This window comes from Heliophilum fasciatum (genome assembly GCF_004341395.1).
GTDB classification, from domain to species: Bacteria; Bacillota; Desulfitobacteriia; order Heliobacteriales; family Heliobacteriaceae; genus Heliophilum; species Heliophilum fasciatum.
In genome coordinates this window covers 1-87,293 of record NZ_SLXT01000012.1, presented here as the reverse complement: position 1 = coordinate 87,293, position 87,293 = coordinate 1, and the positions used below count along the sequence as shown (strand labels likewise).

The following is an 87,293-nucleotide window of genomic DNA, read 5'->3' as shown; positions in this document are numbered from 1 at the left end:
AAGTTGCAAAAGCTGATCCGAACGGCAGCGTTTCGGTATCCGAATGCTTGCATGGAGGATATTGAGTACCACGAGGACAGAAAGCTGAACAAATCGCAGTTATTACAACTCTCCACCTGCCGCTATATCCATGATGGCCATCATCTCATCATTGAGGGGCCATCGGGAAACGGCAAAACCTTCTTGGCTTGCGCTCTTGGCAATGCAGCCTGCCGGAACTTCATGACCGTTCGCTATGTACGGCTTCCTGAACTGCTCAACGACCTTGTCGTCGCAAGAGGTGAGGGTACGTATAAAAAGATCATAAAAACCTATCAAAAGGTTGACCTGCTGATTCTCGATGAATGGTTATTAAAGCCCTTAACGACCGATCAGGCCATGGATCTATTTGAGATCATCGAAGCTCGAACTCGGAAAGGTGCGATGATTTTTAGCACTCAGTTTGATCCCAGAGGATGGTATGATCGCATCGGAACTCCAGAAGATGGTACGGTATCCGAGGCCATCATTGACCGAATTAAGCACAATGCGTACGAGATACTTATTGACGGAAAAATATCCATGCGTGAGCGCCACGGCTTAAACGCCAATAAGTCGGGAGCAAACGGGTGAACAATTTCTGAGAAATTAAGTTAGACCACTGCAACGTGGGTCTTGCCGTTGCTGCTGCAAGACCCACGTTGGCATATTGAGATGGTGGCTCTCGTTCCGTGAACATGGCTCTATTTTCCCGTGAAGGTGGCTCTATTTTTCCGATAAAGTGGCTCTTTCACGCCGAAATACTCAAACACTGCATAAAAAAAGCCACTTCTTTACGAAGTGGCCCCGCTACTGACCTGGTCAGTAGCTTTTTTTATTCTCTACATCAAATCACAATAGATTGCATATAATCACACAGACTTCTCCAAGCTAATGATTCCCCATACTCATCGCTGCCAGTCTACATTCTCACCCGTGCCATCACCACTATAAGAATCATAAGCTTCTTTAAGCTCAATGTGCCGACGACCTTCCTGCATAATGCGGCGCATTTGCATAATTACGGCCTCATTCTCCTTGAGAATTTGGGCGATGGAAATACGTTCAGCCGCACCTATACTAGTGGACATGGATTCAATTCGCTTTTGCAGACGCTCACGCTGGTTTATCAATTCCAGAAATAAATCAACATCACGCCGCTCAAGGCATCGCCGCATCTCTACCGTCAAAAAGTGATAGTCTTGCCACAATGAACTTACCGATGCTGATGTTTCGTCTTCTGATTGCCCGTCCAGCAGCGAAGTTGGCTCATCAGAGGACACCATGGGCAGCTCCTCCACGTTCCTTGCGAGCAATCTTGACTGCTTCCACCCAAGTCTCCCGCAACTCTTGGATCATATCCCGCGCTTCGATCAATGATTCCTTATCCTTTTTAATATTACCCTGAATCAAGCGATACTGAATATAATCATAGAGACTCATCAATGACTTTGAAATCTCCACTTGCATGTCCAAGGTTATCATCAATTCCTGAACAATATCCTGCGCCCGTAAATTATAGATATGTGCTTCTTGTAAATTCCCTTGCTCGATGGCCTGCAAGCTTTGATTGATAAAGCGCACTGCGCCGCCATAAAGCATCGTTGGCAGATCCTCTTTGGCACAGGTCATTACTTTTTGCGCCGCATAGGTATTCGCTGCATGCGCCGTTTGCATCATCTTGCCCATCCCTTTCCTATTCCATCCATGGCCCCAACAGATTAACCATTACTGAATTGCTGCGATAACCACATACTTTGACTATTCATCTTTTGCATGGCTTCTTCCATAGCAGTGAATTGCTTATAATAGCGATTCTCAATATCTAACAAACGATCTTCCATCTTGCTAATGCGCGTCGAAAAGCTTTTGATCTGTTTTCCGAGGAAGCTTTGATCATTGCTACTTGCCGTTGTTCCTGCGGTTAGCGCAATCGAATCCATTGCTTTTTTCAAAGACACATAGAGACGTTCGGCAATCCCTTGAGTCGATGTCACCGGAACCGTCTTACCATCTTGCGTAGTTGTATCCCCGTCTGTCGAGAAAACCTTTCTCAGCACTTCTGGGTCAGCCTGAATAGCAGCGCGCAATTTATTTTCATCAAGATAGAGTTTACCGCCTTCTTTGTAATTACCTGTGGTAATCCCAATGGAAGACGCACTCGTATAAGTTCCGGTAAGCGAAGTCACTGGCGATGAGAAATTTTGGCGCATCGTCGATATCAGATTCGACAATGCCGAGTCACGGTTTAACAAGCCGCTTTTAGCCTTGGCTTCCCATGCTTTAATGTCATCATCGTTCATTTCTTTCTTTTGAGCGTCCGTAAGTGGCCGATAATCCGAATACCGGCTTTCAGCTACCTTGTTATTTATCTTTTCGAGGAACGTGTTATAGGCATCAATAAAAGCCTTAACATTTTTAACAGCAGTGTCAACATCGGAAGAAACTTTAAGTGTAACCGTAGATCCTGTCTCAGCTTTCAAATTATAGGAAACACCGGAGATGGTAAAGGAGTTCGATGGTTGCTTGAGCGTTACGTTATCAAGGGTAAACTCAGCGTCTTGACCTACGGATTTTTTATAGGTTATATCTTTTACGTCTGTATCCGGATTAAATTTGAGATAATTTTTCATGAAATCCGTAGCACTTGTATCGCTACTAGTAAAATTTAGTTCAGAAGTAGTAATAGTATCATTAGGGCGGGTAGAGTCCGTAATCATAAATTTATTAAGATCCCGGTCATAACTAGCCGTTACTCCAGCACCTGAGGTATTAATTTTAGTTAATAAGCTACTCATCGTGTCTGTATCAAGATCCACCGAAATCTTCTTATCATTGATATACATATCGAAAGTTTTATCGGCAATATCAGAAAAAGCTGTTGCCATGGGCTGCTTAAAAAAATCTTTCAGCGTATCCGTTACATTTTTAGTAGTGTCCATTACGGTAGTACTTATAACTTGTTTTTTAGTATCATTTGCACCCAAAGTAAGCTTTAGCCCATCAGTAAGTGCATTCTGGACTAAGTCTATTTTTGTATCCGCCCCGGTTTTCGTTGTATAAAGATAAAAACGGTCTAAGGTAGTATCGTAGTTAGCCCGAATATTTAGATTTGCATTATTAATTTTGCTGACAAGATCGTAAATTGAATTCGATTCTGCATTTAACTCAATTTGTTTAAAATTTGTCCCGTCACCAACTTGGAAGGTTATATTACCCGTTAGGCCAAGTTGAGTATTGAGGCTCGTCTTATTAGTACCACCAAGAGGAGCAGTACTTGTTAACTTTGCCACATCAGCCAGTTTTGTCACGCTAATCGTATGCTGCATATCTGCAGCATCAGCATTAGCGGTAGCAGTCACGGCGGCTTCATTGTTCGAAGTAACTGCCTTCGGCCCTAATGTACTGGTCAACTTATTGGTATATACCGTATTACGAAAATCAGAAATGGCTTTATAGATGGAGCTATAATCGCTCTTTTTCCACTCCAGCAACGTTTTGTTTTGAATTAATTTGTCCTGAGAGAGTCGTTCGGCATTCATCAGCTGCTTGACCATTGAATCCACATCCATGCCGGACGACAATCCGGAAAGACGCATTACCATTACTTTCACCTCTTATCCACACTGATAATAAGCAACATCGCATCATTTGTGAATTATTTACACTTTAGTGTCGACTAAAGAACCTACATACTCACGAATCTTAGCAATCGTATCCAGAAATTCATGAGGCGGAAATTCCTTAAGCACCCGATTGTCACGCTGATCATAGACCTGAACCATCAGTCTTTCTGCCTTTTGATGCCAGGCAAAACGGATATCCGTATTAATCGCACTTAAAAATTGATTGCTCTCTTGCATCAACCGCGTGAGAGTGTCCTGGGATAACCGATACTTCTCAAGTTCTTTTTCTGGACTTTTAGTCTTATCTGTCCCTGCGCCATCTGGTGTAATCGGTGCAGCAGCCACTGTTCCTGATACATTCACCGCCTCCCGATTTGCACCTGTTCCTGGAACGGCCGGGGCTCCAGGTGCGTTTACCACCGCATCCGCACCATCCATGCCACGAATCGATGAAATAGCCATGTTTATCACGCTCCGCGATAATCCTTTATCTATTTCATTATATCGAAAAAAAGCGAGAAAAACTTGATTAAATTATTATCTTCATGCAATTAATCTGTTGGTAATATCTGTTCAAGCTGCAACATCCGTAAAATGCCAGAAAATAAATCCACTTTTGCTCGCCATCTGGGCAGCGGTTTGCCTCGATGAACTTTCATCATTTCACGTTTTCGATAGGGTCTGGCACCCCATTCAATTGCAAGGGGCAAACCACTGATTTTTTCGTATAAACGAACAATTTCACGTAAGGTATAGCACTTTTCCGGCAAAACAAAAAAATCATCTTGATAATGTTCAGGTTGGGTCTGGATCAACTCGATCGCAGCGATAAATGCTTCCACCACGTCATCAACGTAGACAAATCCAAGCTCCTGCTCTCCTGGTGACATCTTTAATAATTCACCTGATATAGCTATGCGTCGTAATAGTGAAAAAATTTTTGGCCTTGGATCATGGGGTCCATAGGTATCCGCAAGCTTTAACGTAATCATTCGTAAAGGCGTTGCCTGTGTGTAGTAGCATGCAAGGTCTATAAAGGCTTGCTTTGTCGCCGCATATAAACTCGTTGGGTTATAATCCGCATGTTCATAATGCTGCCAGTGAGTTCCGGTGTTCACCATGAAAGCAACATTTGTTTGACGCATCGCTTCCAGCAACTGCGCCCCGAACAAGATGTTGCTTTGGATCAAGGGTTCTACATCTTGGCTTCTATGCTCGCCAATAAACAACGCCGCAAGATGTATTACGATATATGGGCTAGCTTGGGCCATAATATCGTTCATCCCTTGCATCGTTCCATCATGAACATGCACAGTTATCGATCTGGCTTTATTCTCTATTTGTTCAAGATTCGATCTAGAACGAACTATGATATGAACATCCCATCCATCACCAACGAGTCCCTTAACCAAATGAGAACCCACAAAGCCGGTTGCCCCCGTGACTAAAACACTTTTATTAACGACGCTTACCATATCGCCCACGGTGCCTTACCGCGATTCCATAGGTCTTCAAGAATAAATTTATCACGCTGCGTGTCCATGCATTGCCAGAAGCCCGTATGTTTATAAGCGGCAATTTGACCTTCTTCGGCAAGTCGATTGAGCGGTTCTCCTTCAAAAGCGATGGAATCGCCCTCGATATACTCCAGCACTTCCGGTTCAAGCACAAAAAAGCCACCGTTAATCCACACATCTTGAGTCTTGGGCTTTTCCACAAATTCGAGCACTGTGGAATCTTCATGAATACCAAGGACTCCGAATTTGCCGCTCGGTTGCACTGCAGTAACGGTCGCCAATTTACCATGTGACTTGTGATAATCCACAAGTTTTTGGATATTGACATTAGAAACGCCATCACCATAAGTAAGCATAAAAGGCTCGTTGCCAATATACTTTTGAATCCGCTTAATCCGTCCACCGGTCATTGTATTCAATCCTGTGTTAGCTAATGTCACTCGCCACGGTTCAACGGCCTCACTCGAATCCGTCTCCATCGTGTTATTGGCCAAGTCAAAGGTAACATCCGAACCATAGAGAAAATAGTTTGAAAAATACTCTTTGATAATATAACCTTTATACCCTAAACAAAGCACAAAATCATTAAAACCGTAGTGGGAATAGGTTTTCATAATGTGCCATAAAATAGGGCGCTCACCAATCCCAATCATTGGCTTTGGCTTCAAGTGGGACTCTTCACTAATCCGTGTGCCATGGCCACCACAAAGAATAACAACTTTCATGTCTACACCTCTTCATCCATGAATCTTACTACTGACTAACAAACTCCTCAAGCAGGTGGAGTTCTCTATCTTTTTCTGATAAGATTGGATTTTTTATTGACCACTGGATATCAGGAGAATCCCAACGAACGTTGGCAAGCTATTGTTGCTTCAATCTTTCCAGTAATTCTTCACGGCAATCATCAAGGTATTCCTCTGGGGCAGTCATAGAAAATCTGTCCTCACAGCCAACGCACTGCGTAATGGCATCCTGACCACTCTTTAGTCCTGTACATAGTAATTCTCTTCTTTGCGCACCATTCCAAATGCTTACCAGCGAACTATCTTTAATATTACCAATCGCAAATTCTTTGGGCTTAGCAAGGATATCACAAAAGAATACATCACCGTCGATATTGATGTGCGCTTGATAGAACATCCATGGACATATGTCGCGGTAGCATTCAAGTTCTTCGCTATACTGTGTAATGTTGCGCGCTTTGACTCTATCCCTTCCCATCTGATTGGGAATATTGATAATATGCTCAACGAATATTTGGTCACAAATGTCATCAAACATATCAAAAAAAGCTTTACGTTTAGCCTCTGTCGTAACAACGTCATCCGTTGTTTTTAAACGAATTTGGACAGTTTTTTTATGTTCAAAAATATACCGAATGTTTTCGATATATTGATCCATATCAACCGAAATCCCCGCAAGGTTTTTGAAATCCTCTCCCGTTATACCATACACTGATACTTGCAGGCTTGTTAGACCGCTGTCGGCTAATTCCTCGGCTAATTCCGGTGTTAAAGCTATGCCATTGGTATATGTACTAATGCGTCCGGTAAAGCCGGCCGAACGAAGATATCTTATCATTTTTCCCAATTCGGGATTGAGAATCGGCTCACCCATTCCCGCAAGTTGTATTTTTTTAGGCTGTTCAGGTAAATCCATAATATCGTTTATAATTTTTTTATACAACTCAAAGTTCATATGCTGGATCAGTTGTCCTTTTTTCACAAATAGGTCATCGTCATCACCTCTGGTTGAATGCTGACAAAAAAAACATCTAGAGTTGCAGAGGCGTGTCGGTTCAATCCCGATGTGGAACGGGGCATGTAGCGGAATGATATCACGCAGATTCTGACGTTTATTATCAAAACTCGGTTTAATTATTGCCATTGTTAAAACCCTCCTTTCATTTTATTCAGTCATCACCGGGCAAACGATCTAGCAACATTTGGCTGCTGTCATCAAGAAATTCTTCGTTTGAAATGATATCGTATTTTCCTTCGCAATTAACGCACATCGGTATACTATCAGAACCGTTACGCAAGTTCGTGCGGAGTGCTTTTAAGCGCTCCCTTCCATTCCATATTTCATCAAGAGAATTCTCTTTAATGTTGCCGATTGCGAATTTACTTGGATTACCTAGTGATACGCAAAAAAATACATAGCCATCCGCATCTATATGCATTTGATAAAACATACACGCACAGGTTTTCCAGTCACGTGCCATCGGTTCGTTAAATACATTTTTATAGTTCTCTTCCGTTATACCACCGTAATCTTTCATTTGACGCTGCAGTTGTATAAGGTTTTCCACATACATTACATCAGAAATGTTGCCAAATATTTGGTAGAACTCTTCTCTGTCATTGTCCTGTTCAAGTAAATTTTCTATTATTTTTATATATATTTTCGTATCTTTTTTATTCTCATATAAGTAACGTATATTTTCTACGTATTTCTCCATACTTATTTTAACCCCGGTCACATGCTTGTACATTTCTGCAGTCAAACCATTCAAAGAAATACGAAGCTCGGACAAACCGCTGTTCGTCAATTCGTCTACCACTGCAGGGGTAAGCAATACACCGTTTGTGTAGGTGATGATACGTCCTGAGTATCCAATCGCTCGCAGGCGTCTAATCATCTCACCAAATCTCGGATTCATAAGCGGTTCCCCGATTCCACAAAAATTGACCATCTTCGGTTGTTGGGGGAATCTCATGATATCATGTACAATTTTATCGTATAAATCCATATCCATATGTGCGATCTTAAAGCCACTTTCTTTCAAAAGATCATTGCTTGTACCACGGCTATGATGCATACAAAAAAAACATCTGAGATTACACATACGCGTAGGTTCAATTTGGATGGTATAGGGGCTTGTAAGTGGTATAACATCCCTAAGGTTGGTTCTATTCTTATCATAACTCGGCGCGATAATGGCCATCTTAAAATCCTCCAAATTTGTGAACATATTTTTGCTTTGCAACAACCTTGAGACAAGCTTCATGAAAACGATTTAAGTTTTCCGAAACGTTGCAACTAGTTAAAATATGTTTTCTCGCAGCTTGTCCGAGAGAACGGCGCAAGTCCTCACTTTCATAAATCCGCAGCAGATTCTGCGCATATTCCCCGGGAGAATCCACGAGAAAGCCCGTGCCATCTTTAACCAGATACTTCCCAACTGGTTTACGGGACATCACGACGGGCAATCCTGCTGCCATAGCTTCTAACACAGAGTTTTCCGTTGTCGCCGACGAATCTGAGCGTAAAAGATATCCGAAAACGTCAAAGGTTCGAAGTAAACTAAGGGCATCATTGGTCCAACCGAGTAATCGTACTTTATCTTCCAACCCCGCCAATATAATACTGGACTTGAATTCATCAGAATACTCGCCAACCAGGACAAAAACAGCATCAGGGATCAGTGCTATCGTAGTGCTCATATAATCGAGAGCGTTAAGTGGAAAGCGTTTATAACTCGGCATTCCCACGTAGCCGATTACAAATGAATCGCGATTAAGCGAATAGTCAGTTTTAGGCCGGATTTTTTCCGGTGCGAAATCACCGAAACCATATACTAATGTGCCATCGCTCCATGCGGGATTTTCGAATGTCAGCGGCGAAGTGACAAGCAACTCGTCACAGGAGCGAACAAGCGCATCGGGCAGCGGCGGATCGTAAAAGCCATTTTTATGCGTCCAAAGCACTACTCTACATGGAATATTTGGGAATTCACGCAAAAACTTGTCCATGATTGGGCTACCCCACCAGCTGGTAATTACAACGTCGGCTTCATCGATTGCCAACCCCGCCATATTCCTTGGCAAGACATTAACCCCAGCAGCACAGCAGCGATCAATATGATTTGTTTTACGTGGTTCGTCCAAGAGAAGAATGCGGTGATTATCTTTGCCGGATTTATTCCCGAGAATCGCCAGCCCACCAATGGCTTTCCCTGCTCCATCTCCCATGTGCACAGCTACGTGAAGTATATTCATATAACGTTCTTCAATAATCCAGAAATATTTATTATTTGTTTTACATTTGGGTATTGGTTTTTTATCATTTCGCTAATTTGGGCACGAACCTTATGTGAACTTCTATGGCCAAAAGCATATAGTACTGTATCAACATTACGATCAGTCAAAATTTCATCGGGCGTATATACCTTTTTGCCAAAGCGTTCAGTACCTAAAACATATGAGTCGTTCGGATTTGTATTAATCAAGACCACTTTATCACTGCAAACAAATGTTGATGATATATAGCCAAGCATTGTGATAATGTCAAGTGTTGCGGGCCAAACCGCGATTTCATGTTCTTTTAGCAAGTTGTCGAGGTTTTTGCTGATGGTTCCTACAACATTGTCAATATCCTCAAAATTGATATTGACGCCATCGCTCGAAAGCATTTGGAATAATTCAACTTTCTTTACCATCTCCCAATATTGCTCATCAGACATTTTTGAAATATTTAATTGCGTATCATTATTCTTTAAGTACTGAACACGATCAGATATTAGACCCCGTTCGCAAGCTACTTTGTACAGATAAGATCCCGGAAACGTTAAAATCCACCATAACCTTATGTCAAACTCAGGATGCGCTCTCCACCATCTCAGAGAATTACTAATCGTTTCAGCGGTTTCCTCTAAGTCGCCGAAAATGATATATCCCTTTGCTGGAAGTCCAACTTCGCGAGACAGATTGAATGCTCTTTCAATCTGCTCCACAGTAATGTTCTTTTGCATACTCTTTAAGATATTATTATCCGCGCTTTCAACACCATAAGTTATTTCATAGCAACCACTGTCTTTTAACATCAGTAGGATTTCTTTTGTAATCATATCCACGCGCGTTTGGACCCAATATTTAACATCGAGTTTCTTAATACGTTTCGTTACTTCTTTAACAAACCTTTCATCTTTTACGAACAATTCATCTACAAACATAATGTACTTGATGTCGTACTTAGATATAATCCAGTTAATTTCTTGGAATATATTATCTATCGAACGTCTACGATATTTTTTACCACTTGAATGAAAACAAAATGTGCAATTAAACGGACAGGATCGCCCTGTAGTAACTATTGCGGTTTTTTCATTCACACCTGAACTGCTGAACATTTTATCTCTCAACAACAAACTGTACTCAAACCCGTCATAGTCCGGAAAAGGCAAAATGTCTAGGTTGGCAATCTCGGAACGCAACTGAGTAACTGTGCCATCACGTAGCACAATCCCTTCAACCACTCGGACATCCTCATCTTTTTCCAGCGCATAGGCAAGAGCATTTATAGTGATTTCACCTTCGCCTATAATACCATAATCCGCTGTTCCAAGTGCCGCCATTGCGACATCAGGCTCTGCTGTTATAATTCCCCCGCCGACAATTGTAATTACTTCTGGGTTCACAGATTTTACCGTATCGGTTATCGCCTTTAGCAAAGAATACTGGCCACTCAATCCGCCAGTAGCAACAACATCAATTGAATTGTCAATAATGGTTTGACGTAATAGCTCATATGGATTTGCCTTATAGTTCAAATTTAGTGTAACTACGCTACGCCCTGAAGCTTTTAACGCAGATGAAACCATGCAAAAACCATAAGGCAGTTGATAGGTCATATCATCTCTTGTAACAATACGCGGCATAACAAACAGGTAATTAAGCCTTTTTGCCTTAATATCTGGTAACTTTATTAAGTTTAGAAATTCCTGTGTAATATGTTCTGTCATTTTTGCCCCCTCCTTTATTGAACGACCAAATGATTTCATCGAGCGGCAAATTATGATAATACCTGTGCTCGCGCATACCTAAAGTATCTCAGCAAATAAAATCTAAATCGAACAGTTCTGAGAGCCTTATGACGCGTTTAATCTGAGGATATTGATCCCGAATCACTTTACAAATTCTTTCATAAATTCGTTCTGCACTGGCTGTCTGAGTATACGCATATAGGACAATATCAATATTGCGTTCCAAAATAATATCGGGTCCAAAGACTGTCTTTCCAAAGCGTTCGATTCCTTGAAGGCGAGTATCATTAGGTGCACTATTCACAAAAAATACATTATCTGCATTCACAAACATTTCAGATATACTGTTGAGAAGATTGATAGTTGAGAATATTGTTGGCCAAATCGCAATTTTATATTTAACAATCTTTTCCAGATTAGAGCGAAGTACGTTAATTTTCTCACTAATACTCGCAAATTCAACATCTACTCCATTGGCCGTCATTATCTGAAACAGCTCAACCTTCCTGATGGCATCCCAGTATTCTTCATCTGACATTTTTGTTACATTTATTTGTGTATCATTATCTATTAAATATTTTACACGGTCTTTTATAATACCACGTTCGCAAGCAACCTTATATAGATGAGTCCCAGGAAAGGTAAGTATATATAATATAAAAATGTTATACTGCCGATGATTTTTCCACCAGGTCAAGCAATTGCTGATCGTTTCCTGGTCTTCCTCTAGATCACCGAATATCAGATTACCGTAGGCAGGCAGTCCAACTTCTAGCGCCAAATCAAATGCTTTTTCGATCTGCTCTACGGTAATGTTTTTCCTCATTGACTTTAGTATCTTATTATCCGCGCTTTCAACCCCGTAACTAATTACACTACAACCGCTATCTTTCAATAACTGCAATATTTCTTTTGTAACGGTATCTACTCGTGTTTGTACCCAATATTTTATGTTGTATTTCTTGACGCGATTGCAAAAAGCGGTTAGAAACTGCTCGTTTGAAATAAACAACTCATCATTGATTATGAAGAATGAAGCGCCATATTTTTCAGTAATCCAGTCCAATTCTTCAAAGATATTGTCAAGTGACCGTCTTCGATATTTTGTTCCGCTAGAATGAAAACAAAAGGTGCAATTATATGGGCAGGAACGGCTAAGGGTAATGCCAACAGCATTATTCTCAAACCAAGACTGTGCCTGTAAATTTTCTCGCAGTACCATCGTTAATTCGAGCCCATCATAGTCTGGAAACGGTAATATATCAAGGTTACCAATATCGGGACGCTGCGTAGTTACGGTACCGTTAGGTAATACTAGTCCTGCAACACCAGTAATATCTTCATCGTTTTCTAATGCATAGGCAAGATCGTTTATCGTAATCTCGCCCTCGCCAATTATGCCGTAATCTGCAGTTCCAAGTGCCTCCATCGCAACATTCGGATCGGCTGTAATGATCCCGCCACCGACAATGGTAATAATGTTTTGGTTTACCGACTTCACCGTATCGAGTATTTCTTTAAGCAGAGAAAACTGACCGCTTAAACCACCCGTCGCCACAACATCAATTGAATTGTTAATTACCACTTGTCGCAAAAGCTCATAAGGGTTCGCTTTATAGTTAAGATTTAGTGTAAACACATTACGTCCGGAAGCTTTAAGCGCCGATGAAACTAGGCAAAACCCATATGGCATCATATATATTGTATCATCATTCATCGCGATACGAGGCATAACAAGTAGATAGTTAAGTCGTTTCGTATTCGGGTTTGGAAGTTTAATTAGGTTAAGAAACTCCTTTGTGATATGTCCCGGCATATTCATACCATAGTCCTCCAACTACTCCTATTTATCACCCATTTCGCAATACTTCTCACTGCATAATGATGCGCAGGGCATAACTCGGTTCTTTTGCAACGGCACAGCATCAATCATTTATATTCATTCGAAGCTCATCGTTGGTTTCACACAATTTAACAGGTATATCATATTTTAATGTTTTCTGGCAATCCTGTTGATTAATGATAATTCGGAAACGAATATTACCTGGGCCTATCCCCAGGCACGGAAAACGGCATGCTCGCTCAAGTCAAGGAATCCAAAGAAACCACGATTCAATCGTGGCTGATTTGTTCATGTGAATCTGTATTTATCTACTGTTCGTGACCATGCCTCAAATATCGTCTTTGGACGGTGTTTTATGCATTATTTTGGATGGTCAACAGGCCTGGTTTTATGGGGCTGTTTAGCCAATTTTTTGAGTAGAATCCATTTGGCTTGAACCTATATACCCCCAACTCTTATCCTTTTCACTCATTATATATGGTGGCACAATTGGCCACGTAATTCCAAAAGCAGGGTCGTCGTACCTGTATCCAACTTCTGTATTCGGCATGTAATATTGGGTTACAAGATATAAAACCTGCGCATTGTCCGTAAGTGTCAGATACCCATGAGCACAGCCTTTCGGAACATATAGAGCAATCCCATTCTCCTCCGAAAGTGTTTCACCAACCCATTGCAAATACGTGGGTGAGTCTTTCCGAACATCAACGCATACATCGAATATTGCACCTTGAACACACGTTACAAGTTTATCTTCCGCCGCATTGCCGGATTGCGAGTGCAGTCCTCGGAGTGTACCTTTTTTTCGATTGGTTGATAGGTTCATTTGCGCGATTTCGCCGCACAGTCCCACCGCTTCTAGCTCACGGCGACAAAACATTCGCGAAAATGTCCCTCGTTCATCGGAAAACGGCTCGCGTTTTACAATATATACACCTGCTATTTTTGTCGCTGTAATATTCACACGCTACCTCCTGATTGCCCTAACGCAATAATTCTTAATGCATAGTTGATTTAGTGTTTCCTTATTGGCATTCGAATTCGCTGCTTTTAGCTTATCAAACAAGAATTTTTGATCGGCTTCCGATAGGTTTTCTAGCTCAGCGGAAATAGCACAGTCATTTGCACCAAAAAGTCTCAGACACTCTAGAACTTCCTTTAAGGGCGTATTCGAAGGCAAGTCGGGGTCAGATGGCACATCCATCCCAATTGAGCGTAAAAATGTACCATAATTATCGGTGTTGCGCACTTTGAACAACAGAACTCCACCAGGTTTGAGAAGCCCATAAAGATTTTGCAAAAGACTGATCGGTGTGGGGTAGGTGTTGATTGGTTCACCGATTACAACAATGTCAAATGTATTGTTGGCATAATGCTGCTGTATGAAATCAATTCTATCACACTTGACTTCCGCGCAAACTGTCTGCAAATCAAGAAAATATTTGGCATCCGTTGTGAAAGCGTAAGATACAACGTCTGTAATACCGCGCCGCTTCAAACGGTTACGTATCTCTAAAGCAGGGGTTCCGCAGCGTACATCCACGGTCAGCGCTTTTACCGATTTTAGAAGCCGAACAGAATCAAGCGGGGCGAGAAGTGTCATCTCGAAGTTGTTGATATCGTCCCACGGATCGATGCCGTAATATTTTTCGCGGTAGACAGCGCGTCCTCTTTCAAGGCTTGCCTGAAACGCACTGGGATCTTTATCCTCCATATTTCGGAAATCATGGTCATGACAAATCCATGTATCGCGACAGAGAACAAGTTTGTAACCCATGCGTCGTATACGGGCGCAAAGGTCATCCTCACTAAAATCGTGGAGGTATGCGGCATCATTTATACCTACATTGTCTAAAACATCGCGTGAAAAAAAGTTAATTGCACTGATGAGCCGCATACGTTCCTCCCATTTTGCTGGGGAGCTTTTATTGAACTCAGCGGCCTTTTTCTGCATATCATCAAAGTCAGAGAAACCAAGATCGACTTCTTGTAAATTTGATACATTTGAAGAAACTGGTTCGATAAAACCGATTTTAGGATCGGATCGGTAGCACTTAAGCAGATTGCTTAACCAATTCCGGGTTACGTAAATATCATTGGATATATTTATAAGATATTTTCCTTTGAAAATATTGAAGTAATATTTAAATGGCAAAAATGTTCCGCGATTCTGCGTCACACGAATTATCTTCTTATTCTTGTATTGCACCGACTGGAAAAACTCTAGCGTCCCGTCATCACTGCCATTATCAACAAGAATAAGTTCATAATCGATGTCTTGCGTATATTTCAAAATACATTCGACGCAATATTTAGTCTTGTTCAAACGATTATATCCTGTAACGACAATGGAACATGTCGGAGCATCCGGCGTATTGTACATAAAATATGCGTTTTTACGGTTTTCCCACATATCAGCAGATGGGGTGGGTGGGGTGAGTGCATCCGAAATAATGACAATTGGTTCAACATAGTAATCGTCCATCACTATCATCCCTCCAAAATCTCAAATCCATCCCAATTAAGAAATCTTTCTCCTCGGACTTCTAAGCATCTCTTTATCCCATGAGCCAGAGAAACTTTTTGCCTCCTAGTGCCCCGTCAGGTAACCTTAACCTGCTTTTTAAAAGCAGACAATCTCTTGGTCTTATCACTCAACGAAAACAGTATTTCTGGCCCAACGTTGACTGATGGGGCACTAGTTCGGAAGCTTAATACCAACATGCGGTTGCATAACTTCTGAGTTTAGTTAATTAGAAATTATTTTAAATAAATCACCAGTTTCAGCACCAATCTATATTTTGGATATTAATTTTTTTAATTGCTCCACATATGGTTCAAGCCTATCTTCAGGAAATAAACCATATTTATATAATGAGCACGAAGCACAGACGCCACCTACATTTTCTGTTCCATCAAGCGATTGCCTGCGAAAATTCAAAAAAGCTTCACTATTCCAAATTTCCGGTATTGTCATATTACGTTCTCGAAAAACAAGAGGATATGACATAGAGCAGCAAGGAACAACCGCCCCGTCAGGATTAATCTGCATCATATAAAAAGGTTGTGGGCAAATAGAGGTTTCTAGAAGAGGAGTACCGCTTTGAGTGACCGCTAACCTTCTTCCGCCTGATAGATTAGAGTAATCAATGCCTTTAACGGTAGGTGTTAGATGTTCTATGGCAATAGAGTCACATACCGCTTCGAACATTTTAAAAAATAGAAGTTCTTCTTTCTTATCCGAAAGTGCACAATCAATTATTTTAATATGGATTTTTGTGTAACCCTTGTTCTGATGAAAAAAACGTAGTTTATTTATAAATTCATCCATATCAATATTTGCCCAGGAAACCATCTTGTATTTCTCCGCCGAAATCCCCTGTATTGATATTCTTAATTTATCTAATCCTGCATGAATAAGCGACAAGGACAATTCTTCGGTAAGCAGAACTCCGTTTGTAACAATCTCTACACTTTCCGCAACATCCCTTTTCTTTGCGTAAGCGACCATATCGGCAATCCGTTTGTGCAATAGAGGTTCACCAATGCCTGCAAACCGCAGCATTTTTAATTTCTTCTTAAAATGCCGCATATCATCAATACATTGCTTATATAAGTACATATCCATAAAAGGCTTGTCCGATATATAGCCATGTTGTTCACGCGGCAAGGAATGCAAACAGTAACCACATCGAAAATTGCAAGCATAAACAGGAAAAATTTGCACCAAAAAAGGAGTATCGAGTGGTAGTACAGTTCCTAATACTGTGCGCTTGCCACTGGGCGTAATTCCCCCAATCGCTTTATCTGACATCCTATACCTCCTGTCGCAGGCTTGAAGCATTAAAATTAGATCCTTTTTACAATGGTATCAGCGGCATCATCCAAAACATCCTCAGGCTGTGCCACATCATCAGGCGCACAGCAAACCTTGCATTTAAGATTACTCTCACGTTGTTTTTCCAGTTGCATCCTCTGAAACTGTCGCAGATTAGCACCCTTCCATATGCTATACAGGCTTTCCCGGTGGACGTTGCCTACAACCACAGGCTTATAAATGGTATCACAAGGCTCTACATCTCCATTAGGGAAAATACCTAACATATAAAAAGGCAAAGGACAAACCATCCGTTTTGCATGTGTCCGACCATAACGGTCAATAATCACTTGCGTATTATTTTGTGAATAATCGACCCCATCATAAACAGGCCGGCATCGTTCAATATACATACGATCGCTTATATCTGAAAAAAGGTGATAAAAGCGTTCTTCTTCTCCGTGTTCTAAAGCAATATCCATGATTTTCACAAATACCTTGCATTGCTTTTTATTTTGATAGAAGCAACGAATATTATCGATAAGTTCGTCAAAATCAAGCTTAACACCACAAACTTGTTCGTATTTGCGACTCGAAAGGCCCTGAAGGGATATTCTTAATATATCAAGACCAGCTTCAACTAATGCCTGTGAACGTTCACGGTTTAACAAAGAAGCATTAGATATAATTTCAATTCGTTCTGCCACATTGGCTTTTTTAGCAAGCTCAATCATCAATGGCAACTCTTTATTGAGAAGCGGCTCACCGTGTCCAGTCAAAGACAGCATTTTGTAATTAGAAGAGAACTCTTTTGACTGTTCAATAATGCGACTATATGTCTGCATGGACATATTTTCAGGTTCAAAATTATATTTATCTTTCATCTGCTCGTAACCAAGTGAATGACCACAATATTGGCATTTAAAATTACAATACGTCGTAGGAAAAACAAATAAGGTAAACGGCGTTGGAAGCGGCACCGCATCGGCAAGCTTTACCCGTTCAAGTCCACATAACGGTTTTATTTCAGAAGCCATCTAGTCACTCCCTTAATTATTAAATCCGTAGCTGAAATATTTATATATTTCAAATTTAAGATACTTTCTATGTATTGCGATCGGAAAACATCTTAAAGAAATTGAATTCCTGCCATAATTATTTCTTCCTCAATCCCCCGCCTCCTTTTGATGTTATAACTTTTCACACCCACTGACCCTTCAAATCTAGAACTTTTTACTCATCTCATGAAAAAAAGGAGAATCACTAATGAAATTAATTCCCCGATTTATGATTTCTCTACACCCATCTATATCATCATTTTTCGAATAGATTAAATAAAGATATTCGTAAGGCCGGTAGTCAGTTGGATTTATTCTTAGTGCTTCCTCATAGGCTTGAATTGCTATTTCATCTTGCCCTTTACATAAACAACACATTCCCATTCTATTGAGAATATTTAAGGCTGTCATTTCAGGAATATCTATACCTAACTGCACAAATTGATGATAGTAATAATAAGCCTCTTCATATTGCTCATATTCGTATAGTAGCGTTGCGACTTCTAGCTGTAACTGTAGTCGTTCTATTGCATTATCTAATCTTTCAATTATGTCTAACCTGCCATACCTCACGCATACTTTTATCAATTCCAATATTACCCAATTCTCGTCATCAAATAGCAGATGAGACTCGTTCTCTTCCTGTGTGATCTGGCTAAAATAACCCTTTAACTTTAAATATGAATATTCTGTCGCAACTTCCTCCATATACCATTTACATAATGTATAGGCGATGGCGGGATAACTAGCTGGGTTTGACATATGCATTTTAACAAAATATTTACTCGCTGCCTCATAATCCTGAAGATCAAAAGCCTTCGTAGCTGCCACTTCATAGTCGGGAACACCCGTTTTTTCTATTAGATACCCATGTATATAATCTATAATCTGGATATGATGCTCCAGTAAAGCTGCCTTAAGCACGTATAGAAGATCTTTGATTTTCTGAAAATCATAGATTTGATTTAATAGATCAAGACATAACTTTAATTCCTTATCTCTAAATATTTTAATAATCATTTTTAGAGAAACGAATGAATACTTGTCTGTTTTTAATGATAGAAAAAAATTAAGCAACGCATCTTCTTTTTTCATTAAATAATACTGGCATAGCGCTAATGATTCATATACAGATGCTTGTTTAGACATTAATGCCGACTGCAATCCTATCCCTTTTTTTACATTTCTAATCGCAATTTCATAACTGGCTATAGCGTCATGCAACTGATTGCTTTCCATATAATATTCGGCGATAAACACGTAGTAATCAGGGTAATCGGGGAACTTTAATATTGATTCTTCAGCTACTTTTTTAATTTCAATTAGCGGCATTCCCATAGAGCGCATTGCTAGCAAAATATTAAATAAATTTTTCTCGCGATGGGAGTAACCTTGATAATTGTTATATTTTTCTGCCCGCCATGCAAAGTCTAATCCCTGATTATATTTGTTTAATATTAAGTATGTTGATGCAATATAGGCACATATATCACTACTGTACGGATTTTCTTCATATTCGCGAAGCAATAACTCTAGATTACGATTTCCTTTATCTTTTCTTTCTTTTTCACGTTTAGAATATCCCGTATGATAGATGATGAGGTTTTCAATTGGACCAATCACCACAATCGGACTTCCATCAACATGCAACAGGCGTTCATGTACCCTACCAACGAAGTGTACACGTGAACTATTTCGAAAAATACGAACACTTACGACACTATCGATTGTATTTCCGGTATCAGTGTCTATGTTTAATAACAATGCAGCAATCGCATCATTTTTTTTAGGGTGAGAACTTTGTATTGCTTTTCTTATAATTGGAATTGATTTTTCATCAAAGTATTCATCTGCATCAAGCATGATAATCCAATCGCCTTTGCACTTACTCATGGCAAAATTACGTGCATTAGCAAAATTTCCATCCCACAGATAATTGAAAACCTTAGCACCAAATTGTCTAGCAACCTCGACCGTTTTGTCCGTTGACCCCGTGTCAACTACAATGATCTCACTTGCAATTCTCTTTACACTTTTTAAACAAGACGGTAAATTTTCTTCCTCGTTTTTAGCAATCACAAATATGGATACACGCATTTTGCCACTCCCCGATTAATAGGTTAAGAAGCTTTAACGAAAGACAAAGAGAGCCCTGGGAAGCCAGGAGCTCTCTTTGGATCAATGGTTATATTACCGGAGCAACTGCAACACGCCTTGTGGGGCTTGGTTGGCCTGGGCCAGCATCGCTTGCGCTGCTTGGTTTAAGATATTGTTTTTGGTCATCTGCATCATCTCTTTAGCCATATCAACATCGCGGATCCGTGATTCAGCAGAAGTCAAGTTTTCAGATGAGGTATTCAGGTTGTTAATCGTATGCTCCAGACGGTTTTGCACAGCACCAAGCTTGGAGCGTTCGGAAGAAACCGTCTTAATCGCGTTATCTAGTGATGTTAGTGCTTGCGAAGCACCTGTTGCGGTAGAAACATCGATACTAGCGATGCCGAGCGCCGCGCTGCGCATATCATTGATCCCAAAGCTAATCGATTGTCCACGGTTAGCGCCGATTTGGAAGGTCATTCCGCCTCCGCCACTTGCCTCTGTCTGTGCACTGCTAAGACCCAAATCTTTGATCGTTGTGGCCCCTGTCTTATCCGATAATACGACTGGACCCGTCTCACTGTTGATCGTTAGGCGCCCATCTTTGGATGCCGCAACCGTAACTTGAGCAATATAACCGTCTTCATTAGACGCTTTACCTGTAGCACCGTTATAAGCGGTAATCGCGTTGTTAAGGGCAGTTTGCAATGTCGATGCAGCAGATGACATAGCATCCCCATTGTTAATTGCCGCTCCCAGTGTGGCTAACCCGATCAACTGGCCGTTAACCTCCAAGTTAAACGAGACGCCTGAGGCGATGTTTGATCCGTTATACTTATTTGTCCCGGTAACACCTGTTTCGCCGGCGCTGAAAAGCGATTTACCCGCAATGGATGCCACAGAACTTGCTGTTTTAATTTGAGAGTCTGTTCCTTCGGAGCCACTCTTCAGCACCAATTTACCTGTACCATCTACATATCCGGAAATATGGGCAACATTTTTCCCGGAATTATCAATTGCATTATTGATAGTTTGAACAATTAAATCTGCAGCGGCATTTTTAGATTGAGCCGTAGCACTTGAACCTGTCCCTGCCGTAATTGTCTGCTTTTGCTCCGAAGTAAGATCCTGCCAATTAACTTCAATGTTCGTACCATCAATCGTTAAAGTTTCTTTTACGAAATCACCTGTTACTAGTGTTGCGCCAGTCATAGCCGACGTAGCCGTAACTGAAGCTGCCGCTAACTTACCAACCTGTGCCCCTGTTGTCACGTTTTGTCCAATCGAAGCACCTGCTGCCGACTTAAGGCTACCGTTCAAAAGCTTTTGGGTGTTAAACTCGGTCGTATTGCCAATGCGGTCAATTTCATTTTTAAGCTGGGTTACTTCGTCCGAAATCGATTTACGGTCATCGGCCGTGTTCGTGCCGTTGGCCGATTGGTCAGCCAGTTCACGCATCCGTTGGAGGATGGAGTGAACTTCGTTGAGGCCACCTTCAGCCGTTTGTACCATCGAGATGCCATCTTGGGCGTTCCGGGAAGCTTGATCGAGACCGCGGATCTGAGCACGCATTTTTTCAGAAATCGCCAGACCGGCTGCGTCATCACCAGCGCGGTTAATGCGCAGACCAGACGACAATTTGGACATGGAGTTCGCAGCTGCCGCGGCATTCGTACTCATTTGACGGTACGTATTCATCGCCGGTAAGTTGTGGTTGATAATCATATTCCTACTCCTCCTTGAAGTTCGATTCGGGCGTCCGTGCCCTTCTCTACAGTGCCCCTCTCAATGTAGCTTGCTCGGCGGCCGTCCGACAAGCGGCACCGTTGAGAAGGGTCACTATTTATATCGCACAGACAGCTGTTTTCTTTCTTCGCTGTTTTCGGCGATATAAGGTGAAATAACCCGTTCTCATCTTTTTACCGTTGATTATATCCCTGATACGGTTATCTTTATCTTTTTTTCGCAATCCCTGTCGTTAGCGTTTTTTGGGGATCAATTTGCCGAACTCCTGCAAGTTCGGCGGTGTGCCAGCTTCTTGGTTGGCTTTGCGGATCGCTTCATAGACTTCGCCGCGGTGGACGGACACTTGCCGCGGCGCGTCGACACCGATGCGCACTTGATCGCCGCGCACTTCGACGACGACGAGACGCACATCATCACCGATAATGATGCTTTCCCCGGCTTTGCGGGTCAAAACGAGCATACTTTCATTCACTCTCCCCGTCCTGGGTAATGGATTTCGTTGCTATATCCGTCCCGGCAACGGAGCATCGAGCGGTTAACGGTTACTGAAATATCAAACAGCGTCATCCGGCGCTGCCTGTGCCTCGGCAACCTGGGGCGCCGCGTTCATCTTGGCTTCGATCGCCTGGGCTTCTGCTTCGGTTTTGGGCGGGATGAGGTGGTGCCGGGTCGTGTAGGGGGTCTTCTCCAAGACGACTTGCATGGCTTTGCGATCTAGCCAGTTGATCACGATCGGTGCCAGCAAGTTCGCCGTCATTTCCGTGCCGCCGGTGCGCACCGTGACGATGTTCCAGATCTCGCCGGGGTTTTCCGGAGCGATGCCGATAGCGCCGACGATGTCCGTATGTAAGGCCACGTCATAGTCCGGGAAAAAAGCAAAGGGGTTGACGATGACAAAGGTCAAGTCGGGATCGGTCGCTGATTGCAAAAAAGCAAAGACGTTGTCCGGCTCGTAAGGCAAAAAGGCAAAGGATTTTTCTTCGGGAAAACCGGGAATTCCTTGGGGAAAGGCGAGACAGTGGTTTTCCGGTACGTCGATTTCTCCGAAACGGGTTGTGGTAAGCAGCATCCGTGCATTCCTCCTCTTTTTTGGGCCTCCTGGCACTCCATGGCATAACCAAAGGTTTGTTCGCCCGTTCACGAACAGCTGCGTTAACAAGTTGTCGTACAAGGGGAGCAGGGACACTGGGCCATACGGTTGATCGACCGGCATATCGGGGCGCTAGGCTACATCATGCGGTCGATCAGCCGGTCTCTCAGGGACGCTAGACCCTAGGGTCGATCATCCGCCAGTCAGGGATGCTAGGCCATCCGGTCGATCAACCGACCGATCGGCGTACCGCCGGAGGTCAGTACCCACTGCAGATCGGGGCTTTGTCGCGTGTAGTGGATAATCGGCAGCTTTGTCGAAGTGAGTGTCACTTCGCTGGCCCGGTTGTCAAGGAAGCTTTTGCCGATCGCCACGGCGGGATCGCCGGGGTTTTCGATACGCAGCCATTGATCGGTTTCCGCAGCGCTTTTGGCGATGTAGCCGAGCAAGGCTTGCTTGCCTGCGGCGCCGGCTTCCTCGGCGAAGACCGAGGGATCTTTAAGGCCGATCGCTTCCCGGCTCGGCGTAGCGTCGATCGTCAACTGTCCCCAAGGCTGACGAATGCGCACCTCTACGCCGCCAGGAAATCCTGGTGAACCAGTCGGCAAAATGGCCATGCTATCTCCCCCCTCTCGCCGCTTCTGGGCCGAAGCGGCCCCCCGTTACCGCAGGAAGTCGACCAGCGACGGCTGGATGATCTTCGAGCCGGCCGAGAGCGCTGCCCGATAGATATTTTGCTGCATGCTCATCTGCGTGTACACTTCGGCCATATCGGCATTGGCCGTCTTGGAGAGCAGATCCTTGACGCTGATCTCAAAGTCTTGCAGGCGGTTTTCGGTAAAGTCCACGCGATTGACGCGGCCCCCGATCGCGGCTCGTTCCTGCAAGAGCACATCCATGAATTGACCAAGTTCTGTATTGCCTGCGACGCGCTCGCCCTTTTCCAGCTTCGCCGTCATGTCCTGCAGGAAGTTCATCAAGTCTTTGCCGCTGGCCCCGACCGGTGTGGCAAAGAGCTTTTGCCCGATCGTGTTGATTTGGACGGTCACATTGGCATCAAATTCCACATTGATGGGGTTGCTGTTGCCGAGCCAACGCCACTCCCCTGTTACGGGATCTTGCTGGCTCGGCGTTACTTCTGTTTTGGTGCCGGCAAAAATACTCCGTCCGGCTACACTTGTATTGGCCACCGAACTGATATGTTGCGTCAGCTCGTTGATTTCTTTGGCGATGGCTTGCCGTTCCTTGATCCCCAGCGTATCGGTGTTCGCTTCCACAAACAATTCATTAATCCGTTGCATCACGTTGTTGACTTCGTTCAGGGCCGCATCGCTGTTATCTAACCAAATCCGCGCTTCCCGGATGTTGTCAATATACTTGTTCACTTGGGTAAGTGTGGAACTGTAGACCATCGCCTTCACAGTTTCCGTCGGTCCGTCCTCCGGTAAGCGATAGAGCTGACCAGAGCCCAATTGATACTGCGTTTTCTCCATCTGCTGGTTGATCGAGTTCAAATTATTCATGAAGTTATTGGAGATCATCGATTGTGTGATGCGCAACGGTTTCACCCCTTTCCGAGATGATGTTCCTCCTTGGCTGCGCTGCTTCACTCGGGAAAATTCAGTTACCGTCCAACCACACCCATGCCGTTGATCAACTTGTCCAGCATCTCATCCATCGCCGACACCATGCGCGAAGCCGCGTTGAAGGCTTGCTGAAAGCGAATCATGTTGGTCATCTCTTCATCGAGCGATACGGAAGATATGGAGTTCCGTTGATTTTTGATCGTGTTGGTTAATGTAGTCTGATTATCCTTCATACGCGTATTCTGCTGCCCCGCAACACCCAGATCACCGATTAAGGTGTTGTAAAAGCCATCCATGGTCGAAGCCGGAGTAAAGTCGAGTTTCGCATATTTTAACTGGGAGAGTTTCAAAGCGTTGCGTCCGTCACCTTCAAAGGTCGTGGTAGCGGCCGGGATCTGATCATACGTTTCTGGACGTCCGGCTGCAATCTGCGCCGGATCATCCAGCAGGGGGTTAATCTTGATATTGGCAATGTCCAAGGGATCAATCAGTGCCCCAGCACTATTGGTCTGAACAAAAAATTTGATCCCCGACGCCGCATTGGCCGTCCCCTTGTTGATCTGATCGAGTGTAACACCTTGTTCATGAATGCGGTTGAATTCCGCACTAAACACCTTCACCATGTTATTCAGTCGATTGCGGGTGTCAACGACGACGCCGGTTGGGTTCCGCGATTCCAGTAAACCATAAAGCTCACCGCCGGTAATTTCCACAATACCAGAGGAACTGGCCCAGCGGATGTTCAGCGTGCTATACGGGTCCGTCAAGTTGATGGGCTCAGGATCCAAAATAAAACTATCCCGTTCCAGCGCAGTCACAAGGTCAAAGTTACCGATCGACACGTTGATCATGCCGGTTGTATCTTCGGTCACTTCGATCCCCACAATCTTCGACAGCTTGTCGAGCAAGAGATCCCGTTTGTCTCGCAGATCGTTGGCATGTTCACCTTGTTTGGCTTCAATGCGCATAATCTGGCCGTTGAGGGTAACGATTTGATCGGCATAGTTATTGATGTCACGAACTTTACCGATAATGTCATCGTTGATACTATCTTGTAACTGCGTGAGCTGACGGTCCAAGTGGTTGAACGTTTCGACCAGGGCTTTCCCGCGCTGCACCACGACACTGCGGGCACCGGATTGGTTGGGGTTGGCCGTCAGATCCTGCATTGACTCCCAGAACTGGTCGATCACTTTGGAAAGGCCCGTTTCACCGGTTTCATTGAGCAGCATCTGAATGCGCTGGGTTGTATCGGCACGGCTTTGCCATTCGCCGAGTCGGGCATTTTCGTTCCGGTACTGGCGATCGAGAAAGTCGTCGCGATAGCGTTTGATCTCCGCCACTTCCGCGCCGGTGCCGATCTGTCCGGGCCAGGAAGCCGGTTTCATGCCCGGTACATAGACGGACGGCGTCGCACTGATGTTGGCTGTTTGCCGTGAGTATCCTTCCGTATTCGCATTGGCAACGTTGTGGCTGGTCACATCTAAGCCCATTTTACCGGTCAATACGCCGCGGCGGGCAATTTCCAAGCCAAAAAACGTCGATACCATGCCTGCTCCCCCTTGCTGACTTGGTCATGCGGTGACGATCCGATCGCCGGTTAGATGCGTTTGCTGAAAAATGCCCGCTGCTCACCGGACATATCTCCCCCACGCCCGTAGCCCGCTGTCGGTGCTTCGGTGGCCGCGCACATGGTATTCATAAAATGCTGGAAAAACTTCAGCGTTTGCTGGAGCATTTCTTCATTGCGTGCTGTTTTTTCTCTTAGGATCTTGGTTTGTTGCTGCAATTGGCCCATGCACGTTTCCAATGCCGTTTTTCTATCCGGCGGTGCGACGGCCACGATCTGCGCGAGCGTTTGACAGTCGGCAAAGCGCGGAAACCGTACGAGATGGGCCGTGTATCGTTGGCGCTGTTCTTCCACTTTACCGGCCCGCGCCACAAGGATTTCTTGGGCGGCGGTGATCTTTTTGATCTCCTCCAAGCTGGCGCGAAAAAGTGCTTTTTCTTGGAGTTCGGCAAGGTGCACCATGGCCTGCAGCAGGTCAGCATGCATACTGAGCGATTGGTTCAATCGCTCAAAAAGGTCCTCCCAGGTAGCGTCCGCGAGATCGGACGTTGCTGAGGGGACCTGTGTTCTCATCGGCATCCCGTCTCACCTTTTTTCATATTTCTTTGCGGTCGGCGAGGTTGTGCTCGATCATTTTGTCAGCGATGTCTTCGGCGGAAATCCGGTAGGTGCCATTGGCAATCTTTTCTCGTAACGCTGCGATGCGCTCCATGCGCGGATCGGGCGATTGATGCACCGCCCGGAGCGCTTGGTGTAACTCTCGCGCCTCATCGGAAACTGCAAAGGAGTCGCGCTTCGATGCCCCTGATGTCGACAGGGGGGGGTGCATCTTTGGGTTTATTGGTACGGTCAGTGGAGTAAATTTGCAATAACTGACTGATCCCGGCTGGAATTCTCATCGTGTTCAACTCCTTTGCCTTCCCTTACCTTTGGAGTTTATGAGCTCTTTCGATCATTATCGTGAACAGCACGCCAAAACTTTAGCGAAATAGCTCCTCGGTTCGGGCGGGCAAAGAAAATTTTTCTTTTGATGATTACTTTCGGCCAATAATTACTTTCTTTTGTTAAGATCGTTTGAAAAGACCTTGTTCTTATTTGCATGACTTTTAGCCCCACTGTTCGGTCGAAGAGCTTCGGCAAGACTTAGGGATTTAGCCGCACCACGCAGTTCCTGCGCCAGTTCTTCCTGGCATCTGCTGCAATACCGGCCGGCTTTAATCGGGATATCACAACGCTGGCATCGCTTACCGGATTTCGATTGATAGCTCAGGATTTCGATCCGGCCTTCATCGATAAAGCGAGCAATCGTGGCTTCATCCACACCGGTGGCCGCGGAAACTTCGTCGAGCGATGCCCCCGGAAAATCACGCAAATATTCGCGCACATCGTCATAGTGGCTTTCTAATTCACGGATGCAAATGGGGCAGTGTTTTTCTCTGTCTTTCGGGATGTATAGCCGGCCACAGCGAATACAGTTTTTCATGTTGACGCCTCACGTTCCCAATTGTCGAATATTTGATTCCCATAGATGGCTCCGATTTCTTGAAGAAAAAACAACCCCTCTGTGCAGGAGGGGCAAAATTGAACCGGTTCTGTTTCGGGGCCTTCATGCGTAAGGTCGCTGTTTATTTGCGGATACTACGGGAAAAGACTTTGTTCTTGGTATCTTCGGTGGCGATGCGATTTTCCGTCCTAAGGCTCAATGCTTGCACGGCACCACGCAGTTCGCGGGCCAACTCCTCTTGACAAGCCGCACAATGACGCCCGGCTTGGAGCGTGCAACCACAACGCTGGCAACGGTGGAGTGCGTAGCTTGCTCCGCCTACTTCCAGGCGACCTTCTTCGATAAAGCGATAGATCGTCTGTTCCTCGACGCCGACTGCATGAGCAACTTCCGCATGGGAAGCTCCGGGATGGTCACGCAGATACTCGACGACATCTTCATAGCGACTTTCTTCTTCACGAAAGCAGATCGGGCAGATTTTTTCTTGGCGCTGCGGAGCATAGAGCCGGCCACAGCGAACACAGTTTCGCAAACTCACCTTTGATGTCCCCTTTTTGGATGCATAATTTGTTTTCATTATAGCTCTAATTTTCAAGTAGAAACAATAGCTTCCTGATGTATTTTCCTCTTTTATGACGTATCACGTCTTGCCATGAACACATATAGCGCTCACGATGCTTAATAACCGATACCGGCCGCTGCCGTAAGAACCACTACACGTACATAGCCGGCCTGCCGCAAAACGCGGGTGGCTTCGGCTACGGTCGCTCCGGTTGTGTATATATCATCGACGATAATCGCTGTTGGCGCCGATGCGCCGGGAAGAACGTAGAATTGGCCACGCAGGTTTTCCATACGTTGCTGCCGCGTCAGATGGGCCTGCGCTTCGGTGTCGCTGCGCCGCCCCAGCCGATCATTGACGAGCAGCCCCGTCTCGGCGCTGATGGCTTGGGCCAGCAAGAGGGCTTGATTGTAATTGCGCGTTTGTAATTTTTGTGGATGTACGGGGATCGGGATCAAATGGGCTTGTTGCCAGTCGCCCCACGGCTGGGTCCAGGTGGCATTCGGTACGTTGCGCCATAAGATGGTTGCCATCAAGCGGCCCAGCGGTTCTGCTTTGGCCCGTTGTCCTTGGTATTTCAGATCGTGCAGACTCTGGCGCAGGAGCCCGCGATAGGGACCGATGTTCCAGGCCGCCGCAAAGAGCGGCTTTTGGCGGAGACAGTCGCTGCATTCATTACCGTTGATCGCTGTGGTGGACGCATTGTTAGGTGTGATGTTGGGTGCATTGTTAGGTGCAACATTGGATGCGATATTGGGTGCATTGTTAGGTGCTACATTGGATGCGATATTGGGTGCATTGTTAGGTGCTACATTGGATGCGATATTGGGCGCATTGTTAGGCACGGTGGTTGCTTCCGCATCGATGTATTTGCCGCATGTCATGCACTGGTTTAGCCCCTGGCGCTCCAGATCCAGATCGGTCAGGCAGTGCCGGCATAAGCCTGTCCGTGTATCCCCGTTGAGCGGCTGCTGGCAAAAGGAGCATTCCTGCGCCGTCGGAAAGACCGTGTCCGCCGCGGAACGAAACACCTGCGCCCAGGCGGTTTTCCAGATGGGGGTTGCTCGTTTGGGATTGACACTTTGTACATCTACCAGTGCTCGCGGAGACCGGGCAATCGTCCATCCACTATCCCATGCGCCCATACGTTATCCTCCTTTTGTGTTGTTTCTGCCGGTTGCTGAGTGATGGAGGAGGCCAAAAATCCTTTTTTTCGGGCCTCTTCATTAAGCCAGCGGATGCTGGTTAATGCTTCTTGCATCGCCGATGTCTTGCGAGTGCCGACAAACCATACGGTACCGTCGGGGCGTTCGCTGGAGCGCCCGGCTCGTCCTGCCATCTGGATCAATGCCCGTTCATCGAAAATTCGTTCATTTTCCGCAAAGAGAACAACGACGTTGGCTCGCGGAACGGTGATCCCGCGCTCCATGATCGCCGTCGTCACAAAGATCGGAAAGGCCTGGCGGCTGAACCGCTGTCGTTTGCTTTCTCGTTCCGGATCGCGGGAATGGCTGTACTCGACCCAGATCCCTTTAAAATCGTTAAAGGGAGGTAAGCGGGTCGCAACTTGCAGGGATGTCCCGACGCGCTGCGCTAAAAAAACGGAAGGAACAAAAAGAAAGACCTGCGCTACGTCGCCTTCCACGCTGCGATGCAAAAAGTGCAGGAGTTTTTCGGGGAAAATCAATTGATCCTTTTGCCAGTTCCATTTCTTCTCCAGTAAAATCTCCGGCTCGGGCAGCGGTCGGCCATGATGGCGGGCGGGAATGGTCACCAGCGCCAATTGCCGGGCAGCAACGGCTTCTTTTAATACTATATCGGGTGTGGCCGTCATATAGACCGAACGGCCTTGTCGTTTCCGTGCACGCAAGACCGCTTGGTGGAGCATCGCACTGCCTTGGTAGGGAAAGGCGTCGGCTTCATCTAAAACAACCAAGTCAAAGCTGTGAAAACAGCGAATCGCTTGGTGCGTGGTGGCGATGACGATCTGGCGCCGGATGTATTTTTCTGAGCTTCCGCCGTAAAGTGCGCCGACGCTGGCACCGGGAAAGGCTTGTTGAATGCGCGGCTCCAGTTCCAGCACCACATCGCGGCGCGGAATGGCAAAAAGCACCCGTCCGCCGGCGCGCAGGACTTGGGCGATGCTGCCAAAGACAACTTCGGTTTTGCCAGCACCACAGGCGGCCCAGACCAGAACGCCCTGGGGGCTGCCGGGCTCCTCGCGCGTATCGGTGGCGGCGATGTCATGGATGGGGGTGGCTTCGCTTGTGACTCTGCCAACGGCACCTGGTGTTGCCATGGTTCGGTGCATCAACGTCGCTTCGACGCGCTGGCTGGCTGCTGCTTGGGCCGGTGTCAACTTGAAGGTCAACTGGGGCCAGTGCATACCGGGCGGTGGTTCATTCGGCGAATATCCCGGCGCTGCCGCCCGTTGCTTATCTGTTCGGCTTGGCCGACAAATCAGGCGTAGCCGTGGCTCCACATCATGGTCCCATCGTTCCAGCCATTGCTCATCGCCGGCCATTCCGTACAGCGGACGGCACAGCCGTGCTTCGCCCATAGCTGCACAGGCTTCACAGGCCATGCAGTGGCTACGGCCGCAACGCACACAGGAACTAAGCAAGACGTTTTCCGTTTCACCGCAGCGCATGCACTGCCCCTGCCCCGGGGCCTTCAACTCCACCGAAGCAAACACTTGGATAACGCCAAGCAACGCTAAGACCTGCAAAATATCTTCCAGGGGAAGTCCATTGGATGGGGCACCCTGTACACATTCAGCTACTGCTTTTTCTACTTCATTCATAAACAGCAACCGGCCTTCCATTGCCATTGCTACTTGCCGAGCTTGCTCCACCGTAAAGGGTACCCCTTGCTCGCGATTGATGCGGTAGATGTGTACAGGATAGGGCTGCCGATCACCGGCAGCGGGAGCATCAACCTTGCGTAAGAGGGCGATAACTTGGCTTAGCCACGGTTTTATGGCTGGATCATGCCGGTGATCATCCCGTTGATCATCCCGCCGGTCCGGCAGGCGGTTATTCCATGATGCCTGCAGATCATCCAGAAAACTGCGGCTTTTTTGCTTCCACCACGCCGATTGCTTCGTTGCCCAATCCAGAGGACCAGTCCACCAGCTTCTCTGCTGATTGGGTTGACGGTTACGTTGACGGTTGGGTTGCCCGTTACACCCCTGCGTTGCGTGACTTGGCCAGCGCCCTTCGGTAAGCCAGTACCGCGATCGGCCGTCAAAACCGCCGGCGTCTTCATGCCATAATTTTTTCCAGATATATAAAAGGATACCGATGGGCAATATCGGCGTGATTACGTTTAATTCGGTGTAGCCTTCGTGGGCCAGCACAGCGCTGTCCAGCGTAGGATCATGGGTGATACCGAGCCATTCCTTGTGGCCGCCGCGGGCCAAGTACAGCACTCCTCGTAAGCAAAGCAAAAAAATCACCCTTTTGGCAATGGATGGTAGATGTTTCGCCAAAAAGGTGATTTCTTCCTTCGTAAAAAAAGAAATTGTTTTGTCACTGAATGTCGACAAAGCGATGTTTGATTGCAAAAAGCGCTGCTTGCGTACGGTCTTTGACTTGGATTTTGCGAAAGATACTGGTGATGTGATTTTTTACTGTTTTTTCGCTGATGAAAAGTGTCTGCGCAATCGCTTGGTTGGACGCACCGCGGCCGATCAGGGAAAGCACGTCCTTTTCCCGTTCCGTCAAATCGTCACCACGGTGGTCCTGTCCATGTCCATGACGCTGGCGGCCGTAACCGGCAGCTTTGTTGATAATATCCGGATCGAGGACGGAACCGCCCTGAGCCACACAAAGAATCGCACTGCTCAAACGGTCCGGATCGACATCTTTCAGCAAAAAGCCATCGACCTTCGCTTCCACGGCCCGCAGGATATCGCCCTCGTCGTCATGGGCGGTGAGAATGATGATGCCGATCTGCGGATGTTCTCGTTTGATTACTTGGCATGCTTCGATACCACTGGCCCCGGGCATGTTAATATCCATTAAAATTACGTCCGGCTGCAAGCTACGGCTCTGGCGGATGGCGCTTTGCCCGTCACCCACTTCGTCAATCACTTCGAAACGTAGCTCTAATTCTAAGATCTTGCGCAATCCTTGGCGCACAATCGGATGATCATCAGCGATCAGAATGCGAACGGTGCCGCTTTGTTTCATCGTCTGCCACCTCCATGTTCAGCGGGATCCGGATCAACAAGGTTGTTCCTTTGCCGGTACCGGTGCGTATATTCAGGGTTCCCTTCAGCAGGGCTACGCGCTCCTGCATGCCGGCAATGCCAAAATGATCGGCCGACATCCCTTGCATTTCTTCGTAAATAAATCCGCATCCGTCATCGGTCACCGAAACGGCTACGCCTTGCGGAAGCATTTCCATTTGTACGGTTACAGTGGTTGCTCGCGCATGCTTATGTACATTGCTGAGGGCTTCTTGTACCATGCGAAACAAAGCGACTTTATAGGCTGTGCCGAGCGCTTGTTCTTCTCCACGAAAGCGCAACGTGATCTGCAGGTTGGTTTTCTCTTGAAAATCTGCGGTATAGCGGCGCAGCGCATCGTATAAACTGCTGTCTTCCAAGGCCATCGGCCGCAGATCATAGATGATTTTGCGGACATCTTTCAGGGTAAGACGGACTGTGTTTTTGAGTTCACCTAGTTCTTGCCGGGCCCGCTCCGGGCTTTGGATGAGCAGTTTTTCGCACAGTTCCGCTTGCATCACCATACCGGCCATGGTCTGAGCCGGTCCGTCGTGAATTTCTCGGGCCACGCGCCGCCGTTCTTTTTCCTGGGCAAGAACGATCTGCAGCGCCAATTGCTCTTGTTGCTGGGCTTCTTCCAGTTTTGCACCGACGATTTGCAAGTTGTTTCCTAAAAAGTCCAAGATCACGCCAATCTGTCCAATCAACGCTTCTGCCCGTTCTACCATGCTTTGGAGGGTACGTAGCCGCCGTTCCAGTGTGTCTCGTCGTGTACGCAGTTGGAGTTCCCGTTCACGATACACGGCCAAACTTACCTGGAGCGCCTGCGCTTGTTCGTAGGCCTGGCGAATGTCTTGTTCGCTAAAACGATATAAGTCTCGACTGACTTCCATCAGTCGCACGCGGGCACTGCGTTCTTGCCGTTCCAGAGCGTCAACGTTTTCAATTACCTCTAGTGTTTCCTTTTGGATGGCTTGGAGATCTTTTTGTACACTGGAGACTTCAAGGCGTGCATCTTCGGTAATCGAAAAAATTTTTTCTTTCGATTGTTCGATCGTTTCCAGTGTCCCTTGGACAATTTTATCCAACGCGGTTGCGTCCAGCACGCCGGCCTCCCTTCTGCACTAACCAGGATGATCTGCGTACATAACCCGGGCTCCTTCTTTCGACAAACGAACCCGTTTTTCCTGCAAAAAAAAGCCTCCCACATCAAGGGGAGGCTTGCCCGACATGGCTAGGCTTGTCCGGCTACGTATGCATCCATCGTTCCCATCTCCACAGGTGTGACGAGCCGCAGGTGTGTAATGGGGCGAATCACTAATTGCCCGAGGCTGTCAATTTCCATGCGTACTGCCGCACATTGTCCGTCATTTAACCATTCTTGCGGCAGTTGAAACTCCCCTTGCTTCGACAATACTGTACTCCCTACCAAGCCGGCACCTCCGCTACTGTTATGCTACGTAAAGGCAGTATCGATGGCTGACCGATTATCGGGCATCGATTGTTGGCCGATTGGGCATCAATTGCTGACCGATTATTGGGTCGCCTTTTATCGTTACATGCCGAATCGTTACTAAAAGCATAACATTGCGGCGGCAAGGCTGTCCTCAGAAGAAAGTCGAAGCGCGGCAAGAGATCCGATTTTTTTTAGGACAAAAACTGACGCTCCCTTAAGGGCCAGGGCAGTAGCGGTCACCTCATTCGACTGAGGCAGCGAGCGTTAAGGCCAGGCCATCGGCCAAGGTGATGCGGGGACGCCAGTCAAGATCGTTGTAGATTCGTGTCGAATCAAGATAACTATGTTGAATATCGCCGGGCCGCGCCGGTCCATAGTTAACCGGTAGCTTGCTACCCTGGATGTCCTGCATGGTCTGGTATAGTTGATTAACTGTCAAGGGCACGCCGGTACTGACGTTGTAAATATGGTGACGAAGCTGCGATGCCGGCGCTTCCATCGCTTGAATGACGGCGGCGGCCACATCACCGACAAACACAAAATCCCGTGTTTGCTCCCCGTCGCCGAAAATCACCGGGGCTTGGTGTCGCCGTAAATGATCGGCAAAAATCGCCACCACGCCGCCTTCGCCTGTCGCATCTTGCCGCGGGCCAAAGACGTTGGCAAAGCGTAATGCGATGCCTTCGATCCCGTGCAATTGTCGATAGACGGCCAGGTAGTGCTCGGGGGTGTGCTTGCTGATCCCGTAAAAATTCATCGGTGCCACGGGATGTTCTTCATCGATGGGCAACCTTTGCGGCTCGCCATAGACGGCAGCGGATGAGGCCAGCACCAGGCGTTGGATACCTTGACGGCGGCAAAATTCCAGCATTTGCAGGGTACCGATAATGTTGACTTGGGCATCGCGCCCGGGATCACGCAGCGATGTTTGCACGTCGACTTGGGCAGCCAGGTGAATGACCGCTTCCGGGGGGTTATCCTGCTCGGTCAAGGGCGCTTGCCAATCGGTTTGACAGACGTCACCAATGATCAACCGGGCTTGGGGATGAACATTTTGCCGTTTGCCGGTCGACAAATCGTCCAGTACTGTCACGGTGTGACCTCGCTGGATTAAGGTATCTACGACATGGGAACCGATAAAGCCGGCTCCGCCGGTGACCAATACGTGCAAAGTTTGCCACCTCGATTTTTTACTTTTGCTTTTGTTTTCCGGTTAGGGTATGCGACTATGTCACGCGGCGACGCCGCGCAGTTACGGCATGGCCAGTAGATCTTGACGCACGTAACCTTCTTGCCCGTTGGCAAGGCGTACTTTATACCAAGGCTGCCCGCCGTCGGCACCGTTGACTTTTTCCAGAATCACCACGCTGGTGCGATAGGGCAATTTGGTCAGTAATGTATAATCGGTACCCGGGCCATAGCGCACATTGGCACCGCCGGTTGGTGTGATGGTACCGGTCTTCGCAGTCCCTGTGGCCGGTGTTGTAGCCGTTGTGGCGGACGTTGTTGCAACTGCGCCCCGCGACGCAACGGTTGAAGCGGTCGTGGGGGTTGTTCCGGATGAAGTTGCCCCGGCCGCTCCGGTTGTTACCGTGGTGACGGGGGCACTTGTGGCGAAGGCCTCCAGGCCGCCACCGAGTTTGGCCGTTTCGGCTGTCCATGTGGTGCTTTGATAGCCTGCTGGCATGGGCGGTAATTGGATCGTTTGTCCGGCACGGGCAACGGCCACTTGTAACGCTTCTACGCGAGCATTGAGGGCCACGATCTGGTTATGTAGATCGGCATTATTCGCCCGCATCGCCTTAAAAAGATAGCTTCGTGCTACTAACGGATCATCACTGGTTCCCGGTGTGGCTGCAAAAGCCAGCACCACTTGCCCCACTAGAAATCCAGCTGCCATTAGACCAGCACCTTTGATCCAACCGACCCAGCGCGGGCGTTTTGGTTCAGGTGTTGGTGATGTTGTAGATGTTGTTCGTTTCTCTGACGTCGGGGCCAAAAGCACTTCGATCTCTTCCGGCAAGAGACCTGGGCTTTGCCTTTTTGATGAAGATTTCATTCTGTCACCCCATTGTACATTCCACTCATATACATGACAAAAGCCACTGGTGGAAAACTTCACCACTGGCTTGTCTGCATCAAATCAACGACCCTTTTCAGCGCTCTTCCGGTTGCTCTTGCTTGATGGCGATCCGACTTACGGCCACTTCCGTTACCGCAGTCGAACGTCCCACTATACCCAACCGGTCCGCCAACACAAGAATCAAGCTAGCGACGAAAATCAACACAAAAACACTTTGCGCCGTCGAGACACTGGTGAGAATCACTGCTGTAATACCGAGAACGGCATTGATACCGTAGATGATTAACACGGTCTGGGGATGGGAAAAACCCAGTTCCAGCAAGCGATGGTGCAAGTGTCCTTTATCGGCTTGAAAAATCGGTTGTCCTTTTTGGTAACGACGGAAAATCGCAAACCCTGTGTCTAAGATCGGGATACCGACGATTAAAATAGGAACAAAAACGGAAATCACTGTAGCTACTTTGGCTAGGCCCATGATGGACAAGCAGGCCAAAACGAATCCCAGAAACATAGCGCCGGTGTCGCCCATAAAGATGGTCGCCGGATGAAAGTTATGCTTTAAGAAGCCTACGGCGGCGGCACCAATGGCTAACGCCAGGTATGCTACGAGGATTTGACCTTGGGTCCAGGACACAACGGCGAGGGTCAGAGCGGCAATGGCCGAGATTCCGGCAGCCAGACCATCGAGTCCGTCAATTAAATTGACGGCATTGGTCACACCGATAATCCAGAAGATCGTAATCGGAATCTTTAACCAACCTAATTCCAAGACGTCGGGGTTAATAAAGGGGTTTGTCACAAAATCGACGGATAGTCCGAAGGGAATGACCGCACCGGCTGCTGCCACTTGCCCGATGAGCTTGATCTTGGGCGACAAATCAAAGCGATCATCTAGAACACCGGTCAAGACGATGATGAAACTCCCAATCAGCAGTCCGGTCATTTCCGGACGCCAAAGCTCCGGTTTCCACCAACCCAAGGCACAAGCCACGATGGTAAATCCCGCCCAGATCGCCAGTCCTCCTAGACGCGGCATCACCCGGGAGTGCACTTTTCGCCCCGTTGGCACATCGACGGCGCCAATGCGAAATGCAAACCAGCGCACAGCTGGTGTAAGGACGAGTGCTAGCACAAAAGCGGCAAATGCCACTAAGGCCATCGACACATAGGTCGCCTGCCTTTCTCCCACGAACTTTTTTACGTAAGGGCTACCACTTTGTTGCTAACCAAGCTGTATTTACGGTAAAGCAGGGCGCCTTAACCATCATTCTACCCCAAGGCCTTCCATAAGACAAGATACCACGCATAGAATCCTTTTGTTCCGACCATACTGAGGGGAATGTAAGGCGGGGGATTTCATGAAAGCTCTGATTTTACGAAGGATCTTGATTGATTTGATGAAACCTTGATTTGATGAAACCTTATGATTTTACAGCGAATGTCAGCAGTGCCTCGCAGACCATCTGACCGTCGACGGTGGCTATACCTTTGGCTTTGCCGATGCCGCGTTTCAATGCCGTCAATTCTGCTTCCAAACGCAGCACATCGCCGGGTACTACTTGTCGGCGAAAACGCACGTCGTCCATTCCGGCGAACAAGGCGATGCGGCCGGCGAACTCCGGCATCTTGAGCAGGGCCACAGCGCCGGTTTGGGCCAATGCTTCTAAGATCAACACGCCGGGCATCACCGGATAACCGGGAAAGTGCCCTTGAAAAAAAGGTTCATTGATCGTGACATTTTTCCAACCAACGGCCGAACGACCGACTTCTAATTCCGTCACGCGATCAAGCAATAAAAACGGTGGTCTATGGGGTAGAATACCCTGAATGTCCGTTACCGATAGATCTACATTTTGCCGCATGTGCCATGGGCCTCCTTTGATTCCATAGTTTATTTTTTGAGCTTTGTGCTTATGCGGTGGTTTGTGTCTTTTGAGTGGTTCTTCTTGGCACAAACAAGGAAGATGCCTCCTGATGTCGAATGATAGCTAATTCAATAACTAATAGGAGGAATGTAGCTCCCATGAAACTCGTCGATGACCGGGGCCGCTGGTTCGGCCTGATCAACCCTCTCGACTTGGTTGTCCTTGTCGCCATCGTCGCTCTCGTCTTTGGTCTCGCCACCAAAACCAAAAACATCGTGAGCACCACAACTACGGAAGTGCAGTTCGAAGGCTTTTTCAAAAAAGTTCACCCCGAACTGGTGGCTGGTCTGAACACGAATGAAAAACTGGTGGCCGGCGGCGTGTTTGTCGAGGACGCCCGTGTCGAATCGATTCGTGTCGTTCCCTCGCGCACGTCCCAGACGAACGCGCAGGGGGAAACGGTGGTCTCCGATGATCCCCATTATAAGGATGTGTATGTTGTGATCCGCGGCACCTCCAAATCGGCCACGGCCGATCTGAAGGTGGGCAATCAGGAGATCAAAGCTGGGAAAGAATACTGGTACAAAACGCAAACGATGAACCTGCAAGGGATTGTGGACAGCGTCAAGATTTTACCGTCGCCTTGATTCGCTCCATCATCACGGCCAGCCGGGCATCCCAGGAATGGGTCTCTGCCAGTGCTTGCCGCTCCGCTCTTCCTGCGGTTGGCGCTGCACGCAGGGACGCCTGCACCATGGCAATGAAGTCATGGTGATCGTGGGCCACTTGGACGACCGGTGCAAAGGGCAGGACCTCAGGCAGTGCCGTTGAGACGACGGGCTTCCCGGCAGCCAGGTACTCATAGATCTTGACGGGATTGACGGCGGCTGTCAACTCGTTCATCCGAAAGGGCGACAGGCAAACGTCAAAATAACGCAGGTACTGCGGCAATTGGGCGTAAGGCTTTTTACCGAGGAGTTGTACGTTCGGCAGCGCCTGCAGTGCTCGTACGTCCGTTTCGACGGGACCGATCAACACCAAATTCGCCTCCGGTACGGCACGGGCTAGGGCTGCCAATAATTCTGTATCGATCCAACTGCCGATGCCACCGATAAAGCCAATGACCGGTTTTCCTGGCGCAGGCATGTCCCCCGGGAGTTTGTGGCTGTTTTTTTCATCGGCATCACCACGGGCAGCTTGGGCGTGCTCCGCGTCAGTGGCAGCCTGTCGAAAGTGTTCTACGTCGGCTGCATTGGCGACGAGCGTCACATCGGGGCGGACTCGCTCCATCTTGCGCGCCAGCGCCTGGGCCGAAGCAAAGACCACATCGGCGCGCTTCGCCAATTCATCTTCCATGGCTTGCATGACGACTGGGTCGATGAGCCCTTGAAAGGCCGCGTGATCATCGACACAGTCATAGATCACTTGGGACCAGCGGTCGCCGCCCAGCAAATCGCAAGAGCCCGGTAGATAAGTCCACAGCACCGGCCGCTGCCATTTTAAGGTACGCAGCGCTTGATCCAGCGCACGGGCCAGCCGTTTTTGGTTGCTGCGGTTGACGGGTCGATACATGCTGTGAAAAGGCCAAAAGATCGGTGGCTGCAATCCCCAAATCGCACCGGGCCGTAGTTCCGTGAGTCCTTGCGGTGATGCTTTTAGTGTCCCTTCCGTCCCTTCCGTCCCTTCCGTCCCTTCCCGTGTCCCTTCCCGTGCGGCCTTTAGTGCTGCTTGTCGCGCTTCCCAAAGGGCTTTATTTTTTAATCCTGCCAAATAGGTGATCGGCGGATCGACATAAAGCACGCGATGCCCCTGATCGGCCAGGCGTACCATCAACTGTTGCGCCCGCGCCCAGATGCCGTGCCACTCTGCCGCTCCTATACATACAATATCCAACCATTTGTCCTCCCCACTTCAAAAGGTCCCCACTTCATAGGCAACGAGGTGAAAACCCCCTGAATACCATTGAAACGTTTCGCCAAGTCCTTGTCAACAGCTTGATCGGTCGACTTATGCAACTTCTTGTTTTTCTTTTGAAAAAAATCGACCTGGTCTGGCAGCGCAGTTGGATTCATCGGGGCCTGGAACGGTTCATCGCCCTGGCTCGCCAAAGCGTTACCGGCCGTTTCGTCGGTGATGATCCCTATGGGCGAATGGAGCGCCTCGCTACGGATTCGCAATTTTTACGTCTTTGGCGCCTGATCACGGCGCCCTTGGTTCTACTGCGCCGGCGTTGGCTCGATCTGTTTTTGCCGACCGCCGATACGTCACTGGTCGGCAATATTGTGCGCCATCTGGCCGTACCGGAAGGGTGGCAGTTGGCCGGTATCAGCCGGGCCGGTGTCGCGCTGGTTATCGGTTGGCTTCACGCGAAAATCCCTTTGATTACTACCGGCCATGCGCCTTGGAACCTGAGTACGGTGCTGTTGCCATTGCTTATCATTGCTGCTCTTTATACGTTCCGCACCTGTACAAGTACTGTAGCGGAAGTGGCGGCCCAATCTTGGATCGCCCGCGGCGTTGCGGCTTTGTTTCGTGATCACGATTCGGAAGTAGCTGCTGGGGCCGCTGGGGGCGTCGGGACTACCGGAACTGTCGGGGCTGCTAGGGCTCCCGGGGCCGTCACTTCCCCTTATCCCGTGGCACCGGCTTTGAGTCCAGTCGCTGAAAAGCTCATGTTCCTGCTCCTGTTCGGCCTCGGTGCTGGCCTTGGTTTCCTGGCCTCCCGGTACGGTGATGTCGCTACTGTCGCGCTTTTGCTGGCCCTGGTGGCGCTGCAGTTGCTGATTTTTCGCCCAGCCCTGGGCCTGATTGGCATCGCCGCTTTTAGCCCCATTGACTGGTTTTTGCGGCTTCAGTTGCCGGCCAGCGTTGCTGCCATTTGGGACAAAGGCCTTTTTGTTTTGATGATTGCTGCCATTGGCGCCCACTGGCTGACACGGCGCGATTTTCGCTGGCGCGGCCACCCGCTTTTTGTGGCGCTGACGGCTTTTAATATCATCATGATCACGCTTTTTCTTATCGATCATACCTATCCGCGGATCTCGGTGCCCTTCGAAGGTTTGCGCGTTGTCATTCAGCATACATTTTGGTTTTATCTGGCCATTCAGCTCTTGGAGCGCCCTGCCCAAAGCCGCCGTTTTTTGATCTTTTTTGCGTTGATCGCTACCGGCATTGCCGCCTTCGGTGTTTACCAGTACATCATCAAAGTACCGATGCCGGAAAACTGGGTCGACAAAGCGGAAAGTATCACGACGCGGGCTTTTTCTATCGTTCAAAGCCCGAACGTGCTTGGCAGCTTGCTGGTGTTGACAACGCCTATCGCTCTGGGGCTGACGTACCAAAGCCACCGGTGGCAGCGTTGGTTTTTTCTCGCTTGCGCCGGGGTCATGGCCGCTTGCATGGTCGTTACTTTTTCTCGTGGTGCCTGGCTGGGGTTGGGGATCGCCATTGTACTCTTTAGTTTGCTGCAGGACCGGCGGATTATCGCCATTTTGTTGATCGGTGCGTTGCTCTTGCCGGCCGCTGCGCCGTCGGTGGCGGATCGCGTGAGCTATTTGCTGAGCCCCAGTTATTTTGCCAGTTCGGCCAAGGGCGGGCGAATCGATCGTTGGAACTTGGCGCTGGAAAAAGTGCAGCAACACCCGATGACGGGGATCGGTCTTGGCCAGTTTGGCGGTGCTGCTGCCGAGCGCAATGCGATTTATTTTTCGCATAAAACGCTCTACACCGATAACTATTACCTGAAAACGGCTGCGGAAACCGGTCTTGTGGGTTTATTTTCCTTGCTAGGCTTGATTTTGGCCACGATACGGTTTAGCATTGGCTCGGCCTTGCATACGGCTCGTCGCTATCGCCCTCTGGCGGCCGGTGTGGCTTGCGGTATTATCGGCGTGGCCTTGCATAATGCTGTAGAGAACGTTTTTGAAGTGCCGATGATGGTGATTTCATTTTGGTTTTGCGTCGCTTTACTCGGTGCGCTGCGACGGCGGGGTGAAGAGTAGTCCTAGGAGTCCTCGGTAATCTGCCTATAAGGAAGTGGCCTCATGCCTAAGTCCACATTAAGCCCCGAAGCGCTCCTCTTAATCGGTACGAACATTATTCTTCTGCTCTCGGGGCAAGCGCTCTGGAAGATCGGCTTGCAGAAACTGGGCGGCTTCCAATTGTCGAATTTGCTTGCTTTGTGTTTTTCTCCTTGGATTATGGGTGGCCTCGTTCTTTATGTCATCGCCACCGGCCTGTGGTTCGCCATCCTTTCCCGTGTTGATTTCAGCTTAGCTTATCCGCTGCAAAGCCTGTCCTTGGTATTGGGGGTTTTTCTGGCTTGGACGTTGTTTCAGGAGACGATTCCCTGGACGCGCTGGCTCGGCACGGTGATCATCGTCGTCGGTTGTTATCTGGTGTCGCTGCCGCAGCGGTTTTAAATGCAAAAATGGAGCCGGCTGTAGGTGTTATGTGTAGCCAGCATCATTGCCATCACAGACAAGATCCTGTCGGAAAGCATCAACAATATCCTTCCGGAAAGCGTCAAAAAAATGTTACTGGAGGTGCGAAGAATGACCGATATTGAAAAATTGCTGCGTGGGGAAGGCCGTGAAGTAGATCGTTTAGAGGGCTTTAAAGAGAGCTTTAAAAAAGGCTTTATTGAAGGCTTTAAAGAAGGCCTTAGAGAAGGTAAGGAAATGGTCGCTATCGCCGCCTTGAAAGAGGGGATATCACCGGAACTGGTTGCCGAAATTACCGGCATCCCCATCGATAAAATCAAAAAAATGGCTTCTGCCCATCTCCCACAATGAGCAGGTAGCCACCATTACCCTCGCTGATAACTTCTACTTATACCTCTTGCTTATTTTCACATCCCCTATGTGTAATCGAAAATCCCCCTGACCAGGCTTGCCGCCTCATCAGGGGGATTTTTCGTTCATACTTCTCTAACGACCATTTTATCCGGTATTCCACAATCGCAAGCCCGATTGAAAATAAGTTGTAGTACTTTGTTCTGGTTCAACCCTGCTAAGAAAATTAACAAATACTACAATACAAAAAAGGAAATTGCTTGAAAAAATCGAATCTCTTTATTACCGCTACACCTGCCCGCGAACATGGTACAATAAAGAAAGGAAGTGACGAGAATCGATGACAGAATCCGACTTCAATGATTCTTTGCAATCAACCGCGATCAGCTATCAAAACAAAGACATCGTCATGAAATTCATGGCCGAGACATTTGCTGACAAAACACTTGACCTCTTTGGGCTGCACACCGCCCGCGTGGTTCGTGCCATGCCGACCGTATTGCCGACGGTCGAAGCTAAAGAACAGCGAATTGATTTTGTCTTTCTTTTGGAAGACGACAGTCTCCTGCATTTAGAATTTCAAGTGAACAAGCCACCGGATCTGCTCCGGCGCATCGCCCTCTACGGCGCGCGGATCGTTGAACGCCATGGCAAACCCGTGCGCACTGCCGTGATTTATGCCGGCCATGTCCAATCCGCACCGGCTTGCTTGGAAATGGCCTCCTTGACATACCGCGTCGACAATGTGTTCATGCGCTCCTTCAACGGTGACACCGAGTTGGAACAACTGGAACATAAAATCCGGGATAAGGTCCCTTTGGACGAGCAAGATATCCTGAAACTAATCTTTCTTCCCTTAATGCACAGCGACGCGCTCAATGAATCTGAACTGGCAATCCGCGCCGCCCATCTTGCCAAAGAAGTTCAAGGATCACTGCAGGTGTTATGTGTAGCGAGTATCATTGCCATCACCGACAAGATCCTGCCGGAAAGCGTCAAAAAGATGTTATTGGAGGTGCTCAGAATGACTGATATTGAAAAATGGCTCCGTGAGGAAGGCCGCGAGGAAGGCCGTGAGGAAGGCAAAGAACTAGTCGCTATCACCGCTTTAAAAAAGGGAGTATCCCCGGAACTGATTGCTGAAATTACCGGTATCCCCATCGATAAAATTCAAAAAATCGCTTCTGCCCATCTCCCACAATGAGCAGGTAGCCTCCATTACATTGGCTGATAATTTTTACCGTACCACTTGCTTATTTTCACATCCCCTATATGTAATCGAAAATCCCCCTGGCCAGGCTTGCCGCCTCATCAGGGGGATTCGTCATTCGTTCATACTTCTCTAAGATATTCACGGGATACAATATCGACAAACTCATGAAATTCTTGCAAGTGCGATTGAATCACTTCATAAATCGAGCGTTCGTCAACCTCGTCATAGATATGCACAATGCGATTACGAAATCGAATCATTTTGCGCAGGGTAAGGCCAAACTCCGAGGAGAATATCCCCTTCTGAACCAGCAGTTCAACTGCGTGACCATGATGCTGCGGCAGTCCAATTCGCTCTCTGGCGATAATGTGCATCACCACATCAGTCATGGCTTCAATCGCTACCTGGAGATAGCGCAACGAAGCGGCAAAGCAGAAGGGTTTTTCAAGAAACTCTTGGTAAGAAAAGTGTTTAATGATTTCGAGTTCTTCCACGTTTTTTTGAATATAGTTGAGCTTCGTACGTAATTTATCGCCCTCGACCACGAGAATCCACCTCCGGAAGCGCCTTATCATATTCACGGCAAAAAGCCGAATAATCGATCTGATAGTCCAGGTACCGGATTAACACATATTCGATAAAATCACTGAGTAGGTCACCTTCACGTTCGTACAATAACCGTCCCGTACGTAGCACTTTATACTGCATGAGCAACGATGCTTGGTTGAGGAAAAGCACATCAACGTCATCCGTACCCAATATATCGCTGATCCGGCATTCCAATTCCAATTGTTTATCGATATCATTGACCGTCTCATTATCCACAAGCACTGCAATATCCACATCGCTTTGCGGCGTCTGATACTCAGTGCCATAGGATCCAAAAAGATAAGCAGCAAAAACAATCGGTTGCTCCGCAAAGTACCTCTTTATCGCTTCTAAACGATCATCAATGTTCAGCATGGGTATGCTTTCAGGCAGCGACACATGAATGCGCTCCTTTCACTTCACGGCGGCGATTTATCGATTCAAAGGATAAGGCCCCGCTATATTTTACCATATATTTCATTCAAATCACAACGTTTGCGATCTGCTGAAAACGACCATTTTATCCGGGAGCGAATCTCTTTATTACCGCTACACCTGCCCGCGAACATGGTACAATAAAGAACATCACTTTGGACGAGCAAGATATCCTGAAACTGATCTTTCTTCCCTTAATGCACAGCAACGTGCTCAATGAAGCCGAACTGGCGATCCGCGCTGCCCATCTCCCGCAATGAGCAGGTAGCCACCATGACATTCGCGGATAATTTTTACTGTACCTCTTGCTTATTTTCACATCCCCTGTAATCAAAAATCCCCCTGACTAGGCTTGCCGCCTCATCAGGGGGATTTTTCGTGCCCCTTATTCTTCCTTATGTTCCAATCCCGACCCCGCCCGGCGCTGCTCAGCCTCCAAGATCGCCACCATCTGCGCCAGTTCCTTGTTACTTTCCTTGAGTTGCGAGATATGGCCGGCCTGCCGGAAAAGTAACACCAAGCAAAACAAAATCCCGATAAAAAACAGCAGCGCCGGCTGGTACACCACACCGACCCAAGCCGCCACCTGATCGACTAACCCCGGCCAAAAAGCCAGAAACACGATGCCCAGTGTACCAGTCACCCAATACAGCGACTCCTTTTCACTGAGCCGGTTCTGCTTGACGCGCTGAATCACATACGCGGCAAAGGCCAGTCCTACGATCCGCACAAACCACAACAGCTTGATGCTCATCGTTGGCCCCCCCCTTTCGCCGGTGCCATCGCTCCCGATGGCGTAGCCGGTACATTCGACATGGCCGTTGTCGACGCCGATACTTGTTCCACCGATGCCGGCAAAGTCGGCCCATCGAAGCCCAAACTCCCCCGGTAGGCCCGCCCTTTGACAATCGCAATAAAAATGCTGTAGATCATGATCACCAAATACTTGACGACCTTGAACCCGCTGTGCATGCTCTCGCCATGCAAACGCTCCCGGATCGACGCCACTCGCTCAGTCACCTTAAAGCCGGCCAAGATCATCAAGACCAGCACGTTAGCATCAGGAAAATCGACAGGAAACTGATTGGCGTAAGAGTAAAACTGGTAGACACGCCGGTTAAGCAGTTGCAGCCCCGACGTGGGATCATTGACTTGTTGGCCCGTCAGCGCCCGAATCATCAGCGAAAACATTTTGATCCCCAGACCGCGCTTCCAGTTCGTATGCTTTTGATCATTCAAAAAGCGCGAACCAATGACAATATCAGCACCAGTGGTGGCCATCGCCTCCGCCATCACAGCAATATTGGCCGGGTCATGCTGCCCGTCACCGTCAAACTGAATAACAAAATCATAACCATGCCGACGGGCATACTTAAAGCCCGTCTGCAGCGCCGCCCCATAGCGTAAATTGACCGGATGGGTAATCACCGTCGCCCCGTGCCGGCGCGCCAAGGCAGCCGTAGCGTCCCGCGATCCATCATCAATGACGACCACATCGGCCCAAGGCACCACAGCCCGTAGCTCCGTCAACACGGAGCTGATATTTTCTGCCTCATTATACGCCGGAATAATGATCAAATATTTACCCGGTAAACGTTCCAACCCTACCGTCCCCCTCACCCCGATTCACCCGATGCCATCCGTACCGTTCATTCCGTCCGTTCTATCCGAATTCATCTGTTCCATCAAGATTCCCCAGCTACCGGCGCGTATAATCGTACAGATCCGGTTCAAACCAGCGCACACCAATACTCGGTCGCCCCGTATGGTCAGCCTGATTGCGCATAATCTCCTCGGCCGGCACAAGCTGTCCGCCAATCGCCAGATCAAAGTGCGCCGGGTCAGGTACATAAAAAGTCATGCCCCGCACCGCATCGATCGCCGGTACAAAGGTGCCCAAATGAGGATCATCAATACGCAAAATATTCAGCACGTAGCGCCCCGGCGTGGTGACTGCTTGGTCCCGTCTCTGCGCCTGCGTCTGCGCTTGATCTTGCGCCCACAGTTGCCCCGGCCCCCGCTCCCGCACCTCAAACACCACAAACTGCTCCGCCAGATTATAATTCAACAACCGCGACGTCCGCGCCACCAAAATCTCCCCGGCCGCTTGCTCCTCAGCCAATTCCCGCAGCGCCGCCACCGCCTCATCAAGAAACGGAAAATAAAGCTCATTCGGCCCGCCCAGATGCTGCGCCACCGCACAGTACCATCCCTCCGCCTTCCAGCGGCGGCGATTTTCCGCCCGTAACTGCTCATGCAAAAAATAAGGATTCCAGATAAAACGAAAATCCTGCTGCCAGCGCGGCCCATTGCAGGAATAGCGAGTAAAATTCCAGATCCGCCGGCCATCACGCAGCGTCAGCGGACGCAGTAGCGACTCACCGCCCGGTTCATACTCCCAGGCACTAGCCGTCGCACCCCAGCCAAAGCGAATCCCATAAGGAATCGTCAAATCCGTATGATAATAAGGCAATCCCGGCCGGTCACCCGCTTGATACGCCTGGAGCCAAGAACTAGACCCCGCAAAAGACTGCACATTAGCCTTGTTGCCGTGATCGATCCAGACCTGCACATGCAGCTTTTCCCGCGTCAGTTCCGCCACAGCCGCTTCCGCCATTTCCCGGCGAAACGTTGCCGCCCCCGGCGCATCAGGCTGTTGCTTATTAAAATCACCCCAGGAGTGGATCGAATCAATCCAACCACAGCGAATATACTTAGCAATCGCCGCCGCTTGAAAAGGCCGCCGATCCGTCGGTGAACGCCAATAAGCCATCTGCTCCCGCAGCGGATGACCCTCCACATCGATGGCCCCATCCCAATCCGTGTCGACAAACATCCAAAAAGAGTCACCAATATCCAGACCCAGTCCCGGCCCCTTCTCGGTCATCTCCCGCGTATTCAAAAAGCGATGAATACGCTCAAACTCCTCCAGAGACGTACCGTCAATATCCGAAGTGATCGCCACCATCGCTTTATAGGGAAAAGGGAACTTGCGCACCTCAGCCCACGCACCGGCCCATCCCGGAATCGCCATGCGCCGCCGCGTCGGCCTCGGCACCGCCAAGCCCCCCATCGGCAAACCAGCCCGCCCGGGCTGCGCCCAGACCAAGCCGCCAAGCGCCGCACCAGTCAAACCCAACACCGCCGCACTGCGACGTAAAAACTGCCGCCGCGACCATCGCTCATTGGCCATAACTATCCCCTTACCATGATGTCACACCAATTCGCCCCACCAAACCGAGTACACCGTAGCACTACGCCGCCCCGCCCAAAACAGGCACACCGTAGCACTACGCCGCCCCGCCCAAAACAGGCACACCGTAGCACTACGCCGCCCCGCCCAAAACAGGCACACCGTAGCACTACGCCGCCCCGCCCAAAACAGGCACACCGTAGCACTACGCCGCCCCGCCCAAAACAGGCACACCGTAGCACTACGCCGCCCCACCAAACCGAGCGCGCCATTTCGCTTTCACCATATCCAGCAGCAAGCCCACTTCATCAATGCGCAACAGCCAGATCATCACCCCATACACCACTACCCCCGTCGCAATCGACCCCGACAGCGACAACAGTTCCAAAATCCCCCGGCGCGCCCCCAGCCAAAGCTGCAAATACTGATTGACTTCCCAGACCACAGCCGCCATCACCAGCGACGCCACCAACGCCTTCGCACCAATGATCAACTGCGAACCCACATTCCAACCGCCCGTACGGCGATATAAAATCCATCCCAGAATCACCATGTTCAGCAGCGCCGAAAGCGACGTCGCCAAAGCCAGCCCGCCGTGCCCCATCGAATCGATCAACGCCAAGTTCAGGGCAATATGTACGCCCACACAAAGCGCCCCGATTTTAACCGGCGTTTTAGTATCCTGCAGCGCATAAAAAACCCGCGTATACAAATCGCGCATCCCCGCCGGCAGCAACCCCAAAGCATACCAAAAAAGCGCAACCGCCGTACCCACCGTATTTTCCGGCGTAAACGCGCCCCGTTCAAAAATAATCCGCGTTGTCGGCACCGCCAGAACCATCAACCCCGCCGTCATCGGAATCAACAACAGCGAGTAGTAATTGGTACCCCGCCCCACCGTCCGGTGCAGCCCCGGCATATCCTTCTGCGCCGCCAACGCCGAAAAAGCCGGAAAAATCGGCACCGAAATGGCCTGCACGATGATCCCCATCGGCAGTTGATAGACCTGATTGGCAAAATTAAGCATCGACACACTGCCCGCCGGCAAGCCGGAAGCCAAGTTGCGATCAATTAAAATATTGACTTGCCCAATGCCCACACCGATCAGCACAGGAATGACCAGTACACCCACTTGCCGCACCAGCGGATCATTTAGATCAAGTAGCCAGCGGTAACGAAAACCCTTTTTGATCATCGCCGGTATCTGCACCGCCGTCTGCAAAAAAAGCCCCACCAGCGTCCCTGCCGCCAGCGCATAGATGCCCATGGACGGCGACACAAAAAGAATCGCCGCCACCACCGTCAGCGACGCCGCCAAAGGACCGAGCGACGGCATCAAAAAGTGGTCCAACGAATTCAAGACACCCATCGTGATGCCCCCAACCGACGCAAACAGCAACGTCGGGAACATGATGCGCATCAGTTCAACCGTCAGATGCACCGTTTCCGGCGACCGCTCATTGGCAAACCCCGGCGCGATCCAGTCCACCACCGTCGGTGCAAAAACCATGCCCAGCCCGACAAGCACAGCAAAAAGCAAGACTACCGCATTAAACACGGTCAGCGCCAAACGCCACGCCCGTTCACGGTCCCCTTGCTCCATCAACTGGGTAAACGTAGGAATAAAAGCCGCCATAAACGCGCCAGTCATGGTGATGCCAAAAATATTCGGCAACGTATAGGCGACTACATAGGAGTCCACTAACTCCACCGGAAAATGCCGCGCTGTCAACATCTCCCGGATAAAGCCCAGAAAGCGTCCCGCCAAAGTCACGATCATGATCAGTGCTGCCGCTTTGGCAATTCGATTGCCCTTCGTCATTCGCAGTTGCCTCTCGTCATTCGCTGTTGCCTTCCATCTCTGCATCACTTGCGTTGTTTCGCTTGCCCTGCGCCAATTGACGGTACAGCGCCGCCGTTCGTTCCGCCGTACGCCGCACAGCAAAACGTTCCAAAATCGTCTTGCGCGCACATTGACCCAGCCGCAACGCTTCCTGCGGATTTTGAATCAATCGTAACAGCGCCGCCGCCAGTCCCAGCGCATCCCCCGACGGCACAATCAAGCCGTTTTTCTCGTGACTTACAATCTCCGGATTGCCGCCCACACCGGTCGCGACCGGCGGGCAAGCACAAAGCATCCCTTCCATCAAAGTCAAGCACAGACCTTCCGACAGGGACGGCAATGCCAGGATGTCCATGGCCCAGTACAAATCAGCCACATCTTCCCGAAACCCCGTGAAAACAAAGTTATCCGTCATGCCGTCCAGTTCCACCTGCGCCTGAATTTCCGGACGCAAGTTCCCGTCGCCGATCAGCAAAAAAACGACGCGCCGATCGATTTTCAAAATCTCCCGCGCCGCAGTGACTAAGATCGAATGTCCTTTGACCGTATGAAAACGACCGACCATACCGACAACCGGCACCTGGTCATCGATACCGAGCATCTGGCGGACGCCACGACGCCGCAAAAAACGCCACTCTTCCTGGGTCATTTCCGATGCTTCCGGCAATGATGCAGCCTCAGCCAGTTCAGCCGTCTCCAGAAGCCCCGCCACTTCGGTCAGTTCCCCTTCCGCGGGCGATTCGGTGATCTTCGTCCGTTCCATCGTCATGGGCAGGGCTGCGGTCGGCGCCGCTCCCTTGTTATCGGTTCCCAGAGCCAGTGCATTTTTTTCCGCCCAAAAGCGCGGCAAAAACTTTGCTTCATCGATACCGTTATGAATCACGGTGATCTTTGCCGGGGCAATCCCCTGCTTGACCAAGTACGCTTTCAAAAACTCCGCCACAACAATAAAACGATCCGTCAGCGGCGCCGTAATCCGTTCCGACCACGTGTTAAACCACCGCGTCGCCGCATCAGGATAGTCAAATTCCAATACACTGTGCACCGTCGTTACCGTACAGGGTACACCGGCCACTTTTGCCGCCAACCGCCCCAGCAGATTCGCCCGTACCCCATGGGTATGTACCAAATCCGGCTGAATGCGCATGACCGTCTGCAGCACATGCCACCAACTGGTCACATCGACCTTGCTTCGCATCGGCACCGCCGTCGCCGGAATCCCTAATAACCGGGCACGCTGCAACAGCGGCTCCGGAAACAAACAACACAAGTGCAGTTCCACTTCAGCAGGGTCCAGATGGCGAGCTAAGTCCAGGATGTGAATCTCGGCGCCACCGATTTCCCCTCCGCCAATGATGTGCAATACACGGATCGGCCTGGACATCGCTTCTCCCCCATCCTTCATAATCACGTCTATTATAGCGATAATTGTGAATCAAAACAAGGAGCTTCGTTATCGGCAGTTCCATCGTCCACCAAACACAGGCTATACTGCCCACCTTATCGCCCATCAATCGCCCGCCCTGTCATCGCACCCTATCGCGCCGGAAACCGGGCATCATCTTCCTGCCCTACGCAAAGTATACCCCGTAAAAAAAGCGTTGACCTAGATACCCCTAGGGGGTAAAATCAAGTCATAAAACCTTAAAAAGGAAAGGTGATTGCCGTGAACCGCCTACCGCTTATCAAAAAAAGCGCCTTGATCATCCTCCCCCTCGGCGCCCTCCTTCTCTGGCTCAGCGGTGCTTTGCACAGCAAAGTGGAACCCGGAATCGGCGCAGCGAAGGCGGATCAACTCCCGGCCGCTACCGTTCGCACGCTGGCCGTCCAACCGGCCAATCAAGCCGCATCCTTACGTTTTGATGGCGTAGTCAAAGGAAGTGAAACGATTCAGCTTACGTCCAAACTGCTCGCCCAAGTGCAAGCCGTCTCCGTCCGCGAAGGTGACCGGGTAAGCCAGGGCGACTCCCTGATCAGCCTCGACAACCGTGACATCAGCGCCAATCGCTCCGCCGCTTCCAGCCAAATTGACAGCGCCGTTGCCACTCAGGCCAACGCCCAAGCTGCCCTTGCCAGCGCACAAGCACAACTCAACAACGCCCAGATCACCTGGACGCGCACTCAAGCCCTTTTTAACAGCGGCGCCGTCACCGCCGCCGATCGCGACCGCGACAAAACGGCCCTCGACAGCGCCCTAGCCCAAGTGGAACAAGCCAAAGCCGTCGTCCAACAAGCGCAGGCTGCCATCCAAAGCGCCACGGCCGGCGTCACCCAGCTTGATGTCCAACTCGGCTACACCCAACTGACCGCTCCTTTTAACGCCGTCGTATCGAAAAAACATATCGACACCGGCACGATGGCCGCCCCTGGTGCCCCCTTACTGACGCTGGAAAAAACCCCTTTAGCCCTGCACATCCAAGTCGACGAACGGCTTGCCCCACGACTACAAAAAGGGCAATCTGTCGATGTGACCATCGAGTCCATCGCCAAAAACCTCACCGGCACCATCCTGGATGTGCAACCGACCGTCGATCCAGCCAGCCGCACGGCCCTCGTCAAAATCGCCTTGCCTGGCGATAAACCAGTCCAGCCCGGCATGTTTGGCATCGTCACTTTCTCCGGCGAAAACACCAGCAAACTGACCATTCCCGCCTCCGCCGTCGTGAAATGGTCGCAATTTACCGGCGTCTACGTCATCGACAACCAAGCCGAACCGCGGGCGCGCCTGCGCCTCCTGCGCCTCGGCGAACCGGTCGGTGACCGTTATGACGTCATCGCCGGCCTACAACCGGGCGAACAGATCATCACCGAAGGGCAGGCCACTCTCACAGACGGACAAAAGGTGGTGGTCCAAGAATGAGCACACCACAAGATCATCAAGTCGTTTCCACTCTCTCAGGGGGCTCCGCCAATAGCCTAGGGGCATCCGTTGATAACCTAGAAGCGTCCGCCAATAACCCAGAAGCGCTCCGCCCTGTTCAGGCCACCACCCGTTACGATGACCCGGGAGATCCCAGCCATGATGCCAACCACATCAACTACTCCACACGGACAATCGGCTTCTCCGGCAAAATCGCCGCTTTCTTCCTTCGCTCCAAATTAACACCGATCATCGTCGTCGCCTCTTTGCTGCTCGGTCTTTTCGCCGTACTGACGACGCCACGGGAAGAAGAACCGCAGATCGTCGTACCGATGATCGACGTCCACGTCGCTTATCCAACAGCCGGCGCAGCCGAAGTCGAAGAGCGGGTCACCAAACCGCTGGAACAAAAGCTCTACGAGATCAAAGGCGTCGAATATGTTTACTCCACGTCCATGCCCGGCCGCGCGCTCGTCACAGCCCGCTTTCAAGTAGGTTTTAAGTCGGAAGATGCCATGGTCCAACTGTACAACAAAGTCATGTCAAACATGGACCTGATGCCCCCTGGCGTATCCCAACCGCTGGTCAAACCCAAATCCGTCGACGATGTGTCGATCTTAAACTTAACCCTATGGAGCAAAACCCACAGCGACTACGACCTGCGGCGCGTCGCTGCTGTCTTGGAAGACGAAATCCGCACCGTCCCCAACGTGTCCGACGTACAGCTTTACGGCGCTTCACCACGCCAACTGCGCGTCCTCGTCCGACCGGAACACCTGGCAGCCTACAAACTTTCCCTCGGTCAACTTAGCCAAATCCTGCAATCGGCCAACTTTGCCGCCGACGCCGGCCCGCTGCAGCAAAACAACTACGAATACATGCTGCGCGCCGGCCGCGTCTTTACCACCGCTTCCGATGTAGGCAACCTCGTCATCAGCACCCAAAGCGGCTTACCCGTCTTTCTCCGCGACATCGCCACCATCACCGACGGCCCCGGCGACGTCGATAACTACGTCTTGATGGGCCAAAAAGACGGCATCTATCCCGCCGTGACCATTGCCGTAGCCAAGCAAAAAGGCACCAACGCATCCACCATCGCCGAAGCAGCTTTGAAAAAAGTCGAAGACCTCAAAGGCAAAGTGATCACCGGCGACATGGAAATGACGGTCACCCGCAACTATGGCGAAACGGCATCGGAAAAAGCGACAGAGTTGATCGAGCACTTGCTCTTGGCCACCGCCTCCGTCGTGCTCCTGATCGGCGTTTTTCTCGGCCTGCGGGAGTCCCTCGTTATCGGCGTCGCCGTTCCCGTCACCTTGGCCATCGCCCTGGCCATCTCCCAATCTTTTGGCTATACATTAAACCGCGTCACGCTGTTTGCCTTGATCTTTGCCATCGGCATCCTCGTCGATGACGCCATCGTCGTCGTTGAAAACATCCACCGCTGGTTCGCTATGCGAAGCAAATTCCCCGGCCTCTCGCCAGCCGATGCGGCCATCCGCGCTGTCGATGAAGTGGGCAACCCGACGATTCTGGCCACCTTGACGGTCATCGCCGTGCTCATGCCCATGGCTTTTGTCGGCGGCATGATGGGGCCCTATATGTCACCGATTCCGATCAACGCGTCGGTAGCCATGTTTTTCTCCCTGCTCGTTGCGTTTATTGTGACTCCCTGGTTTGCCTATCGCTTCTTGAAGCACGAAGATAAACAGGGGCACGGTGGCCCAACACAGAGTGAGCATGACCACGGTGAATCCACTCACGGCGAACTGAGTCACACAGTCTCCCACAATTCCAACGCCTTTCTGAATGTTGCCCAACCAGAAACCGCCTCCCTTAACCCCCAGAAAACGCCTAATGGAAACATGACACCGCTGCATGAACCTGGGACCACGTCACCTGTTGTGACATCTGTTTCAACTGCCCACCCCCCTGAAAATACAACCACCCACCACCCAGAAAAACATACTTCCGGTCCGGCCGGCCTCTACACCCGGGTGATGGAAAAGCTGCTCTACCGGCCGTCGGTGCGCTGGGGCTTTTTCGCCGGTGTCGCCGTGCTTCTGATCGCTTCCATGGCCCTCGTCTACACCAAAGACGTTGGCATGAAAATGCTTCCCTTTGACAACAAAAGCGAACTACAGATCATCATTGATACCCCGGAAGGAACCACCCTGGAAAACACCTTACAAGCCGCGCAAGCCATCGGCGCTTATCTGGGCACGGTCAACGAAGTCACCAACTACCAGATCTACGCCGGCACCGGTGCTCCCTTTAACTTTAACGGCCTCGTCCGCCACTACTACCTGCGGCAAGGCGGCAACGTAGCTGACATTCAGGTTAACTTCATCGGCAAAAAAGACCGGCAAGCGCAATCTCACGATATCGCCAAGCGCATCCGCCCGGAAGTGCACCGCATCGCCCAAGCCTTTAACGCCAACGCCAAACTTGTCGAAATTCCGCCGGGACCGCCGGTAATGGCGCCGCTACTGGCCGAAGTCTACGGCCCCACGCCGGAATCTCAGCGCGCCGTAGCCGCCAAAGTCAAAGCTATCTTTGAGCAAACACCCGGTGTCGTCGATGTAGACTGGAACGTCGAAGACGACCAAAAAGAGCTCACCTATAAGGTCAAAGACAAAGCCCATCTGCACGGCATCAGCGAAGCGGACATCACCGGCACACTGCAAACCGCCGTCAGCGGCACTACCGTCGGCCTCCTGCGCTCCACCACCGACTTGGAGCCGGTGCCGATTATTCTCCGCTATCCCCTGCCGCAGCGTTCACTGACGGCGCTGCAAGAGATTCGCCTACCCAGTGCCAGCGGTGCCATGGTCCCGCTGTCTGAACTGGTCACTGTGGAGGAAAAAACTCGCGAAAAGTCGCTCCATCGTAAAAACTTGCAACCCGTTACCTATGTCATGGCCGATGTGGCCGGTAAAATCGAAGGACCTGTCTACAGCATGATCGACATGTGGGATGCTATCGGTCAGATCGAAAATGAAAAAGGCCAGCCTTTGGAGCAGAACCTTACGGCCCAACCCTGGCTGACCCATGTTTCTTCGCTAAAATGGGATGGTGAATGGCAGATCACCTACGAAGTCTTCCGTGACCTCGGTGCCGCCTTTCTCATCGGTCTGGTGGTTATGTATCTCCTAATCGTCGGCTGGTTCCAATCCTTCTCCGTGCCGGCACTGATCATGTCGCCGATTCCCCTGACGCTGATTGGTATCATCCCCGGTCACTGGCTTCTCGGCTCTTTCTTCACGGCCACTTCGTTTATCGGCGCCATCGCTTTAGCTGGTATTATCGTCCGGAACTCCATCTTGCTTGTGGAATTTGCGCACCAGCGGACGAAGGAAGGCGTTGATCCCGGGCCAGCCGTCGTGGAAGCAGGCATCGTCCGTGCCCAGCCGATCGTGCTGACGGCAGCGGCCGTTGTGGTGGGGGCTTTTGTGATTCTCTTTGATCCGATCTTTCAAGGGTTAGCAATATCGCTGATCTTCGGGACGATTGCATCGACGTTTTTGACGTTATTTATCATTCCGATGCTGTATTATTTGATGATGAGGAAGAAGTCGGCGTAGTGGAGTCTCAAATTCTTTTCGATATCGAGAAAGCTAATCATATAAGTCAAGTAGGATTGGATCCTCTCAACCTCTCAAACACCCTACGCATCGTTCGCTAAACGGCGGTTACATTGGATATCGAAGTTTCTGGCATACTTTGGTCATACGGAGCAGCCCTTGCGACTTCCACTATTGGAGTCCGAGGGCTGTATTTTTAAAAGCTGCCTCCAACTGGGGGGCAACAGTGATGTGAACCCCGTTTATCGGACAGTGAAACAAAAACACCTCCTATGATAGATTTTTAAAAAGCTATCATAGGAGGTGCTTTCATTTATGGCCGGCCAAAAAGGTGCTAAACATTTTGACGAAGCGACAATCCAAAAAGCTGTGCAAATGAAGATGGATGGGAAAACACATATGGAAATATGTGTGGAATTGGGATTCCGCAACAAAAAGGCTGTCAAAGAACTACTTCTACGACAACGAAGAAAGATGCGTCGTGTTGAGGCCGGAATTAAGCCATTAAAGAAGGGGCGTCCGCGAAAAGATGCCCCAATCGATCCCGAGCACAATGAACAAGTGATTAAACGGCTTAAAATGGAAAATGAATTGCTACGGGCTTTTCGCTTCGAGCTTGGAAGGAGGTGAAAGCAGCGGTGAAATACCGGGTAATTTATCGTTTTAAAGACAAATATCCGATTACGTTAATGTGTTCATTTTTTGATGTATCAAGAAGTGGGTACTACTCATGGCTGAGAAAAAAGGATCAGGAAAATAAAGATATGGTACTCGTTGAAAAGATCACGATTTGCCAGGAAAAGAGCAAAAAAACCTATGGGTATCGTCGTGTCCGTATCTGGCTTCTACGTAAGCATGGGCTCCTTGTTAATCATAAAGCACTCTTACGTATCATGAACCAATATAACCTGTTGTCCGAAGTTCGACGCCGCCGGAAATACAAAAAATATAGTCAAGAAGTTCATAGATACGGGAATCTATTGAATCGTGATTTTCAGGCCAGCCAGCCCAATCAGAAGTGGGTAACCGATATATCATACATTCATACGGGACAAGGTGTCCTATACCTTTCGATGGTCAAGGATCTCTATGATGGGTTCATTGTTCACTTCGAGACCGGAACTGAACAAACAGTGAATCTGGTAACCAAGACCGTTCAAATGGCCGTAAAAAAAAGAAGAGGTCGCTCGTGGACTTGCACTCCACAGCGACCAAGGGTTTCAATATACTTCCACGGCATATTTTAACCTAACCAAAGAATACGGAATTACTCCGTCCATGTCAAGACGTGGTAATTGCTTGGATAATGCTTGTGCAGAGACGTTTTTTGGAACTCTTAAATCGGAGTGCATCTACCGAAGTAAGCCTTTGACGTATGCAGATGCTCGGAGGATGATCGCTGATTATATTCAATTTTATAACTACGATCGCATCCAATTAAATACAGAGCTTACACCGTATGAAAAACGATGCCAGCTTGCGTAATCACTTGAAATTCTACATAGGGTGTTTTTATTCGTGTCCGATTAACGGGGAGCAGTTCACAGTTGATTCTAACCGGGGCGGTTGTTTACAACCAGGGCATTTTATCCGAATCATCACCTCGTAATATCGGGGTGATTTTTGATTTCAACGGCTCGGGAATGTCTTTAAGTTTAGTATCTTCAATTCGGAGAATATCGATGGTATCCAACTTTAGGCGTTGTGCCAATTCTTTTGCAGTTAGGCATTGATTCTTACGCAATTCCTTGACTGTTTTATTCTTTAGACCGAATCCAAATATACGGATCAACTCCTGAATTGGGTTTCCAATAGAACGAGGGGAGCTAAGGATTGTAGATCTTTCCATTAAACCTAAATTTAAAGTCATTTTACTCCACTGATAATGGTCTCCCCCATAATTCTATAGTGCAGACCCCTTATTCATCGTTTCTTATAGCTTTCTAAAAAAAGTAGAGATGCCTGGGGTTACAGCCTACCATCACCAGCGCTCGCAGGATCTCATACCGATCGCCGTCGTTCAAGGATAAGGGGGTACGCCCCACCTACGGCGCCCCGTGATCGTCGTCCATCGGCATGAAGTACGGTCTGTTAGGCGGTCGATGTCGGGATTTGCTGCTTGGCCCGCTACTTCATGAATCGTCTCTACAGGGTGACGACTCAAGTTCGCCCCCAACGCTTTCATGCATGTGGTAAAGGCGAGGTTGCGTTGGTCCCCAATAGCGAACACGATGCAGGCCATAATGGCGAAAGAGTTCGTCTGCTTGGCTTCAATCCGACCACGAAGGCGCATTTGCTCTCGGTACATATCGGTCTGATCATGGGGGTTACTTCCAATAAGGTTTCAAAGGCATGATGAACAAAAACGGTGCGCTTGCAGTACTTCCGATGAGTCGAATCGCCTGACGGTTCAGTTCGATGGTGGTGGGCACACTGATCGGGACGATGGCGTGGGTCGTGTCCGTGTGCCAGTGTCCTTGCCAGTCAAGATGTCGCGCTAATACAGCAATCGGGTGAACCGTCTAAGTAAACCCGATCAAGACCATTATCGATCAGTCGTTGCCGATGGACGCTGAAGTGGGCATGATCGATGTTGGGATCATCGAGGGCAGAGCCAGTGCATATTTGATTTCGGGATTGACACAGTTGAGCACTTCGGTTTCATTCAACATTTGCGCAATAAACAGGCCAGGTCATCCGTAAGGCGGCATGGCAGGAGCGCCCATTGTCGAGGCTGTCTCTGCCGATAAAGTCATACGGTTGAATTAAGATCGGAGCGATTTCATGAAAAAGACGAAATACGAAATCATTCGGAATCAACGTGTATCCCATGGCCGTCATGATTATAAAAGCTACCCCTCGGGGGGGTAGCTTCATATCGAAACATGGAAAAAACCTCGTTTTCGAATCGATCTTTTCTTCATTAGATTCTACATGTGAAGTTAAACCATCTTTAAAGTAGGGGAAAATGCCATCGAATGCTGAGTTTTATGAATCGACCCCATGCGGAAGTTTTTAGACAGACTCTACTAGCGATTTTTAGCTATTTTGTATTGCGAACTTTGAAATATTTTTTTCACTCCTTAAACGATACTGATTTGACCTCCATAGGTATAGCAGTATGCCCCGAAGCATAAATTTCAGCAACCACCGCATTTTTCGGTGCCGTCACCACCATATCATACTCTTTCCAATCAGACGTACATTCAAAGACCTGAATATTGGCATCGATAAAATTGCCATCGGCATCTTTCCAATTTACTTGAACACGTCCTTCAGTAGCTTCTTTGTGTCTACGTGCAACAATCTTGTTCAAATATCGTGAACCACCAGTTACATTTACATTTTGTATGGCCGGGCCAGAAACGTTAACAATCATAATTTTAGAGATATCATCGTAGACTGCATTGCTCACGAGTGTCCATCCTGTTTTTCCATCTAGACCCGGGTTCTCCAGTACTTCCTTTTGGAATCTATACTTATTTTGAAGTCGATAAACACCTATCGACTCAAATTGAGCTATCTTCACTGCTGCTTGTTCAAACAAGACGCACTGCTCTTTTGATATAAGAGGCTTAGATAAATCAATGATAAAAAAATCAATCCCTTTCTCTTGAAACAATTTTCCTAAATCTTGCTCATTTTTTACTTTTGATATTTTATCTTTCCAAGAATAGTTATACCAATTTACATATAATGCGTCTGACGATAATCCTGCCATTAACGGTTCTCCAAAAACTGCGACAGGAAGACGATGCACATTTAATGCATTGACTGTCTCCACAGCACGTCGTACAGGAGCATGTTTAGTTAAATAGTCTTTGCGATAAGACTCACTAAATATCGATTCGAAATAAAAATCCCTATACGCCCATGTTCCAGACGGAAAAAACAATAAATTAAGAAAGACTGCGAATATGGCAAAACAGGTAAAAACCTTAGCCAACTTTCTTTTTTTGTTCAAAAAGGAAGTTTCGAAAGTACTAATCAAAACCGCGAATAAAGCTAACTGGGGATATATATATCGTAAATAACTTTGAAAAGAAAAAGTCATAAAAAACGAAAAAATACCAACAGCAAGAATTGCCATGCTTTTGTAGTTATTCGAAAAGAAAACAACAATTGTTATAGGCATAAATAAAAGTAGCCATTGAAAGCCTGCCGCCCCTGCGGTGGATTCCAGATATTTGCCTGAATTAAACGTGATTTGATATAGTAAATCCCATGAAACTCCAGAGTTAAATCTCGCATTATTAAAATTTTCCACAGGAAAGTACGTTGATTTGAATAATTCATTGTAAAAAGGAAACACGGGATTCGACGTAAGATGCCAAGCTGTCAGATACGGTATTACACCTACTAAAGTAAAAAGTGATAGTCCGATTGCCACCGAACCAATTTGAGATTTTGAGATTAATGTACGAACCTTATATATTAAAAGTAGCACCAGTACGGGCAATATCATAAAGGTTACAGATTTAGCGGCAACTGCAAAACCAAGCATCAGTCCACCTGTTATTAATTCAGTTTTACTCCGCTCATCTTGAAAAGTTATACGCAGTATACACAATATACCCGCTGCAATGAAAGATGACCAAATCGACTCAATAAAAAGGCTGCTGCTTAGGGTAAACGTAAGAGGGGTTGAAAAGAAAATGAGAACGGCCCATCTTGCCCCTAAACTGGTACCACCAGCCCAGATTACATATTCTCGAACCAACCACCCCAAAAAAAAGATGAATCCTACATTAAACAATCGTGATGCTGTTTCGCCAGCGAGCAAATATCCTAATGCAAAGATCCAGTCCCCTAGCATTGGCATTACAGCAAAAGAATAATTGCTAGCATCAAACGCCCATTGATGCCGTAGCGCCAAATGACCAGGAATAAATAAATGCATTGCTAATGCATCGTGTACAAATTCTGGCATTAGTGCAATTACAAAATGAATTGAAGCCGTCACTACGATACCTATTTCGAGCCATTTTATATTTCTCTCGGGCGAACAGTTCTCAAAAAACCATTTTTGTGACGATACAAGCATTTTTTTACATAGACGCCACTCAATAATCAATGGCAAAACCAGCGCAACTCCATAAAGGCCAGGATAATTAACTGGAAAGTGTGCGAGTAAACCTATCGCAGTTCCATAGGTGCCGGCACCTACCAAAAAATTCTGAGCCCAATTATCGTCACAATCGTTCATCTGAATGCTAGAATTTATGATTTTTCCTAATAGTACTGAAGCAACCGAAAACCACAAGGTTACTATTAATGGAAAAAAAGCTCCACCTAATATTGCCAATAATATACATAAAAGGAGGCCAACAACAATTGGACTTTTACGGCTATACTTCATACCTATTAATATTACCAGGAAGGAAATGAATATAAACATCAAATACTCGAATAATGCTTTCTTACTATCGAAAGGTAGAACCTTAGGCCATTCCATATGCCCTAACCCTATGCATGTTAACGCGGCACCTGTTATAAGCGAAAGCCAAATCATTATTGTTACGAGTGAGCTTAGTATTGTGCCCATTGCTCTCTGCCTCCTAAGAATCAATCTTAAAGAGCACAACGGTGTTATCACTCTTAAACATTGTTATGAATGGCATAGCAATAACCACCGCTATCCAAATCAAAAAAACAAGTAGATTATTTTTTTGTCCAGTAAATTTTATGCGATTATACAATCCCTTAATGTGAATAGCCGGAAGGCTATTCACATTAACTTGTCTAAAACTATGTTGTTCGACTAATGAAATAATGTTTCCGGTATTAAAATAGTGCAAATGGGGTGATGGTAATCCTTTTTGCCACATTCGTTCAAAAAAGCTTGAGAAGCCTGCTCTCTTGAAGAATTTTGATAATTTATAGAAAAAACCTTCGTTAGATGGAAGATTAATTACCAGAATGCCTGTATTTGTTAAATGGTCTTTACAAGCCCTTAAAATCCCACTTACATCAGATAAATGTTCAAAAACATCATTAAAAACTATAACATCAAAACGGTCATTTTTATTTAACACCTCAGGAAAATATCCTTCAATGATGGGAACTCCAGATTCTTTCGTTTTTCTACAGACACCTTTGTCAGGTTCGATTCCAACTGCATCAAATTGCGTCATTGCCATTTTTACGAACCAGCCATGCGCTGCGCCAACATCCAGCAATCTTCTCTTACCACCACTTGGTAGATGTTGATTTATCAACTCTATAAGTATGCGAAAATTTTGTTCACGTAATTCTTTTAATCCATCTTCTCTTTCTATTTCATTAATTTTAGTATGCATGATCTTCTGATTTATCGCTGGTTCAAAACTGGTAGCTTCATATCTACAAACATTGCATTGCCAATGCCAAGGTTCAAGACCTACTTGCATTTCATTCTTACATACACAACATTGCATAGAAAATCAATCTCCTATTCCCTAAAAATGCAATAATTTCATTTTAAATAAATTAAAATCTGGTTTTATGTAATGATCTTCGAGGAACAATAGAGATATCATAAGCAATAAATGAAAGCAAAAATTGAAGTCCAATTAAAATAGATAGAACTGAAATCATAATTGTTCCTAATGGTGTAGTAATCCCCTGCCCTATAGCTTTCCACCAATGCCAGCCGCCAAAGCTTATCCCACCTAAAAAAAGAGTTATGCCTAAAGGAAGTTCAAGTGATGCCAAAGACATATCGCGAAGATAATAATTGTAGAAGATACGTTTAATTAGGTTCAACATATGCTTCACAAGAAACTCGCCCAAAATTTTACTAATTTTAAGGTTGCTATTTTCATCGCCATACTTTGCATCCATAGGAACGTCAACTACTACTGCTCGTATAGTATTCAAGCGGAAAAGCATATCAGTTTCAAAAAAGTATCGACGACTTACTTTGCCTAACGGTAGAATTTTAAGAATTTCAGAATGAATAGCCGTGTAACCATTAGTGGGATCAAATAAATTCCAATAGCCTGAAGAAAGTTTTGTCAATAAAGATAACATTGCATTGCCAAACAGACGCAATTTAGGCATAATCAATATTTTCTCTAAGTTAAAGAAACGATTACCCTTTGTATAATCCGCCTCTCCTGTAAGAATGGGTTTTACTATATAAGGGATAAGCGCGGGATCCATCTGCCCATCCCCATCAAGCTTAACGATTACATCTGCGCCATCGTTTATTGAATACTGATAGCCTGTTATGACAGCTCCACCGACACCCTGATTAACTTCATGTCGCAATACGGTTACCCGTGGATCCTTGCAATTGGCTTCCACATAGCGGCCAGATTCTTCGGGGCATTTATCATCTACTACATAGATCCTCCATACCGTTGCATCAATATTGTTAATTACACCCAATATATTCTTTTTCACACGGTAACAAGGTATAACGACCGCGATTCGCACAGAAGATTTTCTTAAGTTTCTCACTTCCCAAGCAATACCTCCAAGAGATAATTACAAATTTACAAAGAACACCGCTGCCGAGGGGTGTGCCCCGCTGAGCATTGCATGACTTTTTGGTATTCGATCCGAAATGCGGTAATAGCGGATTTCTTTGTACGGGCCCTTCCCTCAGTCATGTCCACCTTAGGCGCGGGCTTTTTGACGCATTCCCCTTCATATTCACCATGAGTTTTGCAGTAAAATCAACGCTAAATGGAAAATCGCGCTATTCCATCCTGGCTATGCAAGATTCAAGCATCCTACGCAAATTTTCACGCCAATGAACGGGTAGTAATCCGAAACAATCCCACGTCTTCGTTTTATCTAAGACAGAATAATGTGGCCTGCGGGCTTGTGTGGGGTAATCTCTAGTCCGAATTGGCGTAATTTTGGCCCGAATTGGAAAGCCAAGGTTCATCGCTTCTTCTGCGATAGCCACTGCAAAGTCATACCATGATGCCGTACCGGCATCAGTAAAATGATAAGTTCCCGCCAACAATTCTGGTTGCGGATGAGCATCAATAACCGATATCATGTGAATAATCGCTTCTGCCAAGGAACCTGCCCATGTCGGTGTACCAATCTGATCAGCTACAACCCGGACCTCGTCGCGTTCTGCCATCAGACGTAGCATCGTTTTCACGAAATTATTGCAGTGCGCACTATAGACCCAAGCCGTGCGTAAAATAATATGCCGATTTGGTAGGATGCCCCTGACACGCGACTCTCCTTCAGCTTTTGAAGCACCATAAACACCTGTAGGATTTGCTGCGTCGGTTGTCTGGTATGGAATCCCTCGTAAACCATCAAAGATGAAATCAGTGGACACCTGGAAGAGCCATCCGGTCCTCTGTTCCATTAATGCATATGCTAAAGCCTCGGGACCATAAGCATTGACGGCAAAAGCACATTCTTGTTCAATTTCCGCCTTATCAACAGCAGTGTATGCTGCAAGGTTAATGAGCCAATGGGGATGGACTTCATTAACTTTCTTCTTTATCTGTTCCGGACGTGTTAGATCCAATTCCAACCGGTTAAAACCAAAAACATGCTCGCTAGTAACAAGCCTTTTGCTTATTTCATAGCCAACTTGCCCCTGGATACCAGTGATTAACACAGGACCTTTTTGTGCCAAGAATATTTCACCCTTCTTTTATTAATCATTGTGTAAATTTTTTAGTTCCAGAAATGCCTCCGTTTTTTTCATAAGCTTCGTTTGACTTTTAGAGATCATATCGTCATACACATTATTCTTAAAATTCCATAAGGTCGAATTCAAGTCTGGTTCATGCCCAACAATAAAAGGGATTGTTGTTACCACCTTAAGTTTAACTCTATTCTCAAGATAGCGATCTATAGTATTGCTTTGCACATCTCTATTATCTGAATCCCAATTTGAAATTGCCTCAATCGCATTTTTTCCATATATATTAAAAACCATGCTAGTCATTTTATCGATCGTAACAAATCGTATGCCTTCATAGTCTACTACATCTACAACATTCACATCGTCTGAAACATCAGCAATAACTCCACAGAAGATATCCCAGTTATCAGTTCCCAATTCGTTAAATAAAAACCGTTGAACAACATCCCATTTCTCAATAAAATTATTACTCATTTGAACATCGTCTTCACAAACGGAAAGATATTTAAGATTACTACGCTTCGCCTGATGACACAAAAATTTATAACTTAAGGCGCAACCAATCCAACCGTGATAATGCCGCAAACCATGAAATATCGGTATTTGAGGATATAGACGACTAAAATGCTCTCTCCTCAAATATGTTTCCGGAAGGGATAAGGCAATCGTATGATTTAAATTTCCTAAGGGAAGTAAGTCAAGAATCTTTTCAATAGGCATTAAGTCCATCGCTACAAGCATTCTTCCAAAATAAAAAGAAAAATGATTAATATCCACTGGAAGCTTGCTGACCTTCTTCTTTTTCGAGACTAAAGCTTGCCTTATAGCATCTATCATGGCTTTTGTATCATCAATGGGTGTAAAAGTAACGAATTCCCTCAAATTCGTATGTTCTTCGATATCAGAGCTTTCTTCAGAGATAACATCTAGACCTAAAGAAAGGCATTCGTATATTCGTGTTGTCTCCAACAAAGCATTTTGATAATAGTGAATGTTTAAAACGATTCGAGCTTTCTTTAACTGTCTATACAAATCTTCTCCAAATACTTCAGAAATAATCAATAATTTGAAATTCTTTTTTATTTCTTCCAGAAACTTAATTCGTCTAGGACAATTTACATCACCATAGAAGACAACATCATATTCCGCCTCTCCTGTTGGAGATTTACTTTCATGTCCTCTCGTTAACATTAATTCCGATAAATCATTTATACTAGAAATGGGTGTGTAAAAAATCTGTCGATAGGATAATTCGTTTTGTTGCAGAAATTTAATATTAGCCAACGAATAATCCATAATAGCCATTGAATTTTCTAATCTATTAAAATAATCTTTAGTAAACCACCGGGAACTTACTGATTGCTCCATCTGAAAGGTTATGTATTGCAGTGGCATTTTTGAAAACATTTGCGGACATATAACTATATGAATCTTATCTTCATAATGATCCGGTTCATTGTCCAGAATAACTATATCATTGAACCCAAATTCCGAAAAAGACTTTTTAATTAACATGGCAACAAATAGCGTGTGCTTTGTAGCTAGTATTACGATACCATCTTCAAGTTTCTTATTTATTCTCGGGATTTGAATTTGACCTGATTCTTTTGAGAAATGTAATTTTATTTTGATTCTTCTCCATACTTCCTCGAACGCTCCCCTCGCTAACAGTTCTTTCGACGTCCTTAACAACCTTTTAATCTTAACCATCTTCTTGAAAATATCACAATTAGATTCTTTGATAAACTTCCCGTTAAATATTCTCAAAGCATTTCTAAGCGGCTTTGTTAATATCCATGATTTCGATGCGTATATTTCGCTTATCAATTTATCGCTTTCATTTATTGATTTCTCCAGCAATAAAACCTGATTATCCCTTTCGACCAATAACTCGTTAAGAATTACTACTTGACTACTACAATTAGCTTCTTTTTGTGACAATGTCGTCAGATGATTGTCCTGTTCGGTAACAGTCTGCATCAGAGTTACTATTTGATTAGATTGTTCCATAACTTTTTGTTCTAATCTTGAAATCTGACTGTTTCGCTCTTCCACTTCCTGTTTTACCACTGCTAACTCTTTGTCACGCTCTATTAATGCATAATTTAAAGAAACCAAGCCGGAAGTGGTATTCTTTTCGGATATTGAGAATTTTAAGTGTTCCTGACCGGTAACCAACGATAAAAAGCGTTTTTCCATATTGATCCAGGATATGACTTCTTCATCTGTAACGGACAAATAAAACACATTACCAAGTGCCCGGACGACTTCAGTAATACTTTTTATCGAATCTCTGCTTGCAAGTCCTACACCCAGAGAATGAAGTACTCCCCTTGTAACAATCCAACCGAGTGGTACTTCGCATTCAGCTTGCCACTCATCATCAATAAATATAATGGCTCCCTCTCGAGTTTTGAGGAGATTAAAAGGAGTACAGTCTATATAGTTACCTGGAACAACAAATTCCGCCAAATTATACTTTTCTTTTTTTGTATCGTTTTGGATTGCGGCGAATTCACCATATTTTATATCTTTTGCACATTGCATTAAATAACTAATCCATGGATATAACTCTGTTACGATGTCCTCTATACTCCCCCCAGCTGCTCGTACAGCCAATAACCTCCATAATATTTGATATCCTGGCTGATAAGCCGTCATGGAAAGTACGTTTTGAAGGTTATAACCGTCTTGAGACTTTCGATTGCGCCGCAATCCTGTTTGAAGTGGCTCCTTAAGGACATTAATAGCATTCTCAGAATGTAAGAAACTCGTAGATACTGTAAACTCGGGTATTCTGTTTGTAGCAAAGGTCATTGCTATCTTGTCCGAATTATGAAGTAAGATATCATTTTGAGAAGCAACTACCAGAAACGAGTTGGAGAAATCTTCAATTAGCCCGTTTTCATACAATGAATTAAATACCAGAGATTCATCAAACAAACGGTAAGACGAGCCGGAATAATCACGGGAATTTACTTTCGCTAATAAATCGATTACCTCAAATCGTTCGTTTTTCAATGCGTCTTCAGAGAAAATAACCGCAGGAAGTTTATAATCGGGAAAAGGGTAATGAAAGTAATAATTGCTAAAACCAGCGGAAGTAAGCTGTTGAATTAACTCGATGCGACCATATGTCCGAGGTGTGGAGTCATTATAAAGATCCTGCAAACCATAAAAAGGAACCCCCAGGTGGTCTTCGGCACAGTTATTAAAATATTTGAGACCGAGCTTATTTTCTATGGCAATCACTAGTTTGCCATTACAGGATAATAATCGTGAAACACAATGAAGATAATGCTGCGCTGGTTCATCTGCTTTTACAAAAACCGGCGCATACTCCAGAACACCAATTAATAAAATCCAATCAAACTTTTTTTCGCTTTCATAGCGCAATAAATCATCTACGAAAACCTTAACATTATTAAGATCCCGGCAACGTTCTGCCGCTATACGAGCACGCATAATACTGCCCTCAACAGCAGTAACTTCTGCCCCGATCTCACCCAGGTAACGTGTAATCGCCCCACAACCACAACCTAGTTCTAATACCTTATCACCCGGCTTGATTCCAAGTGGTCTAATCAAACAGTGCCGTGCTCGGCTAAGATGATATTCGGATGGCCAGTCTGTAATATGCTCTAGTAGTTCCGTTGAGAAAGTACTACGATCACTCACTTGTTGAATGATCCGAAAAATCCGTTGCTCAACTTCCGCACCATCAGAATAGCTAAAATCGTCTATTTCTTCACACCGAAAAAGATTATACTCATGATCCCAAATGTATTTCATCTACCTAATGTCACCTCATAATTCGCACATCGGAGATTATTATTTTTTTAATGAGTACTACATTACATCAAACTAAACCAACCCCACTTAATCGTTCAACCAAAAACTCTGAATCAAAGAAAGTCGAATGCCAAGGCAAAAGTGTATGCCGTTCCCACCCTCGAATTTCATTAGTCCCCTCAAATTGAGTATATTGAATATGCCAACCTCTTTCGCGTTGTTCCCGCTCCATTCGTGGTAACCGATCCTTGAATACTTTTTTTTCGGCCTGTAATTTTGATCGAAGTGGATAATGTTTCATCAAAAATTTCAATGGATATATCCGTCGCCCTTCAAACACAGCGTCATGTCCACCAGAGGATGCCAGATCAACCGGAAGTCGATAATTCTTCCAAGCTTTAATCTGTTTGAGATGTCCTGGTCTTCGGCCAAACTCAAACCAATTTAAGGAGCTTTGATACGGAGGCGCTACCTGAGGTGATGAACGAAGAAAACGAAAATCAATAACTGTAAAATCAACAGCGTTATAACCTTGTGAATCGATATGAGCAAATGCTTCCGAAAGGGTTACTTGGGGCCACGGTGAATAACGCAACTCATCTGCATCATGATGCATTATCCATTCAACATCGAGTGAAGCCGCATACTCAGAAGTATACTGTAACTGGCTATGCCATTCGTAATCTGATGTAGGGTTTATAGGAAACCGCTGTACGTTTTTACATAGCCCCTGCTCCTTAAGAGAATTAGCGAGTTCAAAACTTCCGTCATTAGACCAGTTATCAAATATATGAACTTCAACTCCATTTGCATGAAGATGCTGGATTACTTCCGACAAAATATCTTGTTCATTGAAAACATGGGTTATCGCTGCCACACTGGCCCTTGCTCCACTTATTGGCCTCCCAGCTTGGGCACCAGATATTACAAGTGTAGTCGTCTTTGCACCGTGAAAGTCAGTGTTAATGGTATGACCTGCAAAAAAACTAGCATGGAAACCAGAATTACGCAAAAATCGTCCGAATTCATCAAAACTCCACTCTCGAATATGAGAAGGATTCGCGGGTGGACCACTATCGAGTATGCCGCGGGCACGCACACGATCAGGCGTGGAAATTAGAATATAGGGACATATCCTAGATAGTGTTGCCAATGCGCGGGTGAGTGGAATAGGATTTTTTAAGTGTTCAATAACATCTGCACATACAACAACAGCACTGCTCAGAAAATCATTGATTGTATCGGGGATTCCTTGTTCCAAATCCCACTCAATAAAGGTCGCCCCCGGCACCTGACTACGTGCCAAATTCAACGCGTCGGCACAATCAATACATATTATTTCAAACTTATCGGCATAAGCGGTAAGCTTAGTTGCTGATCCACACCCGATATCAATGATATAGCGAACCCCAGCACGCTCTGCCAGGAATCCAAGTAGTTCATAAACATGCGGTTGATAAGACAGATTCCCCGGAAGATCCAGATAATGAGTGCACTCACCTTGCGAAACATAGTTAACGGGAAGATGAAGATTCATTTGTTACTGTCTGTCTCCCTTCATAATTTGCAAGTTAATGGTCGCATCTTGGACTTGCACATATCCACCTTGTATTCGTCCGCTACGTGGCGATAGTACTTGAAAAACCCAGGCATCATAAACATGGCAAAGCAGTTGATGCGCCCCAAGCAAACCTTCATCCATCCCGATAGCAAGCAAATACTTTCCCGGACGTAGCCCCGGAATGGTTGCCTTAAAATGGCAAGTCACCAACTGACCATCCACAATGGGTATCATCCGAGTTCCAAGATTATTAGAATTGCAATGAATTACCGGTTCATTTAGTTCATTAAAGATGCCAACAGCAAAAAGCGGGAACTCAATTGGTTTTAATGCAAGAAATTCGCACTCAATCTCAATCACAGTTGGCTCACAAGGAAGTCGGGATGCATTTGGTTCCTCCCCAACCTTAACTCGGATGCGCTTAAACGCATAATCATCTAGAGCACGAACATTATTTTGATCCGTAATGCGTATCCATTCCCATCCATTAGAACTTTGTTCAGTTTCTATACCAATATCGAACACAGACTTATTACCACTGTCATTCACACCGTGTGCCATGTAGTCCACATATCGTCTAACAACCTCATTAGGTCGACCTGAATCTCTTATTTCCCCTTGTTCAAGCCACACTACACTATCACAAAATGATTCGATCATTGTAGAACTATGCGACACAAAAAGAATTGAACAACCAGACGCCTTAATTTCATCTAGTCGACGCAGGCACTTGTTTTGAAACCGTATATCCCCAACAGAAAGGGCTTCGTCAACAACCATAATTTGAGGTTCAACGGCAACTGCAACTGCAAACGCCAACCGCACGTACATCCCGCTCGAATATGTCTTTACCGGCTGATCAATAAACTCACCAATATCGGCAAAAGCAGCAATATCATCAAAGCGGGCATCCATTTCCTCTCTACTCAACCCAAGAATGGATCCGTTCATGTATACATTCTCACGTCCTGTAAACTCTGGGTTAAAACCCGAGCCAAGTTCCAGCAACGCAGCAATGCGACCCCTAGTGTCCACCGTGCCTCCGGTTGGGGTAAGAGTGCCACAGATGATTTGTAAAAGGGTTGATTTGCCCGAACCATTACGTCCGATGATCCCAACAGTCTCCCCTTTTTTTATCTCGAAAGATACATCACGTAACGCCCAGAACTCACGAAAGTATGTTGATGGTTGCCTGCCCATAAGTTGTTGAAAGCGAGGGTAGAGCGATTGCTTCAATCGGTCCTGGGGTCGCTCATAGATATGATAACACTTAGAAAGGTTATTTACTCGAATAGCAATATCATCAGAGTACATCCGCGAACCCCCTGCGTGTTTTCTGAAACCACCAGAAACCACCTGCGGCAATGACAAGTCCGGCAAGCCATGCGATGCCCAATGCGGGCCAATCGGGCATGCTACCAAAGATTAAGACCTTGCGGCTTTCCTCAATAATGAGTGTCAATGGGTTGAGAAGCAAGAAGCTTTGATATGCCTCCGGTAATGCTGATACCGGGTAGAAAACGGGTGACATAAACATGAGTACCGCAGTGAAAATACCCGTGATCTGACCGATATCACGCACATATACCCCCAGCGCAGCCAGAAGCCATGCAAATCCCATGCTGGCCAAGATCAGTGGAACCAGCACAACTGGAAACAGCAGACTCGTCCAAGTCAAAGAATGACTGATCAAAAGCTGCGCCAGTAATAATACAACTAAACTCACCAAGTTATGAAATAACGCCGAGCCCATTGCTATCCACGGTAAAATTTCTAACGGAAAGACTACCTTTTTAACATAATTGACATTAGATAAAATCAGCGAAGGCGCACGATTGAGACATTCAGCAAAAAGACCGTGCACAATCATCCCTACAAAGAGGATAATAGCAAAGTCAGCTTTGCTCTCTTCCCCACCTACGCCCCAGCGAGACTTGAATACACCGGAAAAAACAAAGGTGTAGACGAAAAGCATTAGTACCGGATTAAAAAATGACCAAGCCAGCCCCATGATCGAACCACGATAGCGACCTATCACTTCCCGCCGAGTCATCTGACTGATAAGATGTCGATTAAGCCAGAGACTTTTGAACATCGCTAACGGCGAAGTCGGATGAGCTTGATGAGGGTTCATGGTAACACCTCCGGTTGTACCGGAGATGAAGGCTGTTGCTTTTTCAACGAAATCCCAGCGTCGATATCTACATCGCGCTTGGCTACGCACAACTCTGGCAAATCTTCCTCCGCTAAATCCCGTAACAACAACGCTTTTTGATCCTTTTCTGATAATATAGGATTCTCGATTGGCCAATCGATGCCGATATCCGGATCATCCCAGCGTATTCCATGTTCAGCGGTGGGCAAGTAAAAATCAGTGCACTTATAGGCAAAGAGTGCGGTCTCACTGGTTACGCAAAAACCATGAGCAAACCCTTCGGGAACATAGAATTGCCGTTTATTCTCCGACGATAGAGTAACACCTACCCATTGGCCGAAGGTTCTTGATCCTTTGCGTATATCAACAGCGACATCAAAGACCTCACCTTGCAATACGTAGACCAATTTTCCTTGCATGTTCGGTTTTTGATAATGCAGCCCCCGTAATACACCATAACTGGAGAAAGAAAGGTTATCCTGAACAAATTGCTGCAAGATACCCGCATTATGATATCGTTCCGCATTCCAAGTTTCTAAAAAAAAGCCTCGATGATCTCCAAATACTCGAGGCTCAAAGATAAGTACTCCCGGCAACAGAGTCTCAATAATTTTCATTAGCTTTTCTCCCCCTGAATCAAGCGACTTAAGTACTGTCCATAGGCATTTTTCTTCATCATGGCTGCCAACGCTTCTAACTTTTCGGCATTAATTAATCCTTGGGAGTAAGCAATCTCTTCTGGGCAGCAGATTTTTAACCCCTGCCGTTCTTCAATCGTTGCAATATAGCTTGAGGCCTGCAGCAACGACTCATGGGTTCCAGTATCCAGCCAGGCAAATCCACGCCCTAGTTTTTCTAATCGAAGTTGTCCTTTTTCAAGGTACAAACGGTTGATATCCGTGATCTCTAGTTCCCCCCGAGCCGACGGTTGTATTTCTGTTGCCATATCAACGACTTGATTATCATAAAAATACAATCCTGTAACAGCATAATTCGATTTCGGTACCGCTGGCTTTTCTTCAATGGATGTGACCTTTCCGGCTCGATTAAACCCAGCCACCCCATATTGCTCCGGATTTTTAACCCAATAGCCAAATACAGTAGCCCCTTCTTCTTGCTGGCTAGCCCGGCGAAGATACTCTGTCAAACCATGTCCATAAAATATATTGTCGCCTAAGATTAAGGCACATCCCTCATTCCCAATGAACGAACGCCCAATGATAAAGGCCTGGGCCAGGCCATCAGGACTGGGTTGCACAGCATACTGAATCGATATTCCCCACTGGCTGCCATCGCCTAGTAAGGTTTGAAACTGATACTGATCCTGTGGAGTTGTGATCACTAATATATCGGTGATTCCAGCTAACAATAAAGTAGATAAAGGGTAATAAATCATGGGCTTGTCATAAACCGGCATAAGTTGCTTGCTTACAGCCTGCGTGAGCGGGTAAAGGCGGGTTCCTGAGCCACCGGCAAGAATAATACCTTTGCGAATCATATGTATCTCCTTCTACTAACTTTTATATATTCACTTCACGCATTCTTTATAGACTTAGACTTTATACATTCTCGCCATCCGATTATTATAATTCTGCTGCATCCATTCGGTATAAGCACCTGAACGCACTCGATCGACCCAATCCAAATTCTCAATGTACCAACGAACTGTTTTACGAAGCCCCGATGCAAAGTCTTCCTTTGGAAACCACCCTAGTTCACTCTTAATTTTGGTAGCATCGATAGCATAACGAAAATCATGCCCTGGGCGATCCGTTACATGGGTAATGAGCCGACATAGATCGCCAGCATCCTTCCCTGTCTCTTCTGCAATTAACGAACAGATCTGCCGAACTACGTCAATATTTTTCTTCTCACTATTACCACCAATGTTATAGGTCTCACCAACCCGTCCGCGTTCCATCACGGCCCAGATCGCCTCACAATGATCGGCCACATAAAGCCAATCACGCACATTTGTTCCTTGGCCATATACAGGAAGCGGTTTCTCTTCTAGCGCATTGAGAATCATCAACGGAATCAGCTTCTCAGGAAATTGAAGTGGCCCGTAGTTATTTGAGCAGTTGGTAATCTTTATCGGTAACCCATAGGTTCGGTGGTACGCACGCACCAATAAATCACTGCTTGCCTTAGATGCCGAATAAGGACTGCTCGGATCATAGCGGGTTTCTTCGGTAAAGTATCCTTGATCAGTAAGCGTTCCATAGACCTCATCCGTACTGACATGATGAAAGAGCACGTCGGTATTTTGCCCCCAGAAGGCTCGGCAATTTTCTAAGAGATGAAAGGTACCGATGATGTTGGTTTGCATGAACGCCGCCGGGCCCAAAATACTTCGATCCACATGACTTTCCGCTGCAAAGTGAACGATGCAGTTGGGCTGATAGCGTTCAAACAACGCTTTAACTGTAACGGCGTCTACAAGATCGCACTGTTCAAAAGTGTAGTTCGGCAACGCTTCGATCATTTTAAGGTTTTCCAAGTTGGCCGCGTAAGTTAACTTGTCGACATTAACAAAGTGAATCTCCGGATAACGGGGAACCATGATGTTCAAAAAGTTCGATCCAATAAACCCTGCCCCACCGGTTACAAAAATGGTGATCCCTGCTTTAAGCATGCCTGGCATGTTTGCTCCTCTTTTCTGTTCAATCCCATGGGGACTTATTTTGTCTAAATTAAATTCAGAAACAACAACAACCTAAATAATCCATCATCGAATCGATCTTGCCGAAAAGCAGTGCCGTTATAAGCATACCGCAGACGTTGGGCAAGACTGCAACGACTTTGTAATAAAAAACTGATCTCTCCCGCATTTTTTTCTATCAGATCAGCGTAATGTAGTTGATAAAATTCTTCAACTTGTCGGATAACCTCATTTTTTTGCCCTCGCCGGCCCATTCTATGTAAAAATTGTCGGATACGGCGCCTCCAGTTCGTCCATGGATTTGCTTCGCTTCCTACCGAGTTCGCGCCATGTTGACGATAGAAGATCCGCGACACCGGATCATAGATCACTTGTCCAAAGGCAGAAACAACTAAATAAAGCCACCAATCATGCCATAGAAAAAAAGTAGGTCGCTGATCAACAATCCGCTTTTTTGCAGCCTGATTAAATACAACCGTGCATCCGTATGCAATATTCTCCAACAATGCATTAGCAAAAGCAGGTCCTCGCTGGGGAATTTTTGACTCACCTAGATAATGTAGATCTTCATCAGCCAAAGTAACCCTGGAGCAATACATGATCGGGCAATCAGCATTTTGCCTTTCTCTTTCTTGAATGACCCGAATCGCTACGGACATCTTGTCCGGTAACCAGACATCATCTTGATCACAAAATGCATAATATCCGGCATCCGGTAAAGCATCATGAATTAATTGCATAAAACTTTGAGCAGCACCGATATTTTCCCCTTTGATCAGTTGCAAGCTGCGTTTTCTGCCAACCATCGGTTGCATCTTTAATTTCAAAGAATAATCTTCAAGCAGTTTACACGATTGATCCGTAGAACCGTCATCACGGGCAGTAATATGTATCGCTGCATAATCCTGCGCGATTAAACTGTCTAATTGGGGCACAAGATATTTTGTACCATTATACGTCGATAAAAGAATATTGACCAAAGCCTCGTTACCTGCTGTCATCGCAATGATTCCTCATTGCCCGAGGATGACATCGGATAGCGCTCAGCAATCATTGCCTTGCTATTACGCACCAACATACCTGATATATAGCATCTCTCATAGGTCTTGATCATTTTCTCAACAGTGAAATTGGCAAGAAATCTCCTGCGTGCGTTGTTACCCAACTTCCGTCTCCACATCTCATCTTGGGCCATTCGTTCTAATGAAGTTACTATATCTTCAGGGTTTCTATTGGGCACGATAATGCCTGTGTCCCCGTCAATAATCTGTTCTTTCACACCGCCAACGTCTACGGTAACCACGGGAACCGCTGCGCGCATCGCTTCTAGGATAACAATCGGTAAGCCTTCCCATTTCGAGGTAAGTAAAAAGACATCGGCCTGTGAAAGCAGATAATCCACGTCTTCCCGATCACCCAGTAAAGCCACCATATTACCAAGATCCCTCCTCTCGATCTCTTCCTGAATGGTCACGGCGAGCGGTCCGTCACCAACCCAGGTAAACTCGACCGGGATCTCTTTCGTTCTTTCCTTCCACATTTCGACGGCATCCAAAAACAACCATGGATCTTTTTGCTCCGCCAGTCTTCCTACTGTAATGACCCGGAACAAAGCGGACCATTCCCGTTCTTTATTCTCTCTTGGCTCCCGATTTACTTCCCCTGGTATACCATTGTGGATCACGCTGATTCTTGACTGAGAGTGTTCTTTTTTTTCCTTTTGAGGGTCAATAAAAACACCCGCTTTAAAGCCTTCCTGATAATCTTTATGGGAGACACAGACTATCTTATCCGTAATTAACGCCATGATTTTTTCTAATTCAACAAAGATCCGGCGTTTCCAGCCAGCAGTACCATAAAAGCTCCATCCATGTACAGTGAAAAGAATACATGAAACTCCCGCTAATTTGGCAGCCAAACGACCAAGCAAACCCGCTTTCGAACTGTGGCAATGAACGATATCCGGAGACTCACGGCGAAAGAGTTGATACAACTCCCAAAAGGTTTTTAAATCATATCGGAAGTCAATATTTCGTCTCATATTATTCAATGGATAGATCCGAACTCCAGGAGATTCGGTTTGTAGGTGCTCAATCAGTCGTCCTCCCGGGAAGCAGGCCAAGGATAAATCATATCTTACCGGTGCTTCCGCAGACTGAGATAAATGTTCCAATCCTTTCAAGAGCTCGAATACAACCCGTTGTGCTCCACCGGTTTCCGAGAGCGTGATCACTTGTATCACTTTGAGGGTACTGGTTGCTGAAATACCCCCTTGATTTAAAAGTTCATGCTTACAGGATTTTAAGTCAAAGTTCGCTTTTGTCATCCCGCCTTCTCCCTTTGCATGACCACTTTAATGGTTTTGATCAACAAGATCAGATCACTGAGCGGCCCCCGCCTTTTGGAATAATACAAGTCATAGATCAACTTCTCCTCCACAGAAGACGAATAGCGGCCATAGATCTGCGCCATCCCCGTAATCCCCGGTGGGATTAAATGCCGAAGGTGATACTCAGGAATCTCCTCTTCAAACTCTCGCACAAAGACCGGTCGTTCCGGTCGGGGCCCAACGAGGCTCATCTCTCCTTTAAGCACATTGAAAAGCTGGGGTAACTCATCCAATCGCCAGCGCCGCAGAAAGGCGCCAATCCGAGTTACCCGTGGATCTCCGAAACTACTCAACGTCGGCCCTGTTTGTTTCTCTGCATCTTGAATCATCGTCCGAAACTTATAAATCCGAAAGGGCTTGCCTTGCAGCGTTACACGTTCTTGTATGTACATAACCGGTCGCCCCGATTCCCAGCCGATCAGGCATGCGATGATCGCCATGAGCGGAAGCGCAAGCAATAGGGCCAGCGTAGCCAACAACAGATCAAATCCGCGCTTCGCTACATCGATAAACTGCAGTTGCCCCGTCCGGGGTGTAATCTCGATATAAATCCGTCCATCTCGGGAAATCAACTGGCCCCCATGCAAAAGAATATCGGTCGGTGTGATCTCCACCCGCAAGGTAGCCGCTTCTTTTACCGCTTCCACAATCGCCAGTTTGCGTAAGTTTAAATCCGTAAAATCCTGAATCACAATCATGTCCACCGGTTCACGCTCTGTTACGCGCAGCAGTCCTTGCTCTACGTCCTTCTGGGTGATGATCTTAATCGAGTGCACACTGCGGCGATGCCACTCCCCGACAACATACCTCGATAGATAAAAATAAACGGCCAAAGTAGCCCCTAAGAACAACAAAACACTGCGCGGAAAAGCAAAGTACCGAAGAAAAAAACTGGCCCCCCCGGTTACGATCACGGTCAATCCCGAGGCTATCATCGCCGAGATAAATACATTGTAACGGGAAAAGGACCCTTCCATATGGTAAAGGTCCATTAACAACGCCGCACAGACGACGGCAATATAAATCCAAGGTAAAGTCCCAAGCATCGATTCAAAGTTCTCCGGAATCCAACGCTCAGGAAATAAAAGTTGCGTACCGAGCCATAAGAACAAACTGGCAGCTACGAGGTCAGCAACGATCAATAAGAATGCACTTTTTCTTGGTTGAAGTATTGACCACATGTAACTCCCACCCATTCATCCTCTAGCAAGCATTTAAAACTCACAGTTTTAGTTTCTCGATCCGTTGTAGCTCCTGCTCGACGATCGACCCACCCTGCTTTGCTTCTTGAAGCAGTTGGTTTCCAGTTGCATTCCCCTGTTTGACCAAAACCATTCCCAACCATGCTTTAACCAAAGGCTGCAATTGACTGTCGGCACCGTTCAACGCCGTTTCCATATATCGTTTTGCCTGTGCTAAGTCACCTTGAAATAACGCGGCTTGACCTGCAGTTAAAGCTAATCGCGGCGTTACCACCATATCCGGACTATGCCGCCACAAGGTTTTTAGGTTTTCAGGAAGAGTGGCCTTCTTCCCTTCCACCTCGTGCACGATTTCCAGCACACGGGACATCTTTTCTACGGTATGTACAGGTTGCTCCGACTCGCTTGCTCCTGCTTGCAGACGTTTTTTTAATTCTACATTAATATAAGATTCCGCCAGTTGTTCATAGGTCGTGACGACCCAAGGGCGTAATTTCAATGCTTTTTCAGCAGCCGCAAAGGCTTGATCGTATTGCCCGGTGATGGTATAGACTTGCGCCAATTGAAAATAATGCTCGCCATTATATGAGTCCAAATCTATAGCCTTATTGGCTAATTTAAGCATCTCCGCTACAATATACTGTTGCGCACGGGGATCGGGGTTGTTGGCGATGCTACCGATGTACATCTTGATCTGCTTTGCCGAGAACTCCGCACGCCACGTATCCACTTTAGCCGCCGCTTCCAATGCTGCCATGGCCCGCTCACCGTCACCTTGTTGCATAGCTTCATTGTATTCGGCTAATTTTGCATCTCCATACCGTAGTGTGAACGTAAACCCGGCCAACGGTATAGCCAAAACCATCAAGGAGATAAGCACAGGCCGAAGCATCGGCGGTGGTGCCAATGGATCAAGTTTTTTGGTAGCGCCTGACCACAGTGCGCCCACGCCCACACCTAAACGATTTTCCAAAGCCCCTAATAGGGCAAGTAACGTCCATAACAGCAACAAAACACTCGTTAAGGAAAGGTTAAAATCCATAAACGAATGGATTCCCAGGCCAAGCGCTGCTACACCAATTGTCCATGCCTGGGCCGCTTCAGGCAACAGCACTCTTTTTTTCCATAAGCCAACAAAGCCAACGCCAATCGCCACAAAAGGAAAGACAAAAGCAAGCAGCCCCAGCGTTCCTGTTTCTACCCACACTTGCGCAAAGTGGTTGTGCGTCTCCGTCGTATTATATAGATAGGATTGATAGGCTCGATAGGCGCTTTTCCATCCCCCGCCGCCCCATCCCAGCAAGGGGCGCTCCATAGCCATCGTTGCTGCATCACGATAAAATACAAATCGTTCCCGAATGTTTTGGTCCCCTGCACTCATAGAAGCCAATCGCGCAAAAGCGCCTCCGGTTGTGCTGCTGGCTACCGTTTCTTCCGCCAAGGCTTCCGATGAGGTGGGGGACGCAATATCTGCTGGCGTGGTTGTCGCCATATCTGCTGAGTTGCTGGCCGTGATACTTGCTGGGGTAGTGGTCGTGATACTTGCCGGGGTAGTGGTCGTGATACTTGCCGGGGCAGTGACAGCGTTCTCCGCAGTTCCATTGTTCCAGCCCCACCATCCGCCAACACCAAGCATAACTACACCTAGCGTTGCGGCAATGATCCAATTTTTTGAAATACCGCGCAAACGATGGCGCTGGCGAGCGAGATAGCGTATGCCCCCCCAAATCGCCCCAGAGGCGATGATACCGCCAATGGTGATGAACAAAGCGCGCATATTGGATGGAGTCGCCTGCGCTTGTGCCCCTACGGTCTGCGCATATAACCCAGCTGCCATCAAAAATACAAGTCCGAAAATACTTGCCGCTTGTAACCGTTCCCGTTGTCCAAGCAAGAAGAGAACCAGTAATACCGGGAGTACCACTAACAGCCCCCGGCTCTGGCTACCGAGGATCGTGCTCATCAGAATAAAAGCCGCGCTCGTATAGGTAGCCGCCCAAGTTAAGCGCCGTTCGTGAGCAGCCAGATGAATCGCCAGCCACAGCGTAACCGTTAAATAAGCGCCTAACGTATTAGGATACTGGAGCGTCGAACTGATCCGATCGGCCAGCATACCACCAGGTAACGTCAAAAACCCTTGTGCCAGCAATATCCCCACGACGGCCATGGTAACACCTGTGATTACCATGCCAATCATGACGATCTCAACATACGTCTTGGTTATCCAACGAACGATTCGCTCCCGCCAGGCCCATGTTACTATGTACATCATCACAAAAACGCTTAAAACATCGAGCTGACGTAACCAAGTAAACAGTGCTTCCCTTGGGTTTACGGCAAAAAAAACGGCTTCGCCATAAAGCACTGCCAAAATTCCTATCGATATAAAATAAGGTGACTGAATGATATTATGTGGCTGCGAGGGCCAATCTTTTCTCGTCCAGTACATTGTACCAAAGGCGATCGTCAAAACGGCCACCGCATAATGATGAATACCCATTTCGGATTCATAAAAAAGGCCCCGAAAAAACGGGGCTACCAAGACCAGTCCTAATAGGAACACACTGAGGAGAAGTAAGACAATGCGGTTCCCATTTCCCGCCTTTTCCATTTGCTAACACCTTCTTTTCAACTTTGTTTTAATATAGCAATTATGATGGAAAAATGCAATCGATTGTAACAAGAATCCTTTTATCGAGTGTCACTTACTACTAATTTAGACGAGTTTACGTGTTCTGTTAATCGGCTTCCATCGGAAAGCGAATTATCATTCAATCACATTCTTGACGTTGTTTATCGATGAGGAGTCATGTCGGCTTTTTTACTCATACGTAGTCATCAAAAAAGGACCTCTTCAGACGCTTGATGCAGTCTGAAGAGGTCCTTCGCAGTCTGAAATACTACAACTTTTGAAGCAAAACCGTTTCTTTAGGGTTACCCCTGACCACCCGTAATATAGCTTGGAAACTTTGCATCAAACTTATAGGTTCGAACTTTGTTATTCGTAGTAGCTTGGTCATCAAAACTTGCTTCAACCGGAGATACTACCCATGCCGAAAACAGAAGCAGTCCGTCATTTGTCTGATCCGCTTGTGGGACCTGAGCTTTGATGATGTCTTTTAGGTTGATCACCGAGGTCTGTCCGTTCAGAGTGGTTGACTTCCCGGAATATCCCGTGTTAGTAACCTGAATCTTACTAGGTTCGGAGAGTTCAATGGAACCGTCTGCAATATTCCAACCGGCGAGCACCTTGCTCAAGTCAACCGTTACGGTGTTTTTCGCCGAGGTAAGATCCGTAGGATCGGTTATCACATCGGCGCTGATGCTTTTGGTTTCTTTTGTTTGAACATTGACTAGCTTTAGGCTGAACGACTTGATCACCGGGGCAAGGTTGCCGTATGTCTGTTGGCCAGTTGGCAAAAGGTTATCGACTGAGCCTGAGCCTACCGGAACGCTAACTTCGGTGTACCAATCGCCTGTCGGCTCTTTGCTCATCTGGGATCCACCCGCATTACTGGTAAACGAAGCCGCTTTAACGGTACCTTGTTCACCACTGTTCACACCAGTAACTGTAATCGGAGCATCGACGATGAGGTTGCCAACTGTTGCTGTTGGGGCAATAGCAATTGTGGTATTGTTGGCCCCATTTCGAACATCTATATTTTCAATTTGAGCATTACCAGTAGCCGTTACAGTCGTACTACCAGCGTTACCAGTGATTTGCACGCCATTGACCTTTGCATCGCCGGAAACAGCTACACTCACCGGAGCCTCGGCTACGACTTTCGTGACCGCAGCTTTGCCTTGGACTTGAACCGTAGATGGTTCCTTGGAAGTCACATTGTTTATTTTCGTTGTATCACTAGGATTTGTCGGGTCACCGATGATCAGGGTCGGATTCGGTGCGTTGTTGGTCACCGAATTAACTTCACCCACAATGGTAATCTGAAGGCCTGAGGGCAAACCAGCCGGAAGCTCAATATCGATGCTGGAGCCTACATCGGAAGAAGCTTCAATCTTGGCGCTGTTTTTTACGATGATGGCATCCGTGACTTCAGTACCATTGTCAGCAAACACACGAACGTTGCCTTTTTCGACAACAATCGTTACGGCTTTTACATTATCCAACTTAACTGAGTTCATACCGCCGCCACGAACATAAATTTTCCCCTTGACCTGAACATTGATTAAGATCGCATCCTGATCAGCAACTTTATCGCTGATGAGCAGGTCACCTTCAATCACCACATCTTGCAATGTAACGTTAGGAGCGTCAATGGTTAACGATTTCGTTACTTTTAAATTCTTTACAGTAAGTCCTGCACCTGTAACAAAAACATTGCCATCAGCTGTTTTCGGCGTACCTGGTGCTCCCCCATCCCAGCTAGTTGCCGTTGCTACATCAGGGATGACGTACGAGGTGCCACCACCGCCACCGCCACCGCCACCGCCACCAGCGGAAGCAGTACCACCACTAGCAGTTGCACTGAAGGTTGCTTTGATATCATCGATTAGCGCATCGCCGACATCGACTTTGACGACGCCCGGTAATTGAATCCAACCCTTGGCTGTGTCATTGGGGTTGATCACACTGACGGTGTAGATTTCTTTGGGCAGCAGATAAATAGAGAAATTCCCGTCTTTATCGGTTGTGGTGATATAGATGGGGTTGGTGGAAAAGGCCATGGTGGTATTGCCTAAACGGTTATTGTTCACATCGCGCAACACACCATAAATGCGCACCGCTGCTTCCACCGCGATATCTTGTGTGGCTTGTTTGCCTTTGCTAACTTCAACCTCATCAGCATAGCCAACAACACGGTTTCCTGTCACCGCGATGTCATAAGTACCTGCGGGAACAGCAACCGAGTAATTACCGTTCACATCGGTAACGGCTGAAGCTTTGATTCCTTTCTGTTCTTTGACAATGATATTGACAGTGGCGTCGGCTACAGCCTGACCGTTAAGAGTAATCTTCCCTTTAATTACGGAGTCTTTCACTTCCGGTGGGTTAGTCGTACCGGGGGTAATGCCTGCTTTGGCTTGTCGCGCCTTGCTGACCATTACGGCCGATTCAGCGCGCGTAATCGGTGAGCCTGGCTGGAAGGTGCCGTTCGGATAGCCGTTCATGACCTTTTTCGCGACCATGGCCCCGACGGCCCCTTGTGCCCATGATGCCAGGTCCGCTTCATCGGCGAAACCAGTAGACGTTGCGGTCTGCGTATCCAGCTTTAAGGTACGTGCCACAATAACGGCTGCCTCTTGCCGGGAAATCGGCGCATTAGGGCGGAACGTATTATCGGGGTAACCGGAAACAAAGCCAAGGGCTCGACCGACAGCCACCGGCCCATAGAACCAATCGTCTTCCTGCACATCAGCAAAAGAAACTTTGGCATAGGGCATCGATTGGCCAAAAGCGCCGTTGATCATCGTTGTGAACTCGGCACGGGTCACTTGCCGATCGGGCCGGAAGGATCCTTCGGGCTCGCCTTTGACGATCCCGTCATTAGCCAATATCTCTATGTACGGTTTGGCCCAGTGCCCTGCAATGTCGGTGATCGTCGCTGCAAAAGCAGGAACGCTTGTACCGACCATCATGCAGGTAGCAAGCACTGTACTGATGATTTTTCTATTCCGTATTTTCATCGTAATTGTGAAAGCCACCTTTCTGATTGATATTTAGCTTGAAGCTCTTAATTAGGAAGCTGAGTCTACTTTTGAGATTTACCTTTACCTTAACAAGGACAACGGGACGTTTTCGCTGAAGTTCCGCCACCTCCGTTCACGATTAAGCCATTCATCGGTAGATTTGTTCGTCAATTCCATCTACGGATCATTGTTTGTGGTGTCGGTTCATTAGTGGCGTCGGTTCCTTCGTGAAAACACGCTTCTGTAAGGTTATTTATGATATACCATTAAAAACCTTACAGAAAGAAAAATAAAGATATTCACGTACAATTATATAACGATTATGCCTTGATCAGCAAGCGTTCTCTGACCAACAGGACCTCTGAGCTAGTAACGCTTCTTTAATTTGGGATTAGCGCTTCTTTATGTATTTGTTGTATACGGCAACTTGTTGTTCTTGGACACGCTGTTGATAATAGATGCGGGCGTCTTGTACCATCTCCGTCGATAATCCTTGGGCTTGAAGTTCCTTTTCTAAATTCGTAATGATCCCTTCAAACCGCTGTTGGTAGCTGCTTTGCATTTGCTTGGCATCTTGGTAGGTCCGACGAACAATCTGTAATGCTTCGATCTTCGAGCCCCGTGACCGGGCCGCGACGTACTCACTTTTGGCGTTACCCAGCATCTGATCGATATTTTGTTCACCTTCTTGCTGTAAGCTGAGCAATTGGGCATTGTATTTTTGGCGGATTTGCTCTTGGGGGTCCTGCACAATGGCTCCATCAGCGGCACTGTTACCACCTTGGCTTTGACTGCTTCGGTCATCACTCCCCAGATAAGTAGTCAAGCTGCCGCCGGTATTGTTGATGGTGCCCACCATGCCAGTTACGGTCCTACGCGGCAGGGGTTCGGTTAATTTGGGAAGTGCGCTTCCTCTCCCTCCCTCGGTTTGCCCCTGGGCCAGTCGCTCTTTGAGTTCCGGCGCCAACTGCAAGTCTCGATCATTCATCGCTTCCTGGATCAATTGATCCACAATTACTCGTTGTGGATCGCCGGAGAAAAGAAATTGGCGCTCCATCTCGGTAAATTGTGTCCAGATAATTGTGACCGTCGTGCCGGCAACCACCAGCAAACTGCTGCCGGTTACGATGAGCGCCTTTTTCCATTTAGACCGCACAATCGTTTCCTCCCGGTTTGTAATGGCAAAAAGGCTCTGCTCGCGATGAGTGCGCAGAGAGAGCCTTGGGGTGAATCGTCTTTGGTTAACTTTGGTTAGGGCTGAGGGAAAATCTGCAGTTGGGGGCTTTGACCTTCGGACGCAGTCAGCAAAAGTGATTCTTTGGGGACACCGACAACTTGCAGAATGCGCCCACGCTTGGAGGCAAGGGAGCCGAGCTGCGCTTCTTGACCGTTGCTACTGATCGCCACGGTTGTTTCTTTGGTCTTGAATACCGGTTGCCCAGCTGTACTACGGACACGCAAAACAACCTTGGACAAGGCCTTATCGGTATTGTTGCGCAGTTCGAGATTGGTCGTCATGGTATTTGCATCGTAACTGCTAAGCGTCACCTCGTAAGGGCCCACTGGGTACATCTGCTGTCGTTCACGAATTTCCTGGACGTTGAGAATTGCGTTACCGGGAACAGCGCCACCTACGTTTGGATTATTCTCGCTTAATTGTTCTTGCTCCGTCCTCGGGATGGTTACCGAGCCGATTTCTTTCATTGACGGATCTTGCGCCGGTTGCTGTTTTGCCGAACTGCAACCGACAAGGCTACTGATGAGCATGATACTTACTGCGATCATGGTTGTTGTCTTATAATATCTATTCAATGCTGCCGATCCTTTCTCCTGCTTTATGCTTTATTGCTTTGTTCCGATATAGACCGTACGCGTCTTGCCTTCCCAGTTGACAGTAGCACCCAAGGCATCAGCCACAAGGCGCAAAGGAACAAACGTGCTTCCTTGCGTAATCTCCGGAACAACGGTGTCACTCAATGCATTGGTGGCTAAAGGCTCATCGTTTTTTAGCACCTTCGGTTGGCCAACCCATAATTTTAATGTGTCTTTGCCTTTCACCAATTCAATCCGCGATTCTTTAGTATCCCAACTCACTTGAGCACCCAGTTCTTGCCCAATGATGCGCAGCGGTACCATCGTCCGTCCGTCCTTCAAATAGGGTGCCACGGCCGACTTCACTTGTTGATAATTGACCATGAGGCGGATCTCATCATCGGCTAGGTTGCTCAAAAGGGGCTCCGCTTCATACGTCCAGATCAAACTATAAAGACCAGTTCCCAGCGTAGATTCTGCTTCGACGATGCCCTCATTGCCGTTCCAGAAGATCTTTGACGGCAACTGCTGCCATGTTCCTTGAGCTTCATTCCAATAGCCCACTCGAAAACGGGTAATCGGCAAATCGGTATTCATACGGCTGGCGCGTTTGTGGTCAATGGTATTAAACGTATAGGCGATGCGCATGGGCTGGGCTAAAGAAGTAACGGGAGTAGTCCCACGTGTTGTCAAGCTGACGTCGGTCGCTCGCACAACGTAAAAGGTATCGAGCGGTTTCAGCCGGCTGGCTTCAGGGGTGCGTAGCTCCAATCGTAGGGGCTTGTCGTATGTACGGTCGGGAAATTCCACTTGTACACCACCGGCAGCAAAGTTGCATGCAGCGATGCCGGTGCCGACAGTATAGACATCAGCCTGGGCCGTGGCAGGTGTGACTAGCGAGCCCACAGCTACGCAGGCGATGGCGAGGACCGTTGCGCCGGCTTTGGTCACGGTACGCCACGTCATTGGGGGAGTTACTTCTTTTCTCATCATCTCATTCTCCATTCTTTTTCCTTTTGAATGGTTATTGTTTTCTATCTATGGGCGAAAAATCCTGCTTGTTCCCCCCATCGAAGGAATGGCGAAAAAGATCGGATCTTAAAAAAAAGAGGCCCCGGCATTAAACCGGAACCTCTGGAGAAGGGGATATTTTAGTTTCAGTTACTTCAGTTACGGTTACTTCAAAGTAGCCGTTTGGGTTGCATCATCCCAATGTACCGAAGCGCCCAGGGCTTGGGCGATGAAGCGCAGTGGCAGCATGGTGCGATCCGACGTGATTTCCGGCGCAGCGTCCATATAGATGGTCGTGCCGTTGACTTTCATCTGCGGCGAACCGATGGTCATTTGGGCAATCGTGGAGCCTTTAATCAAGGTCACACTTTGCGAATCGGCATCCCAGATGATGTTGTCGCTGCTCACACCGAGGGCTTCGGCTACATAGCGGACCGGCATATAGGTGCGGCTGTTTTTGATATACGGAGCGACGTCCATCGATTTTTCCATACCGTTTACGGTGTACTT

At 47.3% G+C, this 87,293-nt stretch carries 76 protein-coding genes; 11 read left to right on the top strand and 65 right to left on the bottom strand.

Annotation, left to right across the window (positions count from 1 at the left end; genetic code table 11):
- A partial coding sequence (locus tag EDD73_RS08215; protein WP_131919301.1) for an ATP-binding protein occupies positions 1–612 on the top strand: 612 nt, incomplete at its 5' end.
- A 314-nt stretch (positions 613–926) separates the two neighbouring features.
- Here the strand turns inward: EDD73_RS08215 and EDD73_RS08210 are convergent.
- From EDD73_RS08210 to fabZ, 35 genes are all read right to left on the bottom strand, one after another.
- Positions 927–1,301 carry a hypothetical protein gene (locus tag EDD73_RS08210; RefSeq protein ID WP_131919300.1) on the bottom strand — a complete coding sequence of 125 codons (375 nt, stop codon included), beginning with the start codon at positions 1,299–1,301 and terminating at the stop codon, positions 927–929.
- Complete coding sequence (gene fliS, locus EDD73_RS08205; protein WP_264672934.1) at positions 1,291–1,698, bottom strand: flagellar export chaperone FliS; 408 nt, start codon at positions 1,696–1,698, stop codon at positions 1,291–1,293. The genes EDD73_RS08210 and fliS overlap by 11 nt, the downstream gene beginning before the upstream one ends.
- 41 nt (positions 1,699–1,739) lie before the next feature.
- Positions 1,740–3,623 (bottom strand): flagellar filament capping protein FliD, encoded by a 1,884-nt coding sequence (gene fliD / locus EDD73_RS08200; protein WP_131919299.1) that lies wholly within the window; start codon positions 3,621–3,623, stop codon positions 1,740–1,742.
- Between the two features lie 57 nt (positions 3,624–3,680).
- A complete protein-coding gene (locus EDD73_RS08195) occupies positions 3,681–4,106 on the bottom strand; it encodes a flagellar protein FlaG (RefSeq protein WP_131919298.1) in 426 nt (141 codons plus the stop codon).
- 89 nt (positions 4,107–4,195) lie between these two features.
- Positions 4,196–5,119 carry an NAD-dependent epimerase/dehydratase family protein gene (locus EDD73_RS08190; protein ID WP_131919306.1) on the bottom strand — a complete coding sequence of 308 codons (924 nt, stop codon included), beginning with the start codon at positions 5,117–5,119 and terminating at the stop codon, positions 4,196–4,198.
- Positions 5,113–5,886 (bottom strand): glucose-1-phosphate cytidylyltransferase, encoded by a 774-nt coding sequence (gene rfbF, locus EDD73_RS08185; RefSeq protein ID WP_131919297.1) that lies wholly within the window; start codon positions 5,884–5,886, stop codon positions 5,113–5,115. Before rfbF ends, EDD73_RS08190 begins: the two co-directional genes overlap by 7 nt.
- 139 nt (positions 5,887–6,025) lie before the next feature.
- The gene (locus tag EDD73_RS08180) at positions 6,026–7,051 is read right to left on the bottom strand and encodes a radical SAM/SPASM domain-containing protein (protein WP_131919296.1); all 1,026 of its coding nucleotides are present in this window, start codon (positions 7,049–7,051) and stop codon (positions 6,026–6,028) included.
- Positions 7,052–7,076: 25 nt separating this feature from the next.
- On the bottom strand, positions 7,077–8,111 hold the full coding sequence (locus EDD73_RS08175; RefSeq protein WP_165876401.1) for a radical SAM/SPASM domain-containing protein: 1,035 nt from the start codon (positions 8,109–8,111) through the stop codon (positions 7,077–7,079).
- A 1-nt stretch (position 8,112) separates the two neighbouring features.
- Entirely contained in the window at positions 8,113–9,138 is a 1,026-nt protein-coding gene (locus EDD73_RS08170) for a glycosyltransferase family 4 protein (RefSeq protein WP_165876400.1), read from the bottom strand.
- 23 nt (positions 9,139–9,161) lie between these two features.
- The gene (locus EDD73_RS08165; RefSeq protein ID WP_165876399.1) at positions 9,162–10,907 is read right to left on the bottom strand and encodes a B12-binding domain-containing radical SAM protein; all 1,746 of its coding nucleotides are present in this window, start codon (positions 10,905–10,907) and stop codon (positions 9,162–9,164) included.
- An 88-nt stretch (positions 10,908–10,995) separates the two neighbouring features.
- Positions 10,996–12,750 (bottom strand): B12-binding domain-containing radical SAM protein, encoded by a 1,755-nt coding sequence (locus EDD73_RS08160; RefSeq protein ID WP_131919292.1) that lies wholly within the window; start codon positions 12,748–12,750, stop codon positions 10,996–10,998.
- Between the two features lie 421 nt (positions 12,751–13,171).
- On the bottom strand, positions 13,172–13,735 hold the full coding sequence (rfbC, locus tag EDD73_RS08155) for a dTDP-4-dehydrorhamnose 3,5-epimerase (RefSeq protein ID WP_131919291.1): 564 nt from the start codon (positions 13,733–13,735) through the stop codon (positions 13,172–13,174).
- A 3-nt stretch (positions 13,736–13,738) separates the two neighbouring features.
- Positions 13,739–15,256: a glycosyltransferase gene (locus EDD73_RS08150; RefSeq protein WP_243116840.1), complete on the bottom strand. Its 1,518-nt coding sequence runs from the start codon at positions 15,254–15,256 to the stop codon at positions 13,739–13,741.
- Positions 15,257–15,565: 309 nt separating this feature from the next.
- The gene (locus EDD73_RS08145) at positions 15,566–16,585 is read right to left on the bottom strand and encodes a radical SAM/SPASM domain-containing protein (protein WP_131919289.1); all 1,020 of its coding nucleotides are present in this window, start codon (positions 16,583–16,585) and stop codon (positions 15,566–15,568) included.
- Between the two features lie 35 nt (positions 16,586–16,620).
- Entirely contained in the window at positions 16,621–17,625 is a 1,005-nt protein-coding gene (locus tag EDD73_RS08140) for a radical SAM/SPASM domain-containing protein (RefSeq protein ID WP_131919288.1), read from the bottom strand.
- Between the two features lie 186 nt (positions 17,626–17,811).
- A complete protein-coding gene (locus EDD73_RS08135; protein ID WP_131919287.1) occupies positions 17,812–19,743 on the bottom strand; it encodes a glycosyltransferase in 1,932 nt (643 codons plus the stop codon).
- Between the two features lie 93 nt (positions 19,744–19,836).
- Positions 19,837–21,468 (bottom strand): flagellin N-terminal helical domain-containing protein, encoded by a 1,632-nt coding sequence (locus EDD73_RS15450; RefSeq protein ID WP_131919286.1) that lies wholly within the window; start codon positions 21,466–21,468, stop codon positions 19,837–19,839.
- 253 nt (positions 21,469–21,721) lie between these two features.
- Positions 21,722–21,949 carry a carbon storage regulator CsrA gene (gene csrA / locus EDD73_RS08125; RefSeq protein WP_131919285.1) on the bottom strand — a complete coding sequence of 76 codons (228 nt, stop codon included), beginning with the start codon at positions 21,947–21,949 and terminating at the stop codon, positions 21,722–21,724.
- A 93-nt stretch (positions 21,950–22,042) separates the two neighbouring features.
- Complete coding sequence (gene fliW / locus EDD73_RS08120) at positions 22,043–22,558, bottom strand: flagellar assembly protein FliW (RefSeq protein ID WP_131919284.1); 516 nt, start codon at positions 22,556–22,558, stop codon at positions 22,043–22,045.
- Between the two features lie 233 nt (positions 22,559–22,791).
- Entirely contained in the window at positions 22,792–23,196 is a 405-nt protein-coding gene (locus tag EDD73_RS08115; protein WP_131919283.1) for a DUF6470 family protein, read from the bottom strand.
- A gap of 45 nt (positions 23,197–23,241) precedes the next feature.
- On the bottom strand, positions 23,242–24,138 hold the full coding sequence (gene flgL, locus EDD73_RS08110) for a flagellar hook-associated protein FlgL (RefSeq protein ID WP_131919282.1): 897 nt from the start codon (positions 24,136–24,138) through the stop codon (positions 23,242–23,244).
- A gap of 65 nt (positions 24,139–24,203) precedes the next feature.
- Positions 24,204–25,715 (bottom strand): flagellar hook-associated protein FlgK, encoded by a 1,512-nt coding sequence (flgK, locus tag EDD73_RS08105; protein ID WP_131919281.1) that lies wholly within the window; start codon positions 25,713–25,715, stop codon positions 24,204–24,206.
- Positions 25,716–25,765: 50 nt separating this feature from the next.
- Positions 25,766–26,308, bottom strand: coding sequence for a flagellar protein FlgN (locus EDD73_RS08100; protein WP_165876397.1), 543 nt, complete (start codon positions 26,306–26,308; stop codon positions 25,766–25,768).
- A gap of 22 nt (positions 26,309–26,330) precedes the next feature.
- On the bottom strand, positions 26,331–26,564 hold the full coding sequence (gene flgM / locus EDD73_RS08095) for a flagellar biosynthesis anti-sigma factor FlgM (RefSeq protein ID WP_131919279.1): 234 nt from the start codon (positions 26,562–26,564) through the stop codon (positions 26,331–26,333).
- A 222-nt stretch (positions 26,565–26,786) separates the two neighbouring features.
- Positions 26,787–27,218 (bottom strand): hypothetical protein, encoded by a 432-nt coding sequence (locus tag EDD73_RS08090; protein WP_131919278.1) that lies wholly within the window; start codon positions 27,216–27,218, stop codon positions 26,787–26,789.
- A gap of 142 nt (positions 27,219–27,360) precedes the next feature.
- The gene (locus EDD73_RS08085) at positions 27,361–27,777 is read right to left on the bottom strand and encodes a hypothetical protein (protein WP_131919277.1); all 417 of its coding nucleotides are present in this window, start codon (positions 27,775–27,777) and stop codon (positions 27,361–27,363) included.
- A 140-nt stretch (positions 27,778–27,917) separates the two neighbouring features.
- The gene (locus tag EDD73_RS08080) at positions 27,918–28,946 is read right to left on the bottom strand and encodes a ComF family protein (RefSeq protein WP_131919276.1); all 1,029 of its coding nucleotides are present in this window, start codon (positions 28,944–28,946) and stop codon (positions 27,918–27,920) included.
- On the bottom strand, positions 28,892–31,291 hold the full coding sequence (locus EDD73_RS08075) for a DEAD/DEAH box helicase family protein (RefSeq protein ID WP_131919275.1): 2,400 nt from the start codon (positions 31,289–31,291) through the stop codon (positions 28,892–28,894). The genes EDD73_RS08080 and EDD73_RS08075 overlap by 55 nt, the downstream gene beginning before the upstream one ends.
- Positions 31,292–31,331: 40 nt before the next feature.
- Positions 31,332–31,994, bottom strand: a complete 663-nt coding sequence (locus EDD73_RS08070; RefSeq protein ID WP_131919274.1) for a response regulator transcription factor — start codon at positions 31,992–31,994, stop codon at positions 31,332–31,334.
- Positions 31,957–33,138 (bottom strand): sensor histidine kinase, encoded by a 1,182-nt coding sequence (locus EDD73_RS08065; RefSeq protein ID WP_131919273.1) that lies wholly within the window; start codon positions 33,136–33,138, stop codon positions 31,957–31,959. The genes EDD73_RS08070 and EDD73_RS08065 overlap by 38 nt, the downstream gene beginning before the upstream one ends.
- 128 nt (positions 33,139–33,266) lie before the next feature.
- On the bottom strand, positions 33,267–33,446 hold the full coding sequence (locus EDD73_RS08060; RefSeq protein ID WP_131919272.1) for a hypothetical protein: 180 nt from the start codon (positions 33,444–33,446) through the stop codon (positions 33,267–33,269).
- A 283-nt stretch (positions 33,447–33,729) separates the two neighbouring features.
- Positions 33,730–34,659, bottom strand: coding sequence for an NAD-dependent epimerase/dehydratase family protein (locus tag EDD73_RS08055; RefSeq protein ID WP_131919271.1), 930 nt, complete (start codon positions 34,657–34,659; stop codon positions 33,730–33,732).
- Between the two features lie 81 nt (positions 34,660–34,740).
- Complete coding sequence (locus tag EDD73_RS08050; protein WP_131919270.1) at positions 34,741–35,547, bottom strand: SH3 domain-containing protein; 807 nt, start codon at positions 35,545–35,547, stop codon at positions 34,741–34,743.
- A 97-nt stretch (positions 35,548–35,644) separates the two neighbouring features.
- Positions 35,645–36,730, bottom strand: a complete 1,086-nt coding sequence (locus tag EDD73_RS08045) for an MraY family glycosyltransferase (RefSeq protein WP_131919269.1) — start codon at positions 36,728–36,730, stop codon at positions 35,645–35,647.
- 262 nt (positions 36,731–36,992) lie between these two features.
- The gene (gene fabZ, locus EDD73_RS08040) at positions 36,993–37,433 is read right to left on the bottom strand and encodes a 3-hydroxyacyl-ACP dehydratase FabZ (RefSeq protein WP_131919268.1); all 441 of its coding nucleotides are present in this window, start codon (positions 37,431–37,433) and stop codon (positions 36,993–36,995) included.
- Between the two features lie 161 nt (positions 37,434–37,594).
- Here fabZ and EDD73_RS08035 point away from each other — a divergent pair, with 161 nt between their 5' ends.
- Positions 37,595–38,083 carry a DUF4330 domain-containing protein gene (locus EDD73_RS08035; RefSeq protein WP_165876396.1) on the top strand — a complete coding sequence of 163 codons (489 nt, stop codon included), beginning with the start codon at positions 37,595–37,597 and terminating at the stop codon, positions 38,081–38,083.
- Here EDD73_RS08035 and EDD73_RS08030 read toward each other — a convergent pair.
- Positions 38,061–39,329: a glycosyltransferase gene (locus EDD73_RS08030; RefSeq protein WP_131919266.1), complete on the bottom strand. Its 1,269-nt coding sequence runs from the start codon at positions 39,327–39,329 to the stop codon at positions 38,061–38,063. The two genes, EDD73_RS08035 and EDD73_RS08030, sit on opposite strands and share 23 nt — an antisense overlap.
- Positions 39,330–39,445: 116 nt before the next feature.
- On the opposite strand from EDD73_RS08030, the gene EDD73_RS08025 reads away from it, so the two are divergent.
- The 4 genes from EDD73_RS08025 to EDD73_RS08010 all read left to right on the top strand — a co-directional run bounded on the left by EDD73_RS08025 (position 39,446) and on the right by EDD73_RS08010 (position 43,433).
- Positions 39,446–41,437 (top strand): O-antigen ligase family protein, encoded by a 1,992-nt coding sequence (locus EDD73_RS08025; protein ID WP_131919265.1) that lies wholly within the window; start codon positions 39,446–39,448, stop codon positions 41,435–41,437.
- A 42-nt stretch (positions 41,438–41,479) separates the two neighbouring features.
- A complete protein-coding gene (locus EDD73_RS08020; protein WP_131919264.1) occupies positions 41,480–41,857 on the top strand; it encodes an EamA family transporter in 378 nt (125 codons plus the stop codon).
- 132 nt (positions 41,858–41,989) lie between these two features.
- Complete coding sequence (locus tag EDD73_RS08015; RefSeq protein ID WP_131919263.1) at positions 41,990–42,229, top strand: hypothetical protein; 240 nt, start codon at positions 41,990–41,992, stop codon at positions 42,227–42,229.
- A 340-nt stretch (positions 42,230–42,569) separates the two neighbouring features.
- Positions 42,570–43,433, top strand: coding sequence for an RpnC/YadD family protein (locus tag EDD73_RS08010; protein ID WP_131919262.1), 864 nt, complete (start codon positions 42,570–42,572; stop codon positions 43,431–43,433).
- 128 nt (positions 43,434–43,561) lie between these two features.
- On the opposite strand, the gene hepT is transcribed toward EDD73_RS08010, so the two are convergent.
- The 7 genes from hepT to EDD73_RS07975 all read right to left on the bottom strand — a co-directional run bounded on the left by hepT (position 43,562) and on the right by EDD73_RS07975 (position 50,885).
- Positions 43,562–43,987 carry a type VII toxin-antitoxin system HepT family RNase toxin gene (hepT, locus tag EDD73_RS08005; RefSeq protein WP_165876395.1) on the bottom strand — a complete coding sequence of 142 codons (426 nt, stop codon included), beginning with the start codon at positions 43,985–43,987 and terminating at the stop codon, positions 43,562–43,564.
- Positions 43,971–44,429 (bottom strand): type VII toxin-antitoxin system MntA family adenylyltransferase antitoxin, encoded by a 459-nt coding sequence (gene mntA / locus EDD73_RS08000; RefSeq protein ID WP_131919260.1) that lies wholly within the window; start codon positions 44,427–44,429, stop codon positions 43,971–43,973. The genes hepT and mntA overlap by 17 nt, the downstream gene beginning before the upstream one ends.
- 421 nt (positions 44,430–44,850) lie before the next feature.
- Entirely contained in the window at positions 44,851–45,219 is a 369-nt protein-coding gene (locus EDD73_RS07995; protein ID WP_131919259.1) for a DUF2304 domain-containing protein, read from the bottom strand.
- Complete coding sequence (locus EDD73_RS07990) at positions 45,216–46,067, bottom strand: glycosyltransferase family 2 protein (protein ID WP_165876394.1); 852 nt, start codon at positions 46,065–46,067, stop codon at positions 45,216–45,218. The genes EDD73_RS07995 and EDD73_RS07990 overlap by 4 nt, the downstream gene beginning before the upstream one ends.
- A 97-nt stretch (positions 46,068–46,164) precedes the next feature.
- A complete protein-coding gene (locus EDD73_RS07985; protein WP_131919257.1) occupies positions 46,165–47,658 on the bottom strand; it encodes a hypothetical protein in 1,494 nt (497 codons plus the stop codon).
- Between the two features lie 241 nt (positions 47,659–47,899).
- On the bottom strand, positions 47,900–49,480 hold the full coding sequence (murJ, locus tag EDD73_RS07980; RefSeq protein WP_165876393.1) for a murein biosynthesis integral membrane protein MurJ: 1,581 nt from the start codon (positions 49,478–49,480) through the stop codon (positions 47,900–47,902).
- A 16-nt stretch (positions 49,481–49,496) separates the two neighbouring features.
- On the bottom strand, positions 49,497–50,885 hold the full coding sequence (locus EDD73_RS07975) for a glycosyltransferase (protein ID WP_165876392.1): 1,389 nt from the start codon (positions 50,883–50,885) through the stop codon (positions 49,497–49,499).
- 282 nt (positions 50,886–51,167) lie between these two features.
- On the opposite strand from EDD73_RS07975, the gene EDD73_RS07970 reads away from it, so the two are divergent.
- From EDD73_RS07970 to EDD73_RS15605, 5 genes are all read left to right on the top strand, one after another.
- On the top strand, positions 51,168–52,361 hold the full coding sequence (locus EDD73_RS07970; protein WP_165876391.1) for an efflux RND transporter periplasmic adaptor subunit: 1,194 nt from the start codon (positions 51,168–51,170) through the stop codon (positions 52,359–52,361).
- On the top strand, positions 52,358–55,945 hold the full coding sequence (locus EDD73_RS15095; protein WP_207668843.1) for an efflux RND transporter permease subunit: 3,588 nt from the start codon (positions 52,358–52,360) through the stop codon (positions 55,943–55,945). Before EDD73_RS07970 ends, EDD73_RS15095 begins: the two co-directional genes overlap by 4 nt.
- Before the next feature lie 315 nt (positions 55,946–56,260).
- Complete coding sequence (locus EDD73_RS07960) at positions 56,261–56,575, top strand: transposase (RefSeq protein ID WP_131919253.1); 315 nt, start codon at positions 56,261–56,263, stop codon at positions 56,573–56,575.
- An 8-nt stretch (positions 56,576–56,583) separates the two neighbouring features.
- Positions 56,584–57,192, top strand: coding sequence for an IS3 family transposase (locus EDD73_RS07955; protein ID WP_165876390.1), 609 nt, complete (start codon positions 56,584–56,586; stop codon positions 57,190–57,192).
- A gap of 19 nt (positions 57,193–57,211) precedes the next feature.
- On the top strand, positions 57,212–57,430 hold the full coding sequence (locus EDD73_RS15605) for an IS3 family transposase (protein WP_406567194.1): 219 nt from the start codon (positions 57,212–57,214) through the stop codon (positions 57,428–57,430).
- An 85-nt stretch (positions 57,431–57,515) separates the two neighbouring features.
- Here EDD73_RS15605 and EDD73_RS15250 read toward each other — a convergent pair whose 3' ends face one another.
- The 22 genes from EDD73_RS15250 to EDD73_RS07840 all read right to left on the bottom strand — a co-directional run.
- The gene (locus EDD73_RS15250; RefSeq protein ID WP_131919304.1) at positions 57,516–57,728 is read right to left on the bottom strand and encodes a transcriptional regulator; all 213 of its coding nucleotides are present in this window, start codon (positions 57,726–57,728) and stop codon (positions 57,516–57,518) included.
- A gap of 237 nt (positions 57,729–57,965) precedes the next feature.
- On the bottom strand, positions 57,966–58,253 hold the full coding sequence (locus EDD73_RS07940) for a hypothetical protein (protein WP_131919251.1): 288 nt from the start codon (positions 58,251–58,253) through the stop codon (positions 57,966–57,968).
- Positions 58,254–59,021: 768 nt separating this feature from the next.
- The gene (locus EDD73_RS07935; protein ID WP_131919250.1) at positions 59,022–61,490 is read right to left on the bottom strand and encodes a phospholipid carrier-dependent glycosyltransferase; all 2,469 of its coding nucleotides are present in this window, start codon (positions 61,488–61,490) and stop codon (positions 59,022–59,024) included.
- Between the two features lie 13 nt (positions 61,491–61,503).
- Positions 61,504–62,361 carry a class I SAM-dependent methyltransferase gene (locus EDD73_RS07930; protein WP_131919249.1) on the bottom strand — a complete coding sequence of 286 codons (858 nt, stop codon included), beginning with the start codon at positions 62,359–62,361 and terminating at the stop codon, positions 61,504–61,506.
- Positions 62,362–62,413: 52 nt separating this feature from the next.
- A complete protein-coding gene (locus EDD73_RS07925) occupies positions 62,414–63,388 on the bottom strand; it encodes a glycosyltransferase family 2 protein (protein ID WP_131919248.1) in 975 nt (324 codons plus the stop codon).
- A 241-nt stretch (positions 63,389–63,629) separates the two neighbouring features.
- Complete coding sequence (gene rfbD, locus EDD73_RS07920) at positions 63,630–64,538, bottom strand: dTDP-4-dehydrorhamnose reductase (RefSeq protein ID WP_207668842.1); 909 nt, start codon at positions 64,536–64,538, stop codon at positions 63,630–63,632.
- A 21-nt stretch (positions 64,539–64,559) separates the two neighbouring features.
- On the bottom strand, positions 64,560–68,342 hold the full coding sequence (locus tag EDD73_RS07915) for a methyltransferase (protein ID WP_131919247.1): 3,783 nt from the start codon (positions 68,340–68,342) through the stop codon (positions 64,560–64,562).
- 67 nt (positions 68,343–68,409) lie between these two features.
- The gene (locus EDD73_RS07910) at positions 68,410–69,879 is read right to left on the bottom strand and encodes a methyltransferase domain-containing protein (protein ID WP_131919246.1); all 1,470 of its coding nucleotides are present in this window, start codon (positions 69,877–69,879) and stop codon (positions 68,410–68,412) included.
- A gap of 3 nt (positions 69,880–69,882) precedes the next feature.
- Complete coding sequence (locus tag EDD73_RS14885) at positions 69,883–71,217, bottom strand: ABC transporter ATP-binding protein (protein WP_165876389.1); 1,335 nt, start codon at positions 71,215–71,217, stop codon at positions 69,883–69,885.
- Positions 71,207–72,037, bottom strand: coding sequence for an ABC transporter permease (locus EDD73_RS07900; protein ID WP_131919245.1), 831 nt, complete (start codon positions 72,035–72,037; stop codon positions 71,207–71,209). The genes EDD73_RS14885 and EDD73_RS07900 overlap by 11 nt, the downstream gene beginning before the upstream one ends.
- The gene (gene rfbC / locus EDD73_RS07895; protein WP_131919244.1) at positions 72,034–72,675 is read right to left on the bottom strand and encodes a dTDP-4-dehydrorhamnose 3,5-epimerase; all 642 of its coding nucleotides are present in this window, start codon (positions 72,673–72,675) and stop codon (positions 72,034–72,036) included. The genes EDD73_RS07900 and rfbC (EDD73_RS07895) overlap by 4 nt, the downstream gene beginning before the upstream one ends.
- Positions 72,675–73,556 (bottom strand): glucose-1-phosphate thymidylyltransferase RfbA, encoded by an 882-nt coding sequence (gene rfbA / locus EDD73_RS07890; RefSeq protein WP_131919243.1) that lies wholly within the window; start codon positions 73,554–73,556, stop codon positions 72,675–72,677. Before rfbA ends, rfbC (EDD73_RS07895) begins: the two co-directional genes overlap by 1 nt.
- 54 nt (positions 73,557–73,610) lie before the next feature.
- Entirely contained in the window at positions 73,611–74,702 is a 1,092-nt protein-coding gene (gene rfbB, locus EDD73_RS07885; protein WP_243116839.1) for a dTDP-glucose 4,6-dehydratase, read from the bottom strand.
- 44 nt (positions 74,703–74,746) lie between these two features.
- Positions 74,747–75,721 (bottom strand): glycosyltransferase family 2 protein, encoded by a 975-nt coding sequence (locus EDD73_RS07880; RefSeq protein WP_131919242.1) that lies wholly within the window; start codon positions 75,719–75,721, stop codon positions 74,747–74,749.
- Positions 75,718–77,046, bottom strand: a complete 1,329-nt coding sequence (locus EDD73_RS07875) for a glycosyltransferase family 4 protein (RefSeq protein ID WP_131919241.1) — start codon at positions 77,044–77,046, stop codon at positions 75,718–75,720. Before EDD73_RS07875 ends, EDD73_RS07880 begins: the two co-directional genes overlap by 4 nt.
- Positions 77,043–78,290: a sugar transferase gene (locus EDD73_RS07870; protein WP_165876388.1), complete on the bottom strand. Its 1,248-nt coding sequence runs from the start codon at positions 78,288–78,290 to the stop codon at positions 77,043–77,045. The genes EDD73_RS07875 and EDD73_RS07870 overlap by 4 nt, the downstream gene beginning before the upstream one ends.
- A 40-nt stretch (positions 78,291–78,330) precedes the next feature.
- Positions 78,331–80,922, bottom strand: a complete 2,592-nt coding sequence (locus tag EDD73_RS07865; RefSeq protein WP_131919239.1) for an O-antigen ligase family protein — start codon at positions 80,920–80,922, stop codon at positions 78,331–78,333.
- Between the two features lie 323 nt (positions 80,923–81,245).
- Positions 81,246–83,957: an S-layer homology domain-containing protein gene (locus EDD73_RS07860; RefSeq protein ID WP_131919238.1), complete on the bottom strand. Its 2,712-nt coding sequence runs from the start codon at positions 83,955–83,957 to the stop codon at positions 81,246–81,248.
- A gap of 394 nt (positions 83,958–84,351) precedes the next feature.
- Positions 84,352–85,116 (bottom strand): hypothetical protein, encoded by a 765-nt coding sequence (locus EDD73_RS07855; RefSeq protein WP_131919237.1) that lies wholly within the window; start codon positions 85,114–85,116, stop codon positions 84,352–84,354.
- Positions 85,117–85,211: 95 nt separating this feature from the next.
- Positions 85,212–85,772, bottom strand: coding sequence for a hypothetical protein (locus EDD73_RS07850; RefSeq protein WP_131919236.1), 561 nt, complete (start codon positions 85,770–85,772; stop codon positions 85,212–85,214).
- Positions 85,773–85,802: 30 nt separating this feature from the next.
- Positions 85,803–86,765 (bottom strand): copper amine oxidase N-terminal domain-containing protein, encoded by a 963-nt coding sequence (locus tag EDD73_RS07845; protein ID WP_207668841.1) that lies wholly within the window; start codon positions 86,763–86,765, stop codon positions 85,803–85,805.
- A gap of 183 nt (positions 86,766–86,948) precedes the next feature.
- The coding region (locus EDD73_RS07840) for a copper amine oxidase N-terminal domain-containing protein (RefSeq protein WP_131919234.1) at positions 86,949–87,293 on the bottom strand (345 nt) is incomplete at its 5' end.

What these genes read in the sequence shown, in the direction of transcription:
- fliS (WP_264672934.1), bottom strand. Translation starts at nt 1,698, where the DNA reads ATGATGCAAACGGCGCATGCAGCGAATACCTATGCGGCGCAAAAAGTA.
- EDD73_RS07995 (WP_131919259.1), bottom strand. Translation starts at nt 45,219, where the DNA reads ATGAGCATCAAGCTGTTGTGGTTTGTGCGGATCGTAGGACTGGCCTTT.
- EDD73_RS07860 (WP_131919238.1), bottom strand. Translation starts at nt 83,957, where the DNA reads ATGAAAATACGGAATAGAAAAATCATCAGTACAGTGCTTGCTACCTGC.
- EDD73_RS07975 (WP_165876392.1), bottom strand. Translation starts at nt 50,885, where the DNA reads ATGTCCAGGCCGATCCGTGTATTGCACATCATTGGCGGAGGGGAAATC.
- rfbC (WP_131919244.1), bottom strand. Translation starts at nt 72,675, where the DNA reads ATGAAAATTATTGAGACTCTGTTGCCGGGAGTACTTATCTTTGAGCCT.
- flgM (WP_131919279.1), bottom strand. Translation starts at nt 26,564, where the DNA reads ATGCACCCCCCCCTGTCGACATCAGGGGCATCGAAGCGCGACTCCTTT.
- EDD73_RS08150 (WP_243116840.1), bottom strand. Translation starts at nt 15,256, where the DNA reads ATGGACGATTACTATGTTGAACCAATTGTCATTATTTCGGATGCACTC.
- EDD73_RS07930 (WP_131919249.1), bottom strand. Translation starts at nt 62,361, where the DNA reads ATGCAATGTTGTGTATGTAAGAATGAAATGCAAGTAGGTCTTGAACCT.
- csrA (WP_131919285.1), bottom strand. Translation starts at nt 21,949, where the DNA reads ATGCTCGTTTTGACCCGCAAAGCCGGGGAAAGCATCATTATCGGTGAT.
- EDD73_RS07985 (WP_131919257.1), bottom strand. Translation starts at nt 47,658, where the DNA reads ATGGCCAATGAGCGATGGTCGCGGCGGCAGTTTTTACGTCGCAGTGCG.
- EDD73_RS08190 (WP_131919306.1), bottom strand. Translation starts at nt 5,119, where the DNA reads ATGGTAAGCGTCGTTAATAAAAGTGTTTTAGTCACGGGGGCAACCGGC.
- EDD73_RS07845 (WP_207668841.1), bottom strand. Translation starts at nt 86,765, where the DNA reads ATGATGAGAAAAGAAGTAACTCCCCCAATGACGTGGCGTACCGTGACC.
- EDD73_RS08160 (WP_131919292.1), bottom strand. Translation starts at nt 12,750, where the DNA reads ATGAATATGCCGGGACATATCACAAAGGAGTTTCTTAACCTAATTAAA.
- flgK (WP_131919281.1), bottom strand. Translation starts at nt 25,715, where the DNA reads ATGGTATCGACGTTTTTTGGCTTGGAAATTGCCCGCCGCGGCGTATTG.
- EDD73_RS07900 (WP_131919245.1), bottom strand. Translation starts at nt 72,037, where the DNA reads ATGAACCCTCATCAAGCTCATCCGACTTCGCCGTTAGCGATGTTCAAA.
- fliD (WP_131919299.1), bottom strand. Translation starts at nt 3,623, where the DNA reads ATGGTAATGCGTCTTTCCGGATTGTCGTCCGGCATGGATGTGGATTCA.
- EDD73_RS08045 (WP_131919269.1), bottom strand. Translation starts at nt 36,730, where the DNA reads ATGGCCTTAGTGGCATTTGCCGCTTTTGTGCTAGCACTCGTCCTTACA.
- EDD73_RS14885 (WP_165876389.1), bottom strand. Translation starts at nt 71,217, where the DNA reads ATGTACTCTGATGATATTGCTATTCGAGTAAATAACCTTTCTAAGTGT.
- EDD73_RS07960 (WP_131919253.1), top strand. Translation starts at nt 56,261, where the DNA reads ATGGCCGGCCAAAAAGGTGCTAAACATTTTGACGAAGCGACAATCCAA.
- EDD73_RS08010 (WP_131919262.1), top strand. Translation starts at nt 42,570, where the DNA reads ATGACAGAATCCGACTTCAATGATTCTTTGCAATCAACCGCGATCAGC.
- EDD73_RS08090 (WP_131919278.1), bottom strand. Translation starts at nt 27,218, where the DNA reads ATGAAAAACTGTATTCGCTGTGGCCGGCTATACATCCCGAAAGACAGA.
- EDD73_RS08050 (WP_131919270.1), bottom strand. Translation starts at nt 35,547, where the DNA reads ATGAAATCTTCATCAAAAAGGCAAAGCCCAGGTCTCTTGCCGGAAGAG.
- rfbB (WP_243116839.1), bottom strand. Translation starts at nt 74,702, where the DNA reads ATGCCAGGCATGCTTAAAGCAGGGATCACCATTTTTGTAACCGGTGGG.
- EDD73_RS08170 (WP_165876400.1), bottom strand. Translation starts at nt 9,138, where the DNA reads ATGGGAGATGGAGCAGGGAAAGCCATTGGTGGGCTGGCGATTCTCGGG.
- EDD73_RS08100 (WP_165876397.1), bottom strand. Translation starts at nt 26,308, where the DNA reads ATGAGAACACAGGTCCCCTCAGCAACGTCCGATCTCGCGGACGCTACC.
- EDD73_RS08025 (WP_131919265.1), top strand. Translation starts at nt 39,446, where the DNA reads ATGCAACTTCTTGTTTTTCTTTTGAAAAAAATCGACCTGGTCTGGCAG.
- EDD73_RS08165 (WP_165876399.1), bottom strand. Translation starts at nt 10,907, where the DNA reads ATGACAGAACATATTACACAGGAATTTCTAAACTTAATAAAGTTACCA.
- EDD73_RS08175 (WP_165876401.1), bottom strand. Translation starts at nt 8,111, where the DNA reads ATGGCCATTATCGCGCCGAGTTATGATAAGAATAGAACCAACCTTAGG.
- EDD73_RS08145 (WP_131919289.1), bottom strand. Translation starts at nt 16,585, where the DNA reads ATGTCAGATAAAGCGATTGGGGGAATTACGCCCAGTGGCAAGCGCACA.
- EDD73_RS08020 (WP_131919264.1), top strand. Translation starts at nt 41,480, where the DNA reads ATGCCTAAGTCCACATTAAGCCCCGAAGCGCTCCTCTTAATCGGTACG.
- rfbF (WP_131919297.1), bottom strand. Translation starts at nt 5,886, where the DNA reads ATGAAAGTTGTTATTCTTTGTGGTGGCCATGGCACACGGATTAGTGAA.
- EDD73_RS07935 (WP_131919250.1), bottom strand. Translation starts at nt 61,490, where the DNA reads ATGGGCACAATACTAAGCTCACTCGTAACAATAATGATTTGGCTTTCG.
- EDD73_RS08180 (WP_131919296.1), bottom strand. Translation starts at nt 7,051, where the DNA reads ATGGCAATAATTAAACCGAGTTTTGATAATAAACGTCAGAATCTGCGT.
- EDD73_RS07940 (WP_131919251.1), bottom strand. Translation starts at nt 58,253, where the DNA reads ATGTACCGAGAGCAAATGCGCCTTCGTGGTCGGATTGAAGCCAAGCAG.
- EDD73_RS08035 (WP_165876396.1), top strand. Translation starts at nt 37,595, where the DNA reads ATGAAACTCGTCGATGACCGGGGCCGCTGGTTCGGCCTGATCAACCCT.
- EDD73_RS08195 (WP_131919298.1), bottom strand. Translation starts at nt 4,106, where the DNA reads ATGGCTATTTCATCGATTCGTGGCATGGATGGTGCGGATGCGGTGGTA.
- EDD73_RS15450 (WP_131919286.1), bottom strand. Translation starts at nt 21,468, where the DNA reads ATGATTATCAACCACAACTTACCGGCGATGAATACGTACCGTCAAATG.
- EDD73_RS08135 (WP_131919287.1), bottom strand. Translation starts at nt 19,743, where the DNA reads ATGCGTGTATCCATATTTGTGATTGCTAAAAACGAGGAAGAAAATTTA.
- fabZ (WP_131919268.1), bottom strand. Translation starts at nt 37,433, where the DNA reads ATGCGGCAAAATGTAGATCTATCGGTAACGGACATTCAGGGTATTCTA.
- EDD73_RS07865 (WP_131919239.1), bottom strand. Translation starts at nt 80,922, where the DNA reads ATGGAAAAGGCGGGAAATGGGAACCGCATTGTCTTACTTCTCCTCAGT.
- EDD73_RS08070 (WP_131919274.1), bottom strand. Translation starts at nt 31,994, where the DNA reads ATGAAACAAAGCGGCACCGTTCGCATTCTGATCGCTGATGATCATCCG.
- fliW (WP_131919284.1), bottom strand. Translation starts at nt 22,558, where the DNA reads ATGCTGCTTACCACAACCCGTTTCGGAGAAATCGACGTACCGGAAAAC.
- EDD73_RS15095 (WP_207668843.1), top strand. Translation starts at nt 52,358, where the DNA reads ATGAGCACACCACAAGATCATCAAGTCGTTTCCACTCTCTCAGGGGGC.
- EDD73_RS08015 (WP_131919263.1), top strand. Translation starts at nt 41,990, where the DNA reads ATGACCGATATTGAAAAATTGCTGCGTGGGGAAGGCCGTGAAGTAGAT.
- EDD73_RS08115 (WP_131919283.1), bottom strand. Translation starts at nt 23,196, where the DNA reads ATGGCCATTTTGCCGACTGGTTCACCAGGATTTCCTGGCGGCGTAGAG.
- EDD73_RS07910 (WP_131919246.1), bottom strand. Translation starts at nt 69,879, where the DNA reads ATGAATCTTCATCTTCCCGTTAACTATGTTTCGCAAGGTGAGTGCACT.
- EDD73_RS07880 (WP_131919242.1), bottom strand. Translation starts at nt 75,721, where the DNA reads ATGACAGCAGGTAACGAGGCTTTGGTCAATATTCTTTTATCGACGTAT.
- EDD73_RS08140 (WP_131919288.1), bottom strand. Translation starts at nt 17,625, where the DNA reads ATGGCTTCTGAAATAAAACCGTTATGTGGACTTGAACGGGTAAAGCTT.
- EDD73_RS07870 (WP_165876388.1), bottom strand. Translation starts at nt 78,290, where the DNA reads ATGTGGTCAATACTTCAACCAAGAAAAAGTGCATTCTTATTGATCGTT.
- rfbA (WP_131919243.1), bottom strand. Translation starts at nt 73,556, where the DNA reads ATGATTCGCAAAGGTATTATTCTTGCCGGTGGCTCAGGAACCCGCCTT.
- EDD73_RS08080 (WP_131919276.1), bottom strand. Translation starts at nt 28,946, where the DNA reads ATGGGCGCATGGGATAGTGGATGGACGATTGCCCGGTCTCCGCGAGCA.
- EDD73_RS07915 (WP_131919247.1), bottom strand. Translation starts at nt 68,342, where the DNA reads ATGAAATACATTTGGGATCATGAGTATAATCTTTTTCGGTGTGAAGAA.
- murJ (WP_165876393.1), bottom strand. Translation starts at nt 49,480, where the DNA reads ATGACGAAGGGCAATCGAATTGCCAAAGCGGCAGCACTGATCATGATC.
- EDD73_RS07875 (WP_131919241.1), bottom strand. Translation starts at nt 77,046, where the DNA reads ATGACAAAAGCGAACTTTGACTTAAAATCCTGTAAGCATGAACTTTTA.